This window comes from Luteimonas sp. S4-F44, assembly GCF_022637415.1.
Lineage (GTDB): Bacteria > Pseudomonadota > Gammaproteobacteria > Xanthomonadales > Xanthomonadaceae > Luteimonas.
In genome coordinates, this window is the sequence record NZ_CP093340.1 from 1,703,181 (window position 1) to 1,815,197 (window position 112,017).

Genomic DNA, 112,017 nt, shown 5'->3' on the forward strand with positions numbered 1-112,017 from the left:
GCTGTCCTCAGGTCCGTCGAGCCGCGTTGTCGAGAGTTTCCCGGTGCGCCTGGAGCGACCGCGCAACGTCGCCGAGATCAAGCTCGACCAGCGTTTCACCGACCTGTACCGCGATATCTGGGCCTGCCTGCGCGGCGAAGTGGAGAAGAGCTATGCACGCCAAGACTGACCGTTTGATCCAGGTGATGCTCGTCGTCGTCGTGTTCGGCGGCTGGCAGGCCGGCGTGTCGGCGAAAGTCATCGACCCGTTCTTCTTCCCGGCACCGTTCGACATTGCGCGGCAGATGTTCACCTGGCTGGCCGACACCAGCTTCTACACCCATGTGTACATCACCCTGACCGAGACCGCGCTGGGTTACATCATCGGCACCGCGCTCGGTGTGGCCGGCGGTGTGTGGCTGGGCCTGAGCCGGCGTGCGGCGCGGATCCTCGATCCGTTCATCAAGGGCTTCAATGCCATCCCGCGCGTGGTCCTGGCGCCGATCTTCGTGCTGTGGCTGGGCCTGGGGCTGTGGTCGAAGGTCGCGCTGGCGGTCACGCTGGTGTTCTTCATCACGTTCTTCAACGCCATGCAGGGCGTGCGCGAGGTGAACCCGGTGGTGCTGGCCAATGCCCGCATTCTCGGTGCCAATCGCAGCGCGTTGCTGCGACACGTTTACTTCCCGGCTGCGGCAAGCTGGATCCTGTCGTCGCTGCGCACCTCGGTGGGCTTCGCAGTGGTCGGCGCGATCATCGGCGAGTACCTCGGCGCCTCGGCAGGCCTGGGCTATCTGATCGCGCAGGCCGAAGGCAACTTCAACGCGGTCGGTGTGTTCGCAGGCATCATCCTGCTGGCCGCGTTCGTGCTGATCATCGATGCGGTGCTCGATATCGCCGAAAACCGTTTGATCACCTGGCGGCCGAACGCCTCGCGCGAAGCCACCAGCTGAGCGTCGCCGCCCGGCGCACTGCGCCGGGCGGCCCATCGACACCCGTTCCCCACGTCCGGGTGCCCGCCGGTCGCCGCGTCCGCGGCGCCGGCCCCTCTTGCTTTCGTCCTGTCTGCCGCCGCTGCGGCAGGCCCGTCTGCGGCTGCCCGTCGGCCCGGCCTTGGCCGCTGGCCGCACGGCACGCCATGCCCGGAGATCACTCATGCATCCCACGTTCCGCCCTCGTCTCACCGCCCTGGCCGCCGCTGTCGGCTGTCTGCTCGCGGCCTCCGCCGCGTCCGCGCAATCGGACCCGACCGCGCTGGAGGCACTCGTGCGCCAGCAGGCCGAACAGATTCGCCAACTCGAGGCTCGCCTATCCGTGCTGGAGGCCGGCCCGACGCCCGACGTTGCGGCCGCGCCGCCTGCAACGGTCGCCACGCATGGCGCTGCGCCCGCTGCCGATGCCACGTTGATCGAGCGCGTGGCCAAGATCGAAGCCGCGCAGGCCAAGGTGCCGGCGGTGAGCTGGTCGAAGGGCGCGCCGCAGTTCGCCAGCGCCGACGGTCAGGTCACCTTCCGGCCACGTGGCCGGGTCTTCGTCGACACCTCCAGCACCCACGGCTCCGATTTCGACGCCCGCAACATCACCGGCACCGAGATCCGTTCGGTGCGCCTGGGGGTCGAGGGCAGCTACTGCATCCTTGGCTATGCGGTCGAGGGCGACTTCGCCGACAACGGCGTGGCCTGGAAATCGGCCTACGTGACCATCGGCCACACGCTGTTCGGCCGCGAGGCCGAACTGACGGTGGGCAACCGGCTCAACGACCGCGGCATCGACGGCGCCAGCGGCACCGGCAACACCCCGTTCCAGGACCGCAATGTCGTCGGCACGCAGATCGTGCCGCAGCGCGGGCTGTTCGGCGTCGGGCTGACCGAGCGCGTCTACGGCGAGAACTGGCATGCGAGCCTGTCGATCGCCGGCAACGACCTCAACAACGTCGGCGACAGCGACGATTCGATGACGCTGGCCGGTCGTGTGCACTGGACGGCGGTGAAGCGTGCGGACAGCCTGCTGCATCTGGGCGCGTGGGGGTTCTACGAGGACATCGCGCCGGGCAGCAGCGGCGTGTTCCGCAGCTCGGCGATCGCCGGGCATCTCAACGATCTGGTCAAGATCGCGCCCGGCGCGTTGCCAGGTGCCGATCATGGGCACGGCTACGGTGTGGAACTGCTGGGCGTGCGCGGGCCGTTCTGGGGCTACGGCGAATGGGGCCGGCGCGACGTTGCTGGCGTCGGCGGGGCGGGGCGCTTCGACGTGGCGCACGATGCCTGGGCGCTGTCGGCCGGCTGGTTCCTGTCGGGCGCCAGCCCGGCGTTCGCCGCGAAGACCGGCACCTGGAGCCGGGTCAAGGTCGCGCGCCCGGTGACCGCGGGCGGGTGGGGCGCCTGGGAGCTCAAGGCGAGGTATGAGAACGTCGACTACGGCGAGCTGCCCGCCGGTGGCACTGGCGACGCGCTGACGGTCGGCGTGAACTGGTACCTCAACGATTTCAGCCGGGTCATGCTCGACGCGATCCGCTGGGAGACCGACAACCGCAGCGGCGAGTACCGCGGCGAGGATCGGGGCACGACGCTCAACGCCCGCTTCCAGCTGGCGTTCTGAGGCGTCACGCCACGCGATGTCCGGCGGGCCGGGGTCGTGTGAACCCGGCCCGTTTGCGTTGGAACGCGTGAATCCGGGGCGTTCGCACCGGGTCCCGCGTTGGAGTATGCGCAGTCAGGTATGTATAATGCGCGCATACTTCGCGGGAGCCGCCCATGGAAGCCACCGTCGCCGAGCGCGGCCAGATCACCCTGCCAAAGCCGGTGCGCGATGCGCTGGGCCTGAGCAAGGGCACGATCCTGAAGGTCGAACTGGAAGGCAGCCGGATCGTGCTGCGCAAGAGCGTCGACGACGCCGTGTCGCGTGCGCGCGGACGCTTCAAGCTCGAGGGCTTCGGCGACACCGACGCGGCGATGCGCGCAGTGCGCGGCCAGGCGGCCGACACCCCTGATGGCGACGCCACGCCGTGATCGCAGTCGACGCGCCGGTGCTGGTGGACCTGCTGGCCGACGGCCCGCAGGCAGACGCCGCCGAGGCCTGCCTGCGCCAGTACCTGAGCGCAGGCCCGGTCGTGGTCTGCGACGTGGCGCTGGCCGAGATCTGCGGCGCACTGCGTGACGGCGCCGAGACCATGGCCGTGCTCGAGGACATGGGCGTGCGCTTTTCCGCGATCGAGGCCAAGTCGGCGCTGCGCGCCGGCGAGATGCAGCGCCGCTCCTGGCAGCGCGGTGACACTTCCGGCCGCGCGGCGCGCGACTTCCTGGTCGGGGCGCACGCACTGCTGCAGTGCAATGGCCTGATCACGCGCGACGACGCGTTTTTCCGCACCTATTTCAAGGGTCTCAAGCTGATCGTACCGTCGGCCTGAGACCGGTTTTCCCGGTACCGCAAGACTTTTGGAGTTGCCCGCATGTTGGAAGCCTACCGCCACCACGTTGCCGAGCGTCAAGCGCTGGGCATTCCGCCGCTGCCGCTCAACGCGCAGCAGACCGCCGAGGTCGTCGAATTGCTCAAGGACCCGCCGGCCGGCGAGGCGGCGTTCCTGTTGGATCTGCTCACCCACCGCGTGCCGGCCGGCGTCGACGACGCCGCCAAGGTCAAGGCCTCGTATCTGGCCGCGATTGCGCTCGGCACCGAGCACAACCCGCTGATCGACCGCGCGCGTGCGACCGAGCTGCTGGGCACCATGCTCGGCGGCTACAACGTCCACCCACTGGTCGAACTGCTCGACGACGATGCCGTCGGCGCGATCGCTGCCAACGGCCTCAAGCACACGCTGCTGGTGTTCGACGCCTTCCACGATGTCGAGGACAAGGCCAAGGCCGGCAACGCCAATGCCCAGGCGGTGCTGCGCAGCTGGGCCGAGGCCGAGTGGTTCACCAGCAAGCCCGAAGTGCCCGCGTCGATGACGCTGACGGTGTTCAAGGTGCCGGGCGAGACCAATACCGACGACCTGTCGCCGGCGCCCGATGCGACCACGCGTCCGGACATCCCGATGCACGCGCTGGCGATGCTCAAGAACAAGCGCGACGACGCGCCGTTCGTGCCGGAAGAAGACGGCAAGCGCGGGCCGATCCAGGTCATCGCCGACCTCAAGCAGAAGGGCCACCTGGTCGCCTACGTCGGCGACGTGGTCGGCACCGGTTCCTCGCGCAAGTCGGCGACCAACAGCGTGCTGTGGTGGACCGGCGACGACATTCCCTATATCCCCAACAAGCGTGCCGGCGGCGTGTGCCTGGGCGCGAAGATCGCACCGATCTTCTACAACACGATGGAAGACGCCGGTGCGCTGCCGATCGAGCTCGACGTCTCGAAGATGGAAATGGGCGATGTGATCGAGCTGCGTCCCTACGAGGGCCGCGCGCTGAAGAACGGCGAGACGATCGCGGAGTTCGAGGTCAAGTCCCAGGTGCTGTTCGACGAGGTGCGCGCCGGTGGCCGTATTCCGCTGATCGTCGGCCGCGGCCTGACCGCGAAGGCGCGCGAGTCGCTGGGCTTGGCCCCGACCGACCTGTTCCGTCTGCCGCAGCAGCCGGCCGACAGCGGCAAGGGCTTTTCGCTGGCGCAGAAGATGGTCGGCCGTGCGATCGGTCTGCCCGAAGGGCAGGGCGTGCGTCCGGGCACGTACTGCGAACCGAAGATGACCTCGGTCGGCTCGCAGGACACCACCGGCCCGATGACCCGCGACGAGCTCAAGGATCTGGCGTGTCTGGGGTTCTCGGCCGACCTGGTGATGCAGTCGTTCTGCCACACCGCGGCCTACCCCAAGCCGGTCGACGTCAAGACCCATCACACGCTGCCGGAGTTCATCTCCACCCGCGGCGGCATCTCGCTGCGCCCCGGCGATGGCGTGATCCACAGCTGGCTCAACCGCATGCTGCTGCCCGACACCGTCGGCACCGGCGGCGATTCGCACACCCGCTTCCCGGTCGGCATCTCGTTCCCGGCCGGTAGCGGCCTGGTCGCGTTCGCCGCGGCCACCGGCGTGATGCCGCTGGACATGCCCGAATCGGTGCTGGTGCGCTTCAAGGGCGAGATGCAGCCGGGCGTGACCCTGCGCGATCTGGTCAACGCGATCCCGCTCTACGCGATCAAGGCCGGCCTCCTGACGGTCGCCAAGCAGGGCAAGAAGAACGTGTTCTCCGGGCGCATCCTCGAGATCGAGGGCCTGCCGGACCTGAAGGTCGAACAGGCGTTCGAACTGTCGGATGCCTCGGCCGAGCGCTCGGCCGCGGGCTGCACGGTGCACCTGAACAAGGAACCGATCATCGAGTACATCACCAGCAACATCACGTTGCTTAAGTGGATGATCGCCCAGGGCTACCAGGACGCGCGTTCGATCCAGCGCCGGATCGAGAAGATGGAACAGTGGCTGGCCGACCCGCAGCTGCTGCAGGGCGATGCCGACGCCGAGTACGCGGCGGTCATCGAGATCGATCTGGCCGAGATCCACGAGCCGATCCTGGCCTGCCCGAACGATCCGGACGACGTAAAGACGCTGTCGGAAGTCGCGGGCGTCGCGATCGACGAGGTGTTCATCGGCTCGTGCATGACCAACATCGGTCACTTCCGTGCGGCGTCCAAGCTGCTGGAAGGCAAGCGCGACATCCCGACCAAGCTGTGGGTCGCGCCGCCGACCAAGATGGACGCCGCCGAGCTGACCAAGGAAGGCCACTACGGCACCTTCGGCGCCGCAGGCGCGCGGATGGAAATGCCGGGCTGCTCGCTGTGCATGGGCAACCAGGCGCAGGTGCGCGAGGGCGCGACGGTGTTCTCGACCTCGACCCGCAACTTCCCCAACCGTCTGGGCCGCAACTCCAACGTGTACCTGGGCTCGGCGGAACTGGCGGCGATCTGCTCGCGCCTGGGCCGGATCCCGACCCGCGAGGAGTACATGGAGGGCGTCGGCGTGATCAACACGCAGGGCGCGGAGATCTACCGCTACATGAACTTCGACCAGATCGAGGAGTATCGCGACACGGCGTCGTCGGTCGCTGCCTGACCTCCGACGTCCCGGTCGTTCCCTGAGCGCCGCGCCCGTGCATACGGGCGTGGCGTTCTTTTTGCGCATCGCTCGGCGGTGCGGTCGTTGGTCGCGGTCCATCGCTGGCGGGACTGAGGACATGCCGAATCGTTGTTTTCGTGCGGCGCAGCATCGTGAAAGAGTGCCGATCACGTCATCGCCGCAGGAACGCTCGTCCATGTCCATCGCTCGCCCCGCGTCTCCGTCCTGGGCCGTCGCCGCGGCACTCTGCGCTGTGCTGCTGGTGGCGGCGCCACTTGCCCGGGCAGATGACGGCGCCGGCTCGCCGCTGCGCGCGTACCTGAGCGACAAGCGTGCGGCGATCCAGGCCCTGCAGGCGCAGGACGCCGCGCCCACCACGCTGCATGGCCAGGTTACCGCCGAGAGCCGCTCGGGCGTCCGTCGCCTGCGCCTGGGGCCGACTGGCGAGTACCAGTACCTCAGTGACAGTGGTCGCGACTACGCCGGCTACAACCTCGGGGCAGGGTCCTGGGATTCCCTGGTCGGCACGCTGGCCAGTGCGGTCGCCGACGAGTACATCGTGCAGGCCGCCGTGCAGAACGTGCCGATCGACGGTCTGGACGTGGTGTTCACCAGCGTGCCCGAGCGCAAGAGCGACACCCTGGCCTATCCGAACAACCTGTCCTACGTGGCCTACATCGACTCGCCCGCCGACGCCGCGCAGCTCGAATCGCTCCGCCAGGCCGTCCATGCGCAGTCGGCGGCGATCGACCTGGTCACCCGACCGCAGCAGGTCGGCCATGCCGAGGTGCGCTACACGCGCTCGCCGGCGCAGCGCGAAGCCGATCTGCCGCCCGGCCTGCGCGATTTCATCACCGAGGAGAAGCGGCCCGCGGTGCTGGGCAAGCGCGCCCAGGCGGCGGAGCGGACCTCGACGCCGCGCGCCCTGGTTGCCCGCGCGCACGTCGAGCCGCATACCGGCCTACGCCGGGTGTTCCTGGGCGAGGACGGCTACCACCAGCAACTGCACGACAGCGCGCCCGAGCTCTTGGGGTACGGGCTTGCGCCGACCGTGGAGGAACACCTTCTGGGCGTGACCGCGACCTGCCTGACGCACATCTTCGAAGTGCAGGCCGCCACCCGCAATGTGCTGCTCGACACTCTGGAACTGACCGTGGACGGCGAGCTCGGACCGCGTTTCGGTGCGAACGTCAGCACGCCGGCGCGGTTCCGCAACATCCGCTACACCGCGACCATCGCATCGCCTGCGTCCGCGCAGGACATCGACGCCCTGCGCCAGGCGGTCGAGGCGACCTGTCCGCTCTACAACCTGGTCAAGGATGCGCAGACGCTGGACGGCCGCATCGTGCGCGGCGCGTTTGCGCAGACGCCGCGTTAGCTAGCACTCCCGCGCGGCGTGCGCCGCGCGCCATCAGAACCAGAGCATTCGACGCGCCCGGATCCCGCACGCACGAGCGTGTGCGATCCGCCGAGCGGCGTCGTCCTTCCATCGAACCACGGGGGCCCCGATGCACCGTTCCGCCCGCGCCCATCCTGTCCCGACGGCCGCCGCCCGCGGCGCACGCTTGCACGCGCCGACGCGTGGCCGCCTGGCGCTGGCGTTGTGCGCGCTGTTGTCGACGAGCGCGCAGGCCGACGACGCGCCGGACGCCGCGTCCGCACCCACTGCGCGCTTGCTCGACAAGGTCTCGGTACTCGGCTCGCGGATCGCCGGTGGCGGCGCCGTCGCGGCGCTGCCGGTGGCGACGGTGGACCGGGCCCAGATCCAGGCCACCGGCGCGACCAACGGCAACGAACTGTTCCGCAGCCTGCCGCAGTTCGGCGACGTCGCCGTGACCGAGAAGGGCACGACCAACTCGGGGCGCAATTCCAATGTCGCGCGTGGCGACGTGGGGGCCATCAATCTGCGCAACCTCGGCGCCAAGTACACCTTGCTGCTGATCAACGGCCGCCGCACCGTGCAGCATCCGATCAGCAACAGCGGGGACAACACCACCTACAACGCGAATGCGATCCCGACTTTCGGCCTGGAGCGCATCGATCTGCTGCTCGACGGGGCGGCGTCCATCTACGGCTCCGATGCGATCGCCGGCGTCACCGACCTGATCACGCCGACCAACCTGGCGGACGGCGGTGGTATCACGCTGCGCTACGGCACGGTCCAGGACGGCCACCGCGAGGACGTGTCGCTTGAAGGCTATGTCGGTCGCGATTTCGCCGGCGGCCGCGGCAATGTCTCGGTGCTCTATGGGCTGTCCACCCGCACCGCGCAACGCAATTCGGACGCCTGGTTCACGGCGACCGACGGCCGCCGCGTGCTGGCCGACGGCACCAGCGTCCCCGATCCCGACGGCACCACGGGCTTCACGACCCGCACGCCCTGGGGCCATTTCGACACCTACGTCGATGGGCGGCGGACCGGCAGCTGGCACATCGATCCGGCCACCGGCGCGCTGGCGCCGGGTCAGGTGCCGACCCGCTACCACTACGACGCCGGCGCCGAGCCGGGCATCACGACCGCGCCTGCGATCGACAAGGGCAATGTCTTCGCCACGGCACGGTTCGACCTGGACGACAGCCGTCAGCTGTTCGGCGAACTCGGCTACTACCGCGCGCAATCCGAATCCTGGGTCAGCAGCGAGGCGGGGTTCGGCGGCGACGGCTTCCTGCTGCACATCCGGCCCGATGCTTACTGGGTGCCCGACGCCCTGCGGGGAGCGGACGCGATCCGGCTGCTCAACTACCAGTTCGCCGATTCGGGCATCCGCCGGGTCCGCGTCGACAACACGCAATCGCGGGCACTGCTCGGCCTGCGCGGGTGGACCGATACCGGCTGGAACTGGGAGACCGCGCTGCTGTACTCACGGGCGCGCAGCACCGACCGGCAGCAGGGCGGGTTCACCGACGCCTTCATCGCCGCGGTGAACCGCACCGATGCCAGCGCCTACAACCCGTTCAATGGCGGTGACCCGGCCAGCATCCGGGTCGGCGATGCCACGCCGTCCGACACGTCGGCGTTCATCGGCGAGGCCACCCGGCAGGGGACGACCGAACTGGCGTTGTGGGATCTCAAGGTCGACCGGCCCGACCTGCTGTCCTGGTATGCCGGCGACATCGGCCTGGCGGCGGGCGTGGAGTACCGGTACGAGAGTCGCTTCGACGATCGCGACCGGAGCATCGACGGCAGCACGCCCTACGTGGACTGGTACACCGGGACCGTCGCGCAGAGCAACTTCTTCACCCACAGTCCCCGGCCCGACGTGCGCGGCAGCCGCAATGTGACCTCGGCGCTGATCGAACTGGCGGTGCCGCTGGTCGCGCCGGCCCACGGTGTCCCGCTGGTGCGTTCGCTGGATCTGCAGATCGCGGGGCGCTACGAGGACTACAGCGATGCCGGCGATGTGGCCAAGCCGAAGATCGCCGCGGCCTGGGGCGTCAACGACAGCCTGCTGCTGCGCGGGTCGATCAGCGGCGGCTTCCGCGCGCCCGGCCTGGAACTGGTGAATTCCCCGCCGACCTACGGGTTCGGCTTCAATCACGACGCCGTGCGCTGCCATGCGCTGGTGGTCAAGGGCGCGTATCCCGACTACACCGCCTGCCTGAACGCCTACAGCAACGGATCGCAGGTCAAGCCCTCGGTCAGTGCCGTCACTGCCTATGGCGACGACGTCGCGCCGGAGACGACGCGGCAAACCTCGTGGGGCGCGGTGTTCGAGCCCGGGTTCCTGGCGCCGGGGCTCGGCCATCTGAGTCTGAGCGTGGATGCCTGGCGGATCGAAGTGGAGAATCCGATCGGCACCATGGGCGAGGAGGTGCTCTACGACGCGTATCTGCGCGTCGTCGAAGGCCGCAGCAACCCGAACGTGGTCCGCGCGCCGGTGACCGCCGAAGACATCGCGCTGTTCGAGGGCTCGGGCATCGCGCCGACCGGTGTCGTGACCCATGTGCTCGACACCTATCGCAACCGGCAACCGTTGACCGCGTCAGGCGTGGACTACCGCCTGGCCTGGCGGTTCCGTGACACCGCGTGGGGCGACATCGCGTTGCTGCTCGACGTCAGCCGCCTGAAGGCCTACACCCAGCAAAAGCCGATCGAAGTCCAGCAGGTCGCCGAGGCCATCGACAGCGGCGCGCTGGACATCGTCGCTGCGAACCTGGGCGCGGCCAACGAAGTGGGCATCAATGGCGCGAAGCCGGAATGGCGCGGCAGCGCGACGCTGCTCTGGCAGCATGCCGGCTGGACGGTGCGGCTGCGCGACGACTACATCGGCAGCGTGACCGCCGGTGCGTATGCCGATCGCAGTCCGTTCGTCGTCCCGTCCACCCAGCGCTGGGCGTTATCGGTGGCGCATGCCTTCACCCGCGGGCCGCTCGCCGGCACGACGGTGGAAGCCGGCGCCCGCAATCTGTTCGACAAGGCGCCGCCGCTCAACGCCGCCGGCAATGTCCTGACGGCGCTGCACGAATCCTACGGCCGCTATCTGCATCTCGGCATCTCAAGGACCTGGTGACCCCATGAAGACGCGTACGCTCGCATTTGCGGTTCTGCTGCTCCCGGCGCTCGCCGCCTGCGACCGCCCGGACGCGCCCGGCGCGGCGCCGCCCGGCGCGGCGGACACCGCGCCCGAGTTCGGCGAGGCGCACGCGGCGTGGGCGCGCCAGCGCGCCGACGAACTGAACAGGCCCGATGGTTGGACGAGCCTCATCGGCCTGCATTGGCTCGACGCCGACCGGCAGCGGGTCGGCGGCGGCGCGCAGGACGACATCCGCCTGGCCATCGCGCCGCCGCATCTGGGCACACTCGAGCGGCGGGCTGACGGCGTCTACTTCACCGCCGACGCAGCGGCCGCGGTCACCGTCGACGGTCGCCCCCTGCAGGGCGAGGTGGCGCTGCAGCCCGAAGGCCGGGACGGGGGGACCCAACTGGAGTACGACGACGGCAAGGGCCGGATCTCGTTGATCCGCCGCGGCGATCGGCTCGGCCTCAGGGTCCGGCACGCCGATGCGCCAGCGCGCCTGCAGTTCGCCGGTCTGGACTTCTTCGCGCCCGATCCGGCCTGGCGGGTGCAGGCCCGGTTCGTTGCGCACCCGCCGGGCACGACCCTGCCGATCGCCAACATCATCGGCGACATCAACGACACACCCAATCCGGGCTATGTGGAGTTCGACAAAGACGGACACCGCTGGCGGCTGGAGGCGCTCGGCGATCCGCAGCAGGGCCTGAGCCTCAATTTTCAGGATCGGACCAGCGGGCGGGAGACCTATGCGGTCGGCCGCTATCTGCAGACCGGTCCCGTTGCCGACGGTGCGACGGTCGTCGTCGACTTCAACCGCGCCTACAACCCGCCGTGCGCGTACACCGCCTACGCCACCTGTCCCTTGCCGCCGCCGGGCAATCGCCTCGCGCAGCGCGACACCGACGGCCGGACGGTCCGGCTGGCGGTCCTGGCCGGCGAGAAGGCCTATGCCGGCGCGCGGCACTGAGCCGGCGTTGATCCCGCGTCGGGGCGGGCAGTGATGTCCACGCGTTGCGGCGTCGGACTGGTCGCCTGAGCCCCGGGGGAGAGCACTGCCGTCCGGGCGGGGTCAGTCGATCGACTCGCGTCGGGCCAATGCGAGCAGGCGCTGGGCGATACGCTCCAGCGGCAGGCATTCGTGCGCGGCGCCCAGCTTCCAGGCGGCGCCGGGCATGCCCCAGACGACGCTGCTGGCCTCGTCCTGCACCAGTGTCGCAGCCCCGGCCTCGCGCAGTTCGAGCAGTCCGCGCGCGCCGTCGTCGCCCATGCCGGTGAGGATCGCCGCGACCGCGTTGGCACCGGCCGCCTGCGCGACCGAGCGGAACAGCACGTCGACCGCGGGCCGGTGCCGGTTGACCGGCGGGCCGGGGTCGAGCCGGCACCGCCAGCGGGCGCCGTCGCGCAGTACGCGCAGGTGGTGGTCGCCCGGTGGCAGGTAGACATGCCCGGGCAGGATCGTCTCGCCGTCGCGCGCCTCGCGCACCAGCATCGCGCAGTGGCGGTCCAGGCGCTCGGCGAACGGCGCGCTGAAGCTGGCGGGAATGTGCTGGGTCAGCACGATCGCCGGGGCGTCGGGCGGCATCGCCTCGAGCACGACACGGATCGCTTCGGTGCCGCCGGCCGACGCGCCGATCGCGATCAGCCGGTCGGTCGTGCGGTAGCGCAACGCGACCGGCGTGGCGGCCGCTTCCGTCGGTGCCGCGGGTCCGGCCGTCGACCGGGCCGCCGGGCGCGGCGCGGCGCGCACCTGCGCGCGCGCGGCCGCCTTGACCTTCGCGGTGATCTCCTGCGCGTAGGCCTCCAGCCCGTGGGCGACATTGAGACGCGGCTTGGCGACGAAGTCCACCGCGCCCAGCGCCAGCGCCTGCAGGGTGATGTCGGCGCCGCGTTCGGTCAGCGAGGACACCATCACCACCGGCATCGGTCGCAAGCGCATCAGGTTGTCGAGGAACACCAGGCCGTCCATGCGCGGCATCTCGACATCGAGGGTCAGCACATCGGGATGCAGGCGTTTGATCTTCTCGCGCGCGAGCAGCGGGTCGGCGGCGCTGCCCACGACGTCGATCTCCGGGTCGGCGGACAGCACCTCGGTCAGCAGCTGACGCACGACCGCCGAGTCGTCGACGATGAGCACGCGGACCGGCGTCATTCGAACAGCTCCACATCGCCGGCGATCGGCGCACGCGCCAGGCGGGCGCGGACGGCCGATTCGGCGGCCGCCACCTCGGCGCCGTGCGCGTGCGGCAGGCGGTAGACCATCACCTTGCCGCTCTGCGGGAAGAACCACACCTTGCGCGGATGGATGCCCTGCAGGTCTTCGGCCACAACCGGGATGTGCTCCGCGTCTAGATAGCCGCGCACGAATTCGGCATTGCGGGTGCCCACCGGGTTGCTGGTGAAGCCCTTGAGCACGTTGGCGCCACCGAACACCTTGGCCTCGAGACGACGGCGGCTGGCGCCGCGCTTGAGCAGTTCGTTGATCAGTACCTCCATCGCATAGCTGCCGTAGCGCGCCGGCGCGCCGTCGCCGTTGCCGCCGTCGGGCAACAGGAAGTGGTTCATGCCGCCCAGGTGCAGCAGCGGGTCGCGAATGCACGCGGCCACGCACGAGCCGAGCACGGTGACCAGCGCCGTGCCGTCGTCCACCACCAGGTACTGGGTGGGCAGCAGCTTGGCCGCCGGCACCTGGAACTGCGGGTCGCGGTAGCGCATCACCGCATCGCTGGGTGACATGCTCACGCGGCGGGGGCCGTGTAGTGGCGCCGGTACAGCGTGCGGCCACACGGCTGGATCAGGTCGGCGGCATGCAGGTAGTTTTCCGAATGCCCGGTGTAGAGCAGGCTGGCCACGTCCATGTGCGTGACCAGCCGCGACAGGATCCCGCGCTGGGTCGGCTTGTCGAAGTAGATCATCACGTTGCGGCAGAAGATCGCATCGAAAGGCCCACCGACGTCGTAGCGGCCGGCCAGCAGGTTCAAGGGGCGGAACTCGATCAGCGCCTGCAGCGCCGGATGCACCCGACACTTGCCGGCATTGGGGCCGGTGCCGCGCTGGAAGAAGCGGCGTCGTAGATCGGCGTCGAGCGCGGCGACGCGCTCGATCGGGTAGACGCCCTGGCGCGCAGTCGCCAGGACCTGGGTGTCGATATCGGTCGCGACGATGCGCACCGGCGGCTGCAGCGTATCGAACGCCTCGCAGGCGGTGATGGCCATCGAGTACGGCTCCTCGCCGGTCGAGGCCGCGCACGACCACAATGTCAGCGGCTTGCGGCCCGTCCCGGCGCGCTGCAACTGGGTGCGCAGGGTCTCGAAGTGGTGCGGCTCGCGGAAGAACGAGGTCAGATTGGTGGTCAGCGCGTTGGTGAACGCTTGCCATTCCTCGCCATCGGGATCGCCTTCCAGCAGCGCCAGATAGTCGCCGAAGTCGTCGAGGCCGAGCGCACGCAGCCGCCGCGACAGCCGGCCGTAGACCATGTCGCGCTTGCTGGCGACCAGGGCGATGCCCGCCCGGTCGTGGATCAACTGGCACACACGGCGGAAATCGCGGTCGGCGAACACGAACTGGCGTGCGTCGCCGGGGGGATGGGGCAGGGAAGCGGCACTCATGGCGACCGGCGCGTCAGTAAGACTCGATGGGGTATCGGCGCGGCGCCGGCGAAGTTGACCGCAATCGGCTCCGCCACGCACAAGGCCCGGCGCAGGGCCGGGCCTTGTGGGCGCCCCGTATCGGCGGCGACGATCAGAACTCCGCCCAGTCGGCCTCGGCCAGGGCGGGCGCGGCGGGCGCGCGTGTCGCCGGACGCGGCGCGGCCGGTGCCGGCTTGCGCGACGGCGGCGGCGCTGCCCGGGTCGGCTGCGCAGCGGGTGTCGCCACGGCCTGCCCTTCGATCCGCAGCATCGAGATCGCCTCGGCCAGACCCGTGGCCTGTTCCTCCATCGCGCGTGCGGCGGCCGAGGCTTCTTCGACCAGCGCGGCGTTCTGCTGGGTGGTCTCGTCCATCTGCACGATGGTCTGGTTGACCTGCTCGATGCCGGCGGCCTGCTCCTGCGAAGCCGCGGAGATCTCGGCCATGATGTCGGTCACACGCTGCACCGAGGCGACCATCTCGGCCATCGTGGCGCCGGCCTGGCCGGCGAGCGCGGCGCCGCTGGCGACCTTGCCGGTGGAGTCGTCAATCAGCCCCTTGATCTCCTTGGCGGCGTTGGCGCTGCGCTGGGCGAGGGTGCGGACCTCGGAGGCGACGACGGCGAAGCCGCGGCCCTGTTCGCCGGCACGCGCGGCTTCGACCGCGGCATTGAGCGCGAGGATGTTGGTCTGGAACGCGATGCCGTCGATGACCGAGATGATGTCGGCGATCTTGCGCGAGGAGGCTTCGATGTCGGCCATCGTGGCGACGACCTGGCCGACGACCTCGCCGCCCTGCGAGGCGACGGTGGCCGCGCCCTGGGCGAGCTGGTTGGCCTGGCGGGCGTGGTCAGCGTTCTGGCGCACGGTGGAGGTGAGTTCCTCCATCGAGGCGGCGGTTTCTTCCAGGTTGGCCGCCTGCTGCTCGGTGCGGCGCGAGAGATCGTCGTTGCCCGAGGCGATCTCGGTGGATGCGGTGCCGATCGCGGCCGAGGCGTCCTGGATGCGGGCGACGATGCCGGTGAGCTGGGCGACGGTGGTGTTGGCGTCGTCGCGCATGCGGGCGAACACACCGTGGAAATCACCTTCCATACGCGCGGTCAGATCGCCCGAGGCGAGCGCATTGAGCACGTGCGAGACCTGCGCCAGGCTGACCGCATTGGCGTCGAGCAGGCTGTTGAGCTGCTGCGCCAATTGCCGGATGAAGCCCTGCTTGCCTTCCAGCGAGACGCGATGGTCGAGGTCGCCGGCCGCGGCCGCGGACACGATGCGCGCGACTTCGGCTTCGACCCGGACTTCACCGGTGCGGTCGCGCCACTCGGCGATCAGACCGATGTCGCGGCCCTGCGCGTCGCGGATCGGCGAGATGATCTGGGCGATGCAGGCGTCCTGGTACTGCATCTCGCGGTGCGCGATGCCGCGCTCCTTGAGGCTGGCAAGCACGCGCTGGTCCGGCTTGCCATCCAGTTCGAAGGTCGTCAACGAGGTGCCGATCAGCGGCTGGGCCGGATCGTAGTGCGGCAGCTCGGCGGCGATAGCCTCGGCGTTGTCGCGCATCACGGTCTGCAGCGCGGGATTGACGTAGAGGATGTTGAACGACTCATCGGTGACGATCATCCCGGTCGAGGCGCTGTCGAGGGCAGTGCGGATGCGCAGGTTCTCGCTGGCGATCTTCTGGTCGCGCTCGATCCGCTCGCGAAGATCGTGCTGCATGCGCTGCATGGCCTTGAGCAGGTCGCCGATCTCGTCGCGGCGGCTGGCGTCGATGCGGGTGTCGAGCTTGCCGCTGGCCACGTCGTTGGCGATTGTGACCGCCGAGCGGGTGGCGCCGGTGAGGCTGCGCGCCATCAGCCAGGCGATGACCATGCCGCCGGTGATGCCGGCCAGCAGCATGGTCGCCATGAGAATGCTCGAACCGGTCTGCACGGAGCGGGCTTCCTCGCGGGCCGCGGTGGCCTGGCGATCGGCCTCGGCCTGCAGCGCCTGCAGCGCGTTGCCGGCGGCCAGGTGCAGGTCACGGGTGCGGCCGATGAAGGTATCGGTGGCGTCGTCGGGCAGATCGAGTTCGAGCAGTTCGTTGACCTCGTGGTATGAGGCCTTGGCATCGGCCCAGGCGGTCACGAAGCCGTCGTAGAGCTTGCGCTCCTCGGGCGAGACGATCAGCGGCTCGTACGCCGCCGTGTTCGCTTCGATCTGCTGTTCCATCGCCGCGGTGCGTTCGCGGGCATCGCGCTTGACCTGCTCGCTGGCGCGCACCAGGCCCAGGTACGACGCCGCGCGGTACTCCCCGAGCAGGGCACGCGTTTCTCCGACCGTGGTCAGCGTCGGCAGCGTGTTGTCGGCCAGGTGGTCGGTGACGCTGTCAAGCGAGCGCAGACCGACGAACCCGCCCACGCCCTGGGCGATCATCAGGATCAGGACGACGCCGAATGCCAGCATCAGTTTCGGTGCGAGCTTGAGATTCGAGAACCAGTGCATGCGGCAATCCCCCGTAGGCGGCCGGATGGAAAAGCGGCCCGGACGCGGTCTGCGATCCGGGCGCGGCTTACTTGATGGTGGCGAGCTTGATGTCGCTGGGCGAGTTGACGGCGATCTCGGCGCGGCTGGCGTCGCGCTGGATGGTGCCCACGACGCACACGTCGCGGCCTTCCAGTTCCTCGGGCGAGGGACGGAAGCGGTCGCGCTGTTCGTTGGGGATGCGCGCCGAGAAGGTGTGGCGCGGGAACGCGCCGCCCATGTACAGGAAGGTCGGCTGGCCTTCGGTGTTCTCCGCGTAGCGGGTTTTCTCGACCTTGCCGCAGACCATGCCGCTCTTGCCGACGAAGCGCACGGCCTGTTCGGGGCGGATGGCCTCTTGGGCAAAGGCGGTCGAGGCGCCGCCGGCGAGCAACAGCGCGGCCAGCAGGGAAGACGTCTTGCAGTGGATGGTCATGGTCTGTTCCTTGATCGATGGACGGCAGGCGCAAAAGCGCCTGTGTCCGCCTCTATCGGCCGCGTGCGGCCGGGCCTTGAGTGCAAACTGTGTGACGGCGATTCCAGATCCGGATCACGCCGCCTGCGGGACCGCCAGTTCGGCGCTGTCGAGCAGGGTTTCGATGTCGAGCAGGATCAGCATCCGGTCGTCGAAGGTGCCGATGCCGGAGATGCAACGGGTGTCGATCGCCGCGCCGAACTCGGGTGTCGGGCGGATCTGCTCGGCCGACAGCGGCACCACGTCCGACACGCCGTCGACGACGATGCCTACGACGCGGTCGTCGACGTTGAGCACGATCATCACCGTGAAGCTGTCGTAGCGCGCCTGCGCCAGGCGCAGCTTCAGACGCAGGTCGATCACCGGCACGATCGTGCCGCGCAGGTTGATCACGCCCTTGATGTAGTCCGGGGCGTCGGGCAAGCGGGTGACCGCGTCGTAGCCTCGGATCTCCTGCACCTTGAGGATGTCGACACCGTAGTGCTCGTCGCCCAGGGTGAAAGTAAGGTACTCGCCGGCGTTCTGGGGATCTGGACTGCTCATCGGTGCGCTCCTGCAGGCATGCCGCGCTCGCGCGCGTGTCGGGTGTCCCGTGCGACATCGGCCGCGCGGCGGGCAACTTTAGAAAAGCGGCGTTACACGGCGCGGCGCAGTCGGGCGTTGCGCTGGCGCTCGATCTGGAAGATGGACTGCAGGATCCGCCGCTGCGCGACCGGTGCCAGCGCGACGAAGCGACAGCCTGCACGCCAGCGCACCCGCAAGCCGATCTGTTCGCAGAAACGATGCGCGACGGTGACGGTCACCGGCATCGCCACGGTGTCGGGCAATTGCAACAGGCAACCGTTGAGCGTACGCCCGGGTGCGAATCGTGGATCTTCGCCGTCGTCCAGCGCCACCGCCAGCCCGCCGCCGCTCAGATCCAGCACCCTCAGGCCGTTGTCCGGTAACGCCGCCGGGGCGTTGCCATGCCCCGGATGCAGCGTCACGCCGGCATCGAACGGCGGCACGACGCGATAGAGGTCGCGTCGCTGCAGGCGCAGCAGCGCCTCGGGCCAGGAGGCGATGAACGCCTGGCGTCCCTCGTGCAGGGCCGGCAGCGGCGTCGACAGCCGGAAGCGGATCTGCACCGCGTCGAGCCGGGTATCGCAGATGAGCTGGGTGCAGATCGCGAGCTTGCGGTTGAGGGCGTCCTGCCGGCTGGCGTCAAGGACCAGGGTGCCGTCGTCGCCGACCGCGAGTAGTGCGGTCGGGCAGGCCAGGTCGCCGGGTATCAGGCTGCCGCTGATCAATGCCTTCGCCTCGACCAGACTGCGCAGCACGCGTCCCATGTCGGCGCTGTCGCGCAGCATGTAGCGCGACAGCGCCTCGTCGTCCAGCGGATAGAGCGGGTCTGCAGGCGCCATCGTGCTTGTCGTCCTCCGGGCATGGGGCGGCCGATCGGCGGGGTCAGGACAGCGCGTGGCCGATGGTCGGCGGGCGGGCCGCATCCACCACCGCCTGTAGCAACGCCGTGGCGGTGTCGACGCGGAACACCGCGATCGCATCGGCGAGCCCGGCGGCCTGTTCCTCCATCGCGCGTGCGGCGGCCGAGGCTTCTTCGACCAGCGCGGCGTTCTGCTGGGTGGTCTCGTCCATCTGCACGATGGTCTGGTTGACCTGCTCGATGCCGGCGGCCTGCTCCTGCGAAGCGGCGGAGATCTCGGCCATGATGTCGGTCACACGCTGCACCGAGGCGACCATCTCGGCCATCGTGGCGCCGGCCTGGCCGGCGAGCGCGGCGCCGCTGGCGACCTTGCCGGTGGAGTCGTCAATCAGCCCCTTGATCTCCTTGGCGGCGTTGGCGCTGCGCTGGGCGAGGGTGCGGACCTCGGAGGCGACGACGGCGAAACCGCGACCCTGTTCGCCAGCGCGTGCGGCTTCGACCGCGGCATTGAGCGCGAGGATGTTGGTCTGGAACGCGATGCCGTCGATGACCGAGATGATGTCGGCGATCTTGCGCGAGGAGGCTTCGATGTCGGCCATCGTGGCGACGACCTGGCCGACGACCTCGCCGCCCTGGGAGGCGACGGTGGCCGCGCCCTGGGCGAGCTGGTTGGCCTGGCGGGCGTGGTCGGCGTTCTGGCGCACGGTGGAGGTGAGTTCCTCCATCGAGGCGGCGGTTTCTTCCAGGTTGGCCGCCTGCTGCTCAGTGCGGCGCGAAAGGTCGTCGTTGCCCGAGGCGATCTCGGTGGATGCGGTGCCGATCGCGGCCGAGGCGTCCTGGATGCGGGCGACGATGCCGGTGAGCTGGGCGACGGTGGTGTTGGCGTCGTCGCGCATGCGGGCGAACACACCGTGGAAGTCGCCCTCCATGCGGGCGGTCAGGTCGCCGGCCGCGATCGACTGCAGCAGGCGTGAGAGCTCGCTCAGGCTGCGATCGCTGGCCGCCATCATTGCGTTGAGGCTCTGGATCATGCGCCCGAAATCGTCGCGGAACCGGCGCTCGTCGCCGCGGACCGAGAAGTCGCCGGCGGCGGCCGCAGTGGCCAGTCGGTTGATCTCGCCATTGATCGCCATGAGGCTGGCCTTGGCAGCGTCCATGGCTTCGTGCAGGACCGCACGGCTGGCAGGCAGGCGGCGCGCGTCGCGCGACAGATCGCCATTGGCGTATTCGTTGAGGATGTCGATCGCCTCGACGAACGCGTCCAGGTGCTCGAACATCATGGTGTTGATACCAGACGCCAGTTCGCCGTACACACCCGGGAAGTCCACCGGCATCCGGTGACGCATGTCGTCGCCGGCATGCTGGCCGATCATCTCGCGCGTTTGTTCAGAGAACCGCTCGAGCATGTGCACCATCTCGTCGGTCGAGCGCAGCATCTGGCCGATCTCGTCGCGGCCCTGGTGGCCGGTGCGGATACTCAGGTCGCCGCGGGCCACGCCGCGGATCGCATGCACCGCCCGTCCCAGTGGCTCGAGGACAGAGTGGCCGATCAGCCAGCCGATGCCAGCGTTGAGCAGCACCAGCAGGCCGCCGACGGCGGTCATGATCACAGTGAACGTCAGCGCCTGGGCCTGGGTGTCGTCGAGGTAGACGCCGGTGGTCACCACCCAGCCCCACGGTGCGTACATCGCCGAGTACGAGGTCTTGTGCACCGGTTCGTCCTCGCCCGGCTTGGCCCAGAGGTAGTCGACGTTGCCGCCGCCGGCGCGCGCGACCTCGACGAAGCGGCTGTAAATGGCCGTGCCGTCGGTGTCGATGATCCCAGACACGTCCTTGCCGATCAGGTCCGCGCGCAGCGGGTGCATCAGCATGGTGGGGTGTTCGTCGGTGACGAAGAAGTAGTCGACGCCATTGTCCGAGCGCATGGCCGCGAGCGTGCGCAGTGCGCGTTCCTTGGCCTGCTCGACGGTCAGCTCGCCATGTTCGACGCGGCTGGCGTATTCCTCGATGACGCCCAACGCCAGTCGCACCTGTGATGCGACGCCATCCTTGCGGGACTGATTGAGGTCGACGAACTGGACCCGGGCCGCGACGACGGCCAGCAGGATGATGCCGGTCGCGACGAGCGCGGTCTGGACCAGGAATTTGCGCTGCATCGAAAGATCGGACAGCGCTCGGAGCACGGCGGCGACGGGGTTCATGGGGGTGGCAGGAGTGGGCCTGCCATCGGTATCGGCCGCGCTGCGTCGAGATTGAGGCGTGCGCCGACAGCTGGCAGGCCGGCCGCTCCGACGTGGGTGCGACGGAGCGGCCGGCCTACGATCAGAACTCCGCCCAGTCGGTCTCCAGCACCGCCGCCGGCGCCTTGCGCACCGGGGCAGCGCGTTCGGCCGCTGCGGCAGGCGTCCCCAGGCGGATGCTGGCCGGCGCGATCGGCGGCGCTGTGGCGGCGGTCCGGCGAGCGGTGGCGCTGCTGCGGCCGGCGTCGATGTCGAACACTGCGATCGCATCGGCGAGCCCGGCGGCCTGTTCCTCCATCGCGCGTGCGGCGGCGGAGGCTTCTTCGACCAGCGCGGCGTTCTGCTGGGTGGTCTCGTCCATCTGCACAATGGTCTGGTTGACCTGCTCGATACCGGCCGCTTGTTCCTGCGAGGCGGCGGAGATCTCGCCCATGATGTCGGTCACGCGCTGCACCGAGGCGACCATCTCGGCCATCGTGCGGCCGGCCTGGCCGGCGAGCGCGGCGCCGCTGGCGACCTTGCCGGTGGAGTCGTCGATCAGGCCCTTGATCTCCTTGGCGGCATTGGCGCTGCGCTGGGCGAGGGTGCGGACCTCGGAGGCGACGACGGCGAAACCACGGCCCTGTTCGCCGGCACGCGCGGCTTCGACCGCGGCATTGAGCGCGAGGATGTTGGTCTGGAACGCGATGCCGTCGATGACCGAGATGATGTCGGCGATCTTGCGCGAGGAGGCTTCGATGTCGGCCATCGTGGACACGACCTGGCCGACGACCTCGCCGCCCTGGGAGGCGACGGTGGCCGCGCCCTGGGCGAGCTGGTTGGCCTGGCGGGCGTGGTCGGCGTTCTGGCGCACGGTGGAGGTGAGTTCCTCCATCGAGGCGGCGGTTTCTTCCAGGTTGGCCGCCTGCTGCTCAGTGCGGCGCGAAAGGTCGTCGTTGCCCGAGGCGATCTCGGTGGATGCGGTGCCGATCGCGGCCGAGGCGTCCTGGATGCGGGCGACGATGCCGGTGAGCTGGGCGACGGTGGTGTTGGCGTCGTCGCGCATGCGGGCGAACACACCGTGGAAGTCGCCCTCCATGCGGGCGGTCAGATCGCCGGCCGCGATCGACTGCAGCAGGCGCGAGAGCTGGTCGAGGTTGCCGTCGGCGGCATCCATCAGCCGGTTGAGGTCCTCGATCATGCCGCGGAAGTCGTACTGGAACCGCGCCGCATCGCCGCGGACGCTGAAGTCGCCACGGGCGGCGGCGCCGGCCACTGCCTTGACCTCGGCGTTGATCGCACCGAGGTTGGCCTTCACTGCGGCCATCGTCTCGGTCAGCACCGCTTTCTCGCCTGGGTACTGCGCCAGGTCCGGCGTCAGGTCGCCGATTGCGTACTGGCGCATGACCTCGATCATGTGCATCTTCACGTCGACGTGCGAGCCGACCAGCGCGTTGGTCTCGCGCACCATCTGGCCGTAGTCGCCGGGGAATGTACCCTCGTCCATGCGATGGCTGATCGTGCCGTCGTCATGCGCGCGGGCCATGTCGCGCTGGGCATCGATGACGGCGCGCAGCTGACCCTGCATGCGTTGCATGGCCGCAAGCAGCTGTCCGACCTCGTCATGCCGGTCGACGACGATCTGCGTATCCAGGCGACCTTGCGACACATCGTTGGCGACCTTGACCGCGCTGCCGACCGATTGCGACAGCGTTCGCGAGATCGCGATCGCCATTGTCGTGGCCAGCAGCACGATGATCGCGATGCCGGCGATCATTGCCAGCAGGCTGCTGCGGTAGACCTCGTTGGCCTGGGCGATGTCGTCGCTCAAGCGTTGATCGTTGAACTGCGCCAGGGCGGCTATCGACTCGAACAGAAGACGGCGCAGCGGACGTGACTTCGCATCGGAAATCGTCTGCGCGGTCTCGCTGTCGCCAGCGGCCAGCGCCTGCTCGATCTCGCGCCGAGCGCCGAAGTATGCTGCCAGCCGCGCGGTCATCGCGTCGTACAGGCCGCGCTCCTCGTCGATCAGCGGCAGACCTTCGTACAGCGAGCGCTGCTCGGCGATGATCTTTTCGATCTGGGCCAGACGCTGGTCGTAGTCGCGCACTGCATCGGGCTCGGCCAGGCGGCTGAGCTGCGAGAGTTCGTACATCCGGTACTCGCCCAACTGCGACCGGATCTCGGCCAGGTACTGCACCGCAGGCATGTCATCGAGGCTGACCTTCTGCAATTCGGCATTGATGCCGCCCAGTCGGTTCAGGGCGAATGCGCCCAGGCCCGCGGCCAGCAGCACGATCATGGTGAAGGCGATCGCCAGCTTTCGGGCGATCGACAGGTTGTTCAACCATCTCATTGGAGATCTCCGGATACGACAAAAGGACGCGGGCAGGTGTTGGTCAACACTTGGAGCGCGTCCTGTGCCTCACGACTAGCGGCCGGAAACGGGGCGACTTGAAGGTCGAAACCCATTTTTTTCAAAGTGCCGCGCGCGTGACTCTCATTGAGGAATGAATGCGCACATGACGTGAATTTCGGTGAACGCACGCGACGTGTCGCAGCCGTGCGTCCACGGCGATCGAACACCGCCAGCGTCAAGCTGCCTGCGGCAGACGCAGCGAACGGGCCAGCCCCCCGACATCGACGATCAGTGCCACGCGGCCATCGCCGAGGATCGTCGCACCGGAGATGCCATCGACGCGGCGGTAGTTGTTTTCCAGATTCTTGACCACGACCTGCTGCTGGCCGATGAGTTCGTCGACTTCGAGCGCCAGCTTCTGGCCGTCGCCCTCGACAACGACGACCAGCGGATCGTCGCCTTGTGGCTGGCCGTAGCGGTAATGATCGTTGAGTGAGACCAGTGGCAGGTACTCGCCACGCACGCGCAACACGCGGCCCTCGCCGGTGAGGCTGCGGATGTCCTCGGCCTGGGGTTGCAGCGCCTCGATCACATAGGTCAGTGGCAGGATCAGGGTCTCCTCGCCGACGGCCACGCTCATGCCATCGAGGATGGCGAGGGTCAGTGGCAGGCGGATCACCACACGCGTGCCGTGGCCGGTGCGACTCTCGAGCTGGACCTCGCCACCGAGCGCCTGGATGTTGCGCCGGACCACGTCCATGCCGACGCCGCGCCCCGACAGGTCGGTCACCGCATCGGCGGTCGAAAAGCCGGCCTGGAAAATCAGATCCCAGATCTGCGCATCGGTCGGGGACTCCGGCACGGCCAGGCCGCGCTCGGCGGCCTTGGCCAGGATCCGTTCGCGGTCCAGGCCGCGGCCATCGTCGGCGACCTCGATGACGATATGGCCGCCTTGGTGCGAGGCGGCAAGTGTGATCGTGCCGGCTTCATCCTTGCCCGCGGCGCGGCGCGCGTCGGGCAACTCCAGACCGTGGTCGATCGCATTGCGGACCAGATGCACCAGAGGATCGGCGATCTTCTCGATCAGGCCCTTGTCGAGTTCGGTACCTTCGCCGAGCGTGCGCAGGCGCACCTGCTTGCCCAGCCGCGTGGACAGGTCGCGCACGAGACGGGGGAAACGACGGAACACGGCATCGACCGGCAGCATGCGCACGCCGATGACCGCTTCCTGCAGATCGCGGGTATTGCGTTCGAGCAGGTCCAGCCCAGCGAACAGGCGTTCGCTCAACGCCGGGTCGAGGGCGGCGGACACCTGCTTGAGCATGGCCTGGGTGATCACCAGTTCGCCGACCAGGTTGATCAGGCCGTCGATCTTGTCGGTGCTGACCCGGATCGAGCTTTCGGCCTCGTGACCGCCCGCCGTCGGGGCCGCCGTGCCGGCAGCGGCGGCGCTCGTGGCGGGGGCGCGCGTCGGGTCCGCGCTCGGCGTCGATGCCGGCGCAGGCCTCGCCGCGGGCGCGGCGGCCGCCATCGGGCGGATGTCGAGCGTGCAGTCGTCCTCGACCCAGGCGAACACGTCGTCGACGGCGCTGCGCGGCACCGCGCCGATCAGGCCCAGGTCCCAGGCCAGATACGCTTCGAGCGGATCGAGCTGGCCAAAACCGGGCAGGCGTTCCATCCGGCAGGCAACGTCGAGCGAGGCCAGCTGGTCGAGCTCGCGGATGATGCGCAGCGGGTCGTTGCCGCTCATGAACATCGACGGCGCCGGGGTGAACCCGATCTGCCAGCCGGTCGGCTCGGCGACGGGATCGACCGCAGGCGTGGCCGGTGCGGTGGCCGCGACCGGCGCTGGCGCGGTGCTGCCCGACAGTACCGCCTCGAGCCGGGCCTGGACCGCGACCGCAGCGGCCGGGTCGGCGGGATGGCCGGTTTCGGCTTCGGCCAACAGCGCGCGCAGGACATCGACCGACGCCAGCATCGCATCGGTCGCGGTGGCATCGACGCTGCGCTTGCCGGCGCGCAGTTCGTCGAGCAGCGTTTCGAGCACATGGGTCAGCGCGGCGACCGCGTCGAATCCGAATGTCGCGGCGCCGCCCTTGATTGAGTGCGCGGCGCGGAAGATCGAGTTCACCAGCTCCGGGTCCTGGTCGCCCTGCTCGAGTTGCAGCAGGCCAGCTTCCATCGCCTCCAGGCCTTCCCGGCTTTCCTCGAAGAAAGTGGCGTGGAAACGCTGCATGTCCATGTTCATGGGGTGAAGACCTGGCGTCGGAGGCGGAAGGCGGGCGTCAGCCCAGGACTTTCTGAACGGTGGCGACGAGTTGGTCCGGGTTGAACGGCTTGACCAGCCAGCCGGTCGCACCCGCGGCCTTGCCTTCGGCTTTCTTGTCTGCGGCCGACTCGGTCGTGAGCATCAGCATCGGGACGAACTTGTAGTCGGGCAGGCCGCGCAGGGCGCGGATCAGGGCGATCCCGTCCATATTGGGCATGTTGACGTCGGTCACCACGGCGTTGAACCGCTGGCCTTGTGCGTGCCCCAGGGCGACTTGGCCATCTTCGGCTTCTTCGACCGAGAAGCCGGCCGAGGTCAGGGCGAAGGAGACCATCTGGCGCATCGAGGCCGAGTCGTCCACTACCAGAATGCGTGCGCTCATGCGGCGTTCTCCACTGTGCTTGCGTTCGAATGATTGCGAGGGGGGCTGGGCAGTCCCAGCGAGGGGCCGATCCCCAGCAGGCGGATGGCGTCGAGCAGGGCGGCGCTGCTGTCGTGCAGTGCGGTGCTTCGGCCCGAGGCGTTGCGGCTGGCGAAGAACGCGCACAGCACCTGCAGGCCGGCGGTGTGCACGCGTCGCACTTGGGCGCCGTCCAGCAGCACGTCCTGGTCTTGGGCCAGGTGGGGCTCGAGCCGTGCCTTGAGTGCGGCGCTGGTCTCGATGCCGAGATCCTCGCCCAGGTCCACGGTGGTCATCGCGTCTCCGCAAAGTCGGGGGTACGACGGGTTAGCGGCAGCGATGCGGCGAGCTTTAGGGTGGGCCGATCGGGACTCTTTGCTCCTGCCCACTCGATCAGTGCGTTTGTCTTCGGCGCGCGCGTCGCGCCGGCCGGGGACTGCTCCTCGGCTCGGTCAGCCATCCTGGCTGACTCGCCGTCGCGGTCCATCCATGGCCCGCTGCCGTGATCCCCGACCAGCACGACGCACTGAGGCCGACAGCGCGTGACTTCCTCAAGCAGGCGACTCCGCATCCAACCGAAGTCGGGCTGCCAATGTCCGCAGCAGCGGACTGACGGTCGGTGGCCGCGTCGAGCGCGCCAGGGGTGAGCTCGCTCTGCTTGCGCGGCATGCCGCGCGAGTGGGCGAACGCCCGGCGTGCTGCACCGGGCCGGGCCTATCCGCGAGGCGGAGCGGCGCGCGCCCAAGTCAAGGCTGGGTGAGAGCACGCGGGGTCAGAGCCCGGTTTTTCGGCTTGTCGGCCGGCAGGCCGGTCTCCATCCGAAGCGGAGCGTTTCAGGCGCGTACCGGTGGCCGCCGTGAGGCTCAGCGGGCGGTGTAGAGCGGCATCGACAGCAGTCGGGAGGCGTCGAGCAGCAGCATGACCGCGCCGCCGAGACGTGCGATGCCGCGGATGCGGTGGTCGCCGACCGGGGCGAGGCGGGAGGTGTGGGCGCCTTCGATCTGGGCATCGGAGACCACGGCCACGTCCTCGACCGTGGACACGCGCAGGCCGAGCGTGTCGCCGTGTTCCTCGAGCACGACGATCCGCGTCGATGGCGTGTCCTCGACGGCGGTGTCGCCCAGTTGCAGGCCCAGGTCGACGACCGGCACGACCTGGCCGCGCAGATTCATCAGGCCGGCCAAGCACGGCGATGCGCCGCGCACCGGCAGCAGCGGGGCGGGCAGCACGACCTCGCGGATCTTCAGCAGTTCCAGGCCATAGATCTGCCCGCCGCAGCGCAGCCGCAGCCAGCGGGCCTGACGCTCGCCGCTGCGGCGCGGCGGCGGAATGTCGTCGTGGGCCGGTGCGCTCGCGACGCGCGGCGACGCGCGGGCAGGCGCCGCGGCGGCCGCGGTCTGCGCGCGCGCCGCAGGCGCGGGGGGCCGTGGCTGCGGTGCGGCCGGTGCCGGCGGTGGTGGCGCAGAAGTCGGTGCCGGCGTCGGGCTGTGCGGTGCCGGCACAGGGGGCGCCGCGACCGCGGGGGGCGGCGTCGGCGCGGGGGCCGTCGGCACCGGGGCCGCCGACAGCAGCACGCCGAGGTAGTCGTCGACGACCTCGGCGGCGTTCATGCCGCGTGCTCCAGCGCCTGGTCTTCGGCCAACAGCCAGTCGAGCGCGCGGCCGTAGGCCGAGAATGCGCGGCCCGGCGGATGGCCGTTGACCACCTGCTGGGCGAGTGCGTCGGCGTTGCTGAGCTGGGTGTCGACCGGGACCGCCTCGTCCCAGATCTTGCCGGCGTACTCGTCCTGCAGCTGCGCCAGCGTCTCGCGCCCGATCCGGGTGCGGCGGTCGTACATGGTCGGCACCACCGAGACCGGCAGCGGCCGTTGCCGGGAGCGTTCGACCATTTCGGCCGTGCGCACCATGCCGGCCAGGCCATAGAGCGCCAGCGGCTCGCACTGCGTGGGCACGATCACCCGGTCCGCCGCTGCCAGGGCGTTGACCATCAACAGGCCGAGCGTGGGCGGGCAGTCGAGCAGGATCGCATCGTGGCCGCCGGTGTGCCGGGTGATCGCCTGCGACAGCGCCAGGCCCAGACCCGGCTGGGTCGCGCTGCGGCGTTCGAGCGTTGCCAGCGCGGTCTGCGCGCAGACGTAGTCCAGGCCTTCGGTCGGCGAGGCGCGCATCAGCGCGGCCAGGCTCGAGGGTGGGGTGGCGAACAGGTCGGCCACGCCCGCAGGCGGTGGGTCGGTCGGGATGCCGAACGCTCGGGTGAGCGAGGCATGCGGGTCGAGATCGACCAGCAGCACGCGCAACCCGCGCGCGACCATCGCGCGGCCGAGGGCCAGCGTGGTCGTGGTCTTGCCGACGCCGCCTTTCTGGTTGGCGATCGCCCAGACGCGCATCAGGTCTCTCCTCGGGGATGGGGGGGCAGGGTATCGGGGGCGCGGTCGGCGGCGACCGCAGGGATGGCATCGAGCGCGACCGGCTGCGTGGGCGACGGCCCGCCGATCGGCTGCCCCTGGGGCGACTCGGGCTCGGCCAGCACCATCAGCACCACGCGCCGGTTGGCGTTGCGGCCAGCCTCGCTGGCGTTGTCGGCCTTGGGTCGCTGTTCGCCGTAGCCGACCATCACCAGCCGCTCGGGCGCCAGGCCCTCGCGCACGAACAGGTGCACCACGCTGGCCGCGCGCGCGGCCGACAGTTCCCAGTTCGACGGGAACTGCGCGGTGCGGATCGGGCGATCGTCGGTGTAGCCCTCGATCCGGATCGGATTGGGCAGCCCGCGCAGCACCGCGGCCAGTCGACCGAGCAGCGACTGCGCGCCGAAGTCGAGTGTCGCCGAGCCGCTGGGGAACAGGATGTCGCTGTTGATCTCGACCTCCAACCAGAGGTCGGCGCGGCGCACGGTGATCAGCCGCGCATGCACCATCTCCGACAGCGCGTCCTCGAGCTGCAGCGCGATGCGCGCCAGCTGCTGGCGCGAAGCGGCCCGCGCCGCACCGTCGGCGCCATCGTCGATGCGGTCGCTGCGCATCTTCGATTCGAGCATCGGCTGCAGCGGCGAGTCGAGCACCGGCGAGGCACTGCCCGGGCCGCGCCGCGCGCCGCCGGGAATCGGCACCGCGGCCTTGAGGCTGGCATCGCGGTAGACGTTGTCGCCGACCTGGATCGGGTCGATCGTCCGCGGCGTGCCGCTGAACGCATTCGCCAGCGAACTGGCCATCACCCGGTACTTGCCCTCGTTGAGCGAGGACACGGCGTACATGACCACGAAGAACGCCAGCAGCAGCGTCATCAGGTCGGCGTAGGGAATGGCCCAGGCCTCGTGGTTGGCGTGTTCCTCGTGGTGGACGCGTCGTGCCATCGTCGCCGGCTCAGTGCAGGAAGCCGGCCAGACGGGCCTCGATGTTGCGCGGATTTTCGCCCTGGGCGATCGCGATCAGGCCCTCGATCGCCAGCTCGCGCTCGCCGCTGCGGCGGCCGATCACGCTCTTGAGCTTGGAGGCGACCGGCAGGAAGAACAGGTTGGCCGAGGCGATGCCGTAGATCGTGGCGGTAAAGGCGGCAGCGATGCCGTGGCCGAGCTTGGACGGATCGGCCAGGTTCTTCATCACCGCGATCAGCCCGAGCACCGCGCCGACGATGCCGAGCGTGGGCGCGTAGATGCCCATGCCCTCGAACACTTTCGCTGCCGCCAGGTCCTGTTGTTCCTCGCCGTGCAGTTCGATCTCCAGCATGTGCCGGATCGCCTCCGGCTCGACGCCGTCCACCAGCATCTGCAGGCCCTTGCGCAGGAACGGGTCGCTCTGCGACTCGACGTAGGCTTCCAGGCCCAGTAGCCCCTGTTTGCGCGAGACGTTGCTCCACTCCAGCAGTTGCGCGATCAGTGCGCCGCGGTCGGCCGTGGGTGGGCGGATCGTCCAGCGCAGGATCCGCAGCGCGCGCTTGAACACGCTCGGCGGCGTGTGCAGCAGGATCGAGGCGAGCGTGCCGACGATCACGATCACGAAGGCGGCCGGCGACCACAGCGCGCCGAGCCCGGCACCCTTGAGGATGCTGCCGCCCACCAGGGCGGCGAGGGCGAGCGCGAGTCCGACGACGCTGAAAAGGTCCATGATCGCGATATCGGCGCGGGGCGCGGCGACTTGAGCCGCGCGCGGACGCTCAGGGTCCGCGCAGCGCGTCCACGTCGAGGATCAGCGCGAGCCGGCCATCGCCGATCAAGGTCGCGCCGGCATAGCCGGGCAGGCCGCGCAACGCGCGCGGCAGCGGCTTGATGACCACCTCTTCGCGCCCGCGCACTTCGTCGACGACCAGACCGAAGCGACTGTCGCCCCGCTGCAGCACCACGATGGTCAGCAACGCCGTTTCCAGTGCGGGCCGGTCGAGCCAGTGCCGCAGGTCGAGCAGCGAGAGCGTATGCGAGCGCCGATCGAGCGCGGCGCGGCCGTCGAACCAGTTGACCGTGCGCGCCGGTGCATGCAGCACTTCCTGCACGCGGGCCAGCGGCAAGGCATAGGCATCGCCGGCGGCGTGGACCAGCAGGGTCGGCAGGATCGCCAGCGTCAGCGGCACGCGCAGCGTGAAGCGGCTGCCGCGACCGAGTTCGGATTGCACCTGGATCTGCCCGCCGAGCTCGCGGATCCGCGACTGCACCACGTCCATGCCGACGCCGCGCCCCGAGATGTCGCTGACCTCGGTGCGTGTCGACAGCCCGGCCAGGAAGATCAGATGCAGACATTCCTCGGCATTCAGGCGCGCGGCCGACTCGGCGTCGATCAGGCCCTTCTCGCGGGCCTTGGCGCGCAGGCGCTCGGGATCGATGCCGGCGCCGTCGTCCTGGACCTCGATGCCGACGTAATCGCCCTGCTGCTGGGCGATCAGCCGGACCTTGCCGGCGCGCGACTTGCCGGTCGCCTCGCGCAGGTCCGGCGTCTCCACGCCGTGGTCGATCGCGTTGCGGACCAGGTGGATCAGCGGGTCGGCCAGCGCTTCGACCAGGTTGCGGTCGAGCTCGGTGTCGGCGCCGACCAGTTCCAGATCCACTTCCTTGTCGAGCGCGCGGGCGACATCGCGGGCAACCTTGGGAAAGCGCGAGAACACCTTGCCGACCGGTTGCATGCGCGTGCGCATGACCGCGCCCTGCAGGCGTGCGGTGGCGTTGTCCAGGGTGGCGACGGCGCGGTCGAGGTCCTCGTCACGCAATCGTGCGCGCAGTGTCTTGAGGCGGTTGCGGGCCAGCACCAGTTCGCCGACCAGGTCGACGATCGCGTCGAGCCGACGGGTATCGACGCGGACGGTCTGTTCGCGCTCGGCCGTTGCCTGCGCGGCGGCCGCTCTGGCCGGTGCCGGCGGCGCGCCGCGCGGTGCGGGGCCAGGTGGGGGCGCCACGACTGCGGCGGCGGGCGCTGGCGCCGCGCCGGGTGCATGCGCACCGTGCAGTTGGTCGAGCAGTGCCTCGAATTCGTCATCGTCGATCGTGTCGCCGCCCGCGGCCGGCGCGGCGGCGACCGGTGTGGCGCCCGGCGCAGCCTTGCCGTGCAGCTGATCGAGCAGGGCTTCGAACTCGTCGTCGTCGATCGGATCGTTCGGACCTGGTGCGGGCGCGGGAACCGATGCGCCGGGCGCCGCGTTGCCGTGCAACTGGTCGAGCAGCGCCTCGAACTCGTCGTCGTCGATCATCTCACCGCCCGCCGCAGACGCTGCGGCGACGGCCGGAGCCACGCGGGTGGCCGGGGCGGGCGCCGCGGGCGCCACGGTGTCGAGCGCGAAGCCGGCGATCAGAGCGGGCGGGGCATGCGGCACGTCGTCGCCGGTCTCGACCGCGTCGACCATTGCCTGCAGCCAGTCGAGCGACTGCTGCGCGGCGTCGAAGTGCCGCGGCAGCAGGGTCGCGGTGCCCGAGCGTGCGGCGCCCAGCGTTTCTTCCGCGGCATGGCACAGCTCCACCAGCGCGGTCGCGCCAAGGAAGCCGGCGCCGCCCTTGAGCGTGTGGAAGGCCCGGAAGACCGCGTTGAGCTGCTCGCGGTCGTCGGGCGTCTGCTCCAGCTCGACCAGTTGCCCGCCCAGGTCGACGAGCAGCTCGCGTGCCTCGAGCACGAAATCGGCAGCGATGTCGGGCGAGAACTGCATCGCTCAGAGTCCCAGGCGCGAGAGCAGGTCGTCGGCGTCGTCCTGGCCGACGGTGCCGGTGTCGAGCCCGGCGACTGCCGGTCCGGCGGCACGCAGGCGGTCGTTCTCGCCGTCGGCGGACGGCAGCCCGAGCGCGCCAAAGCCTTCGTGCACGCCGCGCACGATGCCGGCGACGCGGCGAATGATCTGCCCGCCCAGGTCCTGGTGGCTCTGCGCCAGCGCCATTTCGCGCAGGTTCTCGCGCAGCGCGTCGAGGGTCGCGGTCTGCGCGGCGTCCAGCGTGCCGGCGCGCAACTGCGCAACATGCGCGCGGCTGTCCTCGATCAAATCGAGCGTGCGGTGGGTGGCCTGCTCGGTCATCGTCACCACGTGGTCGAGGCGGGCACAGGCATCGTCGAGCCCGCCCTGCGCGGGGGCGGCCGGCAGGGTGTCGAGCGCCTGCGCCAGTTCGCGCGCCAGCCGGCCCAGGCCGTCGACGAGCGTGCGTGCGCGGGCGGCGGCGAGCGCGTCGACCTGCCGGCGCCAGCCGGCCTCGTCGCCGCGTTCGAGTGCTTCGAGCGCGTCATGCAGCAGCCCGGCGAGCTGGCTGCGATCGGTGGTCGCCGTGGCGGTGGCGGTCACGCTGCGCCCCCCAGGCGCTCGAAGATCTTGTCCAGCTTCTCCGACAGCGTCTGCGCGGTGAACGGCTTGATGATGTAGCCGTTCACGCCGCTCTGCGCGGCCTCGATGATCTGCTCGCGCTTGGCCTCGGCGGTGACCATCATCACCGGCAGCGCGCGGAACTTGGGATCGGCGCGGATCGCGCGCAGCAACTCGATGCCGGTCATGCCGGGCATGTTCCAGTCGGTGATGACCAGGTCGACCGCATCCTGGCGCAGCACCGCCATCGCGCTGTTGCCGTCCTCGGCTTCGACGGTGTTGTTGAAGCCCAGGTCAGACAACAGGTTCTTGACGATGCGGCGCATCGTCGAGAAGTCGTCGACCACGAGGATACGGATGTTCTTGTTCAAAGCGGGCTCCACGGGTGGGGCATCAGTCGGCGTTGCCGATGCCGGTATCTGCAAGTTCGAAGGTCGACAGGCGGCCGCGCAGGCGCACCACGGCCTGGCCGTGGATCTGGCACACGCGCGATTCGCTCACGCCCAGCACCGCGCCGATCTCTTTGAGGTTGAGTTCCTGTTCGTAGTACAGCGACAGCACCAGCTGTTCGCGCTCAGGCAATAGCTTGATCGCCACGGCCAGTTCCCGGCCGAACTCGCTGCGCACCAGGTGTTCCTGCGGCGTCGGCCCGCCGTCGCGATTGGCCGGCTCGACTTCGCCGTGGTCCTCGACGTGCGAGTCCAGGCTCAGCACCTGGCCGCGGGCGGCGTCTTCGAGCAGGCGTTGATAGTCGGCGAGCGGCATCTGCAGCTTGGCCGCGACCTCCTGCGCGCTGGCGGCGCGACCGCTGGCCTGCTCGATCTCGCGGATCGCGGCGGCGGCCTCGCGGGCGCGGCGATGGACCGAGCGCGGCACCCAGTCGCCGCGCCGGATCTCGTCGATCATCGCGCCGCGGATCCGGATCGAGGCATAGGTCTCGAACGACGCGCCCTGTTCGGCGTCGTAGCTGCGCGAGGCTTCGAGCAGGCCGATCATGCCGGCCTGGATCAGATCGTCGATCTCCACGCTGGCCGGCAGCCGGGCGGCGATGTGATGGGCGATGCGGCGCACCAGCTCGGCATGCACCACGACCGGGTCCGGCGCGCTGGCGCGCTGGACCGCCTGGTACTGGCGGGCGGCGGCGTTCATGCCGCCGCTCCCTGCCGCAGCAGGCGGTCGACGAAGAACTCGACGTGGCCGCGCGGCGCCGTCGGCGCCTGCCAGCGCGCGATGCGGCGTGCGATCTCCACCAGCGCCTGCGACGACGGGCTGCCCGGGTAGGCGCGCACCACCGCCTGCTGGCGCTGGACTGCGGCACGCAGCCATTCGCACTGCGGCACCGCGCCCAGGTAGTTCAGCGAGACGTCGCCGATGAAGCGCTCGCACACGCGCACGAGCTTGTCATACAGCGCGCGGCCCTCCTGCGGGCTGCGCACCATGTTGGCGACGACCTGGATCCGGTCGAGGCCGCGCTCGCGGGCGAGCACCTTGATCAGCGCATACGCATCGGTGAGCGAGGCCGGTTCATCGCAGACCACGACCACCGCGTCCTGCGCGGCCTGGCAGAAGGTCAGCACCGAGTCGGTGATGCCCGCGGCGGTATCGACCACCAGCACATCGAGATCGCGCTCGAGCTCGTTGAAGATGTTGACCAGGCCGGCATGTTCGATCGGACGTAGCTCGGCCATGTGCCGACGGCCGGACGCTGCCGGCACGATCAGCACGCCGGCCGGGCCCTCGATGATCGCCTCGTCGAGCGTGCAGCGCCCGGCGACGAGGTCGGCCAGCGTGAAGCGCGGCGACAGGCCCAGCAGCACATCGAGATTGGCCAGGCCCAGGTCCGCGTCGAGCAGCATCGTGCGCTGACCCATGCCGGCCAGCGCGATGGCGAGATTGGCCGACACGTTGGTCTTGCCGACGCCGCCCTTGCCGCCGGTGACGGCGAGGGTGCGGACGGGCGCGAACGGGGCGGGGGCGGGCAGGTCAGGCGACGGCATGCTGGGGCTTCTGGGCGTCGGGGTCGTGGAGATCGTGCGAGGGGACGATCGGCTTATCGGCATCGCGGCGAAGATCTTCAAGCCGCAATGCGAGATGGGCGGCATTGGCGCGATGCAGATCGTCGGGAATGCGCTGGCCGTCGGCGATCCAGGTCAGCGGCAGGGCGTGATCGACGGCGACCGACAGCACGCTGCCCAACCGCCCGGTCTCGTCGAGCTTGGTCAGCACCGCGCCCTGCGGGCGGGCGCCCTCGAAGCGGCGGACGACTTCGTCGAGGTCGGCGAAATGGGTGTTGGCCGGCAGCACGAGCAGGGTGCGGATCTGACGCGCGGCGCGCAGCCAGTGCAGTTGGCCGGCCAGGGCGCGATCGCGCTGGCTGAGCCCGGCGGTGTCGACCAGCACCAGGCGGTAGTCGCGCAGGCGCTGCAGTAGTTGGACCAGCCCGGTTTCGCTGTCGGCCTCGTGCACCGCGATGCCGAGCTGCCGGCCGTAGCTGTGCAGTTGTTCGCGGCCGCCCACACGCACGGTGTCGGTGGTCACCAGCGCCACGTCGCGGGCCTGGTGGCGTGCGACGTAACGCGCGGCGAGCTTGGCGATGGTCGTGGTCTTGCCGGCGCCGGTCGGGCCGACCAGCGCGATGACCCCGGCCTCCTCCAGCGGGTCGATCGGGCAGATCGGCAGGCGCTTGGACAGCAAGGCAAGCATCAGCCCGCGGACGCGGTGGGCCGGGGTGTCGGCCGGCACCTGCAAGGCGACGTCGCGGGTGATGCCGGCATCGAAACCATAGTCTTCCATCAGTTCCATGACTTGGCCGCGGGCCGGGGAACCGCGCAGGCGCTCGTCGGTCAGGCGCGCCATCTCGCGCTCGATCATCTGCCGCATCTGCACCAGTTCCTCGCGCATCTGCGCCAGCTCGCCGTCGCTGGTCGACGTCGGTGCCGGCGGTGCGGGCACGGCGACCAGCGCAGGCGACGCGGCAGCCGGCGCGCTCGGCGTCGGAGCGTGTGCGATGGGCGCGCGTGCGCTCGGGGCGGCCACGTCCTGCGCCGGTGCGGTCGGCTCGGGCGATGTCCGCGACGGAATCCCGTCGTCTTCCGCGTGCAATGCCGGTGCTGGCGCTCGTCGGCGACCGAGCAATTCGGCGAACGACGGAAATCCGGCGCCGGCGTCCGCGATCTCGGTGTGCAGGGCCTCGGCGACCGCCGCGGGCGGCGTATCGGCAACCACCGCGCTGGCCGCCGGCTGCGGCGATACAGCCTTCTCGTCCGGTGCCAACGCCCGCAGCCAGCGTTCGGCGGGCGAGTCGTTGCGGCTGTCTGCGGCCTGTGCCTGCGGTGGTTCGCTCGATGCGGCGGCTGGCGTGTCGCGCCGCTGGGCGTCATCGAGGGCGCGTTGGACCACGCTCTCGTCGTAGTTGCTGGCCGCGACAATCTCCACGCCTTCGTCGGTGCGGCGATTGGACAGGATCACGGCATCGGGGCCGTGCGCGGCCCGCACCATCTGCAGGGCGCTGCGCATATCGGCGGCGACGAAACGGCGGATGTTCATGGGCGGTGGCCGGACATGGAGAAGGGGGCATGGAGCAGGGCGAAGACGCGCGCATCGCGTCGGCCTTGGGGTCTGGGGTGTGGTGTGTGCATCGTGCGTTCTCCGTGGCGGGGCATCGCGTTCACGCGCCCCGGGTCCCTACAACCCGATCCCGCGCCTCAACTGATCGTCCCCAGCAACTTGAGCCGCTTGTCTTCGGGGACTTCGGTGTAGGCGAGCACCGACAGGGTCGGGACGCTGTGCCGGACCAGGCGCGCGAGCGCGGCGCGGACCTGGCCGGGGACCAGCACCACCGCCGGTTCGTTCCTGGCCTCCTGCTGGCCGGCGCAGTCGGCCAGGCTCTGCTGCAGGCGTTCGGCCAGGCCCGGCTCCAGCGCAGCCCCGGTCCCTTGCGCGGAATCCTGCAAGACGCGTTCCAGCGCTGGCGCCAGCGTGTAGACCGGCAAATCAGGTGCCGGGCCGGCGATCTCCTGGACGATAAAGCGGCCCAGCGCGGTGCGGACCGCGGCGGTGAGTTGAGCGGGGTCCTGGGAGTGCGCGGCGTGCTCGACCAGCGCCTCGGCGATGCGGCGCAATTGCCTGACGGGAATGCGCTCGACGAGCAGGTTCTGCAGCACCCGGACCACCACCGCCAACGGCAGCGCCTTGGGCGTGAGGTCCTCGGCGAGCTTGGGCGCGCTGCGCGCCAGGGTCGCCAGCAGTTGCTGGACTTCCTCGTGCCCGAGCAGTTCCGGCGCCTGTTCGCGGACCAGGTGCGAGAGGTGGGTCGCGACCACGGTCGCCGGATCGACCACGGTGTAGCCCGAGGCCTCGGCCTGGGCGCGCTGGATCGGCAGGATCCACAACGCGTCGAGCCCGAACGCCGGGTCCTTGCCCGGAATGCCCTCGATCGGCTGCAGCGCGCCGCCCGGATCGAGCGCCAGCAACCGGTCGGGATGCACCTCGGCGGTCGCCACCGGCACGCCGTGGACCAGCAGCCGATACGCAGTGGGCGCCAGTTCGAGGTTGTCGCGGATGTGCACCGGCGGAATCAGAAAGCCGATGTCCTGGGTGAGCTTGCGGCGCACCGCTTTGATCCGCGCCATCAGTTCGCCGCCCTGGGCCTTGTCGACCAGCGGGATCAGCCGATACCCGACCTCCAGGCCGAGCGGATCGACCGGGCGCAGATCGTCCCAGCCGAGCTCGGCGTTGGTGGTCTGCTCGGGCGCGGGCAACGCGGCGTCGGGGGCGGCCGCGGCGCGCTCGGCCGCCAGGCTGCGATTGCGCATCGTCCAGGCGCCGTAGCCGACCACGGCGGCCAGGCTCAGGAAGGCGAGGTTCGGCATGCCGGGCACCAGCCCGACCACCAGCAGGATGACCGCCGCGATCGCCAGCGCCCGGTACTGGCCGAACACCTGGCCGGTCACCGCGCCGCCCATGTCCTGGGCGCGCGAGGCGCGGGTGACCAGCAGCGCGACCGCCGAGGACACCAGCAGCGCCGGCAGCTGCGACACCAGGCCGTCGCCGATCGACAGCAGAGTGTAGGTCGCCGCCGCATCGCCGAACGGCATGCCGTGCTGGAGCATGCCAATCGCCAGCCCGCCGACGATCGTCACGAACAGGATCAGGATGCCGGCGATCGCATCGCCGCGGATGAACTTGCTGGCGCCGTCCATCGCGCCGTAGAAGTCGGCTTCCTGGCGGACTTCCTCGCGCCGGGCCTTGGCTTCCTCGCGGGTCAGCAGGCCGGCATTGAGGTCGGCGTCGATCGCCATCTGCTTGCCGGGCATCGCATCGAGGATGAAGCGTGCGGTCACTTCCGAGACCCGGCCGGCGCCCTTGGTGATGACCATGAAGTTGATGATGGTCAGGATCGCGAACGCGACGATGCCGACCGCGAAGTTGCCGCCGACGACGAATTCGCCGAACGACTCGATCACGTTGCCGGCCGCGCCCGGGCCGTTCTGGCCGTGCAGCAGGATCACCCGCGTGGAGGCCACGTTCAGCGCCAGGCGCAGCATCGTGGTCATCAGCAGCACGATCGGGAAAATGCTGAAGTCCAGCGGGCGCTGCACGTAGACCACCGCCAGCAGCACCACCAGCGAGATCGCGATGTTGAAGCTGAAGAGCACGTCGAGCACGAACGGCGGCAACGGCACCACGACCATCGCCAGCAGCGCCAGCACCAGCAACGGCGCCCCCAGCCCGTGGCGCAGCATGTCGAACAGGCGCTTGGGGCCGGACTGCATCACCGCGCTCATGGCCGCGCCCCGGTGCCCGGCGCGTCTTCATCGACCTCCACCGCCGACAGCTCGGGGTAGGGCTGGCCCGGCGCCCAGCTGCGCAGCTGATACACGTAGGACAGCACCTGGGCGACGGCGGCGTAGAGCTTCACGGGAACTTCCTGACCGATCTGCGCCTCCCGATACAAGACCCGTGCCAGCGGCGGCGCGGCGACCAGCGCGATGCGGTGTTGCTCGCCCACGGCGCGGATGCGCAGCGCCATCTCGTCGACGCCCTTGGCGATCACCTTCGGTGCGCGCATCGCCTCGCCTTCGTACTTGAGCGCGACCGCGTAATGCGTGGGATTGACCACGATGACATCGGCGCCGGGCAAGTCTTCCATCATCCGCCGCTGCGCCATCTGCTGCTGCAGCTGACGGATGCGGCCCTTGACCTCCGGACGGCCCTCGCTTTCCTTCATTTCCTCGCGCAGTTCCTGCCGCGTCATCTTCAGCTTCCGGCGCCAGTTCCATTTCTGGTACGGCGCGTCGAGCAGCGCCAGCAGCAGCAAGGCCGCGGAGGTCGCCATCAACATCCACAATGCGAAGCCGAGGCCGGCGCCGGCAGCGGCCTCGAGCGGCTGGTCGAGCATGCTGCGCAGGCGATGCAGCCCGGGCCACAGGAACAGCGCGGCCGCGGCGCCGACCAGGACGACGCGCAACAGCGATTTCAGCAGTTCGGCCGCGCCCTCGGGCCCGTAGATGCGCTTGAGGCCAGCCAGCGGATTGAGCTTCTTCAGGTCGGGGACCAGCCCCTTGGTCGAGGCATTGAGTCCGCCCATCAGCGCTGGCGCGACCAGGCAGGCGAGCAGCAGCACCAGCAGCAGCGGGGCCAGCAGCCACAGGAAACCGAGCATCAGCTGGCCGGCATGGCCGAACAACATCTGCGGCGACTCGAGCATCGCCAGGTCCGGGGTCAGCGCCGCGCGCATCCAGTCGAGCGCGCGGGCCGACAGGCCACCGCCGGTGGCCAGCAGCATGCACACGCCCGCACCGAACACCGCCACGGTCGACAGTTCGCGCGAGCGCGGGACGTTGCCCTTCTCGCGCGCATCGCGCAGTCGTTTTTCGCTGGGCTGTTCGGTCTTTTCCTGACCGTCTTCGTTCTCGGCCATCGTTGCCGGCGTCGCGGGTGACGGGCTGCACGCTGCAAGTCACATGCCGCGCCTGGCGGTGCCGCGCTCCGCCGACCGCTCAGCGTCCCAGCGGCACCCGCGCGGCGGCGTCGAAGGCCAGGTCGAACAGCCGCTGGATCGGCGGGCCGAGTTCCCCGGCCAGCACCGCGATCAGCAGCAGACCCACGAGCACCGAGATCGGCAACCCGAGCTGGATCGGGTTGAGCGCCGGCGCGGCGCGCGACAGCACGCCGAAGGCGAGATTGACCGCGAGCATCGCGACCATGACCGGCAGCGCCAGCGAGACCGCGCCGCGCAGCACCAGCGCGAAGAACTCGGGGGCGACGCGCAACGTGGCCTCGAGCCCGGGCAGCGCGGTGCCGATCGGCAGCGCCTCGTAGCTGCGTACCAGCAGCGCGACCAGCGCGAGGTGGCCGTTGGCGGCGAAGAACAGCAGGCCGAAGGCCAGATAGAACCACTGGCTGATGATGCCGGAGTTGACCCCGCGCATCGGGTCGCTCATCTGCGCGAACGACAGGCCGGTGCCCTGGGAGATCAATTCGCCGGCCAGCGCGCCGGCCTCGAACACCAGCCGCAGCATGAACCCCATCGCCGCGCCGACCGCGAGCTCGCGGGCGATCGACAGCACGGTCGCGGCATCGAAGCCGGTCCAGATCGGCGGTGCGGGCAGAATCGGCGCCAACGCCAGGCTCATCGCCAGCGCGACCATGACCCGGATTCGCGCCGGCAGTGCGCGCGTGCCGATCATCGGCATCGCCATCAGCAGCGCGCCTACCCGCAGCGCGGTCCACAGCAACGCGCCGATCATGCCGAAGGCCGCCTGGCCGTCGATCGCCATCTGCGTGGCGGCATCCATCAGCGGGGACCTGCGCGCATTGCCGCGATCAGCCGATCAGATGCGGGATGCTGTGGAACAAGGTCGTCGTGTAGTCGACGAGATAGCCGATCAGGAACGCGCCCAGCGCGAACAGCGCGGCGGTGAGCGCGACGGCCTTGGCGACGAACGCGATCGTCGGCTCGTTGATCTGGGTGGCGGCCTGCAGCACGCCGACCACGACGCCGACGACCAGCACCGTCGCCAGCAGCGGGCCGCCGACCCACAGCGCCACTTCGAGGCCGCGACGCAATTCGGTGAGCGCGAGTTCGGGGGTCATGGCAGGTTGAAACTGGCCGCCAGCGTGCCGACCGTCAGCACCCAGCCATCGACGAGCACGAACAGCAGGATCTTGAACGGGGCGGAGACCAGCATCGGCGAGAGCATCATCATGCCCATCGACATCAGCACGCTGGCCACGACCAGGTCGATGATGATGAAGGGGATGAAGATCAGAAATCCGATCTCGAACGCGGTCTTGAGTTCGCTGGTGACGAACGAGGCGACCAGTACCTGGAACGGCACCTCGTCGGGGCCAGCGTAGGTGTCGTGTCCGGCGAGGCCGGCGAAGGTCATCAGGTCGGTTTCGCGGACCTGCGCCAGCATGAAGCCGCGCAGCGGCGCGGTGCCCAGCTCCCAGGCGGTGCGAAAATCGATGCGGCCGTCGAGATAGGGCCCAAAGCCCGCATTCCAGGCCGATTCCCAGACCGGTGTCATCACCAGCGCGGTGAGAAACAACGCCAGGCCGACGAGCACCTGGTTGGACGGCGTCTGGCCGGTGCCCAAGGCCTGGCGCAGCAGCGCGAGCACCACGATGATGCGGGTGAAGGCGGTCAGCACCAGCAGCATCGACGGGATCAGCGTGATCGCCGTCATCAGCAGCAGGGTCTGCAGCGGCAGGCTGACCGGCGCATCGCCGATCTGGCCGACGGTCACATCGGGCAAGGCGGGCAATTGCGGCGCGAGCGCCGGGGCAGCGAGCGCCAGCATCGGCAGCAGCAGGCACAGTGCACCGGCGAAGCGCGCAAGCAGGCGGGAACGGCGGGCCATATCAGGAGTCCTTGCGCAGCCGCTGGGCGAGCAACTGCCTGAAGTCGGGAAGCGATTTGAACGTGGGCATCGCCAGCGGCGGCGCTTCGGCCAGCGGTGCGGGCAGCACATGCAGCGTGCGCACACCGCCGGCACCAATGCCGACCAGCAATTGCTCGCCGCCGACCTGCAGCACCGCGGCGCGCTCCTTGCCGCCGAGCGGAATGCTGGCGACGACCCGCAGGCCGTCGGCCTGGCGCAGGCCGCTGCCGGGCAGGCGCTTGAGCAGCCAGGCCAGGCCAAGGATCAGTCCGAGCACCAGCACCAGCGCGACGAACGCGCCGCCCAGACCCGGGGCCTGCGGCGCATGGCTGCCGATCGGCATCGGTGTCGGCTGACCGAGGCTGGCGGCCGGGATCGCGGCGGCAGGCGCCACGACTGCGGTCTCGGTGGGCGTTGCCGAAGCGGCCGGTGCGGCGTCGGTCCCCATGTGCGCGACCCTGTCGACGCGGGGCGCCGGCGCGGGCGCCGCGGTTGCCGGGTCGGGCGCGGCCGACAGCGCCGCCGCCCGGCCGGTCGCCGCGGCGGCGGGGAAGGCGCCGGCGACGATCACCGCAGTCTCCGGATCCGTTCGCTGGGGCTGACGACGTCGGTCAGGCGCACGCCAAAGCGGTCGTTGATGACGACGACTTCGCCGTGCGCGATCAACGTGCCGTTGACGTAGACATCGAGCGGTTCGCCGGCGCCGCGCTCTAGCTCCACCACCGAGCCGCGGTTGAGTTGCAGCAGGTTGCGGATCGGCATGCGCGTGCGGCCGACTTCCAGCGACAGCGCGACCGGCACGTCGAGGATGACGTCGAGATTGAGGTCGGCGGCATCGTCGGCGCGCTCGGCGTGCAGGTCGTCGAAGCGTGCGGGCTCGGCCGTGGATGCGGCGGGGTCCTGGGGATTCATGCGGGCAGGTCCTGGACGGGGGCGGGGCGGGGGGGCTGGGTGCCGGGCGGGCGTGTGTCGGTGATCTTCACCACGTTGCAGCCGCCGGCGGTGCCGAAGCGGCCAGTGAAGACCGGGATGTCCTCCACGCAGATCGGCACCTCCTCGGGCAGCTCGATCGGCAGAATGTCGCCGACCTTCAATCGGGTCAGACGGCGCAGGTCGATGGTGCGTTTGGCCAGGATGCTCGACACCGTGACCTCGGCCGACATCAGCTGCTCGCGCATCGACACGTTCCAGCTTTCGTCGCGGTCGACGCGGTCGCTCTGGATGCCGGCATCGAGCAGTTCGCGGATCGGTTCGAGCATCGAGTAGGGCAGCGTGATGTGGATTTCGCCGCCGCCGCCTTCCAGTTCGACGTGGAAGCGGCTCACCACCACGTACTCGCGCGGCGTGACGATGTTGGCGAAGTGCGGGTTGATCTCGGAGTTGATGTACTCGCACTCCACATCCAGCACCGGCGCCCAGGCCTCGGCCATGTCGGCGAAGGTCTGGCGCAGCATCAGCTGGATCACGCGCATCTCGGTCGGGGTGAACTCCCGGCCTTCGATGCGGGTCGGGTAGCGGCCGTCGCCGCCGAAGAAGTTGTCGACGACCGCGAACACCAGCTTGGGCTCGAACACGATCAGGCCAGTGCCGCGCAGCGGCTTGAACTTGATCAGGTTGAGGTTGGTCGGCACGTAGAGCTGGTGGAGGTAGTCGCCGAATTTGATCAGATCGATGCCGCGCACCGACAGGTCGGCCGAGCGGCGGATCAGATTGAACAGGCCGATCCGCCACAGCCGCACGAAGCGCTCGTTGACCATCTCCAGCGTCGGCATGCGCCCGCGGATGATGCGGTCCTGGCTGGCGAAGTCGTAGGTCCGCGCCTCGCCCGGATCGGCCTGCGGCTCGGTGTCCACCGCGCCCGAGTCGACGCCGTGCAGCAGCGCGTCGATCTCGTCCTGCGACAGCAGGTCGTTGGGATTCATGCCGCTCGCCTCACTGGGTCACGAAACTGGTGAACAGCAGCGCCTCGGCGCGCGGCTTGCCGGTTTCCTCGGTCATCAGCGTCTGCACCTCCGAGAGCGCCTGCGCGCGCAGTGCCTCCTTGCCCTGGCGCGTGGCCACGGTGCCGGCGGTCTGCTGTGAGAACAGCATCAGCAGTCGCGCGCGCAGCGCCGGCTCGTGGTGCTGGAGCTGGGCGACATCGAGCGGATCGCGGGTAACCAGTTGCACCTCGACCTGCAGGTAGCGCGGCCCCTCGTTCTCGTCGTCAAGGTTGACGACGAACGGTGGCGCCATCGGCAGGTACTGGGCCTGCGCCGGCAGCGTGGGTTTCGGTGCGCCGGGATGGTTGCGCAGGTGCAGCGCCGCGGCGCCGCCGGCCGCCGCCAAGGCAAGCAGCACGAGGCCGCCGAGGATCGGCCACAGCAGCTTGCGCCGCTTCTTGGGAGGAGACTTGGGTTGGAGATCGGCAGCGGCAGCCACGGGGCGGGTCCGAGAAAGAATGCCTGCCCTCCGATGCAATCGCCGTGCCGTTCTCGCGACGGCGCGCCGTCGCGCGGCGCGTGTGTGTGCATGAGCGTGGACGTTCGCACCATGGCAGCGCGCGGTGCGCATTACGCGTGACGCAGCGCCGCGGACGCGCTGCGCCGCGACGTCAGGCCGTTGCGGGATCGACGCCTCGCCTCAGGCGTAGGCGTCGAGCAGGCCGATCCGCCGGGCCGTCGGGGTGGGCGCCGGCAGCGCGTCGGCGCCGGCGCCTTGCGAGGTCTCGGATGCCGGATAGCCGGCCGGCGACGACATTCCGTCGCGTGCGTCCGAGCCGCCGTCGTGGCCGACGCCGGCATGTGCGAGCTGGAAGCCGTGTTCGCCGAGCAGGTCGCGCAGCCGGGGCAGGCCTTGTTCGAGTGCATCGCGGGTCTGCGCATGCGGACTGATGAAGTCGGCGGCGATGCGATCGCCGTCGAGTTGCAGACGCACCTCGATCGGGCCCAGATCCTGCGGCGTGACGCGGATGCGGGCATGGCCGATTTTCTGGCCGGCCATCCATTCGAGCTGGGCGCCCAGTTGCGCCTCGAAATCACCGCCCTGGACATCGGGCGTCGGCAACGGGGCATCGAGCAGCGGCGGGGGTGCGCGCATAACCGGCGCCGGGGCGCCCGGCAGCGCGAAGGCGATCGGCGTGGGCGTCTCACGGGTGTCGGCCGCAGGCTCGCCGCTCGCTGTCGCCGCGGCGAGGTCGGCGGCTGCGATGGCCGCGAGCGCGCCCTGGTCGCCGGACGCAGCATCGGGTGACAGCGCGCGTGCGGACGTGGGCGGCGGGACCAGCGTCGTCGCTGCGGTGCTCGACGATGCCGGCTGCGGCGTCAAGGCCTCTGGCGCTGCCGCAGTCTCGGCCGGTGGTTCGGCAAGCGGGACCGCGGCCAGGCCCGGCAGCGCGGCCAGGCCCGCGGGCGGCCACGGCATCGGATCGGTGGGCACCGGTTCGGTCCCGATTGCGGCGGCCGGATCGCGGTCTTCGGGCGCGGGTACGGTGTCGGACGACGCCGTGGCATCGACCTCTTCAGAAGGACGGTCGTCGCTCCGCGCCTGGGGGGCGCGGCGCTGCGCCGAAGCGTCGGCGCTGCGTTGCGCCTGCCGCCGCTCGAGCGCGCGGGCGAACCCGTCCTCGCCGCTGGCGGCGCCAGTCGCCGCGCCGGGGCCGCGTGCGGCCGCGGATGTCGCGCCGATGCCGGTGGTCGCGGTGGCCGCCAGTGGGGTCATGCGTCCTGTGCCTCGGCCGCGGCGAGGCGCGCGCGACGCGCGCCCAGGTCGTCGAGTTCGCGCTGCGAGCGGCGCTCGTCGACCTGGCGCTCCTGCGCGCGATAACTGGCCGCCAGTTGCTCGAGCACCTGCTTGTCGCGACTGGCCAGCAGCAGCCGGCCACGCTCGAGCTCGACCGTCTGCCGGCTCTGATCGACCGTGCGGCTCTGCTGCTCGACGGCGCTTTGCAGACGCTCGAGGAACGCGCGGCGGTTGGCGAGCTGGGCCGGGCTGGTCGCGGCGAGCTGGCTGTGCGCGTACTCGTCGGCATAGCGGCGCAACTCGGCCAGGCGGGCCTCGTGCTCGTCGAGCGAGGACTGGCGCTGGGCGAGCACGCGCGCCACGGCGTCTTCCTGGTCCTGGGCGCGGCTGAGCAGTGGATCGATGCGACGGGACTGTTTCATGCGGCGGGTTCCTCGGGTTGCAGCAGGCGTTCGAGTGCCTCTCGGCTGTGGTGCAGATCGGCGGCGCGCGCGATGTCCTGGCCCAGGAAGCCGACGATCTGCGGCCAGCGCGCCAGCGCCTCGTCGACCGCCGGGTCACCGCCGCGCTGGTAGGCGCCGATGGCGATGAGGTCGCGGTTGGCGTTGTAGGCACTGACCAGGCGCTTGAGTGCGCGGATGCGGTCGCGCCAGTCGACGTCGGCAATCTCGGTGACCACGCGGCTGACCGATGACTCGACGTCGATCGCCGGATACAGGCCGGCATCGGCGATCCGGCGCGAGAGCAGGATGTGGCCGTCGAGGATCGCGCGCGCGGCATCGGCGATCGGGTCCTGCGGATCATCGCCCTCGGTCAGCACGGTGTAGAACGCGGTGATCGAGCCGCGGCCCTTGGCGCCATTGCCGGCGCGCTCGACCAGGGCCGGTAGCTTGGCGAACACCGACGGCGGATAGCCGCGCGTGGTCGGCGGCTCGCCGACCGACAGGCCGATCTCGCGCTGGGCCTGGGCAAAGCGGGTCAGCGAGTCCATCAGCAGCAGCACGTTGAGGCCCTGGTCGCGGAACCACTCGGCGATCGCGGTCGCGCGATAGGCGCCGTGCAGGCGCGCCAGCGGCGGTCGGTCGGCCGGGGCGGCGACCACGACCGCACGTCGCAGGCCCTCCTCGCCGAGCGTGGTCTCGACGAAGTCTCGCACCTCGCGGCCGCGCTCGCCGATCAGGCCGACCACGATCACATCGGCCGAGGTGAAGCGGGTCATCATGCCCAGCAGCGTCGACTTGCCGACGCCCGAGCCGGCGAACAGGCCCACGCGCTGGCCGCGGCCGATCGGCAGCAGCGCGTTGATCGCGCGCACGCCCACGTCCAGGGGCTGGGTGATCGGCTCGCGCGCCAGCGGGTTGATCGATACGCCGGCCATGCCGACCGTGCCTTCGGCGCGGATCGGGCCCTTGCCGTCGAGCGGCACGCCGTCGCTGTCGATCACCCGCCCGAGCAGGCCTTCGCCGATCTCCACGCCACCGCGGCGCTGCAGCGGCACGACGCGGGCATTGGGCAGCAGGCCGTGCAGTTCGGCGCTGGGCATCAGCGAGGTGCGCTCGCCGGCAAAGCCCACGACCTCGGCCTCGACCCAGCCGCCATCGGCGACCTCGACGCGGCAGGTCGCGCCCATCGGCGCCTCGCAGCCGACCGCCTCGAGTGTCAGTCCGACCGCGCGACGCAGGATGCCCTCGCGGATCAGCCCGCGGCCTGCCGCCGGATCGGGACCGGTGGTGTCCAGGCGCGCGGCCAACCGCAGGTTGCGTGCGGCCAGCCAGTCGGCAGGATCGGCGCGGGGCAGGGGGACGCTCATCCGCGCGTCCCGGCGCGACGCAGTACGGTGTCCAGTGCGCCGCGCAGCCGCGCCTCGAGGCTGCCGTCGATGCGCACGCTCGGCGCATGCACGCGCAGGTCGCCGCGCGCCAGCGCCGGATCGGCGACCAGGCGGGTTTCGTCCGGCAACGCCAGCAGCGGTGTCAGCGAGGCGATGTCGTCGGGATGCAGGCGCACCTCGACCTCGCGCGCCGCGCCGCCGACTGCGTCGACGGCTTCGGCGACGAGTTCGGCCAGCAGTGTCGGCTCGGCCTCGTAGGCCCGGCCGACCAGACCGCCGGCCACGCGCACGGCCAGTTCGCCGAGCGCGGCGACGACTTCGTTTTCCAGCCGCGCCAGCGGCCGCGAGAAGTTGTCGAGGATGCCCTCGATCTGCGCGGCCAGCCGGCGCATTTCCGCCTGCGCCTGCGCCAGGCCTTCGGCGCGGCCTTGGGCCAGGCCCTCGGCACGGCCTTCGCGCTGGGCGTCGTCGCGGATGCGCTGGATCTCCTCGAGCGAGGGCGGGCGCGGCAGTTCGGCCGGGACTTCGACCGCCGCCGGCGCAGGAGCGGCGCGCGCGTCGAGCGCCGGTGCCAGCCAGCGCACCGCGCCGCTCATACCAGCGCCTCGGCGTTGCCGCCGCCCAGCGTCAGCGCGCCCTCATCGGCGAGCCGGCGCACGATGGTCAGGATCTCCTTCTGCGCCGATTCCACGTCCGACAGCCGGACCGGCCCGCGGGCTTCTATGTCCTCGATCAGGATTTCGGCCGCGCGTTGCGACATGTTGCGGGTGATCTTCTCGCGCACCCGCGGATCGGCGCCGCGCAGCGCGATGCCCAGGCGATCGCCCGAGACTTCGCGCAGCACGATCTGCAGCTCGCGATCGTCGAGCTCGATCAGATCGTCGAATACGAACATCAGGTCCTGGATGCGCTGGCACAGCTGCGGGTCGATCTTGCGGATCGCGCCCAGCAGGCCCTGGTCCTGGCCCGATTCCATGAAGTTGAGAATGTTCGCCGCGACCTTGACCCCACCGACCGCCGACGACTTGAGGTTCTGGTTGCCGGCGAACTGCCGTTCCATGATCTCGTTGAGTTCGTTGAGCGCATTGGGCGGGATGCCGTCGAGCGTGGCGATGCGCAGCAGCACGTCGGCGCGGGTGCGCTCGGGCATCAGCTTGAGCGCATCGGCGGCCTGATCGGCGTCGAGATGCGACATCACGATCGCGATGATCTGCGGGTGCTCGTGGCGCACGAGATCGGCGATCGCGCGCGGGTCCATCCATTTGAGTGTGTCCAGGCCGGTGGTGTTGCGCCCGAGCAGAATGCGGTCGATCAGACTGCCGGCCTTGTCGGCGCCTAGCGCCTGCACCAGCACCGCGCGGATGTAGTCGTCGGCGCCCACGCCGAGCGAGGTCTGCCGTTCCAGCGCGCCGTGGAAGTCGTCCATCACACCGGTGACCTGCTCGCGGCTGACCGGCCCCATGGTCGCCATCGCCAGGCCGAGCTTCTGCACTTCCTTGGCGCCCATGTGCTTGAGCACTTCGGCCGCGTCGGCCTCGCCGAGCGAGAGCAGCAGCACCGCGGCGCGCTGCACGCCGGTCATTTCGCCCAGATCAGGTGGTCGCTTCATCGCCCAGCCATCCCTTCACCACCTGCGCCACGCGCTTGGAATCCGTCTTCACCGCTTCGCGGGCCTGTCGCAGGCGGTCCTCGTAGGCATCGGACGGCAGCGCGATCGCCGCCTGGGCATGTGCCGTTCCGGCCAGTGCGCCGATCTGCGCGATGTCGTCGGCGAGTGCCGGCAAGGCCTCGTCGTCGAGCAGCACGACCTCGGTGGTCTCCGGGTCGGTGGCGCGCCGGGGCTTCGCCGACGGCCCGGTGATCTGACGCACCGCCGGACGGACCACGCCGAACAGCAGCGCCAGCACCACCAGCGCACCAAGTGCGATCCGCGCGATGTCGCGCAGCATCGGCTGCTGCCACCACGGCAGGGCACCCATGTCGTCGAGTGTCTCGCGCACGAATGGTGCGTTCATCACCGACACCACATCGCCGCGGGTCTCGTCGAAGCCGACCGCCTGGCGCACCAGCGCTTCGATGCGCTGCAGTTCGGCTGCAGTCAAGGGCTGCAACGTGGTCGCACCGTCGGCGCCGGTGCGCGGCACGTGGTCGACCAGCACCGCGGCAGTGACCCGGCGGATCCGGCCGCCCGGCTGGCGGGTGTGGCTGAGCGTGCGGTCGAGCTCGTAGTTGCGGGTCGCGCTGCGCGATGATTCGCCCGCGCTACCCGCGGCCGCGGCGACCGCCGCATCGACCGGCGCCGGGTTGGCGGCGGTGTCGGGCAGGTTGCTGGTCGCACCCGGAATGCCCTGCGGACCCGCGGGCGCGCTGTTCTCGCTGGTCTGTTCGCTGCGCAGTTTTGGCGGCTCGGCGTTGTAGAGCTCGCGCGCCTCTTCGCTGACCGAAAAATCCATGTCCACGGTGACCTCGGCATTGACCCGGCCGACGCCAGTCATCGGCTCGAGCAGTTCGCGGATGCGTTGGTTGAATGAAGTCTCCTGGCGCCGCGCCTGCTCGAACTGCTGCGCGCTCATCGCCGCGTCCGGGTCCTGGCGGCTGTCGCTGAGCAGGCGACCGTTCTGGTCGACGATGGTGACTCGCTCGGGCGCGAGGTCGGGGATGCTGGAGGCGACCAGGTGCACGATCGCGTCGACCTGGCCGCGCTCAAGGCTGGCGCCGCCGCGCAGCTCGAGCACCACCGAGGCGCTGGCGGCCTCGCGCTGGCGGGTGAAGGCGCTGGGCTTGGGGATCGCCAGGTGCACGCGGGCATCGCGCACCGGGCGCAGCGCGGCGATCGTGCGCACCAGTTCGGTCTCCAGCGCATGCTGGTAGCGCGCAGTCTCGACGAACTGGCTGACGCCGAAACCCGGATCGCGCTCCATCAGTTCGAAGCCCAGGCGACCCGACTCGGTCAGCCCGGAGCCGGCGAGTTTCAGGCGGGCGTCGTGCACATTCTGCTCGGGCACCGAGATCGCACCGGTCGCCTGGTCGATGCGGAACGGGATCTGCGCGGTGCGCAGCAGGTCGGTGGCCTCGGCCGTGGCCTTGGCGTCGAGGCCGGCGTAGAGCGGCACGTAGCCGGGCGTCTGCGACCAGAAGAACACGATCAGGCCGCCGGCGATGGCCGCGGCCAGCAGCAGCATCTTGCCCAGGCGACGGGCGAGCTGCATCTTCTCCAGCCGGTCGAGCACCTCGACCGCCTTGCCGCCGGCCTTGTCGGCGTTGAAGACATCCTTGGGAAGCGGGATCGCCATGGCTCAGTCGGTCTCCGGTGCCGTCACAGCGGCATGTTCATGACGTCCTGGTACGCCTGTACCAGTCGGTTGCGCACTTCCACAGTGGCGCGGAAGGCCACCTGCGATTGCTGCGAGGCCACCATCACCTTGGCCAGGTCCGCGCCGGGTTCGCCGAGCTCGAACGCGCGCACCAGCGCGCCGCTGCGCTGCTGCGCCGTGTTCACGCCTTCGATCGCGTTGCGCAGCGTCGCGCCGAAGCTCGGACTCGCCGCGGCTGCAACACCGCCCGGCGCCTGCGCGCCGCCCAGGCCCTGGACCGGGATCGCATCCGAGCGCGCGGCATCGGCGGCGATCGTCTCGCGCGCCTGCGCCATGCCGGGCATTTGGCCCTGGTAGCTGCGGATCTGCGAGAGGATCGAATTGACCGAATGGCTCATGGGGGCGGGGTGTCGGAAGCCTGCCGGGACGATGCAAGTCGCGTGCCGCAGGCTTGGCAGCGGTGGCGCCTGAAAGCCGGCGCCGCGCCCGATGCGCGTGTCGCCCGCACGACCAGGGCGCAGGCGTCCGGCTCAGGCCTCGAGGATGCAGCGCAGGGCACACAACGCAGGTGTCCTTTGCGTTCGACGACGCTGGCACGCTCGGCCGACGGGCGCAGCGACGCTGCCACACCGGCGCTGCGCCTCGTCGGCGCGCTGTGACCGTGCCTTGCGCGCCGCTCAGGCGGCCAGTTCGCGCTCGATGCCGTACTTGCGCAGCTTCTCGGCCAAAGTGGTACGACGCAGTCCGAGCAACTGCGCGGCGTGCGCGACGACGCCGTCGCTGCGCTCGAGCGCCTCGCGGATCAGACCCAGCTCGATCCGCGCCATGTGGTCGCGCAGGTCCAGCCCGTCTTCGGGCAACTGCGCAGGCTCGGCCGCGTCCGCGCCCGCCACGGGCGCTTGGGCCTCCGCCATCGGCGCGGCGGGCGCGGCCGGCGTCTCGATCAGATGCTCGCGGTAGCGTTGCGGCAGGTCCTGCACGCGCACCGTGCCGCCCGGGTTGAGGACCGCCAGGCGTTCGACCAGGTTGCTCAACTCGCGCACGTTGCCCGGCCACGCATAGCCGGCCAGGGCGTCGAGCGTGTCGGCCGCGAAGCGGATCTCGCCGCGGCCGTTGCGCGCCAGCTGACCGGCGATCGTCGCGATCAGCTCGGGCAGGTCGTCGCGTCGCTCGCGCAGCGACGGCATCTCGATCGGGAAGACATTGAGCCGGTAGAACAGATCCTCGCGGAACTGACCCTCGCCGATGCGCGCCTCGAGGTCGCGGTGGGTGGCCGCGATCACGCGGACGTCGCAGCGGATCGACTGGTTGCCGCCGACGCGCTCGAAGCAGCGTTCCTGCAGCACGCGCAGCAACTTGACCTGCATCGGCAGGCTCATGTCGCCGATCTCGTCGAGCAGCAGCGTGCCGCCCTCGGCCATCTCGAAGCGGCCCTTGCGCGCCGACAGCGCCCCGGTAAACGCGCCTTTCTCATGGCCGAACAGTTCACTTTCGAGCAGTTCGGCCGGGATCGCGCCGCAGTTGATCGCCACGAACGGGCCATCGCGGCGGGCCGAGCGCTGGTGGATGGCGCGCGCGGCGACCTCCTTGCCGGTGCCCGATTCGCCGAGCACCAGCACGGTGGTGTCGAACGGCGCCACCTGGTCGATCATCCGCCGCAGGCGACGGACCGGCTCGCTGCTGCCGGTCGGTCCGAAGCCCTGATCGGTCGAAGCCTGCCGGTCGGCATCGATGCGCCTGAGGCTGGCGATGCGCAGCAGGTTCTCGAGCTGGGCGTGGCGCAGCGGCGATTCGAGCGTCCACACTCCGGCCTCGTGCAGGTCATGCGCGGCGGCGAACGTCGGCGCCTCGCCGTCGATCAACAGCACCGGCGGCGCGATCCCGGCCTGGCCCAGCCAGCCGAAGAACGCGGACGCGGCGGCATCGTCGGCGGCGATGTCGCCGACCAGCACCGCGACCCAGTCGCTCGGCCGGTGGCGCGTGGTGGAGATCTCGCCGGGCTCGGCGACCCAGCGTGGGCGCAGGTCCATGAACTCGAGCAGCGTGCACAGCCGTTCGGCACGGTCGCCGTCGGCATCGATGACCAGGAGGCGCGGCTCGCTCACGACTGTGCTCCCGGCTCGCCCTGCGGATGGCGCAGGCTTTCGAGGATCTGCATGACTTCCTGGATGTAGGACAGCTTGCTGACGAAATTGTCGGCACCGGCGCGCGTGGCGTGTTCGCGGTGCTCGGCGTCATCGAAGTGGCTGGCGATCACGATGTAGGGCGGGTCGTCCTGCGCTTTGATCAACCGTGCGGCCTGCAGGCCGCCCATCTCGGGCATCGCCAGGTCCATCAGCACCACGTCCGGGCGCAGCGCCTCGGATTGCGCGATCGCCTCCAGGCCGTTGCCGGCGGTGCCGACCACGTCCAGCCAGTCCAGCCGGCGCAGGTGACGAAGCGCGGCGTTGATGAAGCCGTCGTGGTCGTCGACCAGCAGTACTTTGATCTTGTCCATGGGCAGTCTCAGGCCGTTCGGGCCAATGGCGCGGACGCCGGTGCACGGCGCAGGCGCGCGGGCGGAATGTCCAGCTGTTCGCGGTACTTGGCAACCGTCCGGCGCGCGATGTGCACGCCTTGTCGTGCGAGCAGCGCAGCGATCGCGTCGTCGGCCAGCGGGCGGTGGCGCGGCTCGGCCTCGATCAACCGCCGCACCATCGCCCGGACGGCGGCGCCGGAGACCTCCGCGCCTTCCAGGCGGACTGCGAAGAAGCGCTTCATCTCGATCGTGCCGCGTGGTGTCTGCAGGTACTTGCCGGTCGTGATCCGCGACACCGTCGATTCGTGCATGCCGATCGCCTCGGCGACCTCCTTGAGCGTCAGCGGCGCGATGGCTTCCTCGCCCCGGGTCAGGAACGCAGCCTGGCGTTCGACCAGCACGCGCGCGGTGCGCAGCAGCGTGTCGTAGCGCATCGACAGGCCGCGTGCGAACCAGCGCGCTTCCTGCAGCAGTTCGCGCATCGGCGCAGCGGCCTCGCCGCCGTCGGCGAGCATGCGTTCAAAGCCGGCGTTGATCGTCACGCGCGGGGTGGTGAGCGGATTCAATGCGACGCGCCAACCGGCATCGGCATGCCAGACCACGACATCGGGCACCACCGCGTTATCGGCGATGGGGGCGCCGACCTCCGCCGGACGGGGATCGAGCTTGCGTATCAGCGCGATCGCCTCGTGGACGTCCTCGGGGACGCGTTCGAGACGCCGCGCGATCGCGTCGATATCGTGCGCGGCCAGCAGGTCGAGCGCGCCCTCGACCAGACGCCGGGCCAGCGGGCGGCCGGGCACGCGGCCGGGCAGGGCGTCGAGCTGCGCCAGCAGACCCTCGCGCACGTCGCGGGCGGCAATGCCGGCCGGGTCGCCGGCCAGCAACCGCTGGCGCACCGCCTCGGCCTGCGCCAGCGAGCAACCCAGCTGCACCGACGCACGTTCGGCGAGTGCGTCGGGCGCTGCGAGCAGATAGCCGGCCTCATCGCAGTGGGTCAGCCAGAATGCGGCGATCGCCAGCTGCGCGTCCGGCAGCTCCAGCGCCAGGCGCTGTAGGATCCGCCAGTGCGGGTCGCTCGAGGCGTCGGCCGCGATCCGCTGCAGGCCGTCGTCCTCGCCGCTCCAACTGGCGCCGCGGACCTCCCACATCGTGCTGTCGGGCAGTTCGTCGAACGCCGCGACCTCGACCCGGCCGTCGGGCAGGGGGTCGGCGTCGGTCGGCGCGGGCGCAGCGGTGGGCGCCTCGTCGAGCTCGAGCATCGGGTTGTGCGCGAGCACGCGGCGCACTTCCAGTTCCAGTTGCTGGCCGTCGAGCTGCAGCAGACGGATGGACTGCAGCAACTGCGGTGTCAGATGCAGCTGCTGACCGAGCTGCAGCGAGGCGGAGGCCTTCATGTCGGAATCCCGTCGCGCTGGAGGACAGCGCGTGCAGGCATCGTGAAGGCGGCGTGACGGGAATGCGATCGGGCAGTTCCCCACACGGGCCGGGGATCGCCTGACGGCTGTCAGGGTTTCCCTGACGCGCGCGTCGGCGCGGGTGCCGGAATTCTGGCGCCGCCGCGCCTCAGTCGCCGGCCGGTCGCTGTCGCGCGGCGAGCAGCACCAGATCGTTGGCGCGTCGGCAGCCGAGCGTCTCCATCATGCGCGCGCGGTGGGTCTCCACGGTCTTGACGCTGATCGCCAGCTCGGCGGCGATCTCCTTGCTGCTGCGCCCGCGGCCGATCAGGTCGAGGATCTGTTGCTGACGCCTGGACAGCGCATCGACGCCGCTCTGGACCGGACGGCCGAACATCGGCGCCATCAGCCGCGACGACAGCCGCGGGCTGAGATACAGATCGCCGGCTATCGCCGTGCGCAGTGCCAGCTCCAGTTCCATCGGCGCGGCGTCCTTGACGATGAAGCCGGCCGCGCCGCGTTCGATCGCGCTGCGCACGTGCTGGGCGTCGTCGTGCATCGACATGATCAGCACGCGGGTAGCGGGCAATTGCGCGTGGATCGCGACCATCGCCTCGATGCCGCTGCGGCCGGGCAGCGAGAGGTCCATCAGCACCAGGTCGGGGCGATGGGCCAGGCTCAGTGCCAGCGCTTCGTCGGCACTGCTGGCCTGTGCGCACACATCGACCTCGTCGAAGCCCTGCAGCAGCCGGTCCAGGCCGGCCCGTACCAGCGTGTGGTCATCGACGATCAGTACGCGCACCAGTCCAGTCCCCTCCTGGCCGCCGTGAGGGGCCACCCCGGTGGACAGGATACGTCAGCCGGGGTGGAGGGCGTCAGCGCCGGCGCTGTTCGGCGACCTGGCGCCGGTGCAGGCGGAACAGATGGCGGTCCAGCGCTTCAACGAGGTCGGCGCGCAGACCGGCGAAGGCCAGCCACACTCGCGTACCAGCGTGGCCCTGTTCGCAGGCCACCACCGTCGCCGGCAAGGCCAGGTGGTCGGGCAGCCAGTCGGCCGGCTGCAGCCGCACGATCGCGGCGGCGCCCGACGGCAAATGCTGGCCCGGTTCGAGGTCGACCCGCAGGCCATGGCAGGACCAGTGCAGCCGACGATCGACCAGGCCGTCGTCGCGCCGGGCCAGCCGGCCGAGCAGGGCGAGGATCAGGTCGAGCTTGGCGTCCATGCGCTGGGCCAGCAGCGGCAGGTCGCCGTGATCCTCGCCGCCGTCGTCCTTGCGCAGGTCCTCGATGTGGGCCAGCGCCGACAGCAGGGTGATGGCCTCGGTCTGTCGGCCGGCGCCGTCGGCCGGCTCGATGGCCAGCGGCAGGTCGAGTTCGCAACTCAGCGCGTCGCCGAACAGCCGCGCTTCGGCCTCGGCCGGCGTGGTCGACGCGAGCGGACTCACGATGCCTGCTCCAGTCCGGCGTAGACCCGCGAGGCGGCGTTGGCACGATGCGCCTGCCGCAACTGCGCGGCGGCCGTGTCGCGGCGTGCGCCCAGCCTTGCGGTCAGCGCGAGCTGGGCGTCGAGCAGGGCGCGCAGGGCCGGCGCCGGCAGCGCGGCCCCGGCGGACGTGACCGTGTCCCGCAGGCGCTGACCATAGGTGTCCAGTAGGTCTGCCGCGGTCGCCAGGTCATCGTGCGCGATCGCCGCATCGAGCGCGGAAAGATCGCGATACAGGGCCTCGAGCGCGCTCATGCCGATGCGCCGGTCGCTGTGCTCGCCGCCTTGCCGGGCCCGATGGCGGCCCAGGCGGCATCGACCTCGGCCAGCAGTGCCAGCGATTCGCGCAGGCCTGCAGGATCGTTCTGCAGGTTGGCTTCGGTCAGCCGACGCACGATGTAGTCGTAGAGCGAGGACAGATTGGCGGCGATCTCGCCGCCGGCCTCGTGGTCGAGCGAACCGTCGAGATGGCCGACGATCGCGCAGGCCTCACCGATCGCCTTGCCCTTGCGCGCCTGATCGCCACGTTCCAGGCAGGCTTCGGCCAGGCGGATGCGCTCGCACGCGCCAGCCAGCAACAGGGCGACCAGCCGGTGCGGATCGGCCTCCATGACGGCGCCCTCCAACTGCGTCTGACGGTACTGCTGGGCGTAGTTGCGGGGCATCATCGGGTGTCTCCGAGCATCACTGTGAGGTCTGTGCCGACAGCGCGGTGAGCTGCTGGGCGAGATAGGTGTTGGTGGTGCTCATCTGCGCCATGAGCTTGTCGAGCGCCACGAACTGCGCCTTGTAGCGCTCGGCGACACCTTCCATCCGCGTCTCCAGCGCCTCGCGTTGCTTGGCGACGTCCTTGACCTGGCCGTCGAGGCTGTCCTTGCGCGAGGTGAATGAGCCTTCCTTGCCGACATAAGTCTTGACCACGACGTTGAGTCGGCTGGCGATGCCGGTCTCGCCGGTGAAGGCCGCCGCGATCTTGGCCGGGTTCTCGGCCATCGCGGCGTCGAACTTGGCGGCATCGAGCACCAGGTTGCCGTTGGGATTGGGGTGGCCTTGGGTCTGCAGGCCCAGGGTCTTGGCATCGAGCCCTTGCGCGGCGAGTTCGCCAAGCAGCTCGCTCATCATCCCGCGCAACTGCGAGCCGGCGCCGCGCATTTGCGCATCGCCGGTCAGCGACGACGGTGTCTTGGTCTCGGCGTTGTAGCTGGTGGCGGTGGTGATCGCGTTCAGAGCGGCGTTGTAGGCCTTGACGAAGCCTTCGACGGCCGCGCGGCTGCCGGCGGGGTTGGCGGCGACCTCGACGATGCTCGTGCCGGCGTCCTTGAGCTTGAGGGTCAGGCCCTGGACTGCGTCGGTGACGGTGTTGCTGGCGCTGGTGGTGACCAGCCCGTCGATGGACAGCTTGGCATCGGCGGCCGGGACCTGTTCGGTGAGGCCATCGACCAGGCCATGCAGATCGCTGTCGCCTTCGATCACCGACAGCGTGATCGCATGCGCCGCACCGGTCTTGGCGCTGCCCAGTGACAGATGCTGGCCCTCGTCGGAGGTCAGCAGCGCGGCCTGCACGCCGTGCTTGCCGGCGGCGGCGGTGATCGCATTGCGGATGTCGGTCAGGGTGGCGTCCTTGGCCACGGTCACCTCGACGACATCGGCGCCGATCCCGACCCGCAAGGTGCCGGCCCCGAACTTGGTGGTCTTGTCGAGGCCGTCGCCGACCAGCTTGTGCGCGGTGGCCAGTTGCTCGACCACGACCTCATAGCGTCCCAGCGGTGTATTGCCGCCGACGGTGGCGCCGAGCACGGTATCGGTGATGGTGCCGGTCGGCGCGGTGCCGGTGGTCGAGCGCGAGCTGACTGTCCGGGCACCCAGCGCCTCGGGCTTTTGCAACGCATCGAGTGCGGTCTTGAGCCCATCGAAGGCCGAGGTCACGGTGCCCAGCCCGGAGAGTTTGAACTTGGCGTTCGTCTCGAGTTTGTTCAGGCGGTTGTCGTGCGGCGCGCGGTCGGCCGCGACCAATTGGTTGACGATGCCGCTGATGTCGAGCCCAGAGCCCACGCCGCCGTAACCAAAGGAATAGTCCGCCATGTCCGGTCTCCCGTTGTCCGCTGGCGCCGCCCTGACGGGCGCGCGCTCTGGATTGGATATCGGCGCACGCGCGCCGGGCTTGAGTCGATCCAGACCATGCACATTGCGTGCCAGCGCCGCGCCCTCGACCAGTGCGGTCTTCCTTAACGCGAAACCCGCCTTCCGTTGCCGGAAGGCGGGCCTGGGTCCACCTCAGTGCGGGAACTGCGGCGCGATCAGCGCAGCAGGCTCAGCACGTTCTGCGGGATCTGGTTGGCCTGCGCCAGCATCGCGGTACCGGCCTGCTGCAGGATCTGCGTGCGCGACAGCTCAGCGGTCTCCTTGGCGAAGTCGGTGTCGACGATGCGGCTGCGCGCGGCCGACAGGTTCTCCGAACCGGTCTGCAGGTTCGCCACGACCGAGCTGAAGCGGTTCTGCACGGCGCCCAGGTCGGCGCGGGCCGAGTTGACCGAGTTCAGGGCGGCGTCCATCGCCAGGATCGCGTTCTCGGCGCCGCGCTCGGACGAGATGTCGAGCTGGGCGAAACCGGTGGCGGCAGCACCTTCGGCGAAGTTCGTCGTCGCGCCGGCGGCCAGGCCGGTCTGTTCGAGCAGGCCGGCGGCATCGTCGCCCGCGCTGGCGCCGATCGTGAAGTTGCCGTTCGCCGAGGACAGGGCGACATTGCCGTTGTCGTCGAGCGCGGCGGTCACGCCGGTGTTGTAGCTCTGGTTATTGATCGCGGTGACCAGGTTGCTGGCCCGCTCCGACGCGCTGCCCGCGGCGCCGTAGCTGATCGTGATCGCCTCGGAGCTGTCGCCCGACGGCAGCACGCCCTGCAGCGTGAAGCTGCCGGCGGTGAAGGTGCCCGCCTCGGTCTGCGCGGCGACCGAGCCGGTGATCGCGCCGGTCAGCGCGACCGCGGCGTCGGAGGCGTTGCTGAAGGTGACCACGCCGTCGGCGGCGGTGGCCGTCAGGCCTGCGGCCTGGTCGGTGATGCCCGCAGCGATCGCGGTCGCCAGCGCCTCGGCGTCACGGCCGGCACCCGCGGCGATCTCGACCTCGGTGCCGTTGACGGAGAACGTGAACGCCGCTTCCGGATCGGCGACACCGGCGGTGTCGAAGGTCAGCGTGCCCGGCGTGGCGGCGCCGCCGCCCGCATCCGCACCGCCGGTCGCGGCGACGCCGGTGACCGTGGCCGCGGTGGCGGCTTCGTTCCAGTTGCCGAGCTTGCTGATGTTGGCGTTGGCGATCTGCGCGACGCTGATCGTCTGGCCCTGGTTGGCACCGACCTGGAACGCCTGATTCTGGAAGCTGCCGTCGAGCAGCTTCTTGCCGTTGAAGTTGGTCTGCTCGGCGACGCGCTGGATCTCGGACTTCAGCAGCTGGACTTCGGCGTTGAGCGCGGCGCGGTCGGTGTCGGAGTTGGTGGCGTTGCGCGACTGCACCGACAGCTCGCGGATGCGCTGCAGGTTGTTGCCGATCTCGCCCAGTGCGCCTTCGGCGGTCTGTGCCAGCGAAATGCCGTCGTTGGCGTTGCGGGCGGCCTGGTTGGCGCCGCGGATCTGGGTGCTGAAGCGTTCGGAAATCGCCAGGCCGGCGGCGTCGTCCTTGGCGCTGTTGATGCGCAGGCCAGAGGACAGGCGCTGGATCGTCGTCGACAGGCTGGCGCTGTTGGTCGACAGGTTGCGCTGAGCGTTCAGTGAAATGGTGTTGGTGTTGATGACGGACATTGCTGGTCTCCTGGATGAGGGAATCCGGCGGTACAGGGCCTTGCCGGGTGGCTCCGCAGGGGCTTGCCGTCTCACCGGCCCTGTCCTCTGCTGAGTCCATTAACGGCGCACTGGGGCCGGGCTTTAGGGCTTTCGTCGTTTCATCGAGGTGGCGGGCCCGCGTGCGCGCTGCGGACCCGTGGCCCGGCCCGCTGCCATTGCGCGCCGAAGAGGCGTTGCCGATGCCCGCGCCGATGCCGGGCGCGGGCGGCATGACAAGAGAACACCCGCGTGGTGTGGGGCTGGGGTGTCGCGGTGTGCGGTCAGCTGTCGTCCGGACGTGGCCTGGGGCAGATCGGCATCGGGCGACATCGCCGTGCGTGCGGCGAGCGCGGCTGTACGCCCGCGAGCGTGCCGAAGGCGGGCGTGTGCCGGGACGTGACGTGACGTGCGGTTTGCGCGGTCACCTCACGCGGGCGATTCCGCCTGCGCGTGCCTACCCGCGCGGTGCGCGACGAGGCTGTCCGATCAGCGCAGCAGGTCGAACAACGACAGGCGCTGCATCTGCACGAAGCTCAGCTGGGCCGCGTCGAGCGCGACCTTTTCGAGATTGAACTGTGCGATCGCGTCGGCATAGTCGAGGTCGCGCAGGCCCGAGAGCGTGGTCTCGATCGTCAGGCCCTGGGCGTCGCGCAGGCTGTCGGCGCCATCGAGCGCGGACAGCTGGGCACCGCCGGCGGCGCGGGCGTCGATGAGGTGGTCCTGCGCGGTGGCGATGTCGCGCATCGCGCCCTGCAGCGCGTTCTGCTGCGCGGTGCGCTGTGCGTCGGTGGTCGGGTCGAGCGCCAGGGCACCGAGCAGGCGGTCGATGGTCGCGAACACGTCGCGGGTCGAGGCCGGGCCGACCTCGAAAGTATCGCCGTCGGCCGGCGCGCCACTGACCACCACGTGGACGCCATTGACGTCGATGGCCTCGCCGTCGACATGCGTGCCACTGCCGACGACCTCGCCTGCGGCATCGAGGACCTCGTAGGTGCCGTCTTCGCCGAACGCGATCCGGTATTGACCGCCGTCCCAGCGCGAGGAATCGGCGACCGAGAAACTGCCGACCCGGCCGGTGCCGGTGTTGCCGGCCTGCGCCGCGACATCGACCCGGCCATCGCCAGTGCGCACGCGCAGGAAGATCTCGCTGCCGGGCGCGGTGTCGGCGACGAACAACTGCGGCGCGACCTCGACCTGGCGCTGGGTCTGGTCGCCACCATAGGCGACGCTGCCGGCCACCCGACTGAACGGCGGGCTGCCGTCCTGGGTGCCGCCGAACAGGTAGCGGCCGGTGCCGTCGGGGCTGTTGGCCACTTCCAGCAGGCTGTCGCGCAGGCTGGTGATCTCGATGGCGATCGCCTTGCGGTCGCTGTCCGACAGCGAGGCGCTGTTGGCGCGCACGGTCAGCTCGGTGATCCGGCCCATGATATCGCCGGCTTGGGTCAGCGCACTTTCCTGCATGCCCAGCCGATGGCGCACGGCGTCGCCGTTCTTGCCGAAGCGTTCGAGTTCGGCGAGTGCGCGATCCAGCCCGACCGCGGCACCGGCGCCGACCGGGTCGTCTTTGGCGGTCAGCAGCTTCTGGCCGGTGGCCAACTGCTGCTGCAGACGTGCCAGCGACGCTTGTTTGGATTGCAGCGAGGCGATCGACTGCTGGTAGAGCATGCTGGTGGAGATGCGGTGGCTCATCGGCGAACGGCTCCCAGGATCGACTGGAATAGGGTGTCGGCGGTGGACACGATATGCGCGGCGGCCTGGTAGGCCTGTTGCAGCTGCAGCATGTTGGCCGCTTCTTCGTCGAGATTGACGCCCGAGACGCTGTCGCGGGCCGACTGCGCCTGCGTGTGCACCACCGCCTGTGCCTCGGCGGCATAGGCCGCGTGCCGCGCGGTCGAGCCGACGGCGGACGTCAGCCCCGAGATCGCACCGTTGAGGCTGACGTTGCCGCCATCGAGTAGGCGCAGGTCGTCGAGCCCGGCGAGCAGGGCGGCGTTGCCGTTGTCGCTGGAGCCGGCGCCGGTCGGACCGACGGTGAAGGTGTCGCCCGCGGCCGGCACGCCGTCGAGGACGAACGACCAGCCGTTGGCCTCGATCCGCGCGCCCGGCGTGTAGGGGAACGGCCCTTCGCCGTCGATCATGTATTGGTCGCCGTCGAGAAACTCGATGTTGGCCGGGCCGGTGAGGGCCGCCTGGGCATCGTCCACGCGCAGACCCGACGGCTTGGCGGTGCCCTGGTTGTCGAGTGCGGCATCCACACGCACCGCGCTTGCGGCGGCGATCCGGCCCGGATCGGTGATCGCCACCGCCAGCCCGCCGGCGACCTGGGCGGTGGGCTGCAGCAGGAATCGGTCCTGTTGCGCGGGCGCGCCGTCGACGACCAGCGCGATGCCACCCACGCGCAGCGGATCGTCGGCGGTGCCGGTGCCTGTGACCGGCACCGCAGCACCGGTGACCGCATCGCTGGCCGACCAGGCACCGTCGCGCCACTGCACGACCAGGTTACGGCCGTCAACTGCGGCGAGGTCGGCGACGCTGGCCGACAGCCGCGCCGACCCGGTGTTGGCGGTGTGGCCGGAGACCACCGGCGCGGGCACGCTGAAGAAGTCGCCGCCGGGTGCGCCGGTCTGATCGACGCCGGCGGCGTGCCCGGCGTTGAACCGCATGCCCAGCCCCAGTGCGATCCGGCCGAGTTCCGCCTGGGTCGGGTCCAGCACCTGGCTGCGGAATTCAAGCAGCCCGCCCAGGCGCCCGCCCATCGCGCGCTCGTCGATGCGCACCGTCTGGCCGGCGCCCTGCAGCGCCAACTGCTGCCGCTCGGGCCGGTAGGGGTCGGAGACGGTGGTCAGGCGCGAGGCCTGCGCGCCGACGACCAGCGCCTGGCCGCCGCTGGAGAACACGTTGATCGCGCCGCCATCCTGTGGCACCGCGGTGCCGCCGGTCCAGCCGACGAGCTCGGTGATCAGTTGATCGCGCTGGTCGAGCAGGTCGGGCGCGGCGGTCGTGGCGCTGCTGATCCGCGCGTTGAGCTGGGCGATCTGGCCGGCCAGCCGGTTGACCTCGGCGGCACCGGCGACCAGCCCGTTGTCGACTTCGGTCGCCAAGCGTCCGAACTCGCCGTGCAACTGCTGGAAGCGCGAGGTCAGTGCCTTGGCGTCGCCGAGCAGGCTCTGCCGCTCGGCCGATGCAGAGGCCTTGGACGACAGCGCACTGACCGCGTCGAAGAAGTTCGACCACTGTCCGGCGATGCCGGTGGCCGACTCGGACATCAGGCTGTCGACGCGGCCGGTGAGCGTGGAGAGCTGCTGCAGGCGGGCCAGTTCGCCGCCGCTGTCGATCAGCCGGGCATTGGCCAGGTCGTCGGCGACGCGGCGGATGTCGCTGATCCGAGTGCCGCTGCCGATGTAGCCCACGCCGACGTCCTGCGGCGTGCCGGTGGTGAACTCGACCTGCTGGCGGCTGTAGCCGGGCGTCTTGATGTTGGCGACATTGTGGCCGACGGTCGAGAGCGCCCGCTGGAACGCGATCAGCGCGCTGGTGCCGGTGGTGAGGACGTTGGCCATGACGGGTCCTGGCGACTAGCGGCGGGAAAATGCCTGGCCGGGCGCGTCGGCGCCGGCGAAGCGGAACGGGTGCACGGCGTCGTCGGCCTCGCGTGCGACCTCGGCGATCGTCGACAGGGCACGACCCAGTGTGGGGCCGTTGGCGATTGCGCTGATCTTGTCGGCGTAGCGCGGATCGGTGGCATAGCCGGCCTGCTGCAACGCGCTGGCGAAGCGGCGCACGTCGCCGCCCGACTCGAGCGCCTGGCGATAGCGCGGGTTCTGTTTGAGCAGTCGCACGTAGTCGGCGAAGCTCTCGGCCGGCGAGGCATAGGCGCGGAACTGCGCGCGCTCGTCGCGGCGTACGCCGTTGCGGTACTCGTGGGTGGTCGCGGTGACGCGTTCGCCCTGCCAGCCGGTGGCCTTGATGCCGAACAGGTTGTGCGCGGTCCCGCCATCGTCCTGGCGGATCATGCGCCGCCCCCAGCCGGTCTCGAGCGCGGCCTGGGCCACCAGCGCCCGGGCATCGACGCCGAGTTCGCGCGCCGCGCTCTGCGCGTGGGACCAGATCGAGGCGACGAAGCCTTCGGGCGTGCGCGTGCCGAGCCGGTCGGCAGCCGCGCGCGCGGCGCTGTCCAGCGCAGCCGCACCCGGCACCAACGCGGTGGCGGCCGCGCCTGCGGCGTCGACCGCGGGCTGCACAAGCGCCAGCAGCCGATCGATGAAGCCGTCCATTGGCGAGGCCGGGCTCGCGGTCTCGTCGGGCGCGGGCGTGCGCCCGGCGATCAGGTCGAGCGTGCGCGCACCTAGCGTCTCGGGCAGCAGGGAGTGCTCATCAGGGGCGGCGTGCGCAGGCGACAGCGGCGCGCTCGGGTCCAGCCGCGTGTCGAGCGTCGGCGCGGCCTGCGTGCCGCCCAGTTGCCGCGCGATGGTCTTGGCCAAGCCCAGTCCCGGCCCGTCGGTCAGCGACTTGGCGAGCTTCTGGTCGTAGAGGTCGCGGTAAAGCTGATTCTCGCCGGGGAACAGCGCATCGCCGAAGCTCGCATCGCGCATGCTCTTGATCAGCATCTGCGCGAACACGCCTTCGAACTGGCGTGCGGCCTCGTCGATGCGGCCGGCGTCGGGCCGCTGGCCGGGCGCAAGCGCGATGGGGGTTGGGGCGATGCGCATGTCAGATCACCTCCAGCTCCGCGCGCAGCGCACCAGCCTGCTTGAGCGCCTCGAGGATCGCGATCAGGTCGCCGGGCGCGGCGCCGACCGCATTGACCGCGCGGACGATCTCATCGAGCGAGGTGCCGCCGGCGAACTTGAACATGCGGCTGCCGTCCTGGCCGATTTCGATGTCCGACCGTGGCGCCACAACCGTGCTGCCGCGGCCGAAGGCCTCGGGCTGGCTGACGTCCACGCTCTCGGTGATGGTCACGCTCAGCGAACCGTGCGCGATCGCCGCCGGCAGCACCTTGACCTGCGCGCCGATGACCACCGTGCCGGTGCGCGCGTTGACGATGACCTTCGCCGGTGCCGAACCGGCGGCCAGCTGCACGTTCTCGACCTGCGCGAGAAAGCCGATCCGCGCCGCCGGGTCGTACGGTGCACGCACCGCGACGGTCACACCGTCGACTGCGCGCGCCGTGCCCGGACCGAAACGTGCGTCGAGCGCGGCGACCATGTTGGCGACGGTGCTGAAATCGGCGCGGTTGAGGTTGAGCGTCAATTCGCCGCTGTCGCCCAGATCCCCGGTTGCGACCCCGCGCTCGACCATCGCGCCGTTCGGGATGCGGCCCACGCTCGGGATGTTGACCGACACGCGCGACCCGTCGCGGCCCTGCGCGCCGAAGCCGCCGACGACCAGGCTGCCCTGGGCGATCGCGTAGACCTGGCCATCGGCGCCCTTGAGCGGCGCCATCAGCAATGTGCCGCCGCGCAGCGAAACCGCGTTGGCGATCGACGAGACGGTGATGTCGATCGTCTGGCCGGGTTTGGCGAACGGCGGCAGCTCGGCGTGGATCGCGACTGCGGCCACGTTCTTGAGCTGCGGATTGACGTTCGACGGCACGGTCACGCCGAGCTCGTTGAGCATGTTGCGCAGGCTCTGCACGGTAAAGGGCGCCTGGCTGGTGCGGTCGCCGCTGCCATCCAGGCCAACCACCAGGCCGTAGCCGACCAGTGCGTTGCCGCGCACGCCGCCGACGGTGGCCAGGTCCTTGATGCGCTCCTGCGCCCAGGCAGGCAGGCACGCGCACAACGCGAGCGCGACGACGAGGAACGGGCGGAAGCGGGCAGGGCGCATGACGGGACTCAGTAGGGAGACAGCCGCGAATTGAAGAACCGGCCGAGCCAGCCCATCGCGTTGGATTGGGCGAGCGCGCCGCGGCCGCCGTAGACGATCCGTGCGTCGGCGACGCGGCCCGAAGGCACACTGTTGTCGGGGGCGATATCGGCCGGGCGCACGATGCCCTGGACCTGCACCAGTTCGTTGCCCTGGTTCAGGCGCAACTCCTTGCTGCCTTCGACCACGAGATTGCCATTGGGCAGGCGCTGCACCACGGTGACGGTGATGCTGCCCTGCAGGCGATTGCTCTGTGTGCTGCGGCCGTTGCCGTCGAAATCGCGCTTGCCGCTGGCGCTGGCGCCGAGCACCTCGCGCCCACCGATCGTGACCGGGGCGCCGAACAGATTCGGCGGCGCGATCGCGACACTGCTTTCCTTGCCGACCTGGGTCGCGGCGTTGGTCTGCGCGATGGTGCTTTCGACCAGTTGGATCGTGATCAGGTCGCCGACCTCGCGCGCGCGCTTGTCGGCGAACAGCGACAGCCCACCGCCGCCGGTCTGGTAGATCGCGCCCTGGGTCGCGTATGCCGGTGCTGCGACGACCGGCTGGATCGGCGCCAGCGGCGGGTAGGGACGGACGTCCCCGGCCGCCACGCAGCCGCCGAGCAGCGCGGTCAGGAGGAGCGGCGCGAGCGCGCGCGACGCCGGATGCGGACGGACGGGCATGACGGCCTCAGACGTTGTTGTTCAGATAGCCGAGCATCGAATCGGTGGTCGAGATCGCCTTGGCGTTCATCTCGTACGCCCGCTGGGTCTCGATCATGCTGACCAGCTCTTCGACCACATTGACGTTGCTGCCTTCCAGCGCGCCCTGTTCGATCAGACCCAGGCCGTTGAGGCCCGGCGTGCCGTTCTGCGCAGGGCCCGATGCGGTCGTTTCCAGGTACAGGTTCTCGCCGCGGGCCTGCAGGCCCGCGGGGTTGATGAAGTCGGTGATCGTGAGCGCGCCGATCTCCAGCGCCTGGCCCTCGCCGGCCATCTGCACGGTGATCGTGCCGTCCTGGCCGATGGTCATCGCCTGTGCACCCTCGGGAATCTGGATGCCCGGCTGCACTGCGAAACCGCTGTTGGTCACCAGTTCGCCCTGCGGACTGATCTTGAAGCTGCCGTCGCGGGTGTAGGCGGACGTGCCGTCGGGCAGCAGCACCTCGAAGAACCCGCGGCCGTTGACCATCACATCGAGCGCGCGGCCGGTCTGCTGCGGATTGCCCTGCTGGAAATCCTTGGCCGTCGACACCACGCGCACCCCGGTCCCCAGCTGCAGCCCGGTCGGCAACTGCGTCTGCGCCGAGCTGGCACCGCCAGGCTGGCGCACCTGTTGGTACAGCAGGTCCTCGAAATTGGCGCGGTCGCGCTTGAAGCCGGTGGTGTTGGTATTGGCGAGATTGTTGGAGACCACCGACATGCGCGTCTGCTGCGCATCCAGCCCGGTCTTCGCCACCCACAGTGCCTGGTTCATCGTCGTGTCCTCGATGCGGCGCACCGCGCCGTCCGCAATCAGCGATGCAATCCCCGTGCCACCGGTCTCTAACACCGGGGTCAGAGTGCAATTTCGAGGCGACGGGATCGGGTCGTCTTGCCACGACGACGAAATTGCACTCTGACCCCGGTTCTCAGCGTCAGCCGCCCAGGCGCAGCAAACTGTTGGCGGCCTGGGCGTTGTCGTCACCGCGCTGGATCAGCTTGACCTGCATTTCGAACTGGCGTTGCAGCTGGATCATCTGCACCAGGGCGCCGGCGGCGTCGACGTTGCTTGCTTCCAGAGCGCCGGTCGTCATGACGTTGCCGACGGCCTGGGCCGGCGGTTGCTGGGGATCGGTGCTGCGCATCAGCCCGTCGAGCCCGCGCGCGAGCCGGTCGGGGGTGGCCTCGACCACGCGCAGTCGGCCGACGATCGCCAGCGTCTGCGGGCCTTCGCCGAGCGGCACGATCGAGACCGTGCCGTCCTCGCCGATGTCCAACGCCTGGTGCGGCGGCAGCGCCAGCGGCTGACCGTTCTCGTCGATCAGCGGGTGGCCGCCGCCGGTCACCAACTGACCGTTCGGGGTTAGCGCCAGATTTCCGGCGCGGGTATAGGCCACGCCGCCGTCGGCCGACTGCACCGCCAGCCAGCGGTCGGGCCGCAGCGAGACATCGAGCGCGTTGCCGGTCACCCGCTGCGCACCGACCCGGCTGTCGAAGCCCTGGTCGATGTGCATGGCGTCGATGCGTGAGGCGTGTTCGCCGCCGGGCACGCGGTAGCTCTGGGTATTGGCCAATGCCGCCTTGAAGCCGGCGGTCTCGGCATTGGCGAGGTTGTGCGCCACCGTGCCCTGCGCCTGTAGCGTGGCGCGGGCACCGCTCATCGCGACGTAGAGGGCTTTATCCATAAAGGCCGGGCCTGAGGATGAGGAAGTGGGGAGCCGAGAAACGCGGGGCGATCGACGGTCGGGGCGGGGCGGGCGTGGGCGGAACGTGCGCAGCGCGCCGCGTCATCCCCTCACGCGCCACCAGTGGCCCGGCCCTTGTGATCAACGGATGTTGATGACCGTCTGCGTCACCTGGTCCTGGGTCGAGATCATCTGTGCGTTGGCCTGAAAGTTGCGCTGGGCGACGATCATGTTGACCAGCTGCTCAGTCAGGTCGACGGTCGACGATTCCAGCGCGCCGGCCTGCAACTGGCCGAAGTCTGCGCTGTCGGGCACGCCGGTGCGCGAGGCGCCCGAGTCGTAGCTTTCGGCCCAGAAGTTGTTGCCCTGCGATTGCAGCCCCTGCGGGTTGACGAAGGTCGTCAGCGCGACCTGGCCCAGCGCGGCATCGGCACCGTTGGAGTAACGCGCGAACACCACACCGTCGGCGGCGATGCTGATCTCGTCGAGCTTGCCGGCCGCGTAGCCGTCCTGGCGGTTGTCGCGTAGCTGGAAGCCGTTGCCGTACTGGGTCGAGCCGCTGACATCGAGCGTCACCGCGACCTCGCCGGCCCCGTTGCCCGGCGCGAACGGCGTCAGCACGATGCGGCCGTCGGCGGGCGTGGCCAGCGCGCCGTTGTCGGTGAAGGCGAGCGTGGCGACATCGCCCACGCGCGCGCCATCGATGTAGGTGTGCACCTGCCATTCGTTGGCGACGTCGGTCTTGACGAAGTACGAGGTCTGCACGTGGCTCACGCCCAGCGAGTCGAACACGGTCACGCCGCCGCTCGAGGCGGTGTAGCTGTTGGGCTCGCCCGGATCGAAGGTCGCGATCGATGGCGGTTGCGCGTTGCCGGGCAGGGTGAACTTTAGGTTCACTGCGGTGGTGGCGCGCGGCGGGCTGTCGGTGGTCAGCAGTTGCAGGTCGGTGACGCGGCCGATGTCGAAGCCGGTGCCGTTGGCGCTGGGCGGATAGACCTGCAGACGGGCGCCGTCCGGCGTGCCGATGTAGCCCTGGTTGTCGGCCTGGAAGTTGCCGGCGCGGCTGTAGAGCCGGGCACCGTTCTTGTTGAGGGTGAAGAAGCCCTCGCCGTCGATCGCCATGTCCAGGTTGCGCCCGGTCGGCGTGATGTTGCCCTGGGAAAACTGCTGGGCGACGTTGCTCAGCTTCACGCCCGAGCCGATCGCATTGCGGGCCAGCCCGTAGGACGTGCGCGAGAACAGATCGCCGAATTCGGCGCGCGACTCCTTGAAACCCGTCGTATTGACGTTGGCGACGTTGTTGGCCGTGACGTTGAGGTCGGCATTGGCTGCGTTGATGCCGGACAGGGCGGTATTGAAGCTCATGGCGGACTCCGTTGAGGTCGGGCGCGAATGAAAGGGCGGTCAGTTGACGCGCAGCACGTAGCCGATTGGCGCGGTGCCCAGGCCGTCGAGGTCGAGGTAGAGGCCGTCGCTGCCGACCGACACGCTGTCGACGCGGGCGCGCACATAGGTGCTCAGCACCGAGGCCTCTCCACTGCTGGCCAGGTGGCGCGCGGCGATGCCATAGGTCCCGGCCGGCAGCCGGTTGCCGGCGGCATCGGTGCCGTCCCACGCGAACGCAACCTCGCCGGCGGCGGTGGCCGGCACGCTGAATTGATGCACGACCTGGCCGTTGGCATCGGTGACGTCGAAGTTCACGATGCCGGTCGACGGGGCCGCGACCAGGCCGGTTGCGCTGCCTTCGCTCGGCAGCGCAAGCTTGGCCGATGGCAGCACCACATCACGGCCCACCAGGCTCGCGCCGCGCAGCAACTGGTCGCTGGCCATCGCATTGGCGAAACCGTCGACCGAGCTGTTGAGGTCCTGGATGCCCTGCACGGTCGAGAACTGCGCCAACTGGCCGAGGAACGCGCTGTTCTCCATCGGCTTGAGCGGGTCCTGATGCTTGAGCTGTTCGGTCATCAGCCGCAGGAAATCGGCCTGGCCGAGCGCGGCGTCTTTCTTGTCGGCGGCCTGGCCGCCCCCGCCCAGACCGAGGCTGTTGGCGATGTCGCCGGAGATCGTGCTCATCAGCGGCCCATGCTCAAGGTGGCGACGGCCAGTTCCTTGGCGGTGTTCATCATCTCCACGCCGGCCTGGTAGCTGCGCGAGGCGGAGATCAGATTGACCATCTGCGAGACCGGGTCGACATCGGGCGCGTACACATAGCCCTGGGCATCGGCGAGCGGGTGACCGGGTTCGTAGCGCTGGATCGGCGGGGTGTCGCGCTCGACGATGCCGGCGACCTGTACGCCGGTCAGCGCCGGGTCGCTGGCATGCGCGCTGGCGCGGAACACCGGCTCGAGCGGCCGGTAGACCTGCTCGGGCGAGCCGGCGACCGAGTCGGCGTTGGCGAGGTTGCTGGCCAGCGTGCTCAGGCGGACCGATTGGGCCTGCATGGCCGAACCGGCGACATCGAAGATCGGCAGGTTGCTCATCGGTTACTGTCCGGTGATGGCGGTCAGCAGGGTGCGGACCTTGGATTCGAGGAAGCTCAGCGAGGCGCGGTACTCCAGCGCCGCGCGGCCGTAGGCGGCGCGCTCGGCATCGGGATCGACACTGTTGCCGTCGAGGCTGGCCTGGGCGGCGGCGCGTGCGACCTCGAATGGCGCCAAGGCGTCGGCGCCCGGCAGCGGGATGTGGTCGGCGCGCTCGCGCAAGGGCGACTGCCCACCGGCTTCGCGTGTGCGCGCGGCGGCGGCCAGTGCGGCGTTGAAGTCGAGGTCGCGTGCCTGGAAGCCAGGCGTGTCGGCGTTGGCCAGGTTGCTGGCGATGAGCTTCATCCGCTGCTCGCGCAGCGGCAGCGCATCGGCCTGCAGCCCGAGATAGGACGAGATCGGATTGGACATGGTCGGCCTCCGGCGGAGTTCGCCGGTGACCGTGCAAGCGGCGTGCCAAGGCCTGCGGCGCAGCGGCCGCGGCTGGGCTCAGGCGGCGACGAGTCGTCCGCCAGCCGCGTCGGCGACCTCATGCAGGCGCTTGAGCACCTCGTCGGCGAGGTCGTGCGGGCTGTATTTGGCGACGAACGCATTCGCGCCCACGCTTTGCACCATCGAGGTGTTGAACACGCCCGACAAGGAGGTGTGCAGCAGCACGTACAGATCGGCCAGGCCGGGGTGGCGACGGATTTCCGTCGTCAGCGTGTAACCGTCCATCGCCGGCATCTCGATATCGGAGACGATCATCGCGTAGCGCTGCGAGGGCGGCTCGCCGGCCGCATGCAGCTGCAGCAGGTGGTCGAGCGCCTGGCGGCCGTCGGACAGCAGCGTCACCCCGACGCCGAGCTGGTCGAGCACGCTGCGGATCTGCTGGCGCGCGACCCGCGAATCGTCGACCACCAGCACCTGCATCGGCGGCGCGTCGGCCGGCAGCGCGTAGTCCGGGGACAGATCGGCGTCCATCCGCGCCTGTGAGATGTCGGCCAGCACGCTTTCCACGTCGATCACCTGGATCAACTCGCCCTGGTAGCGCGTGACCGCGGTCAGATAGCCGCCATCGGCGCCGAGGTCCGGCGGCGGGTGCACGTCCTCGACCGCGATGTTGACGATGCGCTCGACCCCGCTGACCAGAAAGCCCTGGACCGAGCGGTTGAACTCGGTGACCACCAGGTAGCCGGGCGGGGCATCGTCGCTGCGTTCGGGATGGCCGATCGCGACCCCCAGGTCGAGCACCGGCACGCTGCGACCGCGCACGTCGGCGACGCCGGCGAACTGCGCCGGCAGTCCCGGCACCCGGAACAGATGCGGTCGGCGCAGGACTTCCTGCACCTTGAACACGTTGACGCCAAAAACCTGACGTCCGCCGAGACGGAACAGCAGCAGCGCCAGCCGGTTGTGGCCGGCGAGGCGGGTACGCTGGTCGATGCGGTCGAGCAGATCCTGCGACATGCCTGCGGTATCGGCCCGGGGGCCGGCGACTTGAGCCGAAGGTCGATGCACGCCGGCACGCCGCTTGCATCGCCGGCACTATCTGTTCGTCCGAGAGAGCCCCGCCATGACCGCCTGCCTGCTGCGTCCCGCCAGAACGGCCTGGCGCCTGGCCGCCGCGCTGCTGGTATGCGCCGCAGCCGTCTCGGTCGTGGCGTCGGATGCCTTCCAATCGGTCGACGCGATCCGCCTGGCGGCACTGTCGGCGGTCGAAGGCGGCGAGGCCGAGGCCGCGCTCGACCCGGCCCTGCGCATGCCGCGCTGCGCCGAGCCGCTGCAAGCCACCCGTAGCGGCGGCGCTACCGTCGAGGTGAGTTGCCCGGCCGGTTGGCGGCTGTACGTGCCGGTCCGCGTGCGGCGCAGCCAGACCGTGCTGGTGCTGGCGCGCGGCGTGGCTGCAGGTCAGACGATCGCGGCCGATGACCTCATTGCCGAACGCCGCGACGGCGCGCGTGTGGCCGGCGCCGCGGTGGCCGATCCCGCCGAGGCCATCGGTCGCAGCGCCCGCCGCACACTGCTCGCCGGCAGCGTGCTGACCGCAGGCGACCTGGTGGCGCCGCGGCTGGTGCGCCGTGGCGACACCATCGCCCTGGTCTCGCGCCAGGCCGGCATCGAGGTGCGCATGGCCGGTCGCGCACTCGGCGACGCCGGCGAGCGCGAGCGGGTCAGCGTCGAGAACCTGTCCTCGCGCCGGGTGGTGCAGGGCATCGTCGACCCGTCGGGCGATGTGGTCGTCGGACGCTGACCGATGCGGCGACCCGACACCGCGCGCCGATCGGCGCTAAAGCTCCGCGGACGGCGGCCGATACCGTCCACGAACCCATTCACGCACTTCGTGTCAGGATCCCTGCCATGACCCACAAGATCGATGGACTCCAGTCGCCGACCGTCCGCAGTGCCGCGTCCGTGGCCGGCGCCCAGGTGGCCCGCGCCGGTGACAGCCGCGACAAGGCGGTCGAAGCCGCCAGCGCCACGGCCGGTGACAGCCTGCGCCTGACCGGCGAGGCGACCGGCCTGCAGGCGTTGCAGCGCGACCTCTCGACGCGGCCGGCGTTCGATGAGCCGCGCGTCCAGGCCTTGCGCGAGGCGATCGCCTCGGGCAGCTACCGCGTCGACGCCGAGGCGATCGCCTCGCGGATGCTCGATCTCGACGCCCGCCTGGACGGCTGATCCGATGACGGCGGCACAGGACAGCCTGGCCCGTCTTGCGAGCGCGCTCGCCGACGAACGCGAGGCGCTGATCTGCCACGATGTCGGCGCGCTGATGCGCTCGACCCAGGACAAGATCGTCGCGCTGCGCGAGCTCGAGCGCTGCCCGGCTGGCGAACTGGCCGGTCCGCTGGCCGAACTGAGCGAACTCAATCGCGCCAACGGCGCGCTGCTTGCCCGCCGCCGCCGTGAGGTGAACTGGGCGCTTCGGCATCTCGGCCGCACCGAAAGCCTGCCCGGCTACGACGCACAGGGCCGCGCCGAGCGCGATTGCCGCAGCCGCGAGCTCGCGGTCGCCTAAGCGCTCGCCGCCTCCGGTTAGAATCGCCGGGCGTCCGTAGCCGGCTCTTTGCAGTGCCTCCGATTTCCGATCCTGTCGCCGCACCGCCTCCGACCATGCCCACTTCGGTCCTGTCCTGTATCGAGGAGGGCGTCTACCTCTACGGCGGCGACGGTCGCCTGCTTTATGCCAACCCCACCGGCGATGCCTTGCAACGCCTGCATCCGACCTGGGCCGACGACGCGTGCCGGCTTGATGCGTTGCTGCCGGCGCAGGCGCTGGAGCAGGCCGAGACCATCGGCCGCTGGCGCGACCAGATCGCCTTCGGCGAAGGTATCCAGGTCGCCGCGCGCCTGTATCGGCTGGCAGCCGATGACGGGCGCTATCTGCTGGTGCTGCAGGATCCGGCCCGGCCGCGGCGGGGCGACGACGAATTGCTACAGCGCCACCGCGAGCTCAACGTCCGCTTCAATGCGGCGCAGGAGCAACTGCTGCAGGCCGAAAAGCTGGCCTCGATCGGCCAGTTGGCGGCCGGCGTCGCGCACGAAATCAACAACCCGATCGGCTACGTGCACTCCAATCTCGGCAGCCTGCAGGAGTACGTCGGCAACCTGTTCGCGCTGATCGACGTCTACGAACGCGCGCTGCGGACCGACGACCCGCAGGCGATGCGCGCGGAGATCGACGCCACCCGCGAACGCCTGGACATCGACTTCATCAGCCGCGACCTGCCGCAACTGTTGACCGAGTCGCGCCAGGGCATCGAGCGGGTCACGCGTATCGTCCGCGACCTGCGTGACTTCTCGCGCTCGGACCGCGAGCACGCCTGGCGTCTGGCCGATCTCCACGCCGGCCTCGAATCGACGATCAACATCGTCTGGAACGAACTGCGCTACAAGGCCACGCTGGAGAAGGACTACGGCACGCTGCCGATGGTCGAGTGCCTGCAGTCCGAGCTCAATCAGGTGTTCATGAACCTGCTGCTTAACGCCGGGCAGGCGATCGAAACCCAAGGCACCATCGCCGTGCGCACCGGGCACGACGGCGAGGAGGTCTGGGTGGAGATCGCCGATACCGGCAACGGCATTCCGGCCGAGATGCTGCAGCGGATCTTCGATCCGTTCTTCACCACCAAGCCGGTGGGCAAGGGCACGGGCTTGGGTCTGTCGATCTCCTACGGCATCGTCGCCAAGCACCACGGCCGGATCGAGGTCGACAGTACGCCGGGCGCCGGCAGCCGATTCCGCATCGTACTGCCGGTGCGTCAGCCGGGCGCACACGCCTGAGTCAGCCTGGCGCTGCGCTCACTCTGCGCTGTCGCGCCCACTCTGCATGTCGTAGGTCCTGAACGCTTGGCGGATGTGGTCGCGCAGCACGTTGTCATCCCAGGGTTTGGTCAAGAACCGGTAGATCGCACCGCGGTTGATCGCCTCGGTCACCGTGGCCAGGTCGGTGTAGCCCGAGAGCACCAGGCGGATGGTGTCGGGATAGAGCATCTTCACCCGGCCCAGGAACTCGGTGCCGTCCATCTCCGACATGCGCTGGTCGGACAGAATCACCTGCACCTCGTTGGTCGCCAGCAGGCCGAACGCATCGCGCACGTTGCCGGCGGCCAGGATCCGGTAACCGTCGCGGCGGAACAGCCGCACCAACGCCCGCAGCACGTTCTCCTCGTCATCGACGAGCAGCAGCGTGCGATGCGATTTGGTCGCAGTGAACAGTTCCGGACGCAGATAGCGGCGACGCAGCGCCTGGCCCGCGGTCTCGGCGCTCATCGGCTCGCCGAACAGATACCCCTGGAAGTAGTCGCAGTCGGCCCGGCGCAGGAAGCCGAGCTGGGCTTCGGTCTCCACACCGTTGGCGATCACCTTCATGCCCAACTGGTGGCCCATCGCGATCAGCGCGCGGACGATCGCGGTTTCGCGGCTGCCCGCAGGCGCGGCGTTGATGAAACTGCGGTCGATCTTGAGGATATCGGCCGGATAGCGCACCAGCGCGCCCAGGCTGGCGTCGCCCGTGCCGAAGTTGTCGAGCGTGACCCCGATGCCTTCGTGGCGTAGCGTCGAGACCGCGCGATGGACGACATCGATGTTCGCCCCCAGCGCCCGCTCGTTGAGCTCGAGCACCAGCGACGAGGTCGGCAGGCCGGCCTGCTGCATGCGGCCCAGCAGTCGGTCGACGAACGCCGGATCGAGCAACTGCTGCGTGGTGACGTTCATGCCGACGAAGAAATCGTCGAAGCCCTGCTCGCGCCAGGCGCGGATCTGCGCGACCACGCGATCGAGCATCCAGTTGCCGATCTGCAGGATCGCGCCGATCCGCTCGGCGGTCGGCAGGAAGCGTTCGGGGAGCAGCAGGCCGAGTGTCGGCGACTGCCAGCGCAGCAGCGCCTCCATGCCGATCACGCGCCCGTCGCGGGCGCTGATCTTGGGTTGGTAACGCAGCCGGAATTCGCCATTGGGCAGCGCCTCGAGAATCTGCCGACCGATGCCGTTCTCGCCCTGGCTGCGATCGGCAGCCGCATTGCTGTGCAGTTGGACGTGTTCGTAGACCGCATGCGAGGCCCGGCGCACAGCGTTCTCGGCCAGTTGCAGCAGGATTGAGGGCTCGGTGCCGTGCTGCGGGCACAGGCTCACGCCGACCTTGGCATCGAGGAAGAGCGTGTAAGGCAGGACTTCGAGCGGACGCTCGATCTCCTCGACCAGGGCTTCAGCCAGTGTCTGCGCCGAGGCCGGGGCGTCGTCGGGGAGCCAGGCGGCGACGACGAACTCGTCGCTGCCGTGGCGCCACACCGTGCCCTGTTCGCCCAGGCTGGCCTGCAGTCGAGCGCCGACCGCCTCGAGCGCAGCGTCGCCGACGTCCGCGCCCATGTTCTGGTTCACCGAGACGAAGTGGTCGATGTCCACATGCAGCACCGCCAGCGCGCCGCCGCGGGTCCTGGCGTCGCGGATCATCCGCGCCAGGGCAGGGTGGCCGGCACCCAGACGTTCCAGTGGCGCAGAGAGAAGCGGCATCGTGGAATTCTACCGGCTGGCCGCCGCGGTCACGGCGCCGCCTGCACGTCGTAGGGCAGCCGCGCCTCGATCCGGGTGCCGCCGGTGCGCGATGAGGCCGCGTCCAGGTGGCCGCCGACGCTTTGCGCACGTTCGCGCATGATCACCAGGCCCAGCCCTTTCGGTGTGGCGTCGGGAAAGCCGACGCCGTCGTCGCCGACATGCAGGCACAACGCGCCGGCATCTTCGTACAGCCGCAATGCGACCCGGCTCGCCCGCGCGTGCCGGACGATGTTGGTCAGCGCTTCCTGCGCGATCCGAAAACACGCCTGCTCGACCTCGCGGGCCGGCCGGCGCGCCAACGTCGCGACCTCGACCTCGGCCTGCAGGGCGGCGTTGCGCAGCTGCCGCTCCGCGTGTGCGCGCAGCGCGGCTTCCAGACCCAGCGCGTCGAGCTGCGGCGGACGCAGCAGCACCGAAATGTCGCGCAAGCGCTCGATGGTCGCATCGGCCAGCGTCGCGATGTCCTCCAGGTCGTCGCGGCGGCGCAGCGCGTCGGTCTCGACCAAGGCGCTGCCGGCGGCCAGCTTCATCGCGGTGACCGATTGCCCGACATCGTCGTGCAACTCGCGCGAGATCGCGCGTCGCTCGTCTTCCTGCAGCGTGAACATGCGCGCCGCGAGCGCGCGCAGTTCGGCGTTGCTGGCGGCCAGGGCATCGCGCATCCGCTCCACCTCGCTCAGGTCGCGCAATACCACCAGCACGCACTCGGTGTCTTCATAGCGCGTGCGGCTGGCGGTCAGCGAGGCACGAAAGCCGGTCGCGTCCTGTCGCCGCATGCGCGGGGCCAAGGCGGCGCTCATGTGCTCGGGATCGGAGAGCAGCGCATCGAATGCCGCCCGGTCCTCGTCTGCGACCAGCGTCGCGACGGCGACGCCGGTCATCGAGCCGGGGTAGCCGAACGCGGCCGCACAGGCGGCATTGGCGTGGCGGACCTGGCCGCCAGTGACCAGCAGCGTGCCGTCGGGCAATCGCTCCAGCAGGTCGCGCAGTTCCCGGTCGCGCTCGATACGCCGGGCGCCGGCCAACGCGCGCGCGTGGTCTCGGACCAGGGTGTCGGCCTGGCGTCGCAGCCACCAGCCGGGCAGGCCGGTCGCCGGAATCAGCAGCAGCGCGGCGACCAGCAGCCGGCCGTCAAACGGTCCAGCAGCGGGCAGCGACGCGGGCAGCACGGCGCAGACTGCGAGCCACGCCAGCCCGCCGAGCAGGCAACCCAGCCAGACGCGGCGACCGAATGCGGCGAATCGGCGACGCAACGCCTCGTCCTGGCGCCGCGCGGCGCGGACGTTCCTGTTTCCCGACCCCATTTGATCGACTGCCCCGTACATCGTTCGCCCACGAGTCTACCGGGCTGTTTTTGACAGCGCTCAATTTCGTCCCACGGTCGCCGCTAACGGACGGTGAGCCAAGTCGCGATCCGCGACCTACCAAGCCGACACGGAGCGAAGCGGTCCAGATGGATGCCGGCGTCATCTCGAGTCTTCTCGATCACCCGCTGTCCGACGGGTTGTTGCTGCTCGACCGCGGCGGGCGCTGCCTGGTCGCCAACCCGGCTGCCCGGCGGCGGGGTCTGGACCGTCTGGTGGAACTGCACGCGCCGTCCCTGTCACTGCTCTATGCGCGATTGCTCGACGGCGAGCACGCGATCGCCTGCGAACTGCCGGGACCCGACGCCCCGCTGTACGGCCGGCTGCGCGCGATATCGGTGGACGGCGCCGGGCCGATCGCGTTCTCGCTGAGCGTGAGCCTGTCGGAGGATGTCGAAGACTGGCTGGAGGCGGCCGAGGCGGGCGGGCACGCGCTGTGGCTCTGGGACGTGCGCCACGACCAGTTGCGCGGCTCCGGGACCTGGCATGCGCTCGTCGGTCATCGCGATGGCGCGCCGCTGTCGTTCGAGGAGATGAGCCGCCGCGTGCATCCTGAAGACCGCGGGCGGATGCGCGAGACGATCGGTGCGTATCTGGCCGGGCGCGAATCGGCCTATCTGTGCGAGTACCGCTGCCTGCAGCCCGCCGCCGGCTGGCGCTGGGTGCGCGACAGCGGCCGCATCATCGCCCGCGACGCCCAGCGCGTGCCGCTGAAGATGGCCGGCACGCTGACCGTCATCGACGACCAGAAGCGGCTGGAGCAACGCCTGCGCGAGCAGCGGCGCCTGGTCGAGGACACCCAGCGCCTGGCCGGCATGTCGAGCTGGAGTTGGGCCCCGGCCTCGGGCCTGGTGCACAGCGCGCCCGAGCTGCGGCAGTTGTTGGGCGTGGGCGAGGGCGGTTCGTTGCGCGTGTGGCTGCGGCGGATCCCGCGCGTGCAGTTCCCAGCGCTGCGCACCAGCTGGCGCTGCCTGCGCGAATGCGCCAAGCCCGCGCATTTCGACCTCGTGGTCGACAGCGTCGCCGGCCCGGCGCACCTGCAGATCTGGGCCTCGCCCAGCGGCGACGAACACGAGAGCGGATTGCCGGCGCGGGTGCTGGCACAGGTCCAGGACGTCACCCGGCAACGGTATGCCGACGCCGAGGCGCACCGGCGCGGCGACTTGCTGCGACGCGTCGCCGAGCTCGGCCGCATCGGCGGCTGCGAAGTCGACGCCGCCACCCGTCGTCTGCACTGGACCGGCGAATGCGCCGGCCTGCACGGCCGCGAGGAAGAATCGCTGGCGCTCGACGAACTGCTGCGCCACTACACCACCGAATCGCGCGAGATCCTGCAGGTGGCGATGAGCCGCACTGCGGGCGGCGCGCCCACCCAGACCATCGAGCTGTGCTTCTATCGGCCCGACGGCGCGCAGGTCTGGACCCAGGCGGTGGTCGACTACGAGTCGGGGGACGGCCGACCGGCGCGCTGGCTGGTGCTGTTCCGCGACATCTCCCGCGAGCGCGCGGCCAGCGAACGCATCGAGCGTCTGGCGCATTTCGACGCGCTGACCGGCCTGCCCAACCGCACCCGGTTGCGCCAGGACATCGAGGCGGCGCTGGTCGCCAACGCGGGCGCCTACCAGGCGCTGTTGCTGCTCGATGTCGCCGGCTTCGGCGGCATCAACGAGGCGCACGGCCATGCGGCCGGCGACGTCGTACTCAAGGCCATCGCCACCCGGCTTCACATGCTGGTCGACGCCGGCGACCTGTTCGGGCGTGTGGGTGCCGACGAGTTCGTGGTGCTGCTGCAGCAGGGCGAAAGCCGTCACGATGTCGCCAGCAGTGCGCAGCGGATCGTCGCCGGGCTCTCGGATCCGGTGCCGGTCGGCGGCGAGATCTTGCGCTTCGGCATCAGTGCCGGCATCGCCGTGCGGCCTGCGGGTGTGGGCTTCGACGAACTGCTGCGTGCCGCCGGTGTCGCGTTGCATGGTGCGCGCCAAGGCGGACGCAATCGGGTCGAGTTCTATAGCCCCGACGCCTGGCGGCTCGCCCGGCGGCGGCTGGATGTCGAGCACGCGCTGCGCGGTGCGCTCGAGCACGAGGAATTCACGCTCGCCTACCAGCCGCTGGTCGATATCGCGCGCCGCAGTGTCTCGGGCGTCGAGGCGCTGCTGCGCTGGCAGCACCCGGAGCTCGGGGTCTGCCCGCCGGACGAGTTCATCGGCATCGCCGAGGCAACCGGCGACATCGCCGCGATCGGCGATTGGGTGCTGCGCGAGGCCTGTCGCCAAGCGGCTGCGTGGGAGGCGGCCGGCATTGCGTTCGGCCGCATGTCGATCAATGTCTCGGCCGTGCAACTGCGCGATACCGCATTCGCCAGCCGGGTGCTCGCCGCTTGCGCCGAGGCGGGCTGGCCGCCGGCCCGACTGGAACTCGAATTGACCGAATCGGCGCTGTTGCACGACACCGAGGCCTTGCGGGCCTGCTTCGACATGTTGGTGGGCGCCGGTGTGGCGCTGGCCATCGACGACTTCGGGACCGGGTTCTCGAGTCTGAGCTATCTGAGCCGCTTCCCGGTGGGGCGGCTCAAGATCGACCGCAGCTTCATCTCCGAACTCGGAGGTTCGCGGCGTGCGGTCGAGGTCGCCCGCGCGATCATCCATCTGGGCAAGGCGCTGCGCATGCAGGTGCTGGCCGAGGGCGTGGAGTCGATGGAGGACGAGCGCCTGTTGCTCGAGTATGGCTGCGACGAGGTCCAGGGGTACCTGTACTCGCGCCCGCTGCCGCCGCGCGAGATGGCGCGCTGGCTGCTCGCGCATCACCAGGCCGTCGACGGCGCCACAGCGCGCTGACCCAGCCGCCGGGCGCGCGAAAACCGGGGTCAGAGTGCAATTTCGACTCGCAAAATTGCACTCTGACCCCGGTTTTGCAAGGCGTCGTGTCGAGAACGAGACAGGCACGCCATCGGCGAGAAGCGATCCGGCGTGCGGGCGAGGGCGCGTCACTGGCGCGGCGTGTCGACCTTCGAGTTTGGATGCCGACACACGGAATGCGTCCGCGAGAGAACCGCCACTCGGCGGCGCGCCCATCCGCGTCGCGCAGCGCGGCGCTCAGTAGCCGGCGGCCAGGTCCCAGGCGATGCTGGCCTCGACCGGGTCGGGCGCAGGGGGGTGTGCTGGCGACTGGGGGGCGCGGTCGAGCAGATCGCGCAGTTCTTCGTGCGCAGCGGCTTCCAGCCGCTGCAGCAGGTCGGCCGGGATCCGGCTGACGGTGGCATCGGCCGGTGCGCTCGGGCGCGGCAGCACGCAGGCCCCGGTCGTCGCCGGGGCCTGCGGAGGTGCGCTGTTGGCCGAGCGCCGTTCCAACTCAGAACAGCTCGACGGTTCCTGCGCCCATGCTCTCCTGCGCAACCGGCTTGTGCGGCGGCTTTTCCCAGGTCGAGCGTGATTCGCGCAGGCGCTGTCCGATCCGTTGCAGCGCCCGCATCATTTCCTCGTCGAGTGCGCCGCCGTTGCGATGCAGGATCTCCTGCAGATCGATCGCTTCGCGGTTGATCGCGCTCAGCCGCTCGAGGTGGGCGTGGACGCCACCCAGGGCCTGGGTCGCGATGTCCTCGAACTGCAAGGCCCGCACGGCGTCGCCGACGCTCGAATCGATCGCGCGGCCGCATTCGGAGATCTCGCGCATGCCGTCGCCGAGCGAACGGTTGATCGCGGCCACCTGGGTCAGCATGCCTGCCGCCTCGGCGCGCGCGTCGCGCGAGCGGTCCAGGTCGCGCGAGGCCATGTTGGAGACCGTGTCGCGGACCTTGGCGATGGACTCCTTCGACGAATGCGCCAGCTTGCGGATCTGTTCGTTGAACGCGGTCGAGCGTTCGGACAGGTTGCGCACCTCGTCGGCGACCACCGCAAAGCCCCGGCCAGCCTCACCGGCGCGGGCGGCTTCGATCGCGGCGTTGAGCGCGAGCAAGTTGGTCTGGTCGGCAATCGACTTGACGTCCTCGAGTAGCGCAAAGATGCCGTCCAGGTGCCCGGCCATCTCGTCGATGTGCGACACGGTGGTCACGCTCTGGCCGCTGACCTGCTCCAGCGCCTCGACCAACTGCTCCATGCGCTGGCTGGCATGCTGGGCGAAGCGGGCGACATCGGCCCCGCCCATGCCGTCCTGGTCACCGGTGTGGTCGAGCAGCCGTCCCATCGCCTGCGCCTGCTGACGGGACTTGCGGTTCATCGCGTCGAAGCTGCTGCCCAGGGCGCTGACCGCCTGCCGGATCAACTCGCGCGCCCGCTCGATCTCGACCCGCGAGCCCTCGATCTCCGCGCCGACGAACTGGCGCAGCTCGGTCAGCAAATGATCCTGCTCCTTGAGCACGCGCACCTGTTCGGGCGAGCGCCGGGTTTCGCGGCGCAGCAGCCAGAGGCCCACGGCCAGCCAGCTGGCGGTGAGGGTCAGCAGGATCGCCCATCGCGCAGGCGCCGCCCAACCGAGCGCGAACGCCAGCGGCAGGAGCAGGGTCAGCGACAACGGCGCGGCGAGGCGGATCAGGATGCGTGCGTACATGGCGCTCTCAGGGAGGTTCTCACGCTCCCGGTATCGGCACCTGGCGCCCGGCCTTTAGCCGGCCCCTGACACCCGCATGCGCATCGGCGCCTGCGGTGCGGCGCTCAGGGCACGCGCCGTGCGATCGATTCGAGCATGCGGCTGCGAGAGAACAGCAGATCCCACTGGGAGCCGCCGAGCTGGCGCCACAGCACGGTCGCGCGCACCGCCGCCAGCAGCAGCGCGCGGATTTCGGCGACCACGCTGGCCTGGCCCAGGTAGTGCGGTGCGCCCTGGACCATGACCCGCGGCCGCAACTGGCTGATCGTGTCGGCGTACAGCGCGCCCAGCGCGTGCAGCACGTCGGGATGGGCGGCGCCCAGCGACGCGGCCTGCGGCGCGATCCGGCGCAGGCCGGCGCTCACCGCGTCGATGACGTCGGGCTCGGCCGAGAACCGCCGTTCGAGCCGCATCACCGACATCGCGAGCTTCGGCACGCCCTCGTCGTGGGGCTGGCGGGTGAGGATGTCGCGCAGCAGGCGCAGCCCGGGCTGCAGCCGCGGCACGCCGCCGTAGACATCGGCCACCGAATCGGCATCGATGCGGAAGACGCTGTCGATGACCGTCTGCGCCGCGTCGCCGCGCGACTGGCCGGACTCGGCGGTGGTGCGGACTTGCTGGAGGGCTTGGGCGAGCGCGGCGAGCGCGAGCACCCGATCGTCGAAGGAATCGCTCATCGGACAAGTCTAGCGTCTGCGGCGCGATCCGGCCCGCTTGCTGCGGCCTCGGCGGCGCTCGTCGGTGCGTCGGTCGCCTCGATGACCGCGCCCCCCAGGCAGCGCTCGCCGTCGTAGAGCACCAGCGACTGGCCGGGTGTGACCGCGCGTTGCGGCTGCGCAAAGCGCACCGATAAGGTGCCGTCGTCGCGCACCTCGACCTCGCAGGCTTCGTCGGGCTGGCGGTAGCGGGTCTGCGCGCTGGCCACGAAGCGGTCGGCCGGTGGCGCGCCCGCGATCCAGTGCGCCTGCGCAGTCAAGGTGGTCTGCGACATCAGCCAGGGGCTGTCACGCTGCTGGTCGACCACCAGCACGTTGTCGTGGACGCGTTTGTCGACGACGTACCAGGGCGCGGCGGCGAAGCCGCGCACGCCGCCCAGTTGCAGGCCCTCGCGCTGGCCGAGGGTGAAGAAGAACACCCCCGGATGCCGGCCGACCACGCGCCCGTCGGGCGTCTGGATCTCGCCCTCGCGGGCAGGCACGTAGCGCGCGAGAAAACTGCGGAAGTCGCGTTCGCCGATGAAGCAGATGCCGGTCGAGTCCTTCTTCTCGGCGGTCGCCAGGCCATGGGCACGGGCGATCTCGCGGACCTGCGACTTGGGCAGGTCGCCAAGCGGGAACAGCGTCGCGGCCAATTGCGCCTGGCCCAATTGGTGCAGGAAGTAGGTTTGGTCCTTGCTGCGGTCATGGGCGCGCAGTAATTGCCAGCCGGTGCCGTCGTGTCCCACGCGGGCGTAGTGGCCGGTCGCGATTCGGCTCGCGCCCAGCGCGTGCGCCGCATCGAGGAAATGCCGGAACTTGATCTCGCGGTTGCACAGCACGTCGGGGTTGGGCGTGCGTCCGGCCGCGTACTCGGCGATGAAGTGGGCGAACACACCGTCCCAATATTCGCGCGAAAAGTCGCGGAAATGGATCGGCAGACCGAGACGGCCCGCTACGGCGACCGCATCGCGGCGATCGTCCTCGGCGCGGCAACCGCCGCTGCCGTCCTGGGTGTCGTCGTCGGCCCAGTTCTGCATGAACAGACCGGCCACCGGGGTGCCCGCATCGCGCAGCAGCAGCGCGGCGACCGATGAATCGACCCCGCCCGACAGGCCGACGACAACCTCCGGCGCGCTCATCGCAGCTGGCGCAGCAGCGACAGCGGCTGACGCTGTCCGGCCAGACAGTCGGCGACGACCTGCCAGACCAGCGGGCTGCGGTGACGTGCGGCCTCGGCGCGCAGGGCCTCGGGCGTGAGCCACAGCGCCTGGACGATGCCGTCATCGAGCACGCGATCCGGGTCGTGCGCCAGCGGTCGGGCAACCACGGCCACGCGGATAAAGTGGCGGCCATCGGCCTCGCCGGGGCGCGGTGGGGATTTCCACTGGTACAGGCCGATCAGCGCAGTCGGCTCGACGGTCCAGCCCGACTCCTCGAGCGTCTCGCGCACCGCCGCATCGACCAGCGCCTCGTCGGGCTCGAGATGGCCCGCCGGCTGGTTGAGCACCAGGCGTCCGTCGACCCGCTCCTCCACGCACAGCACCCGGCCGGCATCGAACACGACGCTGGCCACGGTGACATCAGGCTGCCAGAAGCGCCCGCTCACCGAACCGCCTCGGCAACGGGTCGCGTCGCGGCCGCGCGCGGCCGGCAACTGGCCACGAGCCCGCCGGGCGCAACGCGCGCAGGGGCAGGGGAGGGGCAGGGAGGGAAGCGAAGGTGCATGGGAATCGGGTCGGGGGACTCGCGGCATTGTCCCCCCGGTGCTCCCGACGCGTCCATCGCCGGCGCTTATAATTGCGTCATGAGCCGCAGACACCAGCACGAGCACGACCACGGCACCATCGTGGAGACCAGCAGGCCCGAAGTGGCGCCACCACCGCTGTACTCGGTGCTGCTGCTCAATGACGACTACACGCCGATGGATTTCGTCGTCGAGATCCTGACCCGGTTCTTCGCGCTCGACATCGAGCGCGCCACCCAGGTCATGCTGCACGTCCATACTCGCGGTCGTGGCGTGTGCGGGGTCTACAGCCGCGAGGTCGCCGAGTCGAAGGTCGCACAGGTGAACGAATACGCAAGACTGAACCTTCACCCCTTGCTGTGCACGATGGAGAAGGCCTAATAAGAGCCGGCTGACAGGACCGGGGCAGGGATGGAAAAGCCGGGTCCGGGCCCCCACTCAGGGTTGCAGTGATTCCGGAGGCCCCGCCCCATGTTCAGCAAAGATCTCGAGTTCACGATCGGCCAGTGCTACAAGCGCGCCCGCGAGGCCCGCGACGAGTACATGACGGTCGAACACCTGCTGCTGGCCCTGCTCGAGAACCCATCGGCGGAGTCGGTGCTCAAGGCCACCGGTGCCGATTTCGGGCGCCTGCGCGGCGATTTGGAACAGGCCATCCTGACGTCGGTGACCAAGCTCGCCGATGAGGACACCCGCGACACCCAGCCCACGCTGGGCTTTCAGCGGGTCCTGCAGCGCGCCGTTTATCACGTCCAATCCTCGGGCAAGAAGGAGGTCACCGGCGCCAACGTGCTGGTGGCGATCTTCGGCGAGAAGGACTCGCACGCGGTCTACTACCTCAACCAGCAGGACGTGACCCGGCTGGATGTCGTCAACTATCTGTCGCACGGCATCGCCAAGACCGGCGGCGAAGAGCCCGAGAGCGCGCACGAGGACGGCGTCGCGGGCACAGGCGGCGAGGGCGAGGCCAAGGGCGACGCCCTCGCCGAGTTCGCCAGCGACCTCAACGCCGCTGCGCGCGAGGGACGCATCGATCCGCTGGTGGGCCGGGCCGAGGAGGTCGAGCGCACGATCCAGGTACTGTGCCGCCGTCGCAAGAACAACCCGCTCTACGTCGGCGAAGCCGGCGTGGGCAAGACCGCGATCGCCGAAGGCCTGGCCAAGCGCATCGTCGACGGCGAGGTGCCCGAGGTGCTGAGCGAGGCGACGATCTATTCGCTCGACCTCGGCGCGCTGGTCGCCGGCACCAAGTATCGCGGCGATTTCGAGAAGCGCCTGAAGGCGGTGCTTTCAGCGATCAAGAAGCACCCCGGTGCGATTCTGTTCATCGACGAGATCCACACCATCATCGGCGCCGGTTCGGCGTCGGGCGGCACGATGGACGCCTCGAACCTGATCAAGCCGGCGCTGTCGTCGGGCGATCTGCGCTGCATCGGCTCGACCACATTCCAGGAGTACCGCGGCATCTTCGAGAAGGACCGTGCGCTCGCCCGGCGCTTCCAGAAGATCGACATCGTCGAGCCGACGGTGGGAGAGGCCTATCAGATCCTGCTCGGCCTCAAGCCCAAGTACGAGGCCCACCACGACGTGACCTACGCCGACGACGCGTTGCAGGCGGCGGTCGACCTGTCGGTCAAGCACATCGCCGACCGGCTGCTGCCCGACAAGGCGATCGACGTGATCGACGAGGCCGGTGCGCGCCAGCGGCTACTGCCCGAAGGCGTGCGCAAGGCGCTGATCGATGTCGAGGAGGTCGAGACGATCGTCGCCAAGATGGCGCGCATCCCGGCCAAGCAGGTCAGCGCGACCGACAAGGACGTGCTCGAGCACCTCGAGCGCAACCTGAAGATGGTGATCTTCGGCCAGGATCCGGCGATCGAGACGCTGACGTCTGCGATCAAGCTGGCTCGTTCGGGCCTGGGCGATCCCGACAAGCCGATCGGCAACTTCCTGTTCGCCGGTCCCACCGGCGTGGGCAAGACCGAGGTCACGCGGCAGCTGGCGCTGCAGCTGGGCATCGAGCTGGTGCGCTTCGACATGTCCGAGTACATGGAGGCGCATTCGATCAGCCGCTTGATCGGCGCGCCTCCGGGCTACGTCGGTTTCGACCAGGGCGGGCTGCTGACCGAGAAGATCGTCAAGACGCCGCACTGCGTGCTGCTGCTCGACGAGGTCGAGAAGGCGCATCCGGACATTTTCAATATCCTGCTTCAGGTCATGGACCGCGGCGTGCTGACCGACACCAACGGCCGCGAGGCGAATTTCCGCAACGTGATCGTGGTGATGACGACCAATGCCGGCGCCACCCAGGCCTCGCGCCGGTCGATCGGCTTCACGCGCCAGGACCACAGCAGCGACGCGATGGAAGTGATCCGCAAGAGCTTCTCGCCGGAGTTCCGCAACCGGCTCGACGCGATCGTGCAGTTCCAGTCGTTGGGCCTGGACCACATCCTGCGCGTGGTCGACAAGTTCATGATCGAGTTGGAGAGCCAGCTGCACGAGAAGGACGTCACGCTCAGTGCCACACCGGCTGCGCGCGACTGGCTGGCCCAGCACGGCTTCGATCCGCAGATGGGGGCACGGCCGATGTCGCGTGTGATCCAGGACAAGATCAAGCGCCGCCTCGCCGACGAGTTGCTGTTCGGCAAGCTGATGGGCGGTGGCCGCGTGGTGGTCGACGTCGAGGATGGCGAGCTGACGGTGCAGACCTTCGCCGAGCCCGAGCGCCTGCTCACCGCGACCGTGGAGTGATGGGCGCGTCGTCCCCGGTTCGCCGGTGGCGCGCGCAACGCGAAAAGGCAGCCGTTGGCTGCCTTTTCGTCGTCCAGCGACAGAGCGCGTCGCTTGGGAGCGTGTCGCTTACTTCATGCGGTAGGTGATGCGACCCTTGGTGAGGTCGTAGGGCGTCATCTCGACCTTGACCCGGTCGCCGGTCAAGATGCGGATGTAGTTCTTGCGCATGCGTCCGGAGATATGCGCAATGATTTCGTGGCCGTTCTCAAGCTTGACGCGGAACATGGTGTTCGGGAGCGTCTCGGAGACTGAGCCTTCGAATTCGATGACGTCGTCTTTCGCCATTCGTGTTGGGTACTCGTCGTTAGGGAGCCGCGCTGAAGCCGCGCCGGCAAAGTCGGGTATTGTGGCACGGCCGCCGCGCCGATGCAAAAAGCCGCGTTTCCATCCGGCGTCCCCCGGCGTCCCGTCGCTGCTCGATCGAACACTCGGCTCCGGACACCGCATCGCGCCAGCCAAGGACTGCTCCCGGCTCGGTCAGCCCGCTCCGCGGTCCGACCCGGCGACGCACGCGAGGCATTCGCGAACAGGATCACGACTTCTCTCAAAACCGGGGTCAGAGTGCAATTTCGTCTCGCGAAATTGCACTCTGACCCCGGTTTTTGCGGGCAGGCAAGCGGAAGCGGGCTCACCCAGGGCGCGCTCGACACGGTCACCGACGCCCAGTTCGCTGCCGGGTTCGTTCGGCGACTGCCTTTTGTTCACCAGTCCGGAGGTCGGGGCGGGGCTCAGGGTGTCCCGGCAGCAGTCTCGGCCGCGCGTTCGGCGAACGTCGCGGCAGGCTGGACGCCGAACGCCTGCGTCCAGGCGCCGGCGACCGGTGGCGGTTGTTCGACCAGCGCGGCGATCGCCTCGGCGAACCGTGGTCTGGGCCAGTGCGCAGCGCCCAGCGCCTCGAGGTGCGGGTTGCCGACCTGGGCGTCGATCAGCGGCATCTGCCAGCGATGGAGCTGTCGGGCGAGAGCACCGAGGGCGAGCTTGGAGCCGCCGGAAACCTCGCTGAACATGCTCTCGCCGAAGAACATCCGCCCGATCGCGACCCCGTAGACGCCGCCGACCAGCCGGTCGCCGGCAAAGACCTCGATGCTGTGGGCCAGGCCCGCGCGGTGCAGCGCGGCGTAGGCGGCCTGCATGGCGTCGGTGATCCAGGTCCCGTCCTGGCCAGGGCGCGGCGCCGACGCGCAGGCCGCGACGACCGCCTCGAACGCGGTATCGGCGCGGACCTGCCAGTCGCTGCGCCGCAGTTGCCGGGCGAAGCGCCGCGGCAGGGCGAACGTCGCGGTCTCGAATACCGTGCGCGGGTCGGGCGACCACCACAGGATTGGCTGGCCCTGGGAATACCAAGGAAAGATGCCCTGCCGATACGCATTGGCCAGTCGGGCCACCGACAGGTCGCCGCCGAAGGCCAGCAGGCCGTCCGGACGGCGCAGGGCCGAGGCCACCGGCGGAAACGGCGCCAACGGGTCGTCGTCCAGCCGCGGCAGGTGCAGGCTCAGCGCAGCGCGTCCGCGCGGAAGGGACCATTCGCACCCAGCGAGGAGGCGTAGCCGCGGATCGCTTCGGCTTCCTGCGCGCACCAGTCGCGCAGCGCCTCGCGGAACCGCGCGTCGGCGATCCAATGTCGACTGTGCACGACCGTCGGCAGGAACCCGCGCGCGAGCTTGTGCTCGCCCTGCGCGCCGGGCTCGAAGCAGGCCAGGCCCTCGCGCAGGCAATAGGCGATGCCCTGGTAGTAGCAGGTTTCGAAGTGCAGGCCGGGCAGGGTGATGCGCGCCCCCCAGTAGCGGCCGTACAGCGTGTCGCCGCCGCGCAGGCACAGTGCGCCGGCGACCGGCACGCCGGCCAGGTCGGCGAACACCAGCACCAGCTGCCGCGGCATCGTGCGCGCCAAGTGGCGCAGGAAGTCCAGCGTCAGTGCCGGCGAGTTGCCGTACTCGGCGAAGGTCTGCAGGTAGAAATCATGCATCGTCGCCAGGTCGTCATCACTGGCCTCATCGCCGTGGAGCACCCGGAAGGCGACACCGGCGCGCGCGACCTTGGCGCGTTCCTGGCGGATGTTCTTGCGGTGCTTGTGGTCCATCGCGCCGAGGTAATCGTCAAACGTCGCCCAGTCGCCGGGATTGCGCCAGTGGTACTGCACATCGATCCGCGGCAGCCAGTCATCGTCGAAGGCGATGGCCTCGCTGTCTGCGTGGAAGTTCACGTGCGCCGACGACAGTTGCGCGGCATCGACCTGGGCGCGCATCGCCGCGAGCAGCGCGGCTTTCGCCGCAGATGTGCGCGCCAGTAACCGAGGCCCGGTCACCGGCGAGTAGGGCACTGCACACAACAGCTTGGGGAAGTAGTCCAGGCCGTGACGGGCATACGCGTGCGCCCAGGCGTGATCGAAGACGAACTCGCCATGGGAGTTGGCCTTCAGATAGGCCGGCGCCGCCGCGACCAGTGTTTCGTCGTCCCACAGAGTCAGATGGTGCGGGCGCCAGCCCCAGTCCTCGCGCAGACAGCCTTCCGATTCCAGGCCAGCGAGAAAGGCGTGCGCCACGAAGGGATTGCCATCGTCCAACAGCGCGTCCCAATCCTCCGCGGCGACCGCGTCGAGGCGGCGTACGATGCGCAGCGTGCTCATGGGCGGCAGGTCCTGGCCGTTGCAACCGGTGGCACCGCGCGGCCGCGCTCAACGCCCATCGCGTGGATGGGGCCTTGTTCGAAGCTCATGGCAGGCAGCGCGCCGCGCCGCGCGCGTCCGCCTGCACGACCCGGCTGCGATCAGCCCTGCTGGTCGAGGAAGCGTTCGGCATCGAGTGCGGCCATGCAGCCGAAGCCCGCCGAGGTGATCGCCTGACGATAGTGCTGGTCGGTGACGTCGCCGGCGGCGAACACGCCCGGCACATTGGTCGCGGTCGCGTTGCCATCGATGCCCGACCGGATCTCGAGGTAGCCGTTATTCATCGCCAACTGGCCCTCGAACAGGGTCGTGTTCGGCGTGTGGCCGATCGCGACGAAGAAGCCGTGCACATCGAGATCGCGGGTTGCGCCGTCATGCACCGATTTCACCCGCAGCCCGGTCACGCCGGCGTCGTTGCCCAGCACCTCGTCGACCGTGTGGTGCCAGACCGGCTCGATCTTGCCGGCCTGGATCTTCGCAAACAGCTTGTCCTGCATGATCTTTTCGGCGCGCAGCGTGTCGCGGCGGTGCACCAGGTAGACCTTGCGGACGATGTTGGACAGGTACAGCGCTTCCTCGACCGCGGTGTTGCCGCCGCCGACCACCGCCACGTCCTGGTCCTTGTAGAAAAAGCCGTCGCAGGTGGCGCAGGCCGACACGCCGCGGCCCTTGAAGGCCTCCTCCGATGGCAGGCCCAGGTACTTGGCGGTCGCGCCGGTCGCGATGATCAGCGCATCGCAGGTGTACTCGCCGCTGTCGCCCTTCAGCCGGAACGGACGCTGCGACAGGTCGGCGGTATGGATGTGGTCGAACACGACCTCGGTGTCGAAGCGCTCGGCGTGCGCCTGCATGCGCGCCATCAGGTCCGGGCCGAGCAGGCCGTGGGCATCGCCCGGCCAGTTGTCGACTTCGGTGGTGGTCATCAGCTGGCCACCCATCTGCATGCCGGTGACGACGACCGGCTTGAGGTTGGCGCGCGCCGCGTAGACGGCGGCGGTCCAGCCGGCGGGCCCGGAGCCCAGGATCAGCAGACGGATGTGGCGGGGGCCGTTCGAAGAGCTCATGTAAACTCGCGGTTGATCGCACTGCGGCGCGTGTGGCACATAGCTTGGCGTCCCGCCCCCAGCAAGACAAGGCGCGCTGGAGGCTGGCGCGCGCAACGCTGCGTCCGCCGCCGCGCCGCATGCCGCTGCAGGCCGGCGCTGGCCCCGGATGCGCGCAAGGCGCGCGCGGCCGAGGTCCGAAGTCGCGCTGCAGCCGGCCCGGTCTTGGCGTAATATCAACAACCTGTATCGAATTCCTCAGGTAATTACCCACGGTGGCACGTCCGCTCACAGATCGCGTCAAGCGCGCCCGCGGCGCCGAAACGGCCACCGCGAAGGCGACCGCCGCTGCGCCCAATCCGCGGCGCCAACGGCTGCTGCGCGACATCGCCCTGATCGTCACCGCGCCGCTGCTGCTGTATCTGCTGGCGTGCCTGGTCACCTATTCGCACACCGATCCGAGCTGGTCGACGCAGGGTGGGGTGGTGGCGACCGAGATCCACAACGTCGGCGGACCGGTCGGCGCCTGGACGGCCGACATCCTGCTGCAGTTGTGCGGACTGATGGCCTACCTGCTGCCACCGATCCTCGGTGCGGTCGCCTGGATCGCGCTGTTCGGCATGGACGCAGGCAGCGAAAGTCGCGCCGACTTCGGCCCCGCGCTGCGGCTGGTCGGCATCGTCGGCTTTTTGATCTCGGCCGCGGGCTTGCTGGCGCTGCGGTTCGACGTGCTGGCCGGTTACCCGGCTGGCGGCGGTGGCATCCTCGGACGGCTGGTCGGGCGCTCGCTGTCGGGTGCCTTCGGCCAGGTCGGCGGCAACCTGTTCCTGATCGCGCTGTTTCTGGTGTCGGTGACGCTGGCGACCGGCCTGTCGTGGTTCGCGCTGATGGATCGCATCGGCGGCTGGATCCTGAAGTTGCCGCCGCTGCTGCGCCGGAGCAGCCAGCAGGCGACCGAGTGGAAGGCCGCGCGCGAGCATCGCGAGGAGCGTACCGAGGCGCGCAAGATCGAGACCGAACTGCGCGCCAAGCGCGCGCCGGTCAAGATCGAAGCGCCGGTGGTGCCGCCGGTGGTCGAGAAGAGCGAGCGTGCCAAGCGTGAACAGCAAATCCCGATGTTCCAGGGCGTCAATGCCGGGGGTTCGGACGTGCCGCCGCTGTCGTTGCTCGACCCGCCCAAGCCGCAGCCCAGCGGCTACGACGAGGCGACGCTCGATACGCTGTCGCGGCAGATCGAGTTCAAGCTCAAGGACTTCCGCATCGACGTCGAGGTCAAGGAGGCCCAGCCGGGCCCGGTAATCACACGCTTCGAAATGGAGCCCGCGCCGGGCGTCAAGGTCAGCCAGATCAGCTCGCTCGACAAGGACATCGCCCGCGGTCTGTCGGTCAAGGCCGTGCGCGTGGTCGACGTGATTCCCGGCAAGTCGGTGATCGGCTTGGAAATCCCCAACGTGCGTCGGGAGATGATCTATCTCACCGAACTGCTCGATTCGAAGGAATACGACAAGTCGGCCAGCCCGCTGACGTTGGCGCTGGGCAAAGGCATCAGCGGCAATCCGGTCGTCGCCGACCTGGCGCGCATGCCGCACCTGCTGGTCGCCGGCACCACGGGCTCGGGTAAGTCGGTCGCGGTCAATTCGATGGTGTTCAGTCTGCTGTTCAAGGCATCGCCGAAGGACCTGCGGATGCTGATGATCGATCCGAAGATGCTCGAGCTGAGCGTCTACGAGGGGATTCCGCACCTGCTCGCCCCGGTCGTCACCGACATGAAGGAGGCCGCCAACGGCCTGCGTTGGTGCGTGGCCGAGATGGAACGCCGCTACAAGCTGATGAGCGCGGTGGGCGTGCGCAACCTCGCGGGCTTCAACAAGAAGGTCCGCGACGCGCAGGACGCCGGCCAGCCGCTGTCCGATCCGCTGTTCAGGCCCAACCCCGAGAGCGGGGAGGTCGCCGAGCTGCTTGAGCCGCTGCCCTACATCGTCATCTTCATCGACGAATTCGCCGACATGATGATGATCGTCGGCAAGAAGGTCGAAGAACTCATCGCACGCCTAGCGCAGAAGGCCCGCGCGGCCGGCATTCATCTGATCCTGGCCACGCAGCGTCCGTCGGTGGACGTCATCACCGGCCTGATCAAGGCCAACATCCCGACCCGCATCGCGTTCCAGGTCAGCTCGAAGATCGACTCGCGCACGATCCTCGACCAGTCGGGCGCGGAGACACTGCTCGGCAACGGCGACATGCTGTACCTGCCGCCGGGCACCGCGATGCCCGAGCGCGTGCACGGCGCGTTCGTGTCCGACGAAGAAGTGCACCGTGTGGTCGAGCATCTCAAGCAGAGCGGCAAGGCTGAGTACATCGAAGGCGTGCTCGACGAGGTGCAGACGATGGGCGACGGCACCGTGGTCGGCGCGACCGGTCTGCCGGAAGCCAGTGGTGGTGGCGGCGACGAGAGCGACCCGCTGTACGACGAGGCGGTCAAGATCGTCACCGAGACCCGCCGCGCGTCGATCTCCGGCGTGCAGCGTCGGCTCAAGATCGGCTACAACCGCGCCGCGCGTCTGGTCGAGGCGATGGAGATGGCCGGCGTGGTCAGCCCGCCCGAGCACAATGGCGACCGCAGCGTCCTCGCACCACCGCCGCCGAAATAGACTTGCAAGCGAGTCGCGAACGCATGGGGGAAGGACGCATTCCGCCCGCATCGGATTTTCAACTTGACAGCGCAATCTTTTCGCGATAGAAGGCCTGCGAGGGAATCTAGCGAATCGATAGGCTCAATTTTGATTGAGACGGCGGGTTCCCAGCATTGATGCGTGTTGTCCTGGATGACGTACTTAAAAAAGGAATTTGTCATGCACTTCATGCAGATCGCGCCGGACGTCCTCAAGATATTGTCAGATTTACTAGGGTTCACACTGAAGAATTACGTGAACTTTGATAAAAATGTCAGAATAACACTGCGCTCCGATACGTTTCCACGTAAGAAGTATTATCTCTATTACGGGAAGGGCGAGTTCTTCTATCGCGATGACGAAGTCGTATTTGATTCGACCCAGCACAATGAACTCCACATACCTGACGACAGGGAGGACGCGTTCGGCAGCGCCTTCATCATTAGCGAAGATCCCAAACGCATCGAGCGATGCGTGAGCGTGGCGCCTATTCTTGGGTTCGACCGCCCGAAGAATGACATAACCCCGGGAAAGCAGCGGGTGGATTATTACCAGATACTGGTGAACATCCGCGAATCCGGGGTTGACATCACCTATCGAGCTTACTTGCTAGGCCCCAACGGAACGCCCTCTTATCAGCACGAGGACCTCAAGACGATTTGCGGCATCCAATGGTGGGATGGAAGATCAAGCGACTGTCGCGCGTTGTGGAACAAGATGAAGGATTGAACTATTTAGGTCTGCTGTTTAAATAATTGGAAACTGAAATTCAACGGAGTTTACTATGAGCAAGGACGAGCTTGTGTCGCGCGCCATACCGCCTTCCGAACTTTCAGATGCAGGTGTGTATTTCATCATCAATCATGGTTTCGGCGCATACTTGAAGTTGGGCGGGGCTACCGACGGGGATAACGACAGAAAGGCTTATGTGCATGAAGGCGACCGTAATGATGATCGATTTTTGTGGAGGCTGATATCGAAGGGCGATGACGGTGCGCACTTCACTTTTCAGAACAGTTCGAGTTCCAAGGGGTTTCTGTTCATGGGGGGGCAGAAGGACGGCGATGGGGATTACCGGATCTGGGGGCACAACACCGATTATGACGACGGATCCAAAGGCGATCGGAATGTTTTTAGAATAACCACTGTCGATGGTGGCGATAATCTTTGCACGATTCAGTCTTCTAGCGGTCTTTATTTGAAGGCAGCCAACGATAGAGATGGCGACGGCGATCACGGGGTATATGCCGGCAGCAGCTACTGGGGGGCTGATCGCCAGTTGTGGATCTTCGTGGCAGCTACGGGTTGACCCCTGGCGAGCCTTCACTTTCAGTAACTGGCCAGGCGCGCATGTACGTTCTCGTTAGAGGACGAGAGTAGGAGGCCGTCCATGTCCTGCCATGCAACAGCCAAGGGAGAAAAGTGTGTTCAGCGCTCCCGCAGGGCCCTGACGGGCCATCGGGAACCGCCGGGCCCGGTCGAATCATCCGAGATGTACAAGGCTTGGTCGACCGGTCGATACCTAAAAGCTAGACCCGTTCAGCCGGCTACGAGCACACTACGCCCGTCCCGAGTTTTCTCGCTTCTACGAACCTATGTTATGCGCCGTGTCTTGCTCACTGCAGCCTTCACCGTCACTCTGCTGTTGCCTATCGGTGCGTCCGCCGACGCGCGCGCCCAGCTCGACGCGTTCACCCGTGGCCTCAAGGGGCTGGAGGGGCAGTTCACGCAGCAAGTCGCCGACGGCAATGGCCGCGTCAAGGAAAGCGCGAGCGGCACCGTGGCGCTGTCGGCGCCGCGCCTGTTCCGCTGGGAGTACGTCAAGCCGTACCCACAGCTGATCGTCGCCGACGGCAGGACCGTCTGGGTCTACGACCCCGACCTGCAGCAGGTCACGCGCCGTTCGCAGGGCAGCGAGGAGCAGGACAGCCCGCTGGCGGCGCTGATCGACCCCTCGCGGCTCGACCGCGACTTCGTCGTCGAACCGGCGGGCGAGCGCGACGGCCTGTCGTGGCTGCAACTGCGGCCCAAGCAGGCCGACGGCGCCGCGTTCGAGAACGCACAGCTGGGCTTCGGCGCCGACGGAGGCCTGGCGCGGATGGAGATCCTCGACAGCCTCGGACAGCGCACGACCATCGGCTTCAGCGGCTGGAAGCGCAATCCCACGTTCGCCGCCTCGACCTTCCGCTATACGCCGCCGGCCGGGGTCGACGTGGTTGGTGGCGACGAATAGTTCGCTCCGTCCTATCGGCTGATCGATGCCGCCGTCGCACGGGTTGCGACGGCGGCTTGCTATCGTGACGGCCCGTCCTCTGTCCCGCGCCTCTGCCTCGTGTCCCGTTCCGCCAAGTCGTCCGCCTCCCTGACCGGCGACCTGCTCCAGGTCGACCGCAGCGCCATGCGTCCGCTCGCCGAGCGCATGCGCCCGGCGACCCTCGACGAAATGGTCGGCCAGCGTCGCCTGCTCGCCGAGGGCACCGCGCTGCGCACCGCGGTCGAGGCCGGCAAGGTGCACTCGATGGTGCTGTGGGGGCCGCCGGGCTGCGGCAAGACCACCCTCGCATTGCTGCTGGCGCGTTATGCCGACGCCGAGTTCAAGGCGATCTCGGCCGTGCTGTCGGGCCTGCCCGAAGTCCGCCAGGTGCTGGCCGAAGCCGCGCATCGCTTCGACGGCGGCCGGCGCACGGTGCTGTTCGTCGACGAGGTGCACCGCTTCAACAAGACCCAGCAGGACGCGTTCCTGCCGCATATCGAGCGCGGCACCATCGTGTTCGTCGGCGCGACCACCGAGAACCCCTCGTTCGAGCTCAACTCCGCGCTGCTCTCGCGCTGCCGCGTACATGTCATGGAGGCGGTCTCGCCCGACGACATCCTGGATGCCCTGCGCCGCGCGCTCGCCGACCCCGAACGCGGCCTGGGTGACCGCGCGCTGCACATCGCCGACGACCTGCTGCGGCTGATCGCGGTGGCCGCCGATGGCGACGTGCGCAGGGCGCTGACGCTGCTGGAGATTGCCGCGGAACTGGCGGGCGAGGGCGGGGAGGTCACCGCCGACACGATCGAGCAGGTCCTGGCCGACCGCACCCGCCGCTTCGACAAGGGCGGCGAGCAGTTCTACGACCAGATCTCGGCGCTGCACAAATCGGTGCGCAGCTCCAATCCCGATGCCGCGCTGTACTGGCTGGCACGCATGCTCGACGGCGGCTGCGACCCCGGCTATCTCGCCCGGCGCTTGACCCGGATGGCGGTCGAGGACATCGGCCTGGCCGACCCGCGGGCGCTGCAGATGGCGATCGATGCCTGGAATACCTTCGACCGGCTCGGCAGCCCCGAAGGCGACCTGGCCCTGGCGCAGGTGGCGATCTATCTCGCCAGCACCGCCAAGTCGAACGCCGCGTACATGGCCTTCAACCAGGCCAAGCGCGACGTGCGCGAGTACGGCACCCAGGAGGTGCCGATGCACATCCGCAACGCGCCGACCAAGCTGATGAAGGAACTCGGCTACGGCACCGGCTACCAGTACGACCACGATGCCGAAGGCGGCATCGCGCTCGATCAGACCGGCTTTCCGGATGCGATGGGCGAGCGGATCTATTACCAGCCCGTGGCCCGTGGCCTGGAGATCAAGCTCAAGGACAAACTCGACCAGCTGCGCGCCGCGCGCGAGGCGGCCCGCGGCGCGCGCGACGACTGACGCCGCGGCAAACCCCGATCTGGACCCGCGGGCCAGCCCGACGCGGATCGGCCGGAGGTCCGAGGCGCACGGCCTGCCGGCGCGGCATCGTATCGATCCAGGATCGCGCCCAGGACGGTGCCCATGCGAAGGTCGATGCTCGCGCTGCTGGCGCTGTGCGTGCTGCCGGCGAGCGCCCAGTCGCTGTACAAGTGCAAAGATGCCGCTGGCGGCATCGTCTACCAGTCGCAGGCCTGCCCGGGCGCGACGCTGCGGAGTTGGGAGGTCGCCGAACTGCGACCCGCGCCCGTTGTCGCACAGCCGGCCCAGGTGACGTCGAACCCGCCTTCGGCACGCCCACGGACGGTGCGTGCACGCAACCTCCGCGCGCCGCGCCGGTCCGCTGCCCCGCGAGACGACCGGCATGCGCGCTGCCTCGCCGCCCGCGCCCAACGCGACACGACGCTGGCCCGCCTCGGCCTGCAGCGCCGCTACGACGATCTGCGCCGGCTCAACGACGCGGTTTCGTCGGCGTGCAACCACCGCGGGATCCGGTAAGCCGTCAGGGCTGGTTGGGGCGCGCCCTTGCGGCCGTCGCGCTCACCGATGGTGATGCGCATGCCACATTCTTCAGTTCGCCTCGCTGGCGGGTCCTCTCGTCGTGTCGACTCGGTGCGCCGGCCGTCCGACGCCCGCAGGTACAGGCCGCGGTTACGGCAGACATCGATATCAGGGTAGAGCAAGGTGCGGCCGTCGCGGAATCCGATGCGGAAGTCCTGGGCGCAATGGGCATTCAAGACCTCGATGGTCGCCGCGTGGAAGCCGCCACGCAGTGGATCGATCGTGATCGCCACGAATCGGCCGTCGCCTGCGGGCGAAGCGGAGACCGACACTACGGTGTCGTGACTGGTGTTGATCAGCTCGAAGTACCGCGTGTCCGCACTTTCAGCTCGCGCAATCAGGGCAGGGGCGGCGGTCGTGAGCAGCGCAAGCAGGGCGAGGGCGTGCGTCTTGAGCATGGTGACGACTCCGGTTCTAAGGACAGGACCGGAGACAGGCGATTCCGCGTCCGGCACGGCATCAGGCCGTACCGACGTGGCGCCGGAAAAGCGATTCGGGACGAATCGTAGTGGCGTGCCCGCCAATCGTAGCGAGCCGCCCGAACGGCGTCCGGCGTGCCGTCGATGCCCTAGGATGCGAGCTGTCCCTGCGTGGGCAGGGTGGCAGGCTGCCGGCGGGATGCCGCCGACGCCGCTCCCCACGCAGCCCCAAATGCAGTCCACACAGCAGCAGCATGAACGTCCGCCTGGGCAATTACGAGATCGGCCTGCTTCGCTACCTCGCGCTGTGGACGGCGGTCGCGGTGCTGTTCGCTTTGCAGAGTAATATCAATGTCGGCTTGCCAAGGACCGACCGGCCCGTCTGGGACCTGCTCCGCTGGTCATTGATCCAGTGGTACACCTGGGCGGCCCTTGCGCCTGCGGTGTTCTGGCTGGCCGCTCGCTATCCCGTCCGCAGCACATTGCGCTTCTACGGGCTCGGCAAACAACTGTTGGCAAGTCTGTGCGTGACCTTTATCGCGATGATGCTCGGCGCGATGGTCTCCACGCTGTTCGAACCCAGCGGCTTTGACGTGCAGCTTCGGTACTTCTTGGAGCAACATTTCGCGATCGGCCTGGTGACTTACTGGATGTTGTGTGCCATCCAGCAGGCGATCCATTTCCACGGCGAGAAGGCGCGGCGCGAGTTGGAAGCCAGCCAATTGGCCACCGAGCTTGCGCAGTCCAGGCTACAGGCCCTGAAGTCGCAGCTGCAGCCGCATTTCCTGTTCAATACCTTGCACGCCATCATCACGTTGCTCGACGAGGACAAGACGGCGGCCGAGGACATGCTGCTGCGCCTGAGTGAACTGCTGCGCAGGTTCCTCGAGGACGATGACGGCCAGGAAATCAGCCTGGGCCAGGAGTTGATGCTGCTGGACCTGTACCTGGGCATCCAGCGCACACGCTTCAAGGATCGCCTGAGCATCCGGTTCGACATCGCGCCCGATACGCTCGATTGCGCGGTGCCGAGCTTGATCCTGCAACCGATCGTCGAGAACGCGATCCACCATGGCATCGGTAAGCGCGTCGGCACGGACTGCATCGAGATCGAGAGTCGATGCGACGGCGACACCCTGTCCTTGGAGGTGCGCAATCGCAACAGTCATCTGGACAAGCGCCGCACCGCTAATCGTCCTGCCTCTGGCGATCTCGGAGCGGTCCCAGGCCACGGCATCGGGCTGTCCAACACCCGCCTGCGGTTGAAAGAACTGTACGGCGACGCCGCGCGCGTGCACCTTGGCGTCAACTGGCCGCATGGCGTTGCCTGCCGTATCCAGTTGCCATTCCGCCAATACGAAGCGGATGCAGATCTGTCGTCGTCGGGGCAGGGTGCCGAGGCGCGCTTCGGAAGAGGCGAGGTGGTCGACCACTTCCACCGCGACGACCTCCCCGAGGTGCACCGGACATGACCTTCACCGCGCTGGTCGTGGACGACGAACCCATTGCGCGGCTCGCGATCGTACGCCAGCTTCGTGACGACCCCGACATCGAGCTGATCGGCGAGTGCGGCGATGGCGTGTCAGCGGTCGAGACGATCCGCAACAGCTCGCCGGACCTGGTGTTTCTCGACATCCAGATGCCCGGCATCACAGGCCTCGACGTGGTTGCGAGCATTGGCGCGGGACGCATGCCCGCCACCGTCTTCGTGACCGCCTACGAACAGTTCGCGGTGCGGGCGTTCGATGCCAATGCCGTCGACTACCTGGTCAAGCCCTTTTCCCGTGAACGGTTCGCCGATGCGCTGCGCCGAGTCAAAACGCGATTGGTGGCCATGCGGGGCACCGATAGCGACACCGCCACGCGGATCATGCAGGCGCTCGACGCGCTGCGTCGACGCGACGACTATCTGGCGCGCATCCCGGTGCGAGAGCACGAACGTGTGGTCTTCGTCGATGTCGACGACATTGTCTGGATCGGCTCCAATCGCAACAGCTTGCAGATCCATGTTCCAGGTCATGTCTACGAACTTCGCGAGACCATGATCGCGCTCCAGGCACGCCTGGATCCGCGCTGCTTTGCGCGCGTGCATCGCTCGGCCATCGTCAACGTCCGCCGCATCAAGACCATCGATCCCTGGTTCAACGGCCATCACGTGGTCACGATGGACAATGGCCAACAGCTGCGGATGAGCCGTTACCAGCATGAAACCTTCCTGCGCCTGGTGATGACGCAGCCTCCTGGCCCCAAACGGCCAGATACGCCGGGATAGCCCGACCGTTGCCGCGAGATCGCTGTCCAGTCGAATCGAGTGCTTGCGGCCGAATCCATGGCGGGTTGGTGGGGTCGTGCAGACGTTCGCGATCGAAAGAAGTCGGGCAGGGCACAAGTCGCCAGGGTCGTCGCCGAGTTGGCCAAGCGCTGCGCATGGATCGTTACAGCCGGTTCGATCCTGGGGACGCTTTCACGGCTTGGCAACGCCACCGCTGGGACGCGATATGGGATCGAGCCTATAATTTACAGCGTTGATGGAAAGAACCAGCACGGCAGCGGTCGTGACAGGCTTTCATTCTTGCGACCAAGGTGGCGAAGATGAAGAAGCCGTTTGTTTCGTTGCGTCCAGAGATCACTCGGACACACGCCCTGCTTCTGATGGACTGGCTGGAAGATGAGCGCGTGACGCGCTACCTGAGTGACTCCCGCAGCGTGTCTCGATTCATCGCGCAGGCGGTCGACCGGACACAGATGCCGATCCTGACACATCTGTTCAATCAGGGCGGCCGCTTTTTCATGACCTACGACCGGAACGATGTCCCGGTCGGCTTCGTCCGCCTGGTGAAGACAGGCGATGACTGCGAAATCGTCCTGGTCATCGGCGATCAGGCGAACTGGGGGCGGGGACTTGGCGGCAGCACCATACGCGAAGGCCTGAAGCTCGCCTTCCTCGACATGCGGGCCGAGACCGTCATCGCCAAGATTCAGCCGGGCAACACGCGCTCGCTCAGGGGTTTCGAGCACTGCGGCTTTCTGCGCAAAGCCGAAGTCCCCACGCTGAACTCCCTGTCCATGACCTCTGCTCGATATCTCCAATTGCTGCGCGAAGGCGTCTTGGCAAGATCGACCGACATCTACGTCACGGAGATCGATAGAGCCCGGCTCCAGCGCTTGATCGAGCTCGAGCAAGGCGCGGCAGTCATCGAGCTTGAACACGAGATCGAGCGCGCGATCGTCGTGGATCCACAGCACGTCGCGCACAATGTCGTCACCATGAACTCCAGAGTCGTGCTGCAGGTGGACCACGACAAAGAGCAAGTCGAACTCGTCTATCCGCAAGACGCGGACGACCGCTCCGGGAAACTATCGATCCTTTCCGACGTCGGCGCCGCGATCCTGGGCTACCAGGAAGGCGATGCCTTCGACTGGCGGGTGGGAGATCGCACGCGTCGTATCCGAATCGACAAGGTGATCTACCAACCGGAATCGTTCGGGAACTTTCATCTCTAGACGTCGGGGGAGGGCGCTAGTGGCCCAACGCGTCGCCTTGTTGGCCAGGTGTTATCCGGTCGCGTGACGCGGCATGCAAGCGGGCTTACACTCCGTCCCACAGGGGACGGAGCGTTGCATCATGGATGTCAGGGGAGTCGCCGCGGCCGCGGTGTTGTTCGTCGTTTCGGCGCCGGCCTCGGCCCAGCACGTCTACAAGTGCGTAAACTGGCAAGGCGCGGTCACGTACCAATCCGAACGCTGCCCGGAAGGCCAGCGCATCGATCGCACCTACGACACGAACCGCGAGATCGAAGTCGGGGGACGAGTGGTACGCAACTTTGTACCGACCACAGGCGGTTCGACTGACGCGCTTTCCCCCACGTACGGCCGGGTCATGGATACCAACGGCCGCGTCAAGTCCGACGCTCTCTGCGAACCTGTTCGCGCTGCGGTCAATGGTGCGCGTGGCCATCGCACCATTGAAAGCATCCGCGCGAATGCGAGCCTCGTATCGCAGCTTTGCAATCACTCGCGCGGCCCGGGCCGCTAGCGACTGACGGGCGCGGCTGCTTGAGATCAACGGCGACCACCACGGTCACGTCGGCTTCCCAATGGCGGACTGTGCGCTCATTGACCCCCAAGAGCGTCGCGCTCGTGAGTCGTCAGCGTTGGGCGTTGCCTGGCATCACCGAGCTTCGAGCCTGTGGAGCAGATTCTGCGGTCCCTTAATTTCGCATAATGTACATTATGTTCGTCTCGACACGGCGTCGGCATCGGCGCCGGCACGCTGGCCAGCCGGCATGGAGATCGGCGCATGCGTGATCGAGCACTGACCGGCCCTTGGGCCGGTTTTGCTTTCCGGTGCGGAAAGCTTGTCACCCCCGAAGGCCGCGAGTTCGAGCCCGAAGACCTCGCCTATCTGGCGCTGACCGTGGGCATCGCCCAAGAGTGGCGCCGGATGATGCAGGAACACCGCGAGGATCGCGGCTATCGACTCGACGGAACCGTCGTCCACTTCCGTGATGCCGTCCGACGCCGGTACGCAAGGCGGGTCTGCATGGTGGACGACTCGGGGCCGGGCCCTGGGCTGCGCGCGAACGTGCTACGGGCTCGCACGCGCTGACGGCCGAAGCGGTCACCGTGGGCTCCGCCCACACCCGGTGTACGATGCCGCCCAGCACTACAAGGAGCGATCGCAACATGGCAAGGAAGCAAACGAACAACGCCTATCAAGCCTGGACCTACATCCTCGCAGGGCTGCTGGCGTTGACCAATGCGGCGTGGTTCCTTTCAAGCCGAATCAAGGCGAACGACCACGCGGCCGCGCTGGCCGCTGCTACCGCGCCAGCGCCGACACGCGAACGCGTGGTGTACGAATACAGGGAACGGCCACAGCCACAATCGGCCAACACCCGCAGCAGCTTCCAGAGAACCTTAGCACCGAACGAGCAATGCCGAAGCGGGTTCGTGTTCACGCGCGACGGCAACGCGTGGGGGGCATCAGGCGAGCGATGCGACCCAACGCTGCTATGAGTCGTGACGCGTCACGAAATCACCGACTTACCCCCTGCCCCACGTAACGCCCAGTCTGGATGCCGTAGTCGCCGTAGCTCGGCATCGTCCAGGTCGCACCAGGTGCACCGTTACCACCGCTAGAACGAGCCTCATAGATGCGCTGCGCATCGGCCATGTGACGCTGGCCGAGTTGCTCGCCGTCAACGTGATAACCGTCGCCGACGCGGTTGGCGCGGTACGGCTCGTATTGCCCGCCAGAAGCAACGAGAAGGCACGCAGCGGTTTCCAGCAGGTAGCGGGTGCCCTGATCAGTGATGCAGCCGCAAGACGGCTTGCCGGGCTTCCCATTCGCATCCAGCCCCTGCCCCGTCGATGACATGCAGAACACGCGCGGCGGATCCATCGGGACCTGCAGATGATCGTAGGCGGGCGCGCTCCACGGCTGTGACGGGATTCGCGGCTGGAACCGGGCGATGTACTCATCGGGCGTGAGCGTGCGGGCGGCGCGGTCGTCGCCCACCGTCGCTGACGCTCCGTTGGTCGCCGCCGCGTCCGTGGCGGTCACGGCAGGAGGTGGAAGCGCGTCGGCGTCGCCGCGAAACCGATCACCCATGGAGCCAAACACCCACACGACATACAGCAGGCCAATGGGACCGCCGATCCCGAGCGCCCAGTAGTACCAGGGCACGCGGCGTTCGGTCGTGTCCATTTCGGTGGACTGGTAGGTGCCCATCGGCCGCTTGGGCAGCTTGCGCCGACGCGTCACGATAGGCGTCGCCTTCTCGGCGTTCGCCTCGAAGCGGTCGAACTCGCGCAGCTGCACGTAGTCGGTGCCGAACATGCGACGCACGTGCACGTGACGCTCGATCAGATCGTGCACGAACTGATCGCACTGCTTATCAGGCGACTGGCTGACGAAGATGAAATCCAGACCACGATGCCGATGCTTCGCAAGCTGCTCGACATGCTCGGGCACCTTGGCACCGGGCGGGCGCTTCGGCAGCATCTGATGCTCGTAGGCTTCGTCAACGAGGGCGACGGCTCCGTCCGGAAGGAAGTTCATCCAGTCGCGGAACTGCTCGGACGTCATCTCCAACACGCCGGTCTTGGCGTAGTCGAATTGCCGGATGTTGCAGGCGTAGACGATGCGGCCCTTGTCCTTGAATTCGAGCAGCTTCTCGATGGCGTGCAGGGTCTTGCCGTGGCCCGGTTGACCAGTGAACCAGTAAATCATGGTCAGCCCCCCAGCGAGTTGGCGACGCTGGTCGGCACGATGAAGGTGCGCCACGCGAGCCGAACGGTCAGCGCCGACAGGATCATCGACATGGCCTTACCGATGCCGATCGCGCCCATCATGTTGAGCGCGTCGGCCGGCATGCCGGAGAGGTAGCCCATCACGAAGGCTTTGAGGTTCGGCAGGATCGATTCGAAGGTGACCATGGTCAGCCCGAACGTGCCAAGTACGCGGCCAACGATGCCAGCGGCGGCGACCTTCAACGCGCCAAGCAGAAACGTGGCCCCACCCGTGATCCACTCCCATACCTTACCCATATTGCCTCCCCAGCAGGATTTGAAGCGCGGTGTACGCGCCGAAGATGAGGATCAGCGCCCGCATGATCCGAACGATGTCGCACCACTGCGGCACGTCCTGCGTACCGATGACGCGCCCCATAAGCGAGAACGACATCTGCGGGCAGGTGCCGCCGCCGACCAAATCGGACTCGTCTAGCAGGCTTGGGCCAACACGCAGACCAAAGCGCGTTGCGCCCTCGACATCCTCGCCATCGTCCTGGCCGCCGGGCGTTTCCGGCGCGTCGCCCTTCGTCCATTCGGGTTGATTCTCGCCGCAGATTTCGGCACGCATGGCACGCAGCTTCACCGCGTTGGCGTCGTCGCCTTCAACGTGGAAAGCGGACTTGCAGTCGCCGACATCGCCGGAGACCTTGACGGCATTGCCAGCCTCGACTGCGCAACGCGTGGCCCAAGCTTGGGTCGCCACCATTTCGAGCATCGGGTCGGAGACGATGGGGCGCGTATCGCAGTCGCCGCCGCCGCTGGCACTGCCCTTGTCGTCGTCATCGTCGTCAGTGTCGGTGCTGGCGTCGTCTGGGCGCCCTTGATTCCCACTGCCTGCGTTAGTGCCGTGGATAGTCGTGTAATTGGTCGTCGTGGTCGTGGTCTTGGTGCCCTGCCCCCCGTTGCCATCACCTGTCGTCGTCGTGGTCGTGATCGAATCACCCGACTTGCGCAACGTGTCGCCGCTGGGCAGATCAAGCTTGGGCTGGATAGCTTGCTCGCCGGCATTGCGCACCTGCGCAACAGGGCCATCGGTCTTGGTGCCGGTCTCGCCGGGCTTCCAGCAAATCTGACGTCCCTTAGCTGACGTGGCGCAGTGATCGCCGTTGCGACGAACACAGTAGGTTTGACCACCCGGCCCGGGCGTGCAGACCTGCGGCTTGTCCTCCTTCACTTCTTCAAGCGTGTTGGCGCCTGGAATGAAGACATCGGGCACATCGGACGTGCACACGCCGGTCATGCGGAATTCGCCGTTACACAGCTGCAAGCCGGTGTCGGAATTGATGACGCTGCACGAGCCCGTGCCGGGCGTCATCGTGAGCATGCAGCCACCTGTACAGCGCGAGTGGAACGGCTTCGAGGTCTGAACGCCGAAGCCGCCGCCGGGCTTGTTGTGGGCGTCGCATTCCTCGGGCGTGGGGCTGCACTGGCCGTTCGACATCATGACGGCACCACCGTCGCAGGATTCGCGTCGGCAGCTTTGCGTCTCATCGTTCCAGGTGCCGCCGTCGGGGCATTCAGTCGTCCACGCACGAAACGTGTTACCTGCTAACCCATCAGTATCGTAAAAGCAGATAGCAGTACCAGCCGAGCCGCGCACATCGAAATAGCATGGCGCGCGGGGCGGCTTAGTACCCTTCGCGGTCGCTACGCGCTGGGCCTGTTGCATGGCGATCTGACGGGACGGACACAGCGGCGGATTGCCACCACCGTCTGCATTCGAGTAACAGGCCGTGAACTGATCCTGCGCACGCGCAGGCGCGAACCACGACAGCGCGGCGTAGACGATGGCGCCGACGACGATCCAGACAACACGCCGGACTGCCGTGCGGGCAATGAAGTTGCCCAGGCGCATCACACGCCCTCAAACGCGATCCACGCCGCGCCGCAAATCGCGATGATGACGAAGTAACCCATGACGTTCTCCCCGAAAGAAACCGGGCCCCACGTGGAGGCCCGGAAGGTGGAACAGGTCAGCCGATCAGCGCGCCGACTTCTTGATGTACGTCCAGACGAGCAGCGCGCCGATCAGGATCGCCACGGCGGCGAAAATCTGGCCCATTTCCGCCTTGCCGCCGGACACCTCAGCCGCGACTGCAGCGGCCTCCCCCTCGGCCAAGGCAAGGCCCGACGCTGCCATGCCGGTGACGCCGGCCGCGATCTTGCCGCCCGTGGTGCGCAGCGCGGAGGCAGCGCGATCGGTGAAACGAACGATGTTGCTCTTCATGGTTGCTCTCTCTCTCTCGATAACGGGCGGAATTGCCCAGGTGGATCAGAAATGCCCAACACGCGCGGCTCGGAAGACCATTCGCGCTTTTAAGCCCAACGCCCAGCACCCCACGATGGAGAACGCGACGATGGAGCCATCAGCCGCCGACAGGTACGGAATCACCGGCTGGTGGTACGGGAGATGCACCGGCACCGCGCACGTGCCGTCGTGCCGCACATGCTCGGCGGCGCAGGCGACGACGTAGAACGGGGCCGGGTCACTCATGGGTTACGCCTTCTTCGGCGGGTCGAGCGGACCGACCAGCCGCACGCGACGGCCGAACTTCAAACCGCCGTATTCGTTGACCTCGACACTGGCAAGGTCGAGTTGATAGAGGCCCGGCGGATAAGGGCGCTGGTCGTCGTCCAACTGCACATTGAACGGCAGAGGGAAGTCCTCGCCGGAATCGATAGCGGCCTTCTGCTCGCGAAAATGAATCTCCTTGCGGTCCCCACGCGCGGGAATGGTGCGGGTGAGAACGGCGTCGGACTTGACGATGATATGGCTCATGAGATTGCCTCTAGTTTCCAAGCGATGACCCGGCCCTTGTCGAAGTAGACGCGCCAGGGCGAGGGCCAGAATTCGCCTGTGCGTTTGTCGGCGTAACCGCCGGGAACCTTGCGGATGTCAGCATCGACGCCGAGCGCGTCGCGGGCGTCCTGGGGAGATTTCCACCAGCGCAGTTCGCGCTTGGATTCGTCGTTGAGGCCACCCACGCCGTGCGTGCGGAAACCCTTGGGAAATGCTTCAGCCATTGCGCCGCAGAACTTGGACGCGTACTTGGCGAGGTAGCCGACCGCGTTGCGGGCGCGCTCAATCTTGGTCATGCCATGAGGCCACCACCCTGCCCTGTCCGCCTTCGGGAAGTAGTAGCCGCGCGGAATCCAGATCAACAGGTGGTAGTGGGGTCGAAGGGCTTTGGTGAGTTCTCCGACCCAGAGATAACGGAACAGCGGACGCCCATGCCCCTTTCGTCCTGCAACTTTATGGAAGAAGCGCCGGACGCCTCGAACCAAATTGCTAACGTCGCGAGGGCTGCTGTCACCTCCCGCTCTGTAGGTCGCCGTGAGCATGTACCACGCACCACGCTGCGAGCCTTTGCGCGCTTCCTGGTCATGCAATCTCGCTCCTGTAATTACGCTCTTCCGGAGGCGAGTAGCCCGGATGCGGTTCTGATCGAGCTCGACCGAAACGCGGCCGATACGTGGCCCTGGGCCACTTGTTGAAGAAGGGACAAGCCCAAGGCCGGCCGCTTCGCGGCCAGCCTTCGACGCGAACGGAAGGTTCGTCGCCACAAGCGCAGACGCGTCGGCAGTGCGACGCGCCCAAGCGGCGTCGATGACTTCGGGCGTGAGGCAACCATCAGCCATGACGCACCGCCTGAATCGAATCGACCGCGGTGGATGCAGCCAGGTCAACCAGCCACAAGGCGAGCGCGGGCGGCGTGTGTTCTCGCTCCGCCGGGCCAATCTCCTTGCGCGCCCTGGATCGATCACGGCCGGACCATAAGCCGCAGACGCGCTCGGCTTCGCCCAGGCTCAACGGGAATGCAGGGATCGATGAAGGATCAGCGCCGACGATGTAGAGCCACGTGCGCTTCTCGGCGCGATGGCCCCACCACTTCTGGGAGACCGGCATCACCCAGCCGCCGAAGCTGTCGCGATCGGTCGATCCAGGCCGAGGCAACGCGAGCTCACGAAAAAGCGCGGAGCCCGACGGATGTTCAAGCACGCCACCAAACCGACGCACTTGGTCAATTGCCCATACGGCAAGATCGCGCTCGCCAGGGCGAGGCTTGGCGAACGTGCGCATGCGGGACCAGGATCGGCACGGCGGATGTGCGACGACCGGCATGCCACCGAGCCAGGTGCGCGCGTCGCGATCGATGTCGTAGACATCGCAACGAGGGTCGGACTTGTAGACCGAATCGCAGCGAGCGAACAGCACGGCAACAGCCGGCCGCGCCTGGATGAAACAGGCACCGTCAGCCATGACGTGCCGCCTTACGAGTGTGAATCGCACGAATGCGACGGCGGCGAGCGTGCGCGTGGAGACGGTCGTACCAGCAGCCGAAGTCGGTGTAGAGCAGCACCATGCCGCCGATGGTGATTATCCAGAGTTGGACGAGTACGCGGCCGAGTTCTTGAATCTCGGACGGCTGAACGATGGCGCAGGTCACGACTGCACCGCCGCGCGCTCGCGCTCACAGGACAGCCAGACGCCGCGCCATTCGGCGACGCGGGGGTCACCGAACAGATCGCGGTTGGAACCTGGACGGGCGTTATCGGCCAGGAGGCCGGCGTAACGTTCGAAGGCCGCATCGGCGGCGGCGTCGATGACGTGCTGCATGGTCATGCGCGCACCCGACGAACGCAGCACGGCAGCGTGCGGGTCTCGAAAGCGGCGGCGTAGCGGCAAGCGTTGCCGTACGAACGATGCGGCTGCCCTTCCGCCTGCCAAGCGTCGTTGACGTAGACGTAGACCTGATACATGACGAATCCCCTGCACCCCCTACCCGGTATCCCGGTCACCCTCGGGGGGTGCCGAGGGGCCGGGAATTAGGTCTAAGACCTAACGCGGGCGACGATGAGGGGAATTGCCTAATCTGTCAAGGGGGAATATTGTAATTTGCCTAATTTCCCGACGAACGGTCATCCGGAGGCCTGTCATGACGTACGCAGCGCAACTCATCGATGCGGTCAAAGAGGCAAGCGGGCTTTCGTCTGATCGCGAGCTGGCCGACGCTCTGGGCGTGAAGCCGCCGACGCTCAACCAGTGGAAGCACAACAAGGGCTCACCCATGCCACCCGAGCGAGTGATGCAGTTGTGCGAGATGGCGTCTATTGCAGACGCCGGCCCGTGGCTCGTTGGCGTCCAGGCGGACGCGGTACGGATCACGGCCGTTCGCCGTGCGCTGGAATCAGTCTTGGACCGAGCCCGCCCGAGCGTGGCGAAGGTCGCGACGCTCGGGGCCGCTTCGCTCGTCTACTGCGGCCTCGCCGCGCTTCAAGCCGCTGAAAGCGCGGGACGAATGTACATTATGTAAGAACCCGTTCAGGCGGTAGGAGTCCAGGCAATCCCGTTCTATCCACTTCCCGCAGCCTGCGGCCACCAGTTCGGTCGCTCTGCGAAGCGCGCACGTCATTGCACCTCGGTTGCGACCTGCTCCACACGCGAGAGCTTGTCGGGATTGCGCATGATGAAGATGTCGGCCAGGTGCCCGGCGTCGTCATAAGAAAAGGACGCCGCCGCAGTCACTGTCCCTGCGGGGTCTCGCAGAATCAGGCCCAGGTGGCCGTTGAAGTTCGCGCGCTCGAAGGTGTAGTCGGCCCACCAGACATGCAGGCCCGCTGTGATGAACCGCAGCACTTCGCCCTCGCCGACCATGATCCGGCGCGCCGCGGGTACTTTGCCGCCGCCGTCGGCGGCAAGGCGCACGTCTCGCGACAACAGCAACGCAAGCTGCTCGGTCTGTCCGTCGCGGACGGCACGCTCAAAGGCGATCAGCAGTTCAGTCTGCTGCGCCGGCGGTGTGATGTGTCGCACGCGCGCCTGCCCGACGTGCGCATGGGCGCGGGAAACCAGTTTCCGGCACGCCGGTTCCTGCATGCCCAGTGTCGAGGCGATGTCCGCATAGTCCATGTCGAAAATTTCGTGCAGCAGATAGGCCGCGCGTTCCTTCGGTGTCAGCCGTTCGAGCAGCAATAGGAAGGCCGACGTCAGTGTCGACGCCAGTTCGGCGGCCGCCTGTGGCTCGATCTCGTCGGCGATGCGCAGCGGCTCGGGTAGCCAGGTGCCGACGTAGTCGACACGGCTGCGATGCGCATTGCGCAGCAGGTCCAGGCAATGTCGGGTGCAGGTGGTGGTCAGCCAGGCGCCAGCGGATGCGATCGCTGCACGATCGATGCGTTGCCATTTCAGGAAGGTGTCCTGCACGGCATCCTCGGCATCGGCCCGCGAGCCCAGCAGGCGATATGCCAGGCCCAGCAGGCCGGGCCGGGCGTCGTCGAAGGCGGTCATGCTGTCGTCGGGCCGGTCGGTCATGTCAATGATTGGCGATCGCGATGCGGTTCCACTGGTTGATCATCGCCACTTCTACCGTCAGCGCCGCGATCACCGTGTCTTCGAAGTGTGCGCGCAACTGCGTGCGCAACGCGCCGATGTCCGGCTCGCGATCGCCCCCGAGGCGCGTGAGTGCTTCCGTCCACGCCAATGCAGCGCGCTCGGCCGGTGTGTAGTCCGTCATGTGCCGCCAGCCGGCGAGATGGTCGAGACGCGCGTTGGTCTCGCCGTCTGCCCTCGCCTCGCGGGTATGCATGCGGATGCAGTACGCGCAGCCGTTGATCTGCGACGCACGCAGGTGCACCAGGTGGCGCAAGGCGCGCGGCAGGCCGTGCCGGTCGTTGGCCGTGTGCACAGCCAGGAGCGCGCGGTAGACATCGGGCAATGCCCGGTCGACCGGCACCGGCTGTGTGGGGGATTGGGAAGCGTGCATCGTCAGTCTCCAGTGCGGGCGCGTGTGCCCGGATGCAGGTTTGACGATTCGGTGCGCCCGGCTGTGACGTGTCGGCGCGGCCTCGTGCTGCCAGGCGCGGTGGCAGCCTGCCTCAGGTCGGCCACTCGATCCAGTCTCCGGGCTTCACCACCTGCACTGGTACATCCCGCTCTCGGGCGGCGGCACGGAGTGCGCCGATGGGGTCGTCCACTTCGACATAGGCGTCCATGTCGCGCACCCCGTAATGGATCGGCACCAATGTGCGTGCGCCCAGGATCGCGGCCGCTGCCACCGCCTGCTCGGGTGTGAGCACGCCGGGCAGCCCGCTGACGGGGTGGCGCCAGCCGAACCGGGCACCATTGATCGGCAGGAACGCGGCATCGAATGGACCGAACTGCCGGCCGATCCGCCA

112 protein-coding genes and 1 pseudogene (2 of these 113 running past the window's edge) are annotated in these 112,017 nt (G+C 68.9%); 29 read left to right on the forward strand and 84 right to left on the reverse strand.

Annotated features, from left to right (window positions below):
• The 9 genes from MNO14_RS07690 to MNO14_RS07730 all read left to right on the forward strand — a co-directional run.
• Positions 1–169: the 3' end of an ABC transporter ATP-binding protein gene (locus MNO14_RS07690; RefSeq protein ID WP_241946099.1), read on the forward strand. The gene continues 623 nt to the left of window position 1, outside the view; only the last 169 of its 792 coding nucleotides appear in the window; the start codon falls outside the window, past its left edge; its stop codon occupies positions 167–169.
• Entirely contained in the window at positions 153–929 is a 777-nt protein-coding gene (locus MNO14_RS07695; protein WP_241946100.1) for an ABC transporter permease, read from the forward strand. Before MNO14_RS07690 ends, MNO14_RS07695 begins: the two co-directional genes overlap by 17 nt.
• 202 nt (positions 930–1,131) lie before the next feature.
• Positions 1,132–2,574, forward strand: a complete 1,443-nt coding sequence (locus MNO14_RS07700) for a porin (protein ID WP_241946101.1) — start codon at positions 1,132–1,134, stop codon at positions 2,572–2,574.
• 155 nt (positions 2,575–2,729) lie between these two features.
• Positions 2,730–2,984, forward strand: a complete 255-nt coding sequence (locus MNO14_RS07705) for an AbrB/MazE/SpoVT family DNA-binding domain-containing protein (protein ID WP_241946102.1) — start codon at positions 2,730–2,732, stop codon at positions 2,982–2,984.
• On the forward strand, positions 2,981–3,382 hold the full coding sequence (locus MNO14_RS07710; protein WP_096006801.1) for a type II toxin-antitoxin system VapC family toxin: 402 nt from the start codon (positions 2,981–2,983) through the stop codon (positions 3,380–3,382). The genes MNO14_RS07705 and MNO14_RS07710 overlap by 4 nt, the downstream gene beginning before the upstream one ends.
• A 42-nt stretch (positions 3,383–3,424) precedes the next feature.
• On the forward strand, positions 3,425–6,016 hold the full coding sequence (gene acnB / locus MNO14_RS07715) for a bifunctional aconitate hydratase 2/2-methylisocitrate dehydratase (RefSeq protein WP_241946103.1): 2,592 nt from the start codon (positions 3,425–3,427) through the stop codon (positions 6,014–6,016).
• A 199-nt stretch (positions 6,017–6,215) separates the two neighbouring features.
• Positions 6,216–7,397 carry an OsmC family protein gene (locus tag MNO14_RS07720; protein WP_241946104.1) on the forward strand — a complete coding sequence of 394 codons (1,182 nt, stop codon included), beginning with the start codon at positions 6,216–6,218 and terminating at the stop codon, positions 7,395–7,397.
• A gap of 130 nt (positions 7,398–7,527) precedes the next feature.
• The gene (locus MNO14_RS07725; RefSeq protein ID WP_241946105.1) at positions 7,528–10,530 is read left to right on the forward strand and encodes a TonB-dependent receptor plug domain-containing protein; all 3,003 of its coding nucleotides are present in this window, start codon (positions 7,528–7,530) and stop codon (positions 10,528–10,530) included.
• Between the two features lie 4 nt (positions 10,531–10,534).
• Positions 10,535–11,503, forward strand: coding sequence for a DUF1684 domain-containing protein (locus tag MNO14_RS07730; protein ID WP_241946106.1), 969 nt, complete (start codon positions 10,535–10,537; stop codon positions 11,501–11,503).
• A 102-nt stretch (positions 11,504–11,605) separates the two neighbouring features.
• Here the strand turns inward: MNO14_RS07730 and MNO14_RS07735 are convergent, their stop codons facing one another.
• The 59 genes from MNO14_RS07735 to MNO14_RS08030 form a co-directional block, all read right to left on the reverse strand.
• Positions 11,606–12,685, reverse strand: a complete 1,080-nt coding sequence (locus MNO14_RS07735) for a chemotaxis response regulator protein-glutamate methylesterase (RefSeq protein ID WP_241946107.1) — start codon at positions 12,683–12,685, stop codon at positions 11,606–11,608.
• Complete coding sequence (gene cheD / locus MNO14_RS07740) at positions 12,682–13,269, reverse strand: chemoreceptor glutamine deamidase CheD (protein ID WP_241946296.1); 588 nt, start codon at positions 13,267–13,269, stop codon at positions 12,682–12,684. Before cheD ends, MNO14_RS07735 begins: the two co-directional genes overlap by 4 nt.
• A gap of 2 nt (positions 13,270–13,271) precedes the next feature.
• Positions 13,272–14,141 (reverse strand): CheR family methyltransferase, encoded by an 870-nt coding sequence (locus tag MNO14_RS07745; RefSeq protein ID WP_241946108.1) that lies wholly within the window; start codon positions 14,139–14,141, stop codon positions 13,272–13,274.
• Between the two features lie 133 nt (positions 14,142–14,274).
• Entirely contained in the window at positions 14,275–16,638 is a 2,364-nt protein-coding gene (locus MNO14_RS07750) for a methyl-accepting chemotaxis protein (RefSeq protein WP_241946109.1), read from the reverse strand.
• Positions 16,639–16,705: 67 nt separating this feature from the next.
• Positions 16,706–17,092, reverse strand: a complete 387-nt coding sequence (locus MNO14_RS07755; RefSeq protein WP_241946110.1) for a hypothetical protein — start codon at positions 17,090–17,092, stop codon at positions 16,706–16,708.
• A gap of 114 nt (positions 17,093–17,206) precedes the next feature.
• The gene (locus MNO14_RS07760; RefSeq protein ID WP_241946111.1) at positions 17,207–17,674 is read right to left on the reverse strand and encodes a chemotaxis protein CheW; all 468 of its coding nucleotides are present in this window, start codon (positions 17,672–17,674) and stop codon (positions 17,207–17,209) included.
• 92 nt (positions 17,675–17,766) lie between these two features.
• Positions 17,767–18,534, reverse strand: a complete 768-nt coding sequence (locus tag MNO14_RS07765) for a flagellar brake protein (protein ID WP_241946112.1) — start codon at positions 18,532–18,534, stop codon at positions 17,767–17,769.
• Between the two features lie 43 nt (positions 18,535–18,577).
• Complete coding sequence (locus MNO14_RS07770) at positions 18,578–20,755, reverse strand: methyl-accepting chemotaxis protein (RefSeq protein WP_241946113.1); 2,178 nt, start codon at positions 20,753–20,755, stop codon at positions 18,578–18,580.
• Between the two features lie 121 nt (positions 20,756–20,876).
• Positions 20,877–23,129 (reverse strand): methyl-accepting chemotaxis protein, encoded by a 2,253-nt coding sequence (locus MNO14_RS07775; protein ID WP_241946114.1) that lies wholly within the window; start codon positions 23,127–23,129, stop codon positions 20,877–20,879.
• Between the two features lie 238 nt (positions 23,130–23,367).
• Entirely contained in the window at positions 23,368–25,380 is a 2,013-nt protein-coding gene (locus MNO14_RS07780; RefSeq protein ID WP_241946115.1) for a chemotaxis protein CheA, read from the reverse strand.
• Between the two features lie 37 nt (positions 25,381–25,417).
• Positions 25,418–25,783 (reverse strand): response regulator, encoded by a 366-nt coding sequence (locus MNO14_RS07785; protein WP_241946116.1) that lies wholly within the window; start codon positions 25,781–25,783, stop codon positions 25,418–25,420.
• The gene (locus MNO14_RS07790) at positions 25,780–26,097 is read right to left on the reverse strand and encodes an STAS domain-containing protein (RefSeq protein WP_241946117.1); all 318 of its coding nucleotides are present in this window, start codon (positions 26,095–26,097) and stop codon (positions 25,780–25,782) included. The genes MNO14_RS07785 and MNO14_RS07790 overlap by 4 nt, the downstream gene beginning before the upstream one ends.
• Positions 26,098–26,664: 567 nt before the next feature.
• A complete protein-coding gene (locus MNO14_RS07795; RefSeq protein WP_241946118.1) occupies positions 26,665–27,411 on the reverse strand; it encodes a chemotaxis protein CheW in 747 nt (248 codons plus the stop codon).
• Complete coding sequence (locus tag MNO14_RS07800) at positions 27,408–28,187, reverse strand: ParA family protein (RefSeq protein ID WP_183426871.1); 780 nt, start codon at positions 28,185–28,187, stop codon at positions 27,408–27,410. The genes MNO14_RS07795 and MNO14_RS07800 overlap by 4 nt, the downstream gene beginning before the upstream one ends.
• Positions 28,187–29,149 (reverse strand): flagellar motor protein MotD, encoded by a 963-nt coding sequence (gene motD / locus MNO14_RS07805; protein WP_241946119.1) that lies wholly within the window; start codon positions 29,147–29,149, stop codon positions 28,187–28,189. Before motD ends, MNO14_RS07800 begins: the two co-directional genes overlap by 1 nt.
• A 10-nt stretch (positions 29,150–29,159) precedes the next feature.
• Positions 29,160–29,900, reverse strand: coding sequence for a flagellar motor protein (locus MNO14_RS07810; RefSeq protein ID WP_241946120.1), 741 nt, complete (start codon positions 29,898–29,900; stop codon positions 29,160–29,162).
• Between the two features lie 49 nt (positions 29,901–29,949).
• Positions 29,950–31,917, reverse strand: a complete 1,968-nt coding sequence (locus MNO14_RS07815) for a chemotaxis protein CheA (protein ID WP_241946121.1) — start codon at positions 31,915–31,917, stop codon at positions 29,950–29,952.
• Between the two features lie 3 nt (positions 31,918–31,920).
• A complete protein-coding gene (locus MNO14_RS07820; protein WP_241946122.1) occupies positions 31,921–32,538 on the reverse strand; it encodes a protein phosphatase CheZ in 618 nt (205 codons plus the stop codon).
• A complete protein-coding gene (locus MNO14_RS07825; RefSeq protein ID WP_241946123.1) occupies positions 32,535–32,927 on the reverse strand; it encodes a chemotaxis response regulator CheY in 393 nt (130 codons plus the stop codon). The genes MNO14_RS07820 and MNO14_RS07825 overlap by 4 nt, the downstream gene beginning before the upstream one ends.
• A 22-nt stretch (positions 32,928–32,949) precedes the next feature.
• Positions 32,950–33,705: an RNA polymerase sigma factor FliA gene (locus MNO14_RS07830; RefSeq protein WP_241946124.1), complete on the reverse strand. Its 756-nt coding sequence runs from the start codon at positions 33,703–33,705 to the stop codon at positions 32,950–32,952.
• Entirely contained in the window at positions 33,702–34,553 is an 852-nt protein-coding gene (locus MNO14_RS07835) for a MinD/ParA family protein (protein ID WP_241946125.1), read from the reverse strand. Before MNO14_RS07835 ends, MNO14_RS07830 begins: the two co-directional genes overlap by 4 nt.
• The gene (gene flhF / locus MNO14_RS07840) at positions 34,540–36,102 is read right to left on the reverse strand and encodes a flagellar biosynthesis protein FlhF (protein ID WP_241946126.1); all 1,563 of its coding nucleotides are present in this window, start codon (positions 36,100–36,102) and stop codon (positions 34,540–34,542) included. Before flhF ends, MNO14_RS07835 begins: the two co-directional genes overlap by 14 nt.
• A 158-nt stretch (positions 36,103–36,260) precedes the next feature.
• Complete coding sequence (gene flhA, locus MNO14_RS07845; RefSeq protein WP_241946127.1) at positions 36,261–38,342, reverse strand: flagellar biosynthesis protein FlhA; 2,082 nt, start codon at positions 38,340–38,342, stop codon at positions 36,261–36,263.
• On the reverse strand, positions 38,339–39,478 hold the full coding sequence (gene flhB, locus MNO14_RS07850; protein WP_241946128.1) for a flagellar biosynthesis protein FlhB: 1,140 nt from the start codon (positions 39,476–39,478) through the stop codon (positions 38,339–38,341). The genes flhA and flhB overlap by 4 nt, the downstream gene beginning before the upstream one ends.
• A gap of 79 nt (positions 39,479–39,557) precedes the next feature.
• Complete coding sequence (gene fliR, locus MNO14_RS07855; protein WP_241946129.1) at positions 39,558–40,355, reverse strand: flagellar biosynthetic protein FliR; 798 nt, start codon at positions 40,353–40,355, stop codon at positions 39,558–39,560.
• A gap of 28 nt (positions 40,356–40,383) precedes the next feature.
• The gene (locus MNO14_RS07860) at positions 40,384–40,653 is read right to left on the reverse strand and encodes a flagellar biosynthetic protein FliQ (protein ID WP_183426883.1); all 270 of its coding nucleotides are present in this window, start codon (positions 40,651–40,653) and stop codon (positions 40,384–40,386) included.
• Complete coding sequence (gene fliP / locus MNO14_RS07865) at positions 40,650–41,363, reverse strand: flagellar type III secretion system pore protein FliP (protein WP_241946297.1); 714 nt, start codon at positions 41,361–41,363, stop codon at positions 40,650–40,652. Before fliP ends, MNO14_RS07860 begins: the two co-directional genes overlap by 4 nt.
• A 61-nt stretch (positions 41,364–41,424) precedes the next feature.
• Positions 41,425–41,787 carry a flagellar biosynthetic protein FliO gene (gene fliO / locus MNO14_RS07870; protein WP_241946298.1) on the reverse strand — a complete coding sequence of 121 codons (363 nt, stop codon included), beginning with the start codon at positions 41,785–41,787 and terminating at the stop codon, positions 41,425–41,427.
• Between the two features lie 224 nt (positions 41,788–42,011).
• Positions 42,012–42,356: a flagellar motor switch protein FliN gene (gene fliN, locus MNO14_RS07875; protein WP_241946130.1), complete on the reverse strand. Its 345-nt coding sequence runs from the start codon at positions 42,354–42,356 to the stop codon at positions 42,012–42,014.
• Positions 42,353–43,366, reverse strand: coding sequence for a flagellar motor switch protein FliM (gene fliM / locus MNO14_RS07880; RefSeq protein WP_241946131.1), 1,014 nt, complete (start codon positions 43,364–43,366; stop codon positions 42,353–42,355). The genes fliN and fliM overlap by 4 nt, the downstream gene beginning before the upstream one ends.
• Positions 43,367–43,376: 10 nt before the next feature.
• Positions 43,377–43,865 (reverse strand): flagellar basal body-associated FliL family protein, encoded by a 489-nt coding sequence (locus MNO14_RS07885; protein ID WP_241946132.1) that lies wholly within the window; start codon positions 43,863–43,865, stop codon positions 43,377–43,379.
• A gap of 201 nt (positions 43,866–44,066) precedes the next feature.
• Positions 44,067–45,143 (reverse strand): flagellar hook-length control protein FliK, encoded by a 1,077-nt coding sequence (locus tag MNO14_RS07890; RefSeq protein ID WP_241946133.1) that lies wholly within the window; start codon positions 45,141–45,143, stop codon positions 44,067–44,069.
• Positions 45,140–45,586 carry a flagellar export protein FliJ gene (gene fliJ, locus MNO14_RS07895; protein WP_241946134.1) on the reverse strand — a complete coding sequence of 149 codons (447 nt, stop codon included), beginning with the start codon at positions 45,584–45,586 and terminating at the stop codon, positions 45,140–45,142. Before fliJ ends, MNO14_RS07890 begins: the two co-directional genes overlap by 4 nt.
• Positions 45,583–46,974 carry a FliI/YscN family ATPase gene (locus MNO14_RS07900; protein ID WP_241946135.1) on the reverse strand — a complete coding sequence of 464 codons (1,392 nt, stop codon included), beginning with the start codon at positions 46,972–46,974 and terminating at the stop codon, positions 45,583–45,585. Before MNO14_RS07900 ends, fliJ begins: the two co-directional genes overlap by 4 nt.
• On the reverse strand, positions 46,971–47,591 hold the full coding sequence (locus tag MNO14_RS07905) for a FliH/SctL family protein (RefSeq protein ID WP_241946136.1): 621 nt from the start codon (positions 47,589–47,591) through the stop codon (positions 46,971–46,973). The genes MNO14_RS07900 and MNO14_RS07905 overlap by 4 nt, the downstream gene beginning before the upstream one ends.
• Positions 47,588–48,577, reverse strand: a complete 990-nt coding sequence (fliG, locus tag MNO14_RS07910; protein WP_241946299.1) for a flagellar motor switch protein FliG — start codon at positions 48,575–48,577, stop codon at positions 47,588–47,590. Before fliG ends, MNO14_RS07905 begins: the two co-directional genes overlap by 4 nt.
• Positions 48,578–48,587: 10 nt before the next feature.
• A complete protein-coding gene (fliF, locus tag MNO14_RS07915; protein ID WP_241946137.1) occupies positions 48,588–50,288 on the reverse strand; it encodes a flagellar basal-body MS-ring/collar protein FliF in 1,701 nt (566 codons plus the stop codon).
• Between the two features lie 23 nt (positions 50,289–50,311).
• The gene (gene fliE / locus MNO14_RS07920) at positions 50,312–50,707 is read right to left on the reverse strand and encodes a flagellar hook-basal body complex protein FliE (RefSeq protein ID WP_241946138.1); all 396 of its coding nucleotides are present in this window, start codon (positions 50,705–50,707) and stop codon (positions 50,312–50,314) included.
• A gap of 279 nt (positions 50,708–50,986) precedes the next feature.
• A complete protein-coding gene (locus tag MNO14_RS07925) occupies positions 50,987–52,414 on the reverse strand; it encodes a sigma-54 dependent transcriptional regulator (RefSeq protein WP_241946139.1) in 1,428 nt (475 codons plus the stop codon).
• On the reverse strand, positions 52,411–52,806 hold the full coding sequence (locus tag MNO14_RS07930; protein ID WP_241946140.1) for a response regulator transcription factor: 396 nt from the start codon (positions 52,804–52,806) through the stop codon (positions 52,411–52,413). Before MNO14_RS07930 ends, MNO14_RS07925 begins: the two co-directional genes overlap by 4 nt.
• An 8-nt stretch (positions 52,807–52,814) precedes the next feature.
• Complete coding sequence (gene rpoN / locus MNO14_RS07935) at positions 52,815–54,224, reverse strand: RNA polymerase factor sigma-54 (RefSeq protein ID WP_241946141.1); 1,410 nt, start codon at positions 54,222–54,224, stop codon at positions 52,815–52,817.
• Between the two features lie 169 nt (positions 54,225–54,393).
• A complete protein-coding gene (locus MNO14_RS07940) occupies positions 54,394–55,026 on the reverse strand; it encodes a response regulator transcription factor (protein WP_241946142.1) in 633 nt (210 codons plus the stop codon).
• Between the two features lie 73 nt (positions 55,027–55,099).
• Positions 55,100–55,669 carry a PilZ domain-containing protein gene (locus MNO14_RS07945; RefSeq protein ID WP_241946143.1) on the reverse strand — a complete coding sequence of 190 codons (570 nt, stop codon included), beginning with the start codon at positions 55,667–55,669 and terminating at the stop codon, positions 55,100–55,102.
• The gene (locus MNO14_RS07950) at positions 55,666–55,962 is read right to left on the reverse strand and encodes a hypothetical protein (protein ID WP_241946144.1); all 297 of its coding nucleotides are present in this window, start codon (positions 55,960–55,962) and stop codon (positions 55,666–55,668) included. The genes MNO14_RS07945 and MNO14_RS07950 overlap by 4 nt, the downstream gene beginning before the upstream one ends.
• The gene (gene fliS, locus MNO14_RS07955) at positions 55,959–56,375 is read right to left on the reverse strand and encodes a flagellar export chaperone FliS (protein ID WP_241946145.1); all 417 of its coding nucleotides are present in this window, start codon (positions 56,373–56,375) and stop codon (positions 55,959–55,961) included. Before fliS ends, MNO14_RS07950 begins: the two co-directional genes overlap by 4 nt.
• Before the next feature lie 16 nt (positions 56,376–56,391).
• A complete protein-coding gene (gene fliD / locus MNO14_RS07960; protein WP_241946146.1) occupies positions 56,392–57,789 on the reverse strand; it encodes a flagellar filament capping protein FliD in 1,398 nt (465 codons plus the stop codon).
• Positions 57,790–58,004: 215 nt separating this feature from the next.
• Positions 58,005–59,498 carry a flagellin gene (locus tag MNO14_RS16665; RefSeq protein ID WP_305879411.1) on the reverse strand — a complete coding sequence of 498 codons (1,494 nt, stop codon included), beginning with the start codon at positions 59,496–59,498 and terminating at the stop codon, positions 58,005–58,007.
• 507 nt (positions 59,499–60,005) lie between these two features.
• On the reverse strand, positions 60,006–61,208 hold the full coding sequence (gene flgL / locus MNO14_RS07975) for a flagellar hook-associated protein FlgL (RefSeq protein WP_241946147.1): 1,203 nt from the start codon (positions 61,206–61,208) through the stop codon (positions 60,006–60,008).
• Positions 61,205–63,079: a flagellar hook-associated protein FlgK gene (gene flgK, locus MNO14_RS07980; RefSeq protein ID WP_241946148.1), complete on the reverse strand. Its 1,875-nt coding sequence runs from the start codon at positions 63,077–63,079 to the stop codon at positions 61,205–61,207. The genes flgL and flgK overlap by 4 nt, the downstream gene beginning before the upstream one ends.
• A gap of 15 nt (positions 63,080–63,094) precedes the next feature.
• Positions 63,095–64,228: a flagellar assembly peptidoglycan hydrolase FlgJ gene (gene flgJ / locus MNO14_RS07985; protein ID WP_241946149.1), complete on the reverse strand. Its 1,134-nt coding sequence runs from the start codon at positions 64,226–64,228 to the stop codon at positions 63,095–63,097.
• Position 64,229: 1 nt separating this feature from the next.
• Positions 64,230–65,348 carry a flagellar basal body P-ring protein FlgI gene (locus tag MNO14_RS07990; protein WP_241946150.1) on the reverse strand — a complete coding sequence of 373 codons (1,119 nt, stop codon included), beginning with the start codon at positions 65,346–65,348 and terminating at the stop codon, positions 64,230–64,232.
• Between the two features lie 8 nt (positions 65,349–65,356).
• Positions 65,357–66,055, reverse strand: coding sequence for a flagellar basal body L-ring protein FlgH (gene flgH / locus MNO14_RS07995; RefSeq protein ID WP_241946151.1), 699 nt, complete (start codon positions 66,053–66,055; stop codon positions 65,357–65,359).
• 7 nt (positions 66,056–66,062) lie between these two features.
• Entirely contained in the window at positions 66,063–66,848 is a 786-nt protein-coding gene (gene flgG, locus MNO14_RS08000) for a flagellar basal-body rod protein FlgG (RefSeq protein ID WP_241946152.1), read from the reverse strand.
• A gap of 160 nt (positions 66,849–67,008) precedes the next feature.
• The gene (locus MNO14_RS08005; protein WP_241946153.1) at positions 67,009–67,758 is read right to left on the reverse strand and encodes a flagellar basal body rod protein FlgF; all 750 of its coding nucleotides are present in this window, start codon (positions 67,756–67,758) and stop codon (positions 67,009–67,011) included.
• A gap of 141 nt (positions 67,759–67,899) precedes the next feature.
• Positions 67,900–69,123, reverse strand: a complete 1,224-nt coding sequence (flgE, locus tag MNO14_RS08010) for a flagellar hook protein FlgE (RefSeq protein ID WP_241946154.1) — start codon at positions 69,121–69,123, stop codon at positions 67,900–67,902.
• Positions 69,124–69,162: 39 nt separating this feature from the next.
• Positions 69,163–69,831: a flagellar hook capping FlgD N-terminal domain-containing protein gene (locus MNO14_RS08015; protein WP_241946155.1), complete on the reverse strand. Its 669-nt coding sequence runs from the start codon at positions 69,829–69,831 to the stop codon at positions 69,163–69,165.
• Positions 69,831–70,238, reverse strand: coding sequence for a flagellar basal body rod protein FlgC (gene flgC / locus MNO14_RS08020; RefSeq protein WP_183426912.1), 408 nt, complete (start codon positions 70,236–70,238; stop codon positions 69,831–69,833). The genes MNO14_RS08015 and flgC overlap by 1 nt, the downstream gene beginning before the upstream one ends.
• A 3-nt stretch (positions 70,239–70,241) precedes the next feature.
• The gene (flgB, locus tag MNO14_RS08025; RefSeq protein WP_241946156.1) at positions 70,242–70,649 is read right to left on the reverse strand and encodes a flagellar basal body rod protein FlgB; all 408 of its coding nucleotides are present in this window, start codon (positions 70,647–70,649) and stop codon (positions 70,242–70,244) included.
• 78 nt (positions 70,650–70,727) lie between these two features.
• Complete coding sequence (locus MNO14_RS08030; RefSeq protein WP_241946157.1) at positions 70,728–71,687, reverse strand: chemotaxis protein; 960 nt, start codon at positions 71,685–71,687, stop codon at positions 70,728–70,730.
• Positions 71,688–71,793: 106 nt separating this feature from the next.
• Here MNO14_RS08030 and flgA point away from each other — a divergent pair, with 106 nt between their 5' ends.
• The 4 genes from flgA to MNO14_RS08050 all read left to right on the forward strand — a co-directional run bounded on the left by flgA (position 71,794) and on the right by MNO14_RS08050 (position 74,501).
• Positions 71,794–72,471 carry a flagellar basal body P-ring formation chaperone FlgA gene (gene flgA / locus MNO14_RS08035; protein WP_241946158.1) on the forward strand — a complete coding sequence of 226 codons (678 nt, stop codon included), beginning with the start codon at positions 71,794–71,796 and terminating at the stop codon, positions 72,469–72,471.
• Positions 72,472–72,578: 107 nt separating this feature from the next.
• Positions 72,579–72,896, forward strand: coding sequence for a flagellar biosynthesis anti-sigma factor FlgM (gene flgM / locus MNO14_RS08040; RefSeq protein ID WP_241946159.1), 318 nt, complete (start codon positions 72,579–72,581; stop codon positions 72,894–72,896).
• A gap of 4 nt (positions 72,897–72,900) precedes the next feature.
• Positions 72,901–73,236: a flagellar protein FlgN gene (locus MNO14_RS08045; RefSeq protein ID WP_241946160.1), complete on the forward strand. Its 336-nt coding sequence runs from the start codon at positions 72,901–72,903 to the stop codon at positions 73,234–73,236.
• 95 nt (positions 73,237–73,331) lie between these two features.
• Positions 73,332–74,501, forward strand: coding sequence for an ATP-binding protein (locus tag MNO14_RS08050; RefSeq protein ID WP_241946161.1), 1,170 nt, complete (start codon positions 73,332–73,334; stop codon positions 74,499–74,501).
• A gap of 18 nt (positions 74,502–74,519) precedes the next feature.
• Here the strand turns inward: MNO14_RS08050 and MNO14_RS08055 are convergent, their stop codons facing one another.
• On the reverse strand, positions 74,520–76,229 hold the full coding sequence (locus tag MNO14_RS08055) for an EAL domain-containing protein (RefSeq protein WP_241946162.1): 1,710 nt from the start codon (positions 76,227–76,229) through the stop codon (positions 74,520–74,522).
• 29 nt (positions 76,230–76,258) lie between these two features.
• Entirely contained in the window at positions 76,259–77,524 is a 1,266-nt protein-coding gene (locus MNO14_RS08060) for a sensor histidine kinase (RefSeq protein ID WP_241946163.1), read from the reverse strand.
• A gap of 200 nt (positions 77,525–77,724) precedes the next feature.
• On the opposite strand from MNO14_RS08060, the gene MNO14_RS08065 reads away from it, so the two are divergent.
• Positions 77,725–80,469 carry a GGDEF domain-containing phosphodiesterase gene (locus MNO14_RS08065; RefSeq protein WP_241946164.1) on the forward strand — a complete coding sequence of 915 codons (2,745 nt, stop codon included), beginning with the start codon at positions 77,725–77,727 and terminating at the stop codon, positions 80,467–80,469.
• Positions 80,470–80,727: 258 nt separating this feature from the next.
• Here the strand turns inward: MNO14_RS08065 and MNO14_RS08070 are convergent, their stop codons facing one another.
• The 5 genes from MNO14_RS08070 to MNO14_RS08090 all read right to left on the reverse strand — a co-directional run bounded on the left by MNO14_RS08070 (position 80,728) and on the right by MNO14_RS08090 (position 84,520).
• Positions 80,728–80,982, reverse strand: coding sequence for a hypothetical protein (locus MNO14_RS08070; protein WP_241946165.1), 255 nt, complete (start codon positions 80,980–80,982; stop codon positions 80,728–80,730).
• A 1-nt stretch (position 80,983) separates the two neighbouring features.
• The gene (locus tag MNO14_RS08075) at positions 80,984–82,177 is read right to left on the reverse strand and encodes a methyl-accepting chemotaxis protein (RefSeq protein WP_241946166.1); all 1,194 of its coding nucleotides are present in this window, start codon (positions 82,175–82,177) and stop codon (positions 80,984–80,986) included.
• A 104-nt stretch (positions 82,178–82,281) separates the two neighbouring features.
• Positions 82,282–82,893 carry a high frequency lysogenization protein HflD gene (hflD, locus tag MNO14_RS08080; RefSeq protein ID WP_241946167.1) on the reverse strand — a complete coding sequence of 204 codons (612 nt, stop codon included), beginning with the start codon at positions 82,891–82,893 and terminating at the stop codon, positions 82,282–82,284.
• Positions 82,890–84,053 carry a tRNA 2-thiouridine(34) synthase MnmA gene (mnmA, locus tag MNO14_RS08085; RefSeq protein ID WP_241946168.1) on the reverse strand — a complete coding sequence of 388 codons (1,164 nt, stop codon included), beginning with the start codon at positions 84,051–84,053 and terminating at the stop codon, positions 82,890–82,892. The genes hflD and mnmA overlap by 4 nt, the downstream gene beginning before the upstream one ends.
• Complete coding sequence (locus MNO14_RS08090) at positions 84,050–84,520, reverse strand: NUDIX hydrolase (RefSeq protein ID WP_241946169.1); 471 nt, start codon at positions 84,518–84,520, stop codon at positions 84,050–84,052. Before MNO14_RS08090 ends, mnmA begins: the two co-directional genes overlap by 4 nt.
• Positions 84,521–84,718: 198 nt before the next feature.
• Here MNO14_RS08090 and clpS point away from each other — a divergent pair, with 198 nt between their 5' ends.
• Together clpS and clpA are read left to right on the forward strand one after the other, a co-directional pair.
• Positions 84,719–85,039: an ATP-dependent Clp protease adapter ClpS gene (gene clpS / locus MNO14_RS08095; protein ID WP_183426927.1), complete on the forward strand. Its 321-nt coding sequence runs from the start codon at positions 84,719–84,721 to the stop codon at positions 85,037–85,039.
• Between the two features lie 90 nt (positions 85,040–85,129).
• Positions 85,130–87,409, forward strand: a complete 2,280-nt coding sequence (clpA, locus tag MNO14_RS08100; protein ID WP_241946170.1) for an ATP-dependent Clp protease ATP-binding subunit ClpA — start codon at positions 85,130–85,132, stop codon at positions 87,407–87,409.
• A 108-nt stretch (positions 87,410–87,517) separates the two neighbouring features.
• Here clpA and infA read toward each other — a convergent pair whose 3' ends face one another.
• From infA to trxB, 4 genes are all read right to left on the reverse strand, one after another.
• Positions 87,518–87,736 (reverse strand): translation initiation factor IF-1, encoded by a 219-nt coding sequence (gene infA, locus MNO14_RS08105; RefSeq protein ID WP_047138142.1) that lies wholly within the window; start codon positions 87,734–87,736, stop codon positions 87,518–87,520.
• Positions 87,737–88,179: 443 nt separating this feature from the next.
• Complete coding sequence (gene aat / locus MNO14_RS08110; RefSeq protein WP_241946300.1) at positions 88,180–88,947, reverse strand: leucyl/phenylalanyl-tRNA--protein transferase; 768 nt, start codon at positions 88,945–88,947, stop codon at positions 88,180–88,182.
• Entirely contained in the window at positions 88,944–90,077 is a 1,134-nt protein-coding gene (locus tag MNO14_RS08115) for a GNAT family N-acetyltransferase (protein ID WP_241946171.1), read from the reverse strand. The genes aat and MNO14_RS08115 overlap by 4 nt, the downstream gene beginning before the upstream one ends.
• Before the next feature lie 140 nt (positions 90,078–90,217).
• Positions 90,218–91,180, reverse strand: coding sequence for a thioredoxin-disulfide reductase (gene trxB, locus MNO14_RS08120; RefSeq protein ID WP_241946172.1), 963 nt, complete (start codon positions 91,178–91,180; stop codon positions 90,218–90,220).
• Between the two features lie 254 nt (positions 91,181–91,434).
• On the opposite strand from trxB, the gene MNO14_RS08125 reads away from it, so the two are divergent.
• The 6 genes from MNO14_RS08125 to MNO14_RS08150 all read left to right on the forward strand — a co-directional run bounded on the left by MNO14_RS08125 (position 91,435) and on the right by MNO14_RS08150 (position 98,062).
• Positions 91,435–93,810, forward strand: a complete 2,376-nt coding sequence (locus tag MNO14_RS08125) for a DNA translocase FtsK (protein ID WP_241946173.1) — start codon at positions 91,435–91,437, stop codon at positions 93,808–93,810.
• 201 nt (positions 93,811–94,011) lie between these two features.
• Entirely contained in the window at positions 94,012–94,560 is a 549-nt protein-coding gene (locus tag MNO14_RS08130; RefSeq protein WP_241946174.1) for a hypothetical protein, read from the forward strand.
• A 55-nt stretch (positions 94,561–94,615) separates the two neighbouring features.
• Entirely contained in the window at positions 94,616–95,140 is a 525-nt protein-coding gene (locus MNO14_RS08135) for a hypothetical protein (RefSeq protein ID WP_241946175.1), read from the forward strand.
• A 291-nt stretch (positions 95,141–95,431) separates the two neighbouring features.
• Positions 95,432–96,064 (forward strand): outer membrane lipoprotein chaperone LolA, encoded by a 633-nt coding sequence (lolA, locus tag MNO14_RS08140; protein ID WP_241946176.1) that lies wholly within the window; start codon positions 95,432–95,434, stop codon positions 96,062–96,064.
• A 165-nt stretch (positions 96,065–96,229) separates the two neighbouring features.
• Entirely contained in the window at positions 96,230–97,525 is a 1,296-nt protein-coding gene (locus tag MNO14_RS08145; RefSeq protein ID WP_241946301.1) for a replication-associated recombination protein A, read from the forward strand.
• Positions 97,526–97,660: 135 nt separating this feature from the next.
• Positions 97,661–98,062 (forward strand): DUF4124 domain-containing protein, encoded by a 402-nt coding sequence (locus MNO14_RS08150; RefSeq protein WP_241946177.1) that lies wholly within the window; start codon positions 97,661–97,663, stop codon positions 98,060–98,062.
• Here MNO14_RS08150 and MNO14_RS08155 read toward each other — a convergent pair.
• Positions 97,996–98,523, reverse strand: coding sequence for a hypothetical protein (locus MNO14_RS08155; RefSeq protein ID WP_241946178.1), 528 nt, complete (start codon positions 98,521–98,523; stop codon positions 97,996–97,998). The genes MNO14_RS08150 and MNO14_RS08155 overlap by 67 nt on opposite strands.
• Before the next feature lie 275 nt (positions 98,524–98,798).
• Between MNO14_RS08155 and MNO14_RS08160 the strand changes: the two genes are divergently transcribed.
• From MNO14_RS08160 to MNO14_RS08185, 6 genes are all read left to right on the forward strand, one after another.
• Complete coding sequence (locus tag MNO14_RS08160) at positions 98,799–100,016, forward strand: histidine kinase (protein WP_241946179.1); 1,218 nt, start codon at positions 98,799–98,801, stop codon at positions 100,014–100,016.
• Complete coding sequence (locus MNO14_RS08165) at positions 100,013–100,816, forward strand: LytTR family transcriptional regulator DNA-binding domain-containing protein (protein ID WP_241946180.1); 804 nt, start codon at positions 100,013–100,015, stop codon at positions 100,814–100,816. Before MNO14_RS08160 ends, MNO14_RS08165 begins: the two co-directional genes overlap by 4 nt.
• Before the next feature lie 320 nt (positions 100,817–101,136).
• Positions 101,137–102,048 (forward strand): bifunctional GNAT family N-acetyltransferase/nucleoside diphosphate kinase regulator, encoded by a 912-nt coding sequence (locus tag MNO14_RS08170; RefSeq protein ID WP_241946181.1) that lies wholly within the window; start codon positions 101,137–101,139, stop codon positions 102,046–102,048.
• 121 nt (positions 102,049–102,169) lie between these two features.
• On the forward strand, positions 102,170–102,580 hold the full coding sequence (locus tag MNO14_RS08175) for a DUF4124 domain-containing protein (protein ID WP_241946182.1): 411 nt from the start codon (positions 102,170–102,172) through the stop codon (positions 102,578–102,580).
• Positions 102,581–102,844: 264 nt separating this feature from the next.
• Positions 102,845–103,153, forward strand: coding sequence for a DUF3653 domain-containing protein (locus MNO14_RS08180; protein WP_241946183.1), 309 nt, complete (start codon positions 102,845–102,847; stop codon positions 103,151–103,153).
• A gap of 77 nt (positions 103,154–103,230) precedes the next feature.
• Entirely contained in the window at positions 103,231–103,563 is a 333-nt protein-coding gene (locus MNO14_RS08185) for a hypothetical protein (RefSeq protein ID WP_241946184.1), read from the forward strand.
• Positions 103,564–103,582: 19 nt separating this feature from the next.
• On the opposite strand, the gene MNO14_RS08190 is transcribed toward MNO14_RS08185, so the two are convergent.
• From MNO14_RS08190 to MNO14_RS08235, 10 genes and pseudogenes are all read right to left on the reverse strand, one after another.
• Entirely contained in the window at positions 103,583–104,779 is a 1,197-nt protein-coding gene (locus MNO14_RS08190) for a zonular occludens toxin domain-containing protein (protein ID WP_241946185.1), read from the reverse strand.
• A 2-nt stretch (positions 104,780–104,781) separates the two neighbouring features.
• Positions 104,782–105,042 carry a DUF2523 family protein gene (locus tag MNO14_RS08195; protein ID WP_241946186.1) on the reverse strand — a complete coding sequence of 87 codons (261 nt, stop codon included), beginning with the start codon at positions 105,040–105,042 and terminating at the stop codon, positions 104,782–104,784.
• 46 nt (positions 105,043–105,088) lie between these two features.
• Positions 105,089–106,696, reverse strand: a complete 1,608-nt coding sequence (locus MNO14_RS08200) for a hypothetical protein (protein WP_241946187.1) — start codon at positions 106,694–106,696, stop codon at positions 105,089–105,091.
• 126 nt (positions 106,697–106,822) lie between these two features.
• The gene (locus tag MNO14_RS08205) at positions 106,823–107,068 is read right to left on the reverse strand and encodes a hypothetical protein (RefSeq protein ID WP_241946188.1); all 246 of its coding nucleotides are present in this window, start codon (positions 107,066–107,068) and stop codon (positions 106,823–106,825) included.
• Positions 107,069–107,113: 45 nt separating this feature from the next.
• Positions 107,114–107,335 carry a hypothetical protein gene (locus MNO14_RS08210; protein WP_241946189.1) on the reverse strand — a complete coding sequence of 74 codons (222 nt, stop codon included), beginning with the start codon at positions 107,333–107,335 and terminating at the stop codon, positions 107,114–107,116.
• 3 nt (positions 107,336–107,338) lie between these two features.
• Positions 107,339–107,620: a G5P family DNA-binding protein gene (locus MNO14_RS08215; protein WP_241946190.1), complete on the reverse strand. Its 282-nt coding sequence runs from the start codon at positions 107,618–107,620 to the stop codon at positions 107,339–107,341.
• A pseudogene (locus MNO14_RS08220) lies at positions 107,617–108,354 on the reverse strand (replication initiation protein); the annotation flags it as partial. The gene MNO14_RS08215 and the pseudogene MNO14_RS08220, both read right to left, overlap by 4 nt.
• A gap of 118 nt (positions 108,355–108,472) precedes the next feature.
• Complete coding sequence (locus MNO14_RS08225) at positions 108,473–109,102, reverse strand: hypothetical protein (protein ID WP_241946192.1); 630 nt, start codon at positions 109,100–109,102, stop codon at positions 108,473–108,475.
• Positions 109,095–109,289, reverse strand: a complete 195-nt coding sequence (locus tag MNO14_RS08230; RefSeq protein ID WP_241946193.1) for a hypothetical protein — start codon at positions 109,287–109,289, stop codon at positions 109,095–109,097. Before MNO14_RS08230 ends, MNO14_RS08225 begins: the two co-directional genes overlap by 8 nt.
• Complete coding sequence (locus tag MNO14_RS08235; RefSeq protein WP_241946194.1) at positions 109,286–109,465, reverse strand: hypothetical protein; 180 nt, start codon at positions 109,463–109,465, stop codon at positions 109,286–109,288. The genes MNO14_RS08230 and MNO14_RS08235 overlap by 4 nt, the downstream gene beginning before the upstream one ends.
• 313 nt (positions 109,466–109,778) lie before the next feature.
• Between MNO14_RS08235 and MNO14_RS08240 the strand changes: the two genes are divergently transcribed.
• Positions 109,779–110,156 (forward strand): helix-turn-helix domain-containing protein, encoded by a 378-nt coding sequence (locus MNO14_RS08240; RefSeq protein WP_241946195.1) that lies wholly within the window; start codon positions 109,779–109,781, stop codon positions 110,154–110,156.
• A 95-nt stretch (positions 110,157–110,251) separates the two neighbouring features.
• Here the strand turns inward: MNO14_RS08240 and sigJ are convergent, their stop codons facing one another.
• From sigJ to MNO14_RS08255, 3 genes are all read right to left on the reverse strand, one after another.
• Positions 110,252–111,154, reverse strand: a complete 903-nt coding sequence (gene sigJ, locus MNO14_RS08245) for an RNA polymerase sigma factor SigJ (protein WP_241946196.1) — start codon at positions 111,152–111,154, stop codon at positions 110,252–110,254.
• A gap of 1 nt (position 111,155) precedes the next feature.
• On the reverse strand, positions 111,156–111,605 hold the full coding sequence (locus tag MNO14_RS08250; RefSeq protein ID WP_241946197.1) for a carboxymuconolactone decarboxylase family protein: 450 nt from the start codon (positions 111,603–111,605) through the stop codon (positions 111,156–111,158).
• Positions 111,606–111,717: 112 nt separating this feature from the next.
• Positions 111,718–112,017, reverse strand: the end of a protein-coding gene (locus tag MNO14_RS08255) for an MBL fold metallo-hydrolase (protein WP_241946198.1). Its footprint extends 567 nt past the window's final position; only the last 300 of its 867 coding nucleotides appear in the window; its start codon lies off the right edge, out of view; its stop codon occupies positions 111,718–111,720.

Bases quoted from the DNA above. Each gene is read 5' to 3' on its own strand.
- fliD (WP_241946146.1), bottom strand. From the start codon at position 57,789: ATGGCGGACTATTCCTTTGGTTACGGCGGCGTGGGCTCTGGGCTCGAC.
- fliM (WP_241946131.1), bottom strand. From the start codon at position 43,366: ATGAATCCCAACGACCTGCTGTCGCAGGACGAGATCGACGCGCTGCTG.
- MNO14_RS07760 (WP_241946111.1), bottom strand. From the start codon at position 17,674: ATGAGCAGTCCAGATCCCCAGAACGCCGGCGAGTACCTTACTTTCACC.
- fliO (WP_241946298.1), bottom strand. From the start codon at position 41,787: ATGCCGATCGGCAGCCATGCGCCGCAGGCCCCGGGTCTGGGCGGCGCG.
- MNO14_RS07800 (WP_183426871.1), bottom strand. From the start codon at position 28,187: ATGCGCGTCTGGGCGATCGCCAACCAGAAAGGCGGCGTCGGCAAGACC.
- flgK (WP_241946148.1), bottom strand. From the start codon at position 63,079: ATGGCCAACGTCCTCACCACCGGCACCAGCGCGCTGATCGCGTTCCAG.
- flhF (WP_241946126.1), bottom strand. From the start codon at position 36,102: ATGAACATCCGCCGTTTCGTCGCCGCCGATATGCGCAGCGCCCTGCAG.
- MNO14_RS08050 (WP_241946161.1), top strand. From the start codon at position 73,332: ATGCCCACTTCGGTCCTGTCCTGTATCGAGGAGGGCGTCTACCTCTAC.
- MNO14_RS08180 (WP_241946183.1), top strand. From the start codon at position 102,845: ATGCGTGATCGAGCACTGACCGGCCCTTGGGCCGGTTTTGCTTTCCGG.
- flgH (WP_241946151.1), bottom strand. From the start codon at position 66,055: ATGCCCGTCCGTCCGCATCCGGCGTCGCGCGCGCTCGCGCCGCTCCTC.
- fliR (WP_241946129.1), bottom strand. From the start codon at position 40,355: ATGGATGCCGCCACGCAGATGGCGATCGACGGCCAGGCGGCCTTCGGC.
- MNO14_RS08130 (WP_241946174.1), top strand. From the start codon at position 94,012: ATGCACTTCATGCAGATCGCGCCGGACGTCCTCAAGATATTGTCAGAT.
- MNO14_RS07990 (WP_241946150.1), bottom strand. From the start codon at position 65,348: ATGCGCCCTGCCCGCTTCCGCCCGTTCCTCGTCGTCGCGCTCGCGTTG.
- sigJ (WP_241946196.1), bottom strand. From the start codon at position 111,154: ATGACCGACCGGCCCGACGACAGCATGACCGCCTTCGACGACGCCCGG.
- MNO14_RS08210 (WP_241946189.1), bottom strand. From the start codon at position 107,335: ATGAGTGACCCGGCCCCGTTCTACGTCGTCGCCTGCGCCGCCGAGCAT.
- MNO14_RS07905 (WP_241946136.1), bottom strand. From the start codon at position 47,591: ATGAGCGGCGCGGTGCGCTGGCTGGCACCGGCGCTCGACGCGCGCGCC.
- MNO14_RS07780 (WP_241946115.1), bottom strand. From the start codon at position 25,380: ATGAACATGGACATGCAGCGTTTCCACGCCACTTTCTTCGAGGAAAGC.
- flgL (WP_241946147.1), bottom strand. From the start codon at position 61,208: ATGAGCCACCGCATCTCCACCAGCATGCTCTACCAGCAGTCGATCGCC.
- mnmA (WP_241946168.1), bottom strand. From the start codon at position 84,053: ATGAGCGCGCCGGAGGTTGTCGTCGGCCTGTCGGGCGGGGTCGATTCA.
- clpA (WP_241946170.1), top strand. From the start codon at position 85,130: ATGTTCAGCAAAGATCTCGAGTTCACGATCGGCCAGTGCTACAAGCGC.
- MNO14_RS07730 (WP_241946106.1), top strand. From the start codon at position 10,535: ATGAAGACGCGTACGCTCGCATTTGCGGTTCTGCTGCTCCCGGCGCTC.
- flgE (WP_241946154.1), bottom strand. From the start codon at position 69,123: ATGAGCTTCAATACCGCCCTGTCCGGCATCAACGCAGCCAATGCCGAC.
- acnB (WP_241946103.1), top strand. From the start codon at position 3,425: ATGTTGGAAGCCTACCGCCACCACGTTGCCGAGCGTCAAGCGCTGGGC.
- MNO14_RS16665 (WP_305879411.1), bottom strand. From the start codon at position 59,498: ATGTCCGTCATCAACACCAACACCATTTCACTGAACGCTCAGCGCAAC.
- MNO14_RS07930 (WP_241946140.1), bottom strand. From the start codon at position 52,806: ATGGACAAGATCAAAGTACTGCTGGTCGACGACCACGACGGCTTCATC.
- MNO14_RS08145 (WP_241946301.1), top strand. From the start codon at position 96,230: ATGCGTCCGCTCGCCGAGCGCATGCGCCCGGCGACCCTCGACGAAATG.
- MNO14_RS08065 (WP_241946164.1), top strand. From the start codon at position 77,725: ATGGATGCCGGCGTCATCTCGAGTCTTCTCGATCACCCGCTGTCCGAC.
- flgA (WP_241946158.1), top strand. From the start codon at position 71,794: ATGACCGCCTGCCTGCTGCGTCCCGCCAGAACGGCCTGGCGCCTGGCC.
- fliS (WP_241946145.1), bottom strand. From the start codon at position 56,375: ATGATGCCCCGCAACTACGCCCAGCAGTACCGTCAGACGCAGTTGGAG.
- rpoN (WP_241946141.1), bottom strand. From the start codon at position 54,224: ATGAAGGCCTCCGCCTCGCTGCAGCTCGGTCAGCAGCTGCATCTGACA.
- flgG (WP_241946152.1), bottom strand. From the start codon at position 66,848: ATGAACCAGGCACTGTGGGTGGCGAAGACCGGGCTGGATGCGCAGCAG.
- MNO14_RS08215 (WP_241946190.1), bottom strand. From the start codon at position 107,620: ATGAGCCATATCATCGTCAAGTCCGACGCCGTTCTCACCCGCACCATT.
- MNO14_RS08225 (WP_241946192.1), bottom strand. From the start codon at position 109,102: ATGGCTGACGGTGCCTGTTTCATCCAGGCGCGGCCGGCTGTTGCCGTG.
- MNO14_RS07755 (WP_241946110.1), bottom strand. From the start codon at position 17,092: ATGACCATCCACTGCAAGACGTCTTCCCTGCTGGCCGCGCTGTTGCTC.
- MNO14_RS07950 (WP_241946144.1), bottom strand. From the start codon at position 55,962: ATGAGCGCGCTCGAGGCCCTGTATCGCGATCTTTCCGCGCTCGATGCG.
- cheD (WP_241946296.1), bottom strand. From the start codon at position 13,269: ATGTCACCCAGCGATGCGGTGATGCGCTACCGCGACCCGCAGTTCCAG.
- MNO14_RS08075 (WP_241946166.1), bottom strand. From the start codon at position 82,177: ATGTACGCACGCATCCTGATCCGCCTCGCCGCGCCGTTGTCGCTGACC.
- MNO14_RS07900 (WP_241946135.1), bottom strand. From the start codon at position 46,974: ATGAGCGTCCCCCTGCCCCGCGCCGATCCTGCCGACTGGCTGGCCGCA.
- MNO14_RS07765 (WP_241946112.1), bottom strand. From the start codon at position 18,534: ATGGCGCCTGCAGACCCGCTCTATCCGCTGGACGACGAGGCGCTGTCG.
- MNO14_RS07705 (WP_241946102.1), top strand. From the start codon at position 2,730: ATGGAAGCCACCGTCGCCGAGCGCGGCCAGATCACCCTGCCAAAGCCG.
- hflD (WP_241946167.1), bottom strand. From the start codon at position 82,893: ATGAGCGATTCCTTCGACGATCGGGTGCTCGCGCTCGCCGCGCTCGCC.
- MNO14_RS07810 (WP_241946120.1), bottom strand. From the start codon at position 29,900: ATGGACCTTTTCAGCGTCGTCGGACTCGCGCTCGCCCTCGCCGCCCTG.
- fliE (WP_241946138.1), bottom strand. From the start codon at position 50,707: ATGAGCCATTCGGTCAATTCGATCCTCTCGCAGATCCGCAGCTACCAG.
- fliG (WP_241946299.1), bottom strand. From the start codon at position 48,577: ATGACCGGCGTGCAGCGCGCCGCGGTGCTGCTGCTCTCGCTCGGCGAG.
- fliN (WP_241946130.1), bottom strand. From the start codon at position 42,356: ATGAATCCCCAGGACCCCGCCGCATCCACGGCCGAGCCCGCACGCTTC.
- MNO14_RS08030 (WP_241946157.1), bottom strand. From the start codon at position 71,687: ATGTCGCAGGATCTGCTCGACCGCATCGACCAGCGTACCCGCCTCGCC.
- MNO14_RS08170 (WP_241946181.1), top strand. From the start codon at position 101,137: ATGAAGAAGCCGTTTGTTTCGTTGCGTCCAGAGATCACTCGGACACAC.
- MNO14_RS07815 (WP_241946121.1), bottom strand. From the start codon at position 31,917: ATGCAGTTCTCGCCCGACATCGCTGCCGATTTCGTGCTCGAGGCACGC.
- MNO14_RS07795 (WP_241946118.1), bottom strand. From the start codon at position 27,411: ATGAACGCCGCCGAGGTCGTCGACGACTACCTCGGCGTGCTGCTGTCG.
- fliF (WP_241946137.1), bottom strand. From the start codon at position 50,288: ATGGCGATCCCGCTTCCCAAGGATGTCTTCAACGCCGACAAGGCCGGC.
- flgB (WP_241946156.1), bottom strand. From the start codon at position 70,649: ATGTCCAATCCGATCTCGTCCTATCTCGGGCTGCAGGCCGATGCGCTG.
- MNO14_RS08250 (WP_241946197.1), bottom strand. From the start codon at position 111,605: ATGCACGCTTCCCAATCCCCCACACAGCCGGTGCCGGTCGACCGGGCA.
- MNO14_RS08135 (WP_241946175.1), top strand. From the start codon at position 94,616: ATGAGCAAGGACGAGCTTGTGTCGCGCGCCATACCGCCTTCCGAACTT.
- MNO14_RS08190 (WP_241946185.1), bottom strand. From the start codon at position 104,779: ATGATTTACTGGTTCACTGGTCAACCGGGCCACGGCAAGACCCTGCAC.
- infA (WP_047138142.1), bottom strand. From the start codon at position 87,736: ATGGCGAAAGACGACGTCATCGAATTCGAAGGCTCAGTCTCCGAGACG.
- MNO14_RS07860 (WP_183426883.1), bottom strand. From the start codon at position 40,653: ATGACCCCCGAACTCGCGCTCACCGAATTGCGTCGCGGCCTCGAAGTG.
- MNO14_RS08185 (WP_241946184.1), top strand. From the start codon at position 103,231: ATGGCAAGGAAGCAAACGAACAACGCCTATCAAGCCTGGACCTACATC.
- MNO14_RS08200 (WP_241946187.1), bottom strand. From the start codon at position 106,696: ATGCGCCTGGGCAACTTCATTGCCCGCACGGCAGTCCGGCGTGTTGTC.
- clpS (WP_183426927.1), top strand. From the start codon at position 84,719: ATGAGCCGCAGACACCAGCACGAGCACGACCACGGCACCATCGTGGAG.
- flhA (WP_241946127.1), bottom strand. From the start codon at position 38,342: ATGAGCGCGGTGATGCAGTCCGGCCCCAAGCGCCTGTTCGACATGCTG.
- MNO14_RS07890 (WP_241946133.1), bottom strand. From the start codon at position 45,143: ATGACCCCACTGGCGGCCACCGCGACCACCGGCATCGGCGCGACATCC.
- MNO14_RS07830 (WP_241946124.1), bottom strand. From the start codon at position 33,705: ATGAACGCCGCCGCCCGCCAGTACCAGGCGGTCCAGCGCGCCAGCGCG.
- MNO14_RS07720 (WP_241946104.1), top strand. From the start codon at position 6,216: ATGTCCATCGCTCGCCCCGCGTCTCCGTCCTGGGCCGTCGCCGCGGCA.
- MNO14_RS08175 (WP_241946182.1), top strand. From the start codon at position 102,170: ATGGATGTCAGGGGAGTCGCCGCGGCCGCGGTGTTGTTCGTCGTTTCG.
- MNO14_RS08005 (WP_241946153.1), bottom strand. From the start codon at position 67,758: ATGGATAAAGCCCTCTACGTCGCGATGAGCGGTGCCCGCGCCACGCTA.
- MNO14_RS07695 (WP_241946100.1), top strand. From the start codon at position 153: ATGCACGCCAAGACTGACCGTTTGATCCAGGTGATGCTCGTCGTCGTC.
- MNO14_RS08155 (WP_241946178.1), bottom strand. From the start codon at position 98,523: ATGCTCAAGACGCACGCCCTCGCCCTGCTTGCGCTGCTCACGACCGCC.
- MNO14_RS07725 (WP_241946105.1), top strand. From the start codon at position 7,528: ATGCACCGTTCCGCCCGCGCCCATCCTGTCCCGACGGCCGCCGCCCGC.
- MNO14_RS08205 (WP_241946188.1), bottom strand. From the start codon at position 107,068: ATGAAGAGCAACATCGTTCGTTTCACCGATCGCGCTGCCTCCGCGCTG.
- MNO14_RS07745 (WP_241946108.1), bottom strand. From the start codon at position 14,141: ATGAGTGCCGCTTCCCTGCCCCATCCCCCCGGCGACGCACGCCAGTTC.
- flgM (WP_241946159.1), top strand. From the start codon at position 72,579: ATGACCCACAAGATCGATGGACTCCAGTCGCCGACCGTCCGCAGTGCC.
- MNO14_RS08045 (WP_241946160.1), top strand. From the start codon at position 72,901: ATGACGGCGGCACAGGACAGCCTGGCCCGTCTTGCGAGCGCGCTCGCC.
- fliP (WP_241946297.1), bottom strand. From the start codon at position 41,363: ATGCTGGCGCTCGCTGCCCCGGCGCTCGCGCCGCAATTGCCCGCCTTG.
- fliJ (WP_241946134.1), bottom strand. From the start codon at position 45,586: ATGAAACAGTCCCGTCGCATCGATCCACTGCTCAGCCGCGCCCAGGAC.
- MNO14_RS08165 (WP_241946180.1), top strand. From the start codon at position 100,013: ATGACCTTCACCGCGCTGGTCGTGGACGACGAACCCATTGCGCGGCTC.
- MNO14_RS07770 (WP_241946113.1), bottom strand. From the start codon at position 20,755: ATGAACCCCGTCGCCGCCGTGCTCCGAGCGCTGTCCGATCTTTCGATG.
- MNO14_RS08115 (WP_241946171.1), bottom strand. From the start codon at position 90,077: ATGAGCACGCTGCGCATCGTACGCCGCCTCGACGCGGTCGCCGCGGAG.
- flgC (WP_183426912.1), bottom strand. From the start codon at position 70,238: ATGAGCAACCTGCCGATCTTCGATGTCGCCGGTTCGGCCATGCAGGCC.
- MNO14_RS07835 (WP_241946125.1), bottom strand. From the start codon at position 34,553: ATGCCGTCGCCTGACCTGCCCGCCCCCGCCCCGTTCGCGCCCGTCCGC.
- MNO14_RS08240 (WP_241946195.1), top strand. From the start codon at position 109,779: ATGACGTACGCAGCGCAACTCATCGATGCGGTCAAAGAGGCAAGCGGG.
- MNO14_RS07735 (WP_241946107.1), bottom strand. From the start codon at position 12,685: ATGACGCCGGTCCGCGTGCTCATCGTCGACGACTCGGCGGTCGTGCGT.
- MNO14_RS07775 (WP_241946114.1), bottom strand. From the start codon at position 23,129: ATGAGATGGTTGAACAACCTGTCGATCGCCCGAAAGCTGGCGATCGCC.
- MNO14_RS07750 (WP_241946109.1), bottom strand. From the start codon at position 16,638: ATGCACTGGTTCTCGAATCTCAAGCTCGCACCGAAACTGATGCTGGCA.
- lolA (WP_241946176.1), top strand. From the start codon at position 95,432: ATGCGCCGTGTCTTGCTCACTGCAGCCTTCACCGTCACTCTGCTGTTG.
- flhB (WP_241946128.1), bottom strand. From the start codon at position 39,478: ATGGCCGAGAACGAAGACGGTCAGGAAAAGACCGAACAGCCCAGCGAA.
- trxB (WP_241946172.1), bottom strand. From the start codon at position 91,180: ATGAGCTCTTCGAACGGCCCCCGCCACATCCGTCTGCTGATCCTGGGC.
- MNO14_RS07790 (WP_241946117.1), bottom strand. From the start codon at position 26,097: ATGACCACCGTGGACCTGGGCGAGGATCTCGGCATCGAGACCAGCGCC.
- MNO14_RS08015 (WP_241946155.1), bottom strand. From the start codon at position 69,831: ATGAGCACGATCTCCGGCGACATCGCCAACAGCCTCGGTCTGGGCGGG.
- MNO14_RS08160 (WP_241946179.1), top strand. From the start codon at position 98,799: ATGAACGTCCGCCTGGGCAATTACGAGATCGGCCTGCTTCGCTACCTC.
- MNO14_RS08235 (WP_241946194.1), bottom strand. From the start codon at position 109,465: ATGACCATGCAGCACGTCATCGACGCCGCCGCCGATGCGGCCTTCGAA.
- MNO14_RS08055 (WP_241946162.1), bottom strand. From the start codon at position 76,229: ATGCCGCTTCTCTCTGCGCCACTGGAACGTCTGGGTGCCGGCCACCCT.
- MNO14_RS08150 (WP_241946177.1), top strand. From the start codon at position 97,661: ATGCTCGCGCTGCTGGCGCTGTGCGTGCTGCCGGCGAGCGCCCAGTCG.
- motD (WP_241946119.1), bottom strand. From the start codon at position 29,149: ATGGCACGACGCGTCCACCACGAGGAACACGCCAACCACGAGGCCTGG.
- flgJ (WP_241946149.1), bottom strand. From the start codon at position 64,228: ATGCGCATCGCCCCAACCCCCATCGCGCTTGCGCCCGGCCAGCGGCCC.
- MNO14_RS07785 (WP_241946116.1), bottom strand. From the start codon at position 25,783: ATGAGCGCACGCATTCTGGTAGTGGACGACTCGGCCTCGATGCGCCAG.
- MNO14_RS07700 (WP_241946101.1), top strand. From the start codon at position 1,132: ATGCATCCCACGTTCCGCCCTCGTCTCACCGCCCTGGCCGCCGCTGTC.